Annotated in this window: 110 protein-coding genes and 1 tRNA gene (2 of these 111 running past the window's edge); 37 read left to right on the top strand and 74 right to left on the bottom strand. The window is 31.8% G+C overall.

Annotated elements, in window-relative coordinates:
• On the top strand, positions 1-160 hold the final stretch of the coding sequence (locus NAT47_RS03785) for a 3'-5' exonuclease (protein ID WP_250580425.1). It extends 554 nt beyond the left edge of the window; only the last 160 of its 714 coding nucleotides appear in the window; the start codon falls outside the window, past its left edge; the stop codon is at positions 158-160.
• Positions 161-206: 46 nt separating this feature from the next.
• Here the strand turns inward: NAT47_RS03785 and NAT47_RS03780 are convergent, their stop codons facing one another.
• Positions 207-3,173, bottom strand: coding sequence for a S8 family serine peptidase (locus tag NAT47_RS03780; protein ID WP_250580423.1), 2,967 nt, complete (start codon positions 3,171-3,173; stop codon positions 207-209).
• 143 nt (positions 3,174-3,316) lie between these two features.
• On the opposite strand from NAT47_RS03780, the gene NAT47_RS03775 reads away from it, so the two are divergent.
• The 3 genes from NAT47_RS03775 (at position 3,317) to NAT47_RS03765 (ending at position 6,825) form a co-directional block, all read left to right on the top strand.
• Positions 3,317-4,756: a nucleoside recognition domain-containing protein gene (locus NAT47_RS03775; protein ID WP_250580422.1), complete on the top strand. Its 1,440-nt coding sequence runs from the start codon at positions 3,317-3,319 to the stop codon at positions 4,754-4,756.
• A 12-nt stretch (positions 4,757-4,768) separates the two neighbouring features.
• On the top strand, positions 4,769-5,140 hold the full coding sequence (locus tag NAT47_RS03770) for a hypothetical protein (protein WP_250580418.1): 372 nt from the start codon (positions 4,769-4,771) through the stop codon (positions 5,138-5,140).
• An 83-nt stretch (positions 5,141-5,223) separates the two neighbouring features.
• Positions 5,224-6,825, top strand: coding sequence for a fumarate hydratase (locus tag NAT47_RS03765; protein ID WP_250580415.1), 1,602 nt, complete (start codon positions 5,224-5,226; stop codon positions 6,823-6,825).
• Positions 6,826-6,922: 97 nt separating this feature from the next.
• On the opposite strand, the gene NAT47_RS03760 is transcribed toward NAT47_RS03765, so the two are convergent.
• The 6 genes from NAT47_RS03760 to NAT47_RS03735 all read right to left on the bottom strand — a co-directional run bounded on the left by NAT47_RS03760 (position 6,923) and on the right by NAT47_RS03735 (position 10,699).
• Entirely contained in the window at positions 6,923-8,038 is a 1,116-nt protein-coding gene (locus NAT47_RS03760) for an ATP-binding protein (protein WP_250580414.1), read from the bottom strand.
• Between the two features lie 263 nt (positions 8,039-8,301).
• Positions 8,302-9,129 (bottom strand): hypothetical protein, encoded by an 828-nt coding sequence (locus NAT47_RS03755; RefSeq protein WP_250580413.1) that lies wholly within the window; start codon positions 9,127-9,129, stop codon positions 8,302-8,304.
• Between the two features lie 33 nt (positions 9,130-9,162).
• Positions 9,163-9,627, bottom strand: a complete 465-nt coding sequence (locus tag NAT47_RS03750) for a hypothetical protein (RefSeq protein WP_250580412.1) — start codon at positions 9,625-9,627, stop codon at positions 9,163-9,165.
• A 9-nt stretch (positions 9,628-9,636) separates the two neighbouring features.
• Positions 9,637-9,900, bottom strand: a complete 264-nt coding sequence (locus tag NAT47_RS03745) for a hypothetical protein (RefSeq protein ID WP_250580411.1) — start codon at positions 9,898-9,900, stop codon at positions 9,637-9,639.
• A 10-nt stretch (positions 9,901-9,910) separates the two neighbouring features.
• A complete protein-coding gene (locus NAT47_RS03740) occupies positions 9,911-10,363 on the bottom strand; it encodes a hypothetical protein (RefSeq protein ID WP_250580410.1) in 453 nt (150 codons plus the stop codon).
• Positions 10,364-10,366: 3 nt separating this feature from the next.
• On the bottom strand, positions 10,367-10,699 hold the full coding sequence (locus NAT47_RS03735; protein WP_250580409.1) for a hypothetical protein: 333 nt from the start codon (positions 10,697-10,699) through the stop codon (positions 10,367-10,369).
• Between the two features lie 109 nt (positions 10,700-10,808).
• On the opposite strand from NAT47_RS03735, the gene NAT47_RS03730 reads away from it, so the two are divergent.
• A complete protein-coding gene (locus NAT47_RS03730) occupies positions 10,809-11,159 on the top strand; it encodes a helix-turn-helix domain-containing protein (protein WP_250580407.1) in 351 nt (116 codons plus the stop codon).
• Positions 11,160-11,284: 125 nt separating this feature from the next.
• Here the strand turns inward: NAT47_RS03730 and NAT47_RS03725 are convergent, their stop codons facing one another.
• The 9 genes from NAT47_RS03725 to trhO all read right to left on the bottom strand — a co-directional run bounded on the left by NAT47_RS03725 (position 11,285) and on the right by trhO (position 20,909).
• Positions 11,285-12,451 carry a class I SAM-dependent rRNA methyltransferase gene (locus NAT47_RS03725; protein ID WP_250580405.1) on the bottom strand — a complete coding sequence of 389 codons (1,167 nt, stop codon included), beginning with the start codon at positions 12,449-12,451 and terminating at the stop codon, positions 11,285-11,287.
• Between the two features lie 131 nt (positions 12,452-12,582).
• Complete coding sequence (locus NAT47_RS03720; protein WP_250580403.1) at positions 12,583-13,242, bottom strand: CoA transferase subunit B; 660 nt, start codon at positions 13,240-13,242, stop codon at positions 12,583-12,585.
• Positions 13,243-13,244: 2 nt separating this feature from the next.
• On the bottom strand, positions 13,245-13,946 hold the full coding sequence (locus NAT47_RS03715; RefSeq protein ID WP_250580402.1) for a CoA transferase subunit A: 702 nt from the start codon (positions 13,944-13,946) through the stop codon (positions 13,245-13,247).
• Between the two features lie 18 nt (positions 13,947-13,964).
• A complete protein-coding gene (locus NAT47_RS03710) occupies positions 13,965-16,256 on the bottom strand; it encodes a penicillin-binding protein 1A (protein ID WP_250580401.1) in 2,292 nt (763 codons plus the stop codon).
• 1 nt (position 16,257) lies between these two features.
• On the bottom strand, positions 16,258-16,755 hold the full coding sequence (locus NAT47_RS03705; RefSeq protein WP_250580400.1) for a gliding motility lipoprotein GldH: 498 nt from the start codon (positions 16,753-16,755) through the stop codon (positions 16,258-16,260).
• Complete coding sequence (locus NAT47_RS03700; protein ID WP_250580399.1) at positions 16,736-17,899, bottom strand: PSP1 domain-containing protein; 1,164 nt, start codon at positions 17,897-17,899, stop codon at positions 16,736-16,738. The genes NAT47_RS03705 and NAT47_RS03700 overlap by 20 nt, the downstream gene beginning before the upstream one ends.
• Before the next feature lie 180 nt (positions 17,900-18,079).
• Positions 18,080-18,310 (bottom strand): ferredoxin, encoded by a 231-nt coding sequence (locus NAT47_RS03695; RefSeq protein ID WP_250580398.1) that lies wholly within the window; start codon positions 18,308-18,310, stop codon positions 18,080-18,082.
• The gene (locus NAT47_RS03690) at positions 18,310-19,551 is read right to left on the bottom strand and encodes a peptidase U32 family protein (protein WP_250580396.1); all 1,242 of its coding nucleotides are present in this window, start codon (positions 19,549-19,551) and stop codon (positions 18,310-18,312) included. Before NAT47_RS03690 ends, NAT47_RS03695 begins: the two co-directional genes overlap by 1 nt.
• Positions 19,551-20,909, bottom strand: coding sequence for an oxygen-dependent tRNA uridine(34) hydroxylase TrhO (gene trhO / locus NAT47_RS03685; RefSeq protein ID WP_250580394.1), 1,359 nt, complete (start codon positions 20,907-20,909; stop codon positions 19,551-19,553). The genes NAT47_RS03690 and trhO overlap by 1 nt, the downstream gene beginning before the upstream one ends.
• Before the next feature lie 167 nt (positions 20,910-21,076).
• Between trhO and recA the strand changes: the two genes are divergently transcribed.
• The 4 genes from recA to NAT47_RS03665 all read left to right on the top strand — a co-directional run bounded on the left by recA (position 21,077) and on the right by NAT47_RS03665 (position 24,691).
• Complete coding sequence (gene recA, locus NAT47_RS03680; RefSeq protein ID WP_250580393.1) at positions 21,077-22,081, top strand: recombinase RecA; 1,005 nt, start codon at positions 21,077-21,079, stop codon at positions 22,079-22,081.
• 89 nt (positions 22,082-22,170) lie between these two features.
• Positions 22,171-22,572 (top strand): hypothetical protein, encoded by a 402-nt coding sequence (locus tag NAT47_RS03675; protein WP_250580392.1) that lies wholly within the window; start codon positions 22,171-22,173, stop codon positions 22,570-22,572.
• An 11-nt stretch (positions 22,573-22,583) separates the two neighbouring features.
• The gene (locus NAT47_RS03670) at positions 22,584-23,129 is read left to right on the top strand and encodes an RNA polymerase sigma factor (RefSeq protein ID WP_250580391.1); all 546 of its coding nucleotides are present in this window, start codon (positions 22,584-22,586) and stop codon (positions 23,127-23,129) included.
• A complete protein-coding gene (locus NAT47_RS03665; RefSeq protein WP_250580390.1) occupies positions 23,126-24,691 on the top strand; it encodes a hypothetical protein in 1,566 nt (521 codons plus the stop codon). The genes NAT47_RS03670 and NAT47_RS03665 overlap by 4 nt, the downstream gene beginning before the upstream one ends.
• A gap of 90 nt (positions 24,692-24,781) precedes the next feature.
• On the opposite strand, the gene NAT47_RS03660 is transcribed toward NAT47_RS03665, so the two are convergent.
• Complete coding sequence (locus tag NAT47_RS03660) at positions 24,782-25,522, bottom strand: lysophospholipid acyltransferase family protein (RefSeq protein WP_250580389.1); 741 nt, start codon at positions 25,520-25,522, stop codon at positions 24,782-24,784.
• A gap of 107 nt (positions 25,523-25,629) precedes the next feature.
• Here NAT47_RS03660 and trpS point away from each other — a divergent pair, with 107 nt between their 5' ends.
• On the top strand, positions 25,630-26,598 hold the full coding sequence (gene trpS / locus NAT47_RS03655) for a tryptophan--tRNA ligase (protein WP_250580388.1): 969 nt from the start codon (positions 25,630-25,632) through the stop codon (positions 26,596-26,598).
• 68 nt (positions 26,599-26,666) lie between these two features.
• Here trpS and dprA read toward each other — a convergent pair whose 3' ends face one another.
• Positions 26,667-27,770: a DNA-processing protein DprA gene (gene dprA, locus NAT47_RS03650; RefSeq protein WP_250580386.1), complete on the bottom strand. Its 1,104-nt coding sequence runs from the start codon at positions 27,768-27,770 to the stop codon at positions 26,667-26,669.
• Between the two features lie 294 nt (positions 27,771-28,064).
• On the opposite strand from dprA, the gene NAT47_RS03645 reads away from it, so the two are divergent.
• Complete coding sequence (locus NAT47_RS03645) at positions 28,065-29,006, top strand: HU domain-containing protein (RefSeq protein ID WP_250580384.1); 942 nt, start codon at positions 28,065-28,067, stop codon at positions 29,004-29,006.
• Positions 29,007-29,104: 98 nt separating this feature from the next.
• Complete coding sequence (locus NAT47_RS03640) at positions 29,105-29,617, top strand: acyl-CoA thioesterase (protein ID WP_250580378.1); 513 nt, start codon at positions 29,105-29,107, stop codon at positions 29,615-29,617.
• Between the two features lie 36 nt (positions 29,618-29,653).
• On the opposite strand, the gene NAT47_RS03635 is transcribed toward NAT47_RS03640, so the two are convergent.
• Genes NAT47_RS03635 through NAT47_RS03625 form a run of 3 tightly spaced genes read right to left on the bottom strand, consistent with a single transcriptional unit; the run spans position 29,654 to position 31,321 of the window.
• Positions 29,654-30,358 carry a hypothetical protein gene (locus NAT47_RS03635; protein ID WP_250580377.1) on the bottom strand — a complete coding sequence of 235 codons (705 nt, stop codon included), beginning with the start codon at positions 30,356-30,358 and terminating at the stop codon, positions 29,654-29,656.
• Positions 30,355-30,984, bottom strand: coding sequence for a hypothetical protein (locus NAT47_RS03630; RefSeq protein ID WP_250580375.1), 630 nt, complete (start codon positions 30,982-30,984; stop codon positions 30,355-30,357). The genes NAT47_RS03635 and NAT47_RS03630 overlap by 4 nt, the downstream gene beginning before the upstream one ends.
• Position 30,985: 1 nt before the next feature.
• A complete protein-coding gene (locus NAT47_RS03625; protein WP_250580373.1) occupies positions 30,986-31,321 on the bottom strand; it encodes a PadR family transcriptional regulator in 336 nt (111 codons plus the stop codon).
• 159 nt (positions 31,322-31,480) lie between these two features.
• Between NAT47_RS03625 and NAT47_RS03620 the strand changes: the two genes are divergently transcribed.
• Positions 31,481-31,702: a hypothetical protein gene (locus NAT47_RS03620; protein ID WP_250580371.1), complete on the top strand. Its 222-nt coding sequence runs from the start codon at positions 31,481-31,483 to the stop codon at positions 31,700-31,702.
• A 127-nt stretch (positions 31,703-31,829) separates the two neighbouring features.
• On the opposite strand, the gene NAT47_RS03615 is transcribed toward NAT47_RS03620, so the two are convergent.
• The 3 genes from NAT47_RS03615 to NAT47_RS03605 all read right to left on the bottom strand — a co-directional run bounded on the left by NAT47_RS03615 (position 31,830) and on the right by NAT47_RS03605 (position 33,550).
• Complete coding sequence (locus tag NAT47_RS03615; RefSeq protein ID WP_250580369.1) at positions 31,830-32,303, bottom strand: hypothetical protein; 474 nt, start codon at positions 32,301-32,303, stop codon at positions 31,830-31,832.
• 77 nt (positions 32,304-32,380) lie between these two features.
• Positions 32,381-32,935 (bottom strand): hypothetical protein, encoded by a 555-nt coding sequence (locus NAT47_RS03610; protein WP_250580367.1) that lies wholly within the window; start codon positions 32,933-32,935, stop codon positions 32,381-32,383.
• Positions 32,936-32,986: 51 nt separating this feature from the next.
• Positions 32,987-33,550 carry a helix-turn-helix domain-containing protein gene (locus NAT47_RS03605; protein ID WP_250580366.1) on the bottom strand — a complete coding sequence of 188 codons (564 nt, stop codon included), beginning with the start codon at positions 33,548-33,550 and terminating at the stop codon, positions 32,987-32,989.
• 427 nt (positions 33,551-33,977) lie between these two features.
• Between NAT47_RS03605 and NAT47_RS03600 the strand changes: the two genes are divergently transcribed.
• Positions 33,978-35,030, top strand: coding sequence for a ferredoxin--NADP reductase (locus NAT47_RS03600; RefSeq protein ID WP_250580365.1), 1,053 nt, complete (start codon positions 33,978-33,980; stop codon positions 35,028-35,030).
• A 21-nt stretch (positions 35,031-35,051) separates the two neighbouring features.
• Here the strand turns inward: NAT47_RS03600 and NAT47_RS03595 are convergent, their stop codons facing one another.
• Positions 35,052-36,104, bottom strand: a complete 1,053-nt coding sequence (locus NAT47_RS03595; RefSeq protein WP_250580364.1) for a glycosyltransferase family 9 protein — start codon at positions 36,102-36,104, stop codon at positions 35,052-35,054.
• Between the two features lie 11 nt (positions 36,105-36,115).
• Entirely contained in the window at positions 36,116-36,721 is a 606-nt protein-coding gene (locus NAT47_RS03590; RefSeq protein ID WP_250580363.1) for a DUF4254 domain-containing protein, read from the bottom strand.
• Positions 36,722-36,795: 74 nt separating this feature from the next.
• On the opposite strand from NAT47_RS03590, the gene upp reads away from it, so the two are divergent.
• Positions 36,796-37,449 carry a uracil phosphoribosyltransferase gene (gene upp, locus NAT47_RS03585; protein WP_026725465.1) on the top strand — a complete coding sequence of 218 codons (654 nt, stop codon included), beginning with the start codon at positions 36,796-36,798 and terminating at the stop codon, positions 37,447-37,449.
• Here the strand turns inward: upp and NAT47_RS03580 are convergent.
• Entirely contained in the window at positions 37,444-38,373 is a 930-nt protein-coding gene (locus NAT47_RS03580; protein WP_250580362.1) for a DUF6427 family protein, read from the bottom strand. The two genes, upp and NAT47_RS03580, sit on opposite strands and share 6 nt — an antisense overlap.
• Before the next feature lie 47 nt (positions 38,374-38,420).
• Here NAT47_RS03580 and NAT47_RS03575 point away from each other — a divergent pair, with 47 nt between their 5' ends.
• Positions 38,421-38,651 (top strand): DUF6341 family protein, encoded by a 231-nt coding sequence (locus NAT47_RS03575; RefSeq protein WP_250580361.1) that lies wholly within the window; start codon positions 38,421-38,423, stop codon positions 38,649-38,651.
• 20 nt (positions 38,652-38,671) lie between these two features.
• On the opposite strand, the gene purD is transcribed toward NAT47_RS03575, so the two are convergent.
• The gene (gene purD / locus NAT47_RS03570) at positions 38,672-39,943 is read right to left on the bottom strand and encodes a phosphoribosylamine--glycine ligase (RefSeq protein WP_250580359.1); all 1,272 of its coding nucleotides are present in this window, start codon (positions 39,941-39,943) and stop codon (positions 38,672-38,674) included.
• A 112-nt stretch (positions 39,944-40,055) separates the two neighbouring features.
• Here purD and NAT47_RS03565 point away from each other — a divergent pair, with 112 nt between their 5' ends.
• Complete coding sequence (locus NAT47_RS03565) at positions 40,056-41,366, top strand: phenylacetate--CoA ligase family protein (protein ID WP_250580733.1); 1,311 nt, start codon at positions 40,056-40,058, stop codon at positions 41,364-41,366.
• A gap of 132 nt (positions 41,367-41,498) precedes the next feature.
• Here NAT47_RS03565 and NAT47_RS03560 read toward each other — a convergent pair whose 3' ends face one another.
• Genes NAT47_RS03560 through NAT47_RS03540 form a run of 5 tightly spaced genes read right to left on the bottom strand, consistent with a single transcriptional unit; the run spans position 41,499 to position 46,972 of the window.
• Positions 41,499-42,251, bottom strand: coding sequence for a glycosyltransferase family 2 protein (locus NAT47_RS03560; protein WP_250580357.1), 753 nt, complete (start codon positions 42,249-42,251; stop codon positions 41,499-41,501).
• Complete coding sequence (locus tag NAT47_RS03555) at positions 42,251-43,603, bottom strand: undecaprenyl-phosphate glucose phosphotransferase (RefSeq protein WP_250580354.1); 1,353 nt, start codon at positions 43,601-43,603, stop codon at positions 42,251-42,253. Before NAT47_RS03555 ends, NAT47_RS03560 begins: the two co-directional genes overlap by 1 nt.
• Positions 43,604-44,587 (bottom strand): UDP-glucuronic acid decarboxylase family protein, encoded by a 984-nt coding sequence (locus NAT47_RS03550; protein ID WP_250580353.1) that lies wholly within the window; start codon positions 44,585-44,587, stop codon positions 43,604-43,606.
• A gap of 2 nt (positions 44,588-44,589) precedes the next feature.
• Positions 44,590-45,924 (bottom strand): O-antigen ligase family protein, encoded by a 1,335-nt coding sequence (locus NAT47_RS03545; RefSeq protein WP_250580351.1) that lies wholly within the window; start codon positions 45,922-45,924, stop codon positions 44,590-44,592.
• A complete protein-coding gene (locus NAT47_RS03540) occupies positions 45,866-46,972 on the bottom strand; it encodes a DUF1972 domain-containing protein (protein WP_250580349.1) in 1,107 nt (368 codons plus the stop codon). The genes NAT47_RS03545 and NAT47_RS03540 overlap by 59 nt, the downstream gene beginning before the upstream one ends.
• Positions 46,973-47,117: 145 nt before the next feature.
• On the opposite strand from NAT47_RS03540, the gene NAT47_RS03535 reads away from it, so the two are divergent.
• The gene (locus NAT47_RS03535) at positions 47,118-47,894 is read left to right on the top strand and encodes a 2OG-Fe(II) oxygenase (RefSeq protein WP_250580347.1); all 777 of its coding nucleotides are present in this window, start codon (positions 47,118-47,120) and stop codon (positions 47,892-47,894) included.
• On the opposite strand, the gene NAT47_RS03530 is transcribed toward NAT47_RS03535, so the two are convergent.
• Genes NAT47_RS03530 through NAT47_RS03510 form a run of 5 tightly spaced genes read right to left on the bottom strand, consistent with a single transcriptional unit; the run spans position 47,881 to position 53,127 of the window.
• A complete protein-coding gene (locus tag NAT47_RS03530; protein ID WP_250580344.1) occupies positions 47,881-48,990 on the bottom strand; it encodes a glycosyltransferase family 4 protein in 1,110 nt (369 codons plus the stop codon). The genes NAT47_RS03535 and NAT47_RS03530 overlap by 14 nt on opposite strands.
• Positions 48,980-50,224 (bottom strand): O-antigen ligase family protein, encoded by a 1,245-nt coding sequence (locus NAT47_RS03525; RefSeq protein WP_250580343.1) that lies wholly within the window; start codon positions 50,222-50,224, stop codon positions 48,980-48,982. Before NAT47_RS03525 ends, NAT47_RS03530 begins: the two co-directional genes overlap by 11 nt.
• Positions 50,221-51,024: a glycosyltransferase family 2 protein gene (locus NAT47_RS03520; protein WP_250580341.1), complete on the bottom strand. Its 804-nt coding sequence runs from the start codon at positions 51,022-51,024 to the stop codon at positions 50,221-50,223. Before NAT47_RS03520 ends, NAT47_RS03525 begins: the two co-directional genes overlap by 4 nt.
• A 4-nt stretch (positions 51,025-51,028) precedes the next feature.
• Positions 51,029-52,309, bottom strand: a complete 1,281-nt coding sequence (locus tag NAT47_RS03515) for an MATE family efflux transporter (RefSeq protein ID WP_250580340.1) — start codon at positions 52,307-52,309, stop codon at positions 51,029-51,031.
• Positions 52,310-52,311: 2 nt separating this feature from the next.
• Positions 52,312-53,127: a hypothetical protein gene (locus NAT47_RS03510; RefSeq protein ID WP_250580339.1), complete on the bottom strand. Its 816-nt coding sequence runs from the start codon at positions 53,125-53,127 to the stop codon at positions 52,312-52,314.
• A gap of 94 nt (positions 53,128-53,221) precedes the next feature.
• Here NAT47_RS03510 and NAT47_RS03505 point away from each other — a divergent pair, with 94 nt between their 5' ends.
• Complete coding sequence (locus NAT47_RS03505; RefSeq protein ID WP_250580338.1) at positions 53,222-54,196, top strand: glycosyltransferase; 975 nt, start codon at positions 53,222-53,224, stop codon at positions 54,194-54,196.
• A gap of 69 nt (positions 54,197-54,265) precedes the next feature.
• Here the strand turns inward: NAT47_RS03505 and NAT47_RS03500 are convergent, their stop codons facing one another.
• The 13 genes from NAT47_RS03500 to NAT47_RS03440 form a co-directional block, all read right to left on the bottom strand.
• Positions 54,266-54,799 (bottom strand): hypothetical protein, encoded by a 534-nt coding sequence (locus NAT47_RS03500; protein ID WP_250580337.1) that lies wholly within the window; start codon positions 54,797-54,799, stop codon positions 54,266-54,268.
• Between the two features lie 128 nt (positions 54,800-54,927).
• Positions 54,928-55,701 (bottom strand): GIN domain-containing protein, encoded by a 774-nt coding sequence (locus tag NAT47_RS03495; protein ID WP_250580336.1) that lies wholly within the window; start codon positions 55,699-55,701, stop codon positions 54,928-54,930.
• 1 nt (position 55,702) lies between these two features.
• On the bottom strand, positions 55,703-56,800 hold the full coding sequence (locus NAT47_RS03490) for an acyloxyacyl hydrolase (RefSeq protein WP_250580334.1): 1,098 nt from the start codon (positions 56,798-56,800) through the stop codon (positions 55,703-55,705).
• Between the two features lie 4 nt (positions 56,801-56,804).
• Positions 56,805-57,710, bottom strand: a complete 906-nt coding sequence (rfbD, locus tag NAT47_RS03485) for a dTDP-4-dehydrorhamnose reductase (RefSeq protein WP_250580333.1) — start codon at positions 57,708-57,710, stop codon at positions 56,805-56,807.
• Positions 57,704-58,255, bottom strand: a complete 552-nt coding sequence (rfbC, locus tag NAT47_RS03480) for a dTDP-4-dehydrorhamnose 3,5-epimerase (protein ID WP_250580332.1) — start codon at positions 58,253-58,255, stop codon at positions 57,704-57,706. The genes rfbD and rfbC overlap by 7 nt, the downstream gene beginning before the upstream one ends.
• A gap of 80 nt (positions 58,256-58,335) precedes the next feature.
• Positions 58,336-59,193 (bottom strand): glucose-1-phosphate thymidylyltransferase RfbA, encoded by an 858-nt coding sequence (rfbA, locus tag NAT47_RS03475; RefSeq protein WP_250580331.1) that lies wholly within the window; start codon positions 59,191-59,193, stop codon positions 58,336-58,338.
• A 72-nt stretch (positions 59,194-59,265) separates the two neighbouring features.
• Complete coding sequence (gene rfbB / locus NAT47_RS03470) at positions 59,266-60,282, bottom strand: dTDP-glucose 4,6-dehydratase (protein WP_250580329.1); 1,017 nt, start codon at positions 60,280-60,282, stop codon at positions 59,266-59,268.
• A complete protein-coding gene (locus NAT47_RS03465) occupies positions 60,282-61,280 on the bottom strand; it encodes a hypothetical protein (RefSeq protein ID WP_250580327.1) in 999 nt (332 codons plus the stop codon). The genes rfbB and NAT47_RS03465 overlap by 1 nt, the downstream gene beginning before the upstream one ends.
• Positions 61,281-61,286: 6 nt before the next feature.
• Positions 61,287-62,978 carry a DUF6909 family protein gene (locus tag NAT47_RS03460; RefSeq protein WP_250580324.1) on the bottom strand — a complete coding sequence of 564 codons (1,692 nt, stop codon included), beginning with the start codon at positions 62,976-62,978 and terminating at the stop codon, positions 61,287-61,289.
• A gap of 43 nt (positions 62,979-63,021) precedes the next feature.
• Positions 63,022-63,834: a carboxypeptidase-like regulatory domain-containing protein gene (locus tag NAT47_RS03455; RefSeq protein ID WP_250580323.1), complete on the bottom strand. Its 813-nt coding sequence runs from the start codon at positions 63,832-63,834 to the stop codon at positions 63,022-63,024.
• On the bottom strand, positions 63,834-64,712 hold the full coding sequence (locus NAT47_RS03450; RefSeq protein WP_250580321.1) for a carboxypeptidase-like regulatory domain-containing protein: 879 nt from the start codon (positions 64,710-64,712) through the stop codon (positions 63,834-63,836). Before NAT47_RS03450 ends, NAT47_RS03455 begins: the two co-directional genes overlap by 1 nt.
• Before the next feature lie 2 nt (positions 64,713-64,714).
• On the bottom strand, positions 64,715-66,205 hold the full coding sequence (locus NAT47_RS03445; RefSeq protein WP_250580320.1) for a GH3 auxin-responsive promoter family protein: 1,491 nt from the start codon (positions 66,203-66,205) through the stop codon (positions 64,715-64,717).
• 1 nt (position 66,206) lies between these two features.
• Complete coding sequence (locus NAT47_RS03440) at positions 66,207-67,079, bottom strand: murein hydrolase activator EnvC family protein (RefSeq protein ID WP_250580318.1); 873 nt, start codon at positions 67,077-67,079, stop codon at positions 66,207-66,209.
• A gap of 153 nt (positions 67,080-67,232) precedes the next feature.
• Between NAT47_RS03440 and NAT47_RS03435 the strand changes: the two genes are divergently transcribed.
• Complete coding sequence (locus tag NAT47_RS03435; RefSeq protein WP_250580316.1) at positions 67,233-67,424, top strand: twin-arginine translocase TatA/TatE family subunit; 192 nt, start codon at positions 67,233-67,235, stop codon at positions 67,422-67,424.
• A gap of 74 nt (positions 67,425-67,498) precedes the next feature.
• Here the strand turns inward: NAT47_RS03435 and NAT47_RS03430 are convergent, their stop codons facing one another.
• Positions 67,499-69,625, bottom strand: coding sequence for a Tex family protein (locus tag NAT47_RS03430; RefSeq protein WP_250580314.1), 2,127 nt, complete (start codon positions 69,623-69,625; stop codon positions 67,499-67,501).
• Between the two features lie 53 nt (positions 69,626-69,678).
• Here NAT47_RS03430 and NAT47_RS03425 point away from each other — a divergent pair, with 53 nt between their 5' ends.
• Positions 69,679-69,951, top strand: a complete 273-nt coding sequence (locus NAT47_RS03425; protein WP_250580312.1) for a DUF1294 domain-containing protein — start codon at positions 69,679-69,681, stop codon at positions 69,949-69,951.
• Here NAT47_RS03425 and NAT47_RS03420 read toward each other — a convergent pair.
• The 3 genes from NAT47_RS03420 to NAT47_RS03410 all read right to left on the bottom strand — a co-directional run bounded on the left by NAT47_RS03420 (position 69,916) and on the right by NAT47_RS03410 (position 72,067).
• Complete coding sequence (locus tag NAT47_RS03420) at positions 69,916-70,749, bottom strand: NAD(P)H-hydrate dehydratase (RefSeq protein ID WP_250580310.1); 834 nt, start codon at positions 70,747-70,749, stop codon at positions 69,916-69,918. The two genes, NAT47_RS03425 and NAT47_RS03420, sit on opposite strands and share 36 nt — an antisense overlap.
• A gap of 23 nt (positions 70,750-70,772) precedes the next feature.
• A complete protein-coding gene (gene rpiB / locus NAT47_RS03415; protein ID WP_250580307.1) occupies positions 70,773-71,204 on the bottom strand; it encodes a ribose 5-phosphate isomerase B in 432 nt (143 codons plus the stop codon).
• A gap of 623 nt (positions 71,205-71,827) precedes the next feature.
• Positions 71,828-72,067 (bottom strand): putative signal transducing protein, encoded by a 240-nt coding sequence (locus NAT47_RS03410; RefSeq protein ID WP_250580301.1) that lies wholly within the window; start codon positions 72,065-72,067, stop codon positions 71,828-71,830.
• A gap of 116 nt (positions 72,068-72,183) precedes the next feature.
• Between NAT47_RS03410 and rnr the strand changes: the two genes are divergently transcribed.
• From rnr to NAT47_RS03395, 3 genes are all read left to right on the top strand, one after another.
• Complete coding sequence (gene rnr / locus NAT47_RS03405; protein WP_250580293.1) at positions 72,184-74,358, top strand: ribonuclease R; 2,175 nt, start codon at positions 72,184-72,186, stop codon at positions 74,356-74,358.
• 374 nt (positions 74,359-74,732) lie between these two features.
• A complete protein-coding gene (locus NAT47_RS03400) occupies positions 74,733-75,407 on the top strand; it encodes a head GIN domain-containing protein (protein ID WP_250580285.1) in 675 nt (224 codons plus the stop codon).
• 49 nt (positions 75,408-75,456) lie between these two features.
• Positions 75,457-76,152 (top strand): LysE family translocator, encoded by a 696-nt coding sequence (locus NAT47_RS03395; RefSeq protein ID WP_250580281.1) that lies wholly within the window; start codon positions 75,457-75,459, stop codon positions 76,150-76,152.
• Between the two features lie 272 nt (positions 76,153-76,424).
• On the opposite strand, the gene NAT47_RS03390 is transcribed toward NAT47_RS03395, so the two are convergent.
• Positions 76,425-76,495: transfer RNA gene (locus tag NAT47_RS03390), tRNA-Cys, on the bottom strand.
• A 230-nt stretch (positions 76,496-76,725) separates the two neighbouring features.
• Between NAT47_RS03390 and NAT47_RS03385 the strand changes: the two genes are divergently transcribed.
• Complete coding sequence (locus NAT47_RS03385) at positions 76,726-78,537, top strand: LTA synthase family protein (RefSeq protein ID WP_250580280.1); 1,812 nt, start codon at positions 76,726-76,728, stop codon at positions 78,535-78,537.
• 13 nt (positions 78,538-78,550) lie between these two features.
• On the opposite strand, the gene folB is transcribed toward NAT47_RS03385, so the two are convergent.
• The gene (gene folB / locus NAT47_RS03380; protein WP_250580279.1) at positions 78,551-78,910 is read right to left on the bottom strand and encodes a dihydroneopterin aldolase; all 360 of its coding nucleotides are present in this window, start codon (positions 78,908-78,910) and stop codon (positions 78,551-78,553) included.
• 131 nt (positions 78,911-79,041) lie between these two features.
• Between folB and NAT47_RS03375 the strand changes: the two genes are divergently transcribed.
• Entirely contained in the window at positions 79,042-80,724 is a 1,683-nt protein-coding gene (locus NAT47_RS03375) for a glutamine--tRNA ligase/YqeY domain fusion protein (protein ID WP_250580278.1), read from the top strand.
• 453 nt (positions 80,725-81,177) lie between these two features.
• On the opposite strand, the gene NAT47_RS03370 is transcribed toward NAT47_RS03375, so the two are convergent.
• Both NAT47_RS03370 and gltX read right to left on the bottom strand, forming a co-directional pair.
• A complete protein-coding gene (locus tag NAT47_RS03370) occupies positions 81,178-82,155 on the bottom strand; it encodes an SPFH domain-containing protein (protein ID WP_250580271.1) in 978 nt (325 codons plus the stop codon).
• An 86-nt stretch (positions 82,156-82,241) separates the two neighbouring features.
• A complete protein-coding gene (gltX, locus tag NAT47_RS03365) occupies positions 82,242-83,744 on the bottom strand; it encodes a glutamate--tRNA ligase (protein WP_250580269.1) in 1,503 nt (500 codons plus the stop codon).
• Between the two features lie 210 nt (positions 83,745-83,954).
• Here gltX and NAT47_RS03360 point away from each other — a divergent pair, with 210 nt between their 5' ends.
• From NAT47_RS03360 to NAT47_RS03330, 7 genes are all read left to right on the top strand, one after another.
• Positions 83,955-87,269, top strand: coding sequence for a DUF4175 family protein (locus NAT47_RS03360; protein WP_250580267.1), 3,315 nt, complete (start codon positions 83,955-83,957; stop codon positions 87,267-87,269).
• Positions 87,262-87,681 (top strand): rRNA maturation RNase YbeY, encoded by a 420-nt coding sequence (ybeY, locus tag NAT47_RS03355; RefSeq protein WP_250580265.1) that lies wholly within the window; start codon positions 87,262-87,264, stop codon positions 87,679-87,681. The genes NAT47_RS03360 and ybeY overlap by 8 nt, the downstream gene beginning before the upstream one ends.
• Before the next feature lie 56 nt (positions 87,682-87,737).
• Entirely contained in the window at positions 87,738-89,609 is a 1,872-nt protein-coding gene (gene mnmG / locus NAT47_RS03350; protein ID WP_250580260.1) for a tRNA uridine-5-carboxymethylaminomethyl(34) synthesis enzyme MnmG, read from the top strand.
• A 104-nt stretch (positions 89,610-89,713) separates the two neighbouring features.
• The gene (locus NAT47_RS03345) at positions 89,714-90,562 is read left to right on the top strand and encodes a class I SAM-dependent methyltransferase (RefSeq protein ID WP_250580259.1); all 849 of its coding nucleotides are present in this window, start codon (positions 89,714-89,716) and stop codon (positions 90,560-90,562) included.
• A 241-nt stretch (positions 90,563-90,803) separates the two neighbouring features.
• Positions 90,804-91,379: an OmpH family outer membrane protein gene (locus NAT47_RS03340; RefSeq protein WP_250580257.1), complete on the top strand. Its 576-nt coding sequence runs from the start codon at positions 90,804-90,806 to the stop codon at positions 91,377-91,379.
• Between the two features lie 76 nt (positions 91,380-91,455).
• Complete coding sequence (locus tag NAT47_RS03335) at positions 91,456-93,729, top strand: helix-turn-helix domain-containing protein (RefSeq protein WP_250580256.1); 2,274 nt, start codon at positions 91,456-91,458, stop codon at positions 93,727-93,729.
• Between the two features lie 130 nt (positions 93,730-93,859).
• Positions 93,860-94,171 (top strand): GIY-YIG nuclease family protein, encoded by a 312-nt coding sequence (locus tag NAT47_RS03330; RefSeq protein ID WP_250580254.1) that lies wholly within the window; start codon positions 93,860-93,862, stop codon positions 94,169-94,171.
• 185 nt (positions 94,172-94,356) lie between these two features.
• Here NAT47_RS03330 and NAT47_RS03325 read toward each other — a convergent pair whose 3' ends face one another.
• From NAT47_RS03325 to NAT47_RS03315, 3 genes are all read right to left on the bottom strand, one after another.
• Positions 94,357-94,764 carry a hypothetical protein gene (locus NAT47_RS03325; RefSeq protein ID WP_250580251.1) on the bottom strand — a complete coding sequence of 136 codons (408 nt, stop codon included), beginning with the start codon at positions 94,762-94,764 and terminating at the stop codon, positions 94,357-94,359.
• Positions 94,765-94,834: 70 nt separating this feature from the next.
• The gene (locus tag NAT47_RS03320) at positions 94,835-95,224 is read right to left on the bottom strand and encodes a DoxX family membrane protein (RefSeq protein ID WP_026725407.1); all 390 of its coding nucleotides are present in this window, start codon (positions 95,222-95,224) and stop codon (positions 94,835-94,837) included.
• A 2-nt stretch (positions 95,225-95,226) separates the two neighbouring features.
• Positions 95,227-96,378, bottom strand: coding sequence for a DNA polymerase III subunit (locus NAT47_RS03315; RefSeq protein WP_250580249.1), 1,152 nt, complete (start codon positions 96,376-96,378; stop codon positions 95,227-95,229).
• A 157-nt stretch (positions 96,379-96,535) separates the two neighbouring features.
• On the opposite strand from NAT47_RS03315, the gene NAT47_RS03310 reads away from it, so the two are divergent.
• The 4 genes from NAT47_RS03310 (at position 96,536) to NAT47_RS03295 (ending at position 100,795) form a co-directional block, all read left to right on the top strand.
• A complete protein-coding gene (locus NAT47_RS03310; RefSeq protein ID WP_250580247.1) occupies positions 96,536-97,723 on the top strand; it encodes a phosphoglycerate kinase in 1,188 nt (395 codons plus the stop codon).
• A 64-nt stretch (positions 97,724-97,787) separates the two neighbouring features.
• Positions 97,788-99,326 carry a lytic transglycosylase domain-containing protein gene (locus NAT47_RS03305; RefSeq protein ID WP_250580245.1) on the top strand — a complete coding sequence of 513 codons (1,539 nt, stop codon included), beginning with the start codon at positions 97,788-97,790 and terminating at the stop codon, positions 99,324-99,326.
• A gap of 14 nt (positions 99,327-99,340) precedes the next feature.
• The gene (locus NAT47_RS03300) at positions 99,341-100,318 is read left to right on the top strand and encodes a DUF4837 family protein (RefSeq protein ID WP_250580243.1); all 978 of its coding nucleotides are present in this window, start codon (positions 99,341-99,343) and stop codon (positions 100,316-100,318) included.
• A gap of 30 nt (positions 100,319-100,348) precedes the next feature.
• Positions 100,349-100,795 carry a GNAT family N-acetyltransferase gene (locus tag NAT47_RS03295; protein WP_250580241.1) on the top strand — a complete coding sequence of 149 codons (447 nt, stop codon included), beginning with the start codon at positions 100,349-100,351 and terminating at the stop codon, positions 100,793-100,795.
• A 162-nt stretch (positions 100,796-100,957) separates the two neighbouring features.
• Here the strand turns inward: NAT47_RS03295 and NAT47_RS03290 are convergent, their stop codons facing one another.
• From NAT47_RS03290 to NAT47_RS03235, 12 genes are all read right to left on the bottom strand, one after another.
• Positions 100,958-103,618 (bottom strand): TonB-dependent receptor, encoded by a 2,661-nt coding sequence (locus NAT47_RS03290; protein ID WP_250580239.1) that lies wholly within the window; start codon positions 103,616-103,618, stop codon positions 100,958-100,960.
• On the bottom strand, positions 103,619-104,338 hold the full coding sequence (locus tag NAT47_RS03285) for a GLPGLI family protein (protein ID WP_250580237.1): 720 nt from the start codon (positions 104,336-104,338) through the stop codon (positions 103,619-103,621).
• A gap of 31 nt (positions 104,339-104,369) precedes the next feature.
• Entirely contained in the window at positions 104,370-104,666 is a 297-nt protein-coding gene (locus NAT47_RS03280) for a hypothetical protein (protein ID WP_250580235.1), read from the bottom strand.
• A gap of 127 nt (positions 104,667-104,793) precedes the next feature.
• A complete protein-coding gene (locus tag NAT47_RS03275; protein ID WP_250580233.1) occupies positions 104,794-105,489 on the bottom strand; it encodes a GLPGLI family protein in 696 nt (231 codons plus the stop codon).
• Positions 105,490-105,543: 54 nt separating this feature from the next.
• Complete coding sequence (locus NAT47_RS03270) at positions 105,544-105,783, bottom strand: hypothetical protein (protein ID WP_250580232.1); 240 nt, start codon at positions 105,781-105,783, stop codon at positions 105,544-105,546.
• Positions 105,784-106,160: 377 nt separating this feature from the next.
• Positions 106,161-107,015: an OmpA family protein gene (locus NAT47_RS03265; RefSeq protein ID WP_250580228.1), complete on the bottom strand. Its 855-nt coding sequence runs from the start codon at positions 107,013-107,015 to the stop codon at positions 106,161-106,163.
• Between the two features lies 1 nt (position 107,016).
• Positions 107,017-108,651: a S41 family peptidase gene (locus NAT47_RS03260; RefSeq protein WP_250580227.1), complete on the bottom strand. Its 1,635-nt coding sequence runs from the start codon at positions 108,649-108,651 to the stop codon at positions 107,017-107,019.
• A gap of 72 nt (positions 108,652-108,723) precedes the next feature.
• The gene (gene rnpA / locus NAT47_RS03255; protein ID WP_250580226.1) at positions 108,724-109,095 is read right to left on the bottom strand and encodes a ribonuclease P protein component; all 372 of its coding nucleotides are present in this window, start codon (positions 109,093-109,095) and stop codon (positions 108,724-108,726) included.
• Between the two features lie 63 nt (positions 109,096-109,158).
• On the bottom strand, positions 109,159-111,279 hold the full coding sequence (locus tag NAT47_RS03250) for an elongation factor G (protein WP_250580225.1): 2,121 nt from the start codon (positions 111,277-111,279) through the stop codon (positions 109,159-109,161).
• 148 nt (positions 111,280-111,427) lie between these two features.
• Positions 111,428-113,305 carry a M1 family metallopeptidase gene (locus NAT47_RS03245; RefSeq protein WP_250580224.1) on the bottom strand — a complete coding sequence of 626 codons (1,878 nt, stop codon included), beginning with the start codon at positions 113,303-113,305 and terminating at the stop codon, positions 111,428-111,430.
• A 78-nt stretch (positions 113,306-113,383) separates the two neighbouring features.
• On the bottom strand, positions 113,384-114,979 hold the full coding sequence (locus NAT47_RS03240; RefSeq protein ID WP_250580223.1) for a S8 family serine peptidase: 1,596 nt from the start codon (positions 114,977-114,979) through the stop codon (positions 113,384-113,386).
• 74 nt (positions 114,980-115,053) lie between these two features.
• On the bottom strand, positions 115,054-115,343 hold the 3' end of the coding sequence (locus tag NAT47_RS03235; protein ID WP_250580222.1) for an MBL fold metallo-hydrolase. The gene runs 571 nt beyond the window's last position; only the last 290 of its 861 coding nucleotides appear in the window; its start codon lies off the right edge, out of view; it ends in the stop codon at positions 115,054-115,056.

The following is a 115,343-nucleotide window of genomic DNA, read 5'->3' as shown; positions in this document are numbered from 1 at the left end:
CGACATTGATGGTAGTGAAGTCGCTCATGTGTATTACGTAGAAAATGATATTGATAGAATTATTAAATATTGCGAAAAGGATGTAATAGCCGTAGCACAAATTTTTCTAAGATTAAGACGCGAAGATTTGTTGGTCGAAGATGAAATAATTCATGTATAAAAAAAGGGAGCTCAAAAGCTCCCTTTTTTACATTATATTGTACTGATTATTTGTTAATCACAACCTTTTTAGTTGTTTTTGCATTTCCATTTTGGATACTTAACATATAAATTCCATCTGATAGATTTTCTACATTTAATGTTTCAAAAGTATTAGAAGAAACTTTTGTAACCACTTTTCTACCTTGAACATCAAATAATTCGTATGTAGTATCACCTGTTACATTTCCTGCTAAATCAATATTAACTACTCCTTTTGATGGATTAGGATAAACTTGTAATGAACTTAAAACATTATCGTTAGTGCCTAATGAAGCCGTAAGAGCACATATTTCTATTGAAACGCCAGTGATAACTCCTCCATCTCCATTATATGGATCTTCTACTAATAAAGTCCAAGTACCATCTGCAGGTAATCCAATTAAACTACTTAAAGGGTCTACTGGGGCAATATTACCACTTATTGCTGGTACACTTGAACAAGCAGGAGCGATTCCTGAATCTACAAATTTACAATTAATATCATCTTCACTACCACATGCTGATTCTAATAATCTAATCACAGGACTTCCTATTGAAGCTGGCCCTTGTAATGTAATTGTCATGTCTTGAACATAAGTGTGGGTCATTTGAAGGTTTACTTTTACTTCCCCAATAGTTAAACCTCCTGTTACAACAATAGGAACACTCGCAGATGAATTTGCTACATCTGGTAAAATAGCATTGGAAAAATCAGTAGCAGTAAATATATTACCACATGTAACAATTCCTGTTCTAAATGAGAATACTGGTACATTACTAGCTGTAGCTGCACCACATCGGTTTGAAGGTATTACTCTCCAATAATATACCGTATCCTGATTAAGTCCTGATACAATATTGTTACTTGAAGTTGTTGTTTGATTAACTACAAAACTAGAAAAAGTAGGATTTAATGATACTTGAACTATTTGACTTTCTACATTTGAATTGGATTGCCAATCTAAATTTACAATTGTAGAAGTACCACTGAAACCATTTGATGGATACACAGGAACAGATGCATCAAAAGTTGAACTATAAATTTTTAACACTTTAGTTCTAGCTTCAGACTCAATACCATTATTTGCAATAATACCAACATTATATATCCCTGGTAATACTGAAGATAAATTTGAAATGGTCATTGTTACAGTACCATTTGCATTTAAACTCGTTGGAGTTATGGTTACATTAGCACCAGCAGGAATCCCTGTAGGAGTAAAAGTTGAAGTACCTGATCCCGATTGTTTATAATTAAAAGTATATGTAGCTGTTTGATTACTACACAACTCAACGTTTTCTGAGTTTGAAATAAGAGCTATATCAGATGAAATCCCTGTTACCACTAAAGAAAAATCTTGTTTTCCTGTAACTAGATTACCTTTGTGCGTTACAGTAATTACATAATTTCCTGCTTCAGGATTTTGAATTCGAACTACCTCAATATTATCAACATTATTGTCACCATTATTTAAAGCAGGAGAAGTTGGATCATTTACATCTAATCTCCATGGATAAAAAGGTAATCCATCTTTTGTAACTCTGATATCTAAGTCATTAATTAGAGATCTAAATGGATCATTTGGAGTAAGTCTTTGGCCATTGTTTGCTTCGCCAGGTAAATCTGTCCAAGAAATAGAAGCAACTAACGGATTATTTGGCCCTCCAGCAGAAACAACATTTATAGTAAAAGTTTGTCCTTGAATTAATTGTTCCTCAGAAACCCAAGATGTAAGTCCATTATTTGACAATGTTTCTGCTGCTTTTTTTGCGTTTAACAGACCCCATCCAAAAACAGGATCTGGTCCAACTGGCCCAGCATCATCTGCTGTATGACATACTAAACCTTTTAAAGTTGCAGCTCTCATAAAGCTATTTGTCAAATTTTTTGAATGTTGTTGTAACAACAATAAAGTACCTGTAACATTCGGTGATGCCATCGAAGTTCCTGTCATATTAGCAGTAGAGGTATCTGAACTAATACCTAATGAATTAACTGATGTACCATTACCAGTAATATCCGGCTTTATTCGTCTGTCATCAGTTGGCCCTTGACTACTTGAACCATTTATAGCTACACTTGCTAAAGTTCCATCAGGATTTATTGCAGCGTCTTGTGCATTAGCAACTGTTAATACGTTTTTTGCTACTTTATCACCTACTAACTTATCATAACCTAGAGCAATAGGTGTAGTATTAGCATCACCTCCATTATTACCAGCCGAAAAAACAGGAAGATAATAAGGCGCATTATAAGCAATTTCATCCCATGCTCTTGAAGCATCAACATATGAACCCACATACCATGCTGGCAAAGTATTCCCATTGCTAATTAATGGTACTCCATAGGAATGGTTAGAAACCAACATCCCAAGTGCAACCTCAGAGACAGCCTCAGATTCATCATTAGTCCAGTTAAAAGTTCTAGCACTAGCTTGAAAAGCCATACCTTTAATACTTCTTGAAGCTATTGACCAACTATTAGCTATAACAGTACCTGTAACATGGGTACCATGGTCAGTGTAAGTTGTTCCTGAAGGATCATCAACTGTAGTAACCCTACTAGTAGTTGTTCCAAAACCTTTATGTCCTCGGTAAACAGTACCACCATCCCAAACTCTAGCTACCATATTTTGTCCATCTAAATTTAGTCCTAACTGACCTCCTGTGTTCAAGTAATTTGTTCGAGTTGATATGGCAGCATTTTGATTATCCGTGGAATAATAAATTGGATAACCATCCGGAGTTAGCTTCATTAGTTCTTGGAAACCACCTCCTTCTTTTTTAATAAAAATAGGCCAGCCATTTCTTTCAGCAGCTTCGTATGCTTCTTTTTTTTCAAGAATTTCTTTTTTTTCTAAAGAAATTCTCAATTCATTAATTTTTTTTAAATCATAATTCTTAATAATTTTCTCAACATCTTCTTTGGTTTGTGCAGATGCAAAAACAAATGAAAAAACTGAAAAAATCAAAAGTATTTTTCTAACATTCATATTGTTATAGGTTTGGTTTATATACATTTTACAAATATATAACTATTTATTAATTCTAATAATTTTTTAAATATCCTTTGAAATAATTTAATATTTGTTGAATTAATTTGATTTATATTACATTTACGAAAAAATAGCGCTTTATGGTTTTAAGTAGATTTTGGTTGGTAATTTTTATATCGTCTATCTTTTTTATTGTATTCGGATTGTTTTCATCTCAATATTATTCTATTGATTATGTCTTGAATGGAAAACAAGGCGAACCCCTTTTAATAGGTGAAAAATATTTGAAAGAAGTACCTCAATTTGTACAAGATAGCTTGCAAAAAGCGGAAGACAAAACATTCATTATTAATAAAAATGAAAAGGATGCAGATACTACCTATATTTACAACAATCAAACTGTAAAAATCTACAGCGGAAAACAAAAAGCCGATGGTTTACTCCCTATGACCAAAAGTAGTTTATTCGATTTAATTCTGCCTTTAATTGCTTATTTATCCTTTTTCTGCGGAATAATGGAACTACTTATCATTTCAGGAGCTTCAGAAAGATTAGCTAAGAAATTAAGTCCATTATTTGCGAAAGTTTTTCCTTCGATTCCTAGAAACCACGAGTCGATTTCTTACATGACATTGAATTTTTCCGCTAACTTTTTAGGTTTGGATTCAGCTGCAACTCCGTTTGGATTAAAAGCAATGCAAAGTTTACAAGAATTAAATCCAGACAAAGATAGAGCCAGTGATGCCCAAATCATGTTTATGTGTTTGCATGCAGCGGGTTTAACTTTAATTCCAACCTCCATCATTGGTTACCGTGCGGCGGAAAATGCTGTCAATCCAGCGGATGTAATGTTGCCTTGTATTATTACATCGTTCATTGGAACAATTGCTGCTTTTATTTTAGTTGGAATTAAACAAAAAATCAACTTCAAAAGCGCTTCTTTATTAGCGGCATTAATGGGAGTTATTGGTGCGATTGTGGGATTATTATTTTACGTAAACAGTTTAGATTTAATCGGAAAAAACTACTTTACTTCTAACCTTTCGGGATTGTTATTAATACTAATCATTGGTGGGACTTTGATATTTTCTTTCGTTCAAGAAAAGAAATTCGTTGAACAAAAAACAACCATTTTCGACACTTTTGTAGCGGGAGCTAATAACGGATTAAAAACTGGAGTTACCATTTTCCCTTACGTAATGGGAATGTTAGTTGCGATTTCGTTATTTAGAAACAGTGGCTTGTTTGAAATTATTGCCAACGGAATTTCCTTTTTATTTGCACATCTTGGCGTAGCTAAAGAAATTACCGATTCGCTTCCTGTTGCCATGTTGCGCCCTTTTAGTTCTGGTGGTTCACGAGGATTTATGATTGATGCGATGAAGCAATTTGGACCTGATTCTTTAACCGGAAGATTAAGCTGTATTTTTCAATGTAGTGCCGAAACGACTTTCTATGTAATTGCGGTTTATTTTGGAAGTATCAACGTAAAAAATACGCGTTACACATTAGGAATGATGCTTTTAGTGGATTTAATCTGTGTGATTACAGCTATTTTTGTGGCGAGTTGGTTTTTTTAGGAGATGAATAAAATGCTTAAATATACTTCGATATTACTGATTCTAATCAGTTTTGTTTCATTTTACAAAACATATCAAGAATATAAAATATTAAATTCTGGCAACAAAGTCATTATTAGCGTTTTCTCAGTACCTATTTCGTGTAGCGAATCTTCTAAAATCTCCAAAGCTTATTTTACTTTTTACTTTAACGAAAAGAAACAAAGTAAAAGATTAGAAGGCCGTTGCTCAATAAATGTTGGAGATAAAATCAATCTAATTACTAATGAAACAAAAGATGTTTTCCTCTTTGAAGATGAAGATATTCATTTTGAATTTTTAGCCAGTTTACTGTTTTTTGTTGTTGGTGTTTATTGTTATAATAAGTCAAATAAAAATCTATAAAAATCATATATCTCTATTAACCAAAATTCATTTTTTCATTCCCATCAAAAATCCGTAACTTTACCTTTCAAAACATACACACAATGGACTTTTTATATCAAGACCCGTATCCAATTTTAAAAGACGATACACACTACAAAAAATTAACTTCCGATTACGTAAAAGTTGAGCAACTTGGCGACAGAGAAATCTTAGTGGTTGACCCAAAAGGATTAGAACTATTGGCTCAAGAAGCTATGGACGACGTTTCGTTTATGTTGCGTTCGGCACATTTACAAAAATTAAGAAACATTATTGAAGATCCAGAAGCAACAGACAACGACCGTTTTGTGGCTTATAATTTATTGCAAAATGCTGCTGTAGCTGTGGAAGGTCAATTGCCTTCTTGCCAAGATACCGGAACTGCGATTGTAGTTGCTAAAAAAGGTGAAAACGTGTACACAGGAGTTGATGATGGCGAATGGCTGTCAAAAGGAATTTACAATACATACCAAAATAAAAATCTTCGTTATTCGCAAATTGTTCCGATTTCGATGTTTGAAGAAAAAAACTCAGGTTCTAATTTACCTGCGCAAATTGATATTTATGCGAAAAAAGGAACATCGTATGAGTTCTTATTTTTAACAAAAGGTGGTGGTTCGGCGAACAAAACGTTTTTATATCAAAAAACTAAATCGTTATTAAATGAAAAATCGTTAGACGAATTTGTTCGTGAGCGTATTATGGATTTAGGAACAGCAGCTTGTCCTCCATATCACTTGGCTATCGTTATCGGCGGAACTTCTGCGGAAGCAAACTTAGCAGCTGTGAAAAAAGCATCAGCAGGTTATTATGACCATTTACCAACTTCTGGAAACATGGCAGGTCAAGCGTTTCGAGATTTGGAATGGGAAAAGAGAGTGCAAATCATTTGTCAAGAAAGTCAAATTGGAGCCCAATTTGGTGGAAAATATTTAACACATGATGTTCGTGTCATTCGTTTGCCACGTCACGCGGCTTCTTGTCCGGTAGGAATGGGAGTTTCTTGTTCGGCAGATAGAAATATCAAAGGAAAAATCACGAAAGATGGAATTTTCTTAGAACAATTGGAAACCAATCCAGCACAGTTTTTACCTGAAACAGCACCCCATTTAGAACCAGCGGTAGAAATTGATTTGAATAGACCAATGAAAGAAGTATTGGCAGAATTATCAAAATATCCAATCAAAACGCGTTTGAAATTAAACGGAACTTTAATTGTGGCTCGTGATATTGCGCATGCCAAAATCAAAGAATTATTAGACGCTGGAAAACCAATGCCAGAGTATTTCAAAAATCACCCAGTATATTACGCAGGTCCAGCAAAAACTCCAGACGGAATGCCTTCAGGAAGTTTTGGACCAACCACTGCAGGAAGAATGGACGTTTATGTAGACGAATTCCAAGCAGCTGGCGGAAGCATGATTATGTTAGCCAAAGGAAACCGAAGCAAAGACGTCATGAACGCTTGTAAAAAACACGGCGGATTCTATTTAGGTTCGATTGGTGGTCCTGCTGCGATTTTAGCGAAAGAAAACATCTTATCGGTTGAAGTAGTAGATTTCCCAGAATTAGGAATGGAAGCGGTAAGAAAAATCGAAGTAAAAGATTTCCCAGCGTTTATTATTACGGATGATAAAGGGAATGATTTCTTTATGAATCTTTAGTTGAAGAAAATAGAGATTAGAATTTAGAAAATAGACAAACCTGCAAGGTTTTTAGAACCTTGTAGGTTTTTTATTTTAGAATATATTTCAAAATAAATTATTGCAAATACTCCCAAAAATTATCTTTATTTACCACTAAAGTTTCTTTCGGATGATATTTTTCTGTGAATGATTTTGTGAAATTTACTTTTTTATTAGGATTGTATTTAATTTCATAAGCAGAAATTTCTCCTTCGTTTATTTCAATAAAATCAATTTCTGCTTGTTGCGTATTTCTCCAGTAATGTGTTTTACCATAAAACCCTTTATAGTTAAGTTGTTTTATTTTTTCGCTGATAAAGAAATTTTCAAACAAAGCACCTACATCCTGTCTGCTTTGTAATGGATTAAATTGTCCAATAATAGCATTTCGTATTCCGTTATCATAAAAATAGATTTTTGGTTTTGCTGTAATTTCGTTTCTTTGATTCGTTGAAAATGGATGCAGTCTAAAAATAACATATACTTTTTCAAGCAAATCGATATAATTGATTACTGTCATTCTATCAACGCCTAATATTTTTGCCAATTCATTGTATGAAACTTCACTACCTAGTTGTAATGCCAAGGCGTTTAACAATTTCATTAATAAATCTGGTTTTTTGATATTGACTAATTCTAAAATATCTTGGTACAAATAACTCCCTGAAAGTTGTAAGAGTATCTTCTTTTTATTTGAATTTGTAACTACTTCTGGATACATTCCATAAATTAAAAACTCTTCTAATCTACTAAATGCATTAGAAAACGAATAATGATTTTTAATTTCACTCCACGACAAAGGAAATAATTGATGCTCCCATTTTCTTCCCGTTAATGGTTCATTAATCCGATTACCTAAATCAAGAGAAGAAGAACCCGTTAATATAAATTGTTTATTTAATTTTGCATCTACAAGCATTTTAATCGTTAAACCAATATTTTCTATACGTTGGGCTTCATCAATGACAATGGTTTCATAGTCCATAACCATTTGTATCAAAAATTGAAAATTAGCATTGATTAATTGTAATCTAGTTTGTGGATCATCTCCATTAAGAAACAAGGTTTTTTTGTCTTCTACTATTTTTTGAATTAAGGTTGTTTTACCTACTTGTCTAGGTCCAATAACAACAATAGCTTTCTTATTGTCGCAATCGGTTATTAAATTTTGAGTTATAGTTCTTGTTATCATATTACAAATATAATAAATTATGATTATAACCACAAAATATTATAATTTTTTAGGGTTTAAACCGCAATAAATTCTATTTTACAGAAGTTTATTATTATGGATGATAAAGGGAATGATTTCTTTTCTGCATTGAGTCATTAGGAATTTATTCCATAAAATAAACCCTGATAAAGTTTAAAACTCTAACAGGGTTTTTATTTTCTCCTGCAAGGTTTCCAAAACCTTGTAGGTGTTTTTTAATTTATTTAATATTTGATTTTATCCTATTTTATTAGCTCAATTTTAGTTATTTTGTTAATCGGATAATCATATTCTCCCTCAACAGTAATCCAATGGATTTTAAATTTTTTGTTAACATATAATTTATTTGGTCCATTATCTCCAATTAAGTTGTAGGTTTCAGGTATATCCGTAAAATAATATTCTTTACCATTATCATCAGTAAAAGTATAACTATCATTTTCGATGTATTCATAATTTTTATATTGAGCAAATAACTTCTTCTCATTGCTTTTGGAAGTTATAATTTCTTTTGTTTTATTATTATCAGGATTTAATTTCACATCCTTTGTTGAAACAACAGAATCTTTATCATCAATAGAAAGAATTTTTTTTATTTTAAGAAATTTTTCAGGAGACAAAGTTAAATTAGAAAAATGAACCCAACTAGGTCTACCGTCGTCTGTTAATCCAGCACCTGTAATTTGACATCTTATTGTATTAGGTCTCTCATTATCGATTATTTCAAAAGAAAACATTGCGGCATTTGAAGAGCCATCAGTGTCCCAATCAGCTATTATTTCGTAAGTGTTATTTGAATGATTTTCTTTTAATTCAAAATTTGTTAGCTTACCATCTTCAACAGCATCATATCCTAATGCAGAATAGTCTACTCTACAAAAACTTCCATCTTTTTCTAACTCTATTAATGCTTCTCCGTAATCATATCCAGATCTATGAGTGCCTTTAAATAAAAAACCGCTAACTTTCAAACATTCTTCAAGCTTTGTTTCTGCTGAACTTTGACAACCTACAACTATCAAAAGTAAGTTGAATAAAATAATTTTTGAAATTATTGATTTCTTTTTCATACTATGTGTTTATTGTTAATTTACTATATAATTTTATTCATTTCTAATAAATTTACATTCATTATTTTCCCATTTATAAATTATAGTCTTTCGAAGTGTCTGAGGCGAACTATAGATTGAACCTGGGTCGTAAACATCATATTCACACCTATATTCATCATCTCCTATATATTCAACACTTATGCTTTTAACCTCCATACCCATACTCTCCGCTTTTTGTATTTGCCAAGCCTTTATTTCTTTTTCATGTCCAGAACCATCAAATAAAATGCTCAAACCAAATGAACCAAAAGCTAACAATAAAAAAAATAATAAATAGTATATAGTTTTTTTTGAAAAGTTTTTAATGTAGAGGTTATATATGAAATATCCAATGCCAATCAATATTAATCCATAAGCAATATAAATGCCTAAATATTTAAACAAATAGTATATGGCAGAAACTGCTATTAATATCGAAAGCACAATGCTTCCAATTGATGAATTATTATCTTTCATTATGTTTATTTATTTTAATCCATTTATTCTATCATTATTGTCTTGAATCTCTTCTTCTAATGTTCCATAAATACCATCATTATTAATATCTCTTAACTCAGTGTCATTTATGCCATCTCCATCTGTATCAATCCACATAGATTCTGAGGGTTCTGATTTAGTTAGATTTTCAGTGCTATTATCACTAATTTCATCCAAAAAATCAACCCCTAATAATTTTAAAATTGAGTAAACAAAACCAACTTTTGCAAGAACTGAAATAATTTTTTTCATAATATAATTTTTAATTATTCTTTGGATATATTCCTACTATATTTACAATTCTATATTCATCATCAATCCATACTGCAAAAACTTTAGTTTCATAAACTTTAGTTTCAAATTTATATGCAAGAACACCTCTGATTGTTTCTCCCACTCCTTTGCTTTTAGTTTTATATTTAAAATCTAAATACTCAATTTTATTCCATTCTATTTTTTCTTCATTATTTTTTACTATAATTTCATTTTGATTATCTAATATCTCTTTTAAATATTCTTCGCTATTCCCTAAATTTTTTGCTTCATTAATTGAAAGTAAATAATTTGAATAGGTATCCTTGTCCATTTTAGTAATATCCTTTTTAAGAATTTCAAACGCCTGTTCCCCTATTTGATTAGGTTCAGTTATTTTTTTGGTACAACTAGTAATAAAAACAATTATAGCTGTTAAAAATAAAATTTGCCTTTTTTTCATGATTTAATTTTTATTTTGATTATTATTTTTAGAAATTATTTTATCAAGTGTGTCATTTGGAAAAACATCTAGAACAAGTTTAGCAACATATGGGCAATGTTGTGTTTGAGGGCATTCTTCCCAGTGTGTTAATGAATAATAACCAACTGCTCTTAAATTAACTTTATTATGAGTTTTTAAATAATTAGCTCTATTAATAACAGCAATTATTAATGAATTATCAATGGTGGCTTCTGTTTGTTTTTCAACAGTAAATCCATATTTTATTTTCAATTCGTCATTCAAATAAGAAAATTCAAAATAAGTTTCTTCACCAAGCGTTTTACATTTTTCCATAAAAATTTACATTTCAAACAAAAATACCCCACAACCTCAAAAAAACTTTCAAAAAAATTTCTTAATTTGATTAATTTATTCTAATTTTGAACTATTAATTCCTGCTATTATGATACGACAACCTGAAATCAAGATCAAACAAATTCGTGAATTGAAGAATTTTACGCAAGAATATGTGGCGCAACAACTGGGCTTATCTACCCGTGCGTATAGTAAAATTGAAACCGGAGAAACACAATTAACGATTAATCGATTGAATGAAATTAGTGCTATCTTAGAAGTTCAACCAATGGAAGTTTTAGGGTTTGATGATAAAAAAATTTTCAATATTAGCCATTCAACAGGAAATAACGGTTATAATAATATTATGTATCCTGAAAAACTTATTCAGCAGTATGAAGAAACCATTCAATCGTTAAAAGAACAAATTGCGGTGATGAAATTGTTAATGGGTAAATAATTATGTTTTTTGTCAAGCTGAACTCGTTTCAGCTTCAAGTTTTAGAGATTCTGAAACAAGTTCAGAATGACAAACTATCCGCAAACCACTGAATACTTCAAACTGAACACTGAACACTTTCAAGTCTACTCCACAAACAACACCAATCCTTTTAAATAATGGCCTTCTGGGTGATAAATATTCGTTGGGTGATCGGGTCCTTGCTCTAATTTGTGTAAAACTCGGATATTTCTTCCGGTTTCTATGGCAGCTGCGGCAACGGTGTTGTAAAACAACACATCGTCAATGACTTGAGAACATGAAAACGTGAATAAAATTCCGTTTGGTGCTAAGGCTTTTAATCCGGCAATATTTAAACGTTTATAAGCTTGTGTTGCGGTGTGTTTACTTTTGATGCTTTTCGCGAAAGCGGGTGGATCCAATACAATCACATCATAAATTTGATGGTTTTCTTTCATGAAATTGAACACATCATCTGCAATGGCTTTGTGATTGGCGTTTGGAAAATTCAATTCCATATTACTTGCTGCTAAATCCACCGCTTTTTGAGAAATATCTACTGAAGTTACCAATTCAGCTCCAGCACTCATGGCGTAAAGTGAAAATCCGCCTGTGTAGCAAAAGGTGTTTAATACTTTTTTGCCTTTTGAGAATTCGCCTAATAATTTACGGTTTTCTCGTTGGTCTAGGAAGAAACCTGTTTTTTGTCCTTCAACCCAATTAACGGAAAACAAAATGTTGTTCTCTTTTGCAACTGCTTCTGCTTTGTTTCCGAACAAGAAATAATCAGTTCCTGTATTGGGTAAAGTTCCTGAACTTTTGCAATAAATCGTTTCGCAATACTCTGGAAAATTGGATTTTATGGCTTCAGCGATTTTATCCATTTGAAGGAAAACTCCGGTAGAATGGGCTTGAATCACCCAATTTTTATCATAATAATCAATAATCAATCCTGAAATTCCATCGCCTTCTCCGTGAATTACTCGGAACGCATTGGTAACTTCAAAATCCAATATTTGGGTACGTAAATACCAAGCCGATTGTAGTTTGTCCTTCCAAAAGTTCTCAGAAAAAGTTTCATCGCCGAAAGTCAAAATTCGAACTACAATACTTCCTTTGTCGCTGAAATATCCAGTTCCTAAATGATTGTTTTTCGAATCGACTACATCCACCATTTCGCCATCGTTTATTTCGCGACTCACGCCATAAACCGCACCACTGAAAATCCAAGGATGACGACGTTGAATAGATTTTTCTTTGCCTGATTTTAAAATTACTTTTGGTAAGCTCATTTATTTGAAAATATTACCGCGGATTCGCAGATTATTATTTATTTTTAGGAGGTTTCTTTATTGAAAAAAAGCAGATTCACAGATGTTTAAAATTGTAATCTGTGAATCTGCGGTGAAATTAAAATTTAATATTAATCGATTTTCATTTCAGGAATATCTCCATCAATGATTAAATCAGCTTCAGTTGCTTTGATGATGTCTTCTACTGAAACACCTGGTGCGCGTTCTAACAATTTAAAACCTTTTGGTGTGATTTCTAAAACCGCTAATTCTGTTACGACTTTTTTCACACAACCAACACCGGTTAAAGGAAGCGTACATTTTTTCAATATTTTCGATTCTCCAGCTTTGTTAACATGCATCATGGCTACGATAATATTTTCTGCCGAAGCTACTAAATCCATAGCGCCACCCATACCTTTTACCATTTTTCCTGGAATTTTCCAGTTGGCAATATCTCCGTTTTCAGAAACTTCCATTGCTCCTAAAATCGTTAAATCTACTTTTTGCGCACGAATCATTCCGAAACTAAATGCTGAGTCAAAAAAACTTGCTCCTGGTAAAGTGGTAATTGTTTGTTTTCCTGCGTTGATGATATCCGCATCTTCTTCTCCTTCAAAAGGGAAAGGTCCCATACCTAAAACTCCATTTTCCGATTGAAATTCAACTGAAATATCCGTGCGAACATAATTGGCAACTAAAGTTGGGATTCCGATTCCTAAGTTTACATAGTAACCGTCTTTCACTTCTTGTGCTATTCTTTTTGCGATTTGATTTTTATCTAATGCCATGATTAACTTCTTTGTCTAACAGTTCTTTGCTCAATTCTTTTCTCAAATTTCTCCCCTTGGAAAATACGATTTACCATAATTCCTGGAATGTGAATTTCGTTTGGATCTAATGTTCCTGCCGGTACTAATTCTTCTACCTCTGCGATAGTAATTTTAGCGGCTCCAGCCATCGGCGCATTGAAGTTACGAGCGGTTCCTTTGAAAATTAAGTTACCTGCTTCGTCGCCTTTCCATGCTTTTACGATAGAGAAATCAGCTTTATAGGCATGTTCTAAAACGTGCATTTTTCCGTTGAATTCACGAACTTCTTTTCCTTCTGCAACTTCAGTTCCATAACCTGCTGGTGTGAAGAATGCTGGAATTCCTGCTTGAGCAGCACGGCATTTTTCTGCTAAAGTTCCTTGTGGTGTTAGTTCTACTTCTAATTCACCTGACAACATTTGACGTTCGAACTCTGCATTTTCTCCCACGTAAGAAGAAATCATTTTCTTGATTTGACGTTTTTGTAATAGCAATCCCAATCCGAAATCATCCACTCCTGCATTGTTAGAAATACAAGTTAAATTAGTTACATTTTTGCGAACTAATTCTGCAATGCTATTTTCAGGAATTCCACAAAGACCAAAACCTCCTAACATAATAGTCATTCCGTCTTGGATTCCTTCTAAAGCTTCTTGAACGTTATTTACTTTTCTAGATATCATATTTTGGTTTGTTGTTATTTATAATCCGAATTCATCCATATTAGGTTCGTCTGTTGGAACAGCAGTCGTATCTACCACTTTTTTGGGCGTCCAACAATCCACCTTAATTTGTAAATCTTCTGGGCGTTCAAATGCTTCTTTTGATACATCTAAATCGCTATCCGCATAACATTTTTTCATAAAGATTCCCCATATCGGTAATGCTGTGGTAGCCCCTTGTCCCATATGTGTAGAACGAAAATGCGCTGCTCTATCTTCATTTCCAACCCAAATTCCAGCAGCTAAATTAGGCACCATTCCAATAAACCAACCATCTGAGTTGTTTTGAGATGTTCCTGTTTTTCCAGCAATTGGATTTCCAAAACTATAATCGTATTGGATAAATCCACCACCGCCCCATTTTAATCGAGCTCCAGTTCCTGATTGTGTTACCCCTTCCATTAATTTTACAACGGCATAGGCAACATCTTTGTTAACCACATCTTTTGTAACAGGCATTGGTTGGTCAATTACTACTCCATTCTTATCTTCAATTTTAATAATGAAATTAGGCTTTACATAAACTCCTTGGTTAGCAAAAGTACTCATAGCGCCTACCATTTCTTCAACAGTAATATCCACAGCTCCTAACGCAATGGAGGGCTGAACAGGAATTTTAGAGGTAATTCCTAATTCTTTTGCCATATCAACTACCGCTTGAGGTCCAACTTTATCAATCAATTTTGCTGAAACGGTATTCACCGAATTGGCTAGTGCTTTTTGTAAGGTGATAGTTCCTCTATAATTTCCGTCGGAATTTTTTGGAGACCAATCGGCATCAATTCCCCATTTTCCTTTTGGCATGGTAAAATAACTATCGATAATTGAATCGCATGGCGACATTTGTAATTGTTCCATAACTGTTGCATACACAAACGGTTTAAATGTTGAACCTACTTGTCTAGCTCCTTGCCCAACGTGATCGTATTGGAAATATTTATAGTTAACCCCTCCTACCCATGCTTTAATATGACCTGTTCGAGGTTCCATAGCCATCATTCCCGTTTGCAAGAAATGCTTATAATAAATGATGGAATCTTTAGGTGTCATAATAGTGTCTTTTTCTCCATCATAAGTGAAAATCTTCATTTTTGCGGGTACTGAAAACGATTTGATAATTTCGTCTTCGGTTTTTCCATTCAAATCCATTTTTCTCCAACGCTCTGAATTTTTCATCGCTTGGTTCATGATTTGTTGCGTTTGTTCTGGAGTAATATCAACAAAAGGAGCGTTTTCTTTATCTTTCATTCCTTTGAAAAACTCTTTTTGAACATTTTTAAGATGTTCGTAAACCGCTTCCTCGGCATATTGCTGCATTTTGGAGTCAATGGTAGTGTAGATTTTTAAACCGTCACGATACAAATCATATTCGGTTCCATCGGGTTTTAAATGATCTTTAACCCATTTTTTCATGTAATCTCTTAGGTATTCTCTAAAGTAAGTTGCACTTCCTTCTGAATGACTTTCGGGTCTGAAATCTAATTTGATGGGGAGTTTACTAAGCTCCTCTTTCTGGGCTTCAGAAAGTGCACCGTTTTTCACCATTTGGCCTAAAACAGTATTTCTTCTGTCTAAAACTAATTTGGCTCTTTTTTTACGATTTGGATTGTAAAGCGAAGGGTTTTTTAACATCCCAACAAACAAAGCCGATTCTTCAATAGTTAAATCTTTTGGTTCTTTATTCATGTAGATTTTAGCTGCTGAACGAATTCCAACCGCACCATTTACGAAATCTACTTGATTCAAATACAAAGCAATGATTTCTTGTTTGGTATATTGACGTTCCAATCGAATGGCAATGATCCACTCTTTTACTTTTTGAATTACCCTGAATAAAATGAATTTTGAACCTTCACCATGAAACAAGTTTTTAGCCAACTGCTGGGTTAAAGTACTCGCTCCACCATCTCTACCTAATCGAACAACTGCTCGTAATGTTCCTTTGGCGTCAATTCCTGGATGTTCGTAAAAACGTTCATCTTCGGTAGCCACTAATGCCTTTACTAAGTGCTGTGGTAATTCTTCGTATTTTACAGGCGTTCTGTTTTCTTTAAAGAATTTCCCAATCACTACTCCATCGGAAGATATAATTTCAGTAGCCACATTTGAATCTGGATTTTCTAAATCATCAAACGAAGGCATTTTTCCAAAAAATCCCCATGAAGCAAAAAGGAATAATAAAATTACTCCTAAAAATCCGTACGCGAATAATTGCCAAAATTTTCTTTTATACTCTGAAAAATCGTTTGTATTTGCTTTGTTACTAGCCATACTATTTTATTTTTTCAATTCTTAATCCTAATTCTGTAATTCCTTTAAGCTCAGAAACACCATCTACTTTTCCGGTTTCTCTTACTGCTTGAACCACCTCAACATTATATTTTCCAGCCCTCTTGAACTTGAAATTTTCTAAATACCATAATTTGCTTTCCTTCACATCTGAAAAACCTTCTCCTAACAAAGTTCCATCTGGATTTGCCATCAAATACTCTAACGTATCCACTTTAATCGTTGGTTTTTTTCCAGGCTCTTTCATGGTTACAATTAAATACATGTTGCTAAACGGATAATCATTATTGTTTCTGACATTTAAAAACAAATGATATGGATTTACAGTATCTTTTTGTTCAAATGTAAAACGTAAAGTATCTGATTTTTTCCAAGAACCATCTAACTTTTTATATTCGCTAAAAAATTGCTTTTCATCGCATGAGAAAAAAAGCATCACTAGCATCAGTAACCCAATGAATTTACTCTTTTTTAGGTTCATTTTTAAAATTTGAAGGTTTACGTTTTTTATTTTTATTATTTTTCTTTCTCTTTGGTTGGTCAAAACGTGTTAAACTGTCTTGTCCTACTACATTTTCGAATTTTTTCTCTACTTCCTGAGTGCTTTCTACTACATAATCTTCCAATGCTGCAACGCGTTCTTTTTTCTTGTTGATTGCTACGATTTCTTTTACTTTAGAAACAGGTAATACCAGCCATTGTGCAGGAGCATTCGCATAAGCAAACCACATAATTTCTTTGAAAATATCTACTTTTTGGCAGTATGCATCTCCTTTTTCGGTGTACAATTTGGTATCCATATCTGGAAAATCTTTCAAAGCATCCAAATACGTATCCAATTCATAATTCAAACAACATTTTAATTTACCACATTGTCCCGCTAATTTTTGTGGATTTAATGATAATTGTTGGTAACGAGCTGCTGAAGTATTGACACTTCTAAAATCGGTCAACCAAGTTGAGCAACAAAGTTCTCTTCCGCATGAACCTATTCCTCCCAAACGAGCGGCTTCTTGACGGAAACCTACTTGTTTCATTTCAATTCTAATCTTGAATTCTTGAGCAAATTCTTTGATTAATTGACGGAAATCTACGCGATCGTTTGCTGTGTAATAAAACGTAGCTTTAGAACCATCTCCTTGAAATTCTACATCCGAAATTTTCATTTCTAATTTCAAATCGATTGCAATTTCTCGAGCTCGCATACGAACGATTTCTTCTTTATTTCGAGCTTCAGTCCAAATATCAATATCGCGTTGTGATGCTTTTCTGTAGATTTTAGCTAATTCCTTATCTGGATTTTCGCCTTTCTTTTTCATTTGAATTTTTACCAATTCACCCGTCAAAGTCACAATTCCAATATCATGTCCTGGTGAAGCTTCGGTTGCTACGATATCTCCAATAGCTAACGTTAGCTTTTCTGTATTTCTAAAAAATTCTTTTCTTCCGTTTTTAAAACGAATTTCTGCTGCATCAAATGGCTCTTGACCACCTGGCAACGTCATGTTTGACAACCAATCGAAAACCGAAAGTTTGTTACAGCTATCGGTGCCGCAAGTCCCGTTATTATTACATCCTTTTGGTGTGCCATCTTTTGCACCCGTGGAACAGTTTGTACATGCCATAATTTTGAATATATGTTGATTGTCCGTTTGTTGGACTACGTTTCTAAAATGTTTTTGAGCGTAAAGATATTGATTTTTTGTGGAAACTTTCAAAAATCAATATCGAAGTTCGCCAAAAAGAAAAAACCTATCTCATAGTTAAACGAAATAGGTTTTCATATAGTATTGTAAAACAAAAATTTAGGTTTCTTTTACGGTAATAATATGTACCGGACAAGCTTTTGCAGCTAATTCACAATTTTCAACAATCGTATGGTCAGCCGATTTTAAAGTGTGAAAACCTTTGGCGTCAACTGATTTAATTAATACTGATTTTCCGTCTTTTTTGGACATTTGAAATTGTGCAGGTGCCATTTCAACACAGTAATTGCAACCAATGCATTTGTCTCTTTGTAGCGTAACAATGACCATTAGTTTTCTACAATTTTATACATTTTGTCCGATAAACGAATGCGGAATGGCACTTTTAAAGTACAACTATCGCCTTTGGTAGCTTTTTCAGAAGTCACATCATTAACAAAGAAATCTTCTAAAATTAATTCTTGCGCTCCTGTTGACGGACCTGTGATTAAAATTTTATCGCCTTTTTTAATGTCGTAAGCTTCAATTTTGAATTCGGCTATACTTGATTTTGGAAAATAATGCATTCCTTTCCCAACGTAAACTTTTTTCTGAGTCGCATTAGAACCTGGATTGTCTGACCATTCACCTAATTTTTGTCCCAAATAATAACCACTCCAAAAACCACGATTGTAAACGGTTGCCAAAGCTTCCATCCAAGTATTGATTTTTTCTTTGGTAAATGTTCCTTCGTAATAGGAATCGATAGCTTCACGATAAGTTTTTGTAACCGTTGCTACATAATCTGCTGCTCTTCCGCGCCCTTCAATTTTCAATACTTTGATACCCGAATCGATAACTTGGTCCAGAAAATCTAAGGTACATAAATCTTTTGGGGACATCATGTATTCGTTGTCAAGTTCGATTTCAAAACCACTTTCTTGATCAATAACCGTATATTTTTTACGACAATTTTGTTTGCAAGCACCTCGATTGGCAGAGGAATTGTGCGAATGTAAACTCAAATAACATTTCCCAGAAACTGCCATACACAAAGCACCATGACCAAAGATTTCGATTTCAACCAAATTACCACTTGGCCCTTTGATTTGGTCTTTTTCGATTTGTTCTGTGATTTTTTTCACTTGGCGCAAACTCAACTCGCGAGATAATACAATTGTATCGGCAAACATCGCGTAGAATTTTACGGTTTCGATATTTGTTACATTTAATTGTGTAGAAATATGCACTTCCATTCCCATCGTGCGAGCTGTCATAATCACGGCCTGGTCTGAGGCAATTACCGCTGTAATTCCTGCTTCTTTGGCTTTAGCTAAAAGTGTTTTTACAATCGATAAATCGTGATCATAGATAATCGTATTTAAAGTTAGATAGGTTCTAACATTTTTTTCGTTGCAACGACGCGCAATTTCTGGTAAATCGTCTAAAACGAAATTCACTGTTGCACGAGCTCGCATATTTAATTGTTCGACACCAAAGTAAATCGAATCACATCCATTATCTAATGCTGCTTGAAGCGATTCGAAATTTCCGGCAGGCGCCATTAATTCAATTCTTCCAGAAGTTGTCATTAGCTGATGATTTTAAATAATTTATCTGATAATCGCACTCTAAAAGGTAAAGCAAAAGTTACTTTATCACCTGGTTTTGCTTGATTGGCTTCCGTTCCATTAACAAACATTTTTTCCACAACCAATTCCTCATTTCCAGTAGTAGGTCCTGAAATTAATATCTTGTCTCCTACATTCAATTCGTTATTTTCGATTTGAAAAAGGCCTACTTGAGCTTTAACGTAGTAATGTTGAGCTTTTCCTAAAATCACTTTTTTAACTTTGATTTTTTGGCGAATATCTTTAACCGGTTTCACTGTTGCAATTGGAGCATCAGGCAATTCACCTGATTTTTTAAATTTCAACGCTTCGGATTTTCCTTTACGGAATACTTTATTTCCAACTTGTTTTCCGCTTCTCAATTTTACTTGTTCGGCTAATGGTAAATGTGTCATTTCTAAACATTCGGTAGAACAGCAATTTTCCATGGCTGCTTTACATTCGTCACATTGAATAAACAATAAATGACAACCATCGTTTGCACAGTTGGTGTGATTATCACAAGGTTTTCCACATTGATGACATTGCGAAATAATATCTTCAGTAATTCGTTCTCCTAAACGATTATCAAATACGAAATTCTTACCAATAAATTTACTTTCCAAACCTTCCTCTTTGATTTGTTTGGCGTAATTGATGATTCCACCTTCAAGCTGAAATACATTTTTAAAACCTTGATGTTTGAAATACGCAGATGCTTTTTCGCAACGAATTCCTCCGGTGCAATACATCACTAGGTTTTTATCTTCTTTGAAATCTTTTAACTGCTCGTTGATAATAGGTAACGATTCACGAAAAGTTTCTACGTCTGGAGTAATAGCTCCTTTAAAATGACCTACTTCACTTTCGTAATGATTTCTGAAATCTACCACAATCGTGTTAGGATCTTCTAAAATTTCATTGAAAGCTTTGGCATTTAAGTGAACTCCTTTATTGGTAACATCAAACGTTTCGTCATTTAAACCATCGGCTACAATTTTATGACGCACTTTGATTGTTAATTTCAAAAATGAATGATCGTCTTGTTCTACGGCAACATTCAATCGAATACCACGCATGAAATCATATACTTCTAAAGTTTCGCGAAAAGCTTCAAAATTTTCTGCTGGCACACTCATTTGAGCGTTAATTCCTTCGTGAGCAACGTAAATACGGCCCAGTGCATCGAGTGCATTCCAAGCTAGAAATAAATCATCACGAAATTTTTTAGGGTCTTCAATTTTGGCATACGCATAGAAAGACAACGTTAATCGTTGTTTACCCGCTAAATCAATTAGCTCTTTTCTTTCTTCTGCGCTTAAGGTGTTGTACAGTTGCATGCTATAAACGTTTAAGTGAGAATTATGTTATGAATTCTAAATGGAAGAATTCGGGCACAAAGGTAATAAAATTGATTAAAAATCAAATCTTTAATAGCCCATCAAAACATATTAACATTTTTTGTATCGAATAAAAAAAAATGTATTTTTACGAAAAATATTTTATTATGAGCTCAGATAAAGACGCAAAATTAAAAGCCTTACAACTAACATTAGACAAACTTGACAAAACGTACGGAAAAGGAACCGTAATGAAATTAGGTGATAGCGCTGTTGAAGAAGTAGAAGCTATTCCGTCAGGTTCATTAGGTGTTGATTTGGCTCTTGGAGTAAATGGTTACCCAAGAGGAAGAATCATAGAAATCTACGGACCGGAATCGTCAGGTAAAACCACGTTAACATTACACGCCATTGCAGAAGCTCAAAAAGCGGGTGGAATTGCAGCATTTATTGATGCTGAGCACGCATTTGACCGTTTTTATGCTGAGAAATTAGGGGTTGATATTGACAATTTAATTATTTCGCAACCTGACAATGGTGAACAAGCGTTAGAAATTGCCGAGAGTTTAATTCGCTCAGGAGCAGTTGATATCGTTGTTGTTGACTCGGTTGCTGCTTTAACTCCAAAAAGCGAGATTGAGGGCGACATGGGAGATTCTAAAATGGGATTACATGCTCGTTTAATGTCGCAAGCTTTGAGAAAGTTAACAGGTACCATTCACAAAACCAATTGTACCGTATTTTTCATTAACCAGTTACGTGATAAAATTGGGGTAATGTTTGGAAATCCAGAAACCACAACAGGTGGAAACGCATTAAAATTCTATGCTTCGGTTCGTATAGATATTCGTAAATCGACACAAATTAAAGATGGCGAAAACGTAATTGGAAATCGAACTAAAGTTAAAATCGTTAAGAACAAAGTAGCGCCACCATTTAGAACAGCTGAATTTGATGTTATGTACGGAGAAGGAATTTCTAAAGTAGGTGAAATTTTAGACTTAGCCGTAGAATTTGAAATAATCAAGAAAAGTGGCTCTTGGTTTAGTTATGGAGAAACTAAGTTGGGTCAAGGTAGAGATGCTGTGAAAGTGTTAATTAAAGACAATCCAGAATTGATGGATGAATTAGAACAAAAAATAAAAGAAACCATCAAAGAAAACCATGGTTAACAAATTATCCCGATTTTTTCGGGATTTTTTTTGGTCTAACGCAACCTTTTTATGAATTTAGAATCTAACAAATATAACTTTGAGATTAAATGAAAAGAATAGTTTTACTTTTAAGCCTTTTATTTCTTCTAAATTCTTGTGAATTAGATGAAAACAATTTTTATGTAGATATTTTGCCTGTTCATTCTGTTGAAATGCCTACAGAATTTGTATTAGGAGAAACATATCAAATTACCATGCAATATTATAGGCCTACAAATTGTCATTCTCCTTACGGAATTTATTACGAAAAAGACCTTAATGTTAGAACATGTGCCATTAAAAATTTAGTTGAAGAAAGAGGTAATTGTGCTCCTGTGGAAAACATATTGGTTGAAGAAACATTTAGCTTTCATGTTACCAATACGGGTAATTATGTTTTTAAATTTTGGACTGGAAAAGATAATGAAGGAAACGATACTTTTATGACCTATGATATTCCTGTAAACTAATAATAAAGAAATTGATTATAGAGCAACTTATACATGAATGTTGTAACAATAATACAAAAGCACAAGAACAACTTTATCGCCTTTTAGCGCCAAAATTGTTTTCTGTTTGCTTAAAATATTCGCGTAATTATGAAGAGGCTCAAGATAACTTACAAGAGAGTTTTTTAATTCTTTTTGAGAAAATCAATCAATATAAAAATATAGGATCTTTTGAAGGTTGGGCAAAACGTGTCGTAATCAATTATATTCTTCAACAATATAGAAAACAAAATGTCTTTGAAATTATTTCGGAGAAAATAGCGGTTGATGAAGATGAAATAGAAGTAGATGAGGAAAATATTAGTATTGAATTTCTAACACAAATTATTCAGGAATTACCAGATCGATATCGATTAGTTTTTAACCTATATGTTTTAGATGGTTATTCGCACAAAGAAATTGCAGAAATGCTCAAAATTAATATAGGAACATCAAAATCTAATTTAGCTAGAGCGAAAGCTATTTTGAAAAGCAAAATTGAATCAAATAAAAATTTTGAGATAAAAAAAAGTAAATGAAAGACAACAAAAATATAGAACGTCTCTTTCAAGAGAAATTTAAGGATTTTGAAGCCATTCCGCCTCATAATTCTTGGGAAATCATTGCTGATCGATTGAAAGAGAAAAAAAAGAAAAAAAGAGTGATTCCTTTTTGGTTTCAATTCTCTGGAATTGCTGCTTCATTGTTTATAATTGGTGCTTTGATTTGGAATTTTTCTGATAACACAAAATCAACAGATTTCAAAAATCCTGAAAATTCTACTGTAAACACTAATAATAAATTCGATAATTCCGGTATTCCGTTAAAAAACGAAACTGTTGTTAGTGGTAGAAATACAAAAAAAGAAAATTCGGAAGCACAAAAAGTTAATCAAACAACACAAATTCAAAATGAAAATTTAAATAACCTTAACATAAAGTCTAAGAAACAAAGAGTTGTTGCAAATCAAAAATCAGAAAAAGAAAATAAGACGAATTCAAATTTTAAAATTATTCCATCAACGAAAATCTCAAAAGAGAAAAATTGGGTAGCTAATTCTGAAGAAAAACAAAAGAAATCAAACAACAAAAGAAATAACATCTTAAAAAACCAAAAAGAAAATAAATACGTATTTAAAAATGAAGTTTTAGTTGACAATTCTGGTGAAAAGAAAAAGTCAGAAATCATATTTAAAAACAAATCATTTAATGAAACATTGATTTCAAAAAATGACGAACATACCAAAAAACATAACTCTATTTCGAATAAATTAGAGATTAAAGATAGTACACTAGTGGCTGAAATTTCAAAAGAAACAAATCCATTAGAGGAATTGCTTAAAGAAAAAGAGAGTGGGAAAAATGCAGATGAAAAAGAAAAAAGAAGTAAATGGGCGATTAGCACTAATGCATCGCCTGTTTATTTCAATTCTTTAGTACAAGGATCTTCAATAGATGATCAATTTAATGCGAATAGTAAAAATTACACTACAACTTTGAGTTATGGAATTGCAGGAATTTACGAAATAAATAACAAATTAAGCGTTAAAGCTGGAGTGAATAATATTAATCTTAGTTATAGTACTAATGATGTTATTTTTAATGCAAAAATGACTACCATAACAAATAATATTCCAACAATTTCCAGAAACGCGGCTACTCAAAACATTGAATTCTCATCAAAATTAAATCAAGTTGAAACACTTTCTGGTGATGTAGAAAATGTTATGATTGAAAATAATGTAGGCGCATTAGAACAAAATATTAGTTACATCGAGGTACCTCTAGAACTCAGTTATAAACTTATAGACAAAAAATTTGGCATTGAAGTAATCGGTGGTATGAGTACATTATTTTTAAATCAAAACAACATTTCATTATTAGCCAACGGTATCCAAATGGAAGTAGGAAAAGCAAATAATTTAAACAGCATACATTTTAGTAGTAATGTCGGTTTGGGTTTTAGATATAGTTTCTGGAAAAGCTTTAATGCCAATTTCCAACCTATGTTTAAATACCAAATCAATACGTTTAGTGAAAATTCCAGCAATTTTAAACCTTATTTTATTGGTTTATATACTGGAGTTAGTTTTAGTTTTTAAGCTTTTTTGGTTAAGCTTAAATTTACAGTTAAGTTAAGTGTTTCATTCTAAAAAATGAAACTGAAAAAGTCCAATTGATTTGGACTTTTTTTATTTATTATCATTAAGTAACGGTTGTAAAATAATTTGTCTAACCTGATTTTTTAGCGTGTTTTTGTCTTCCAAAGTTTTGCCTTTAGTTTCAATTATTGGATAAATTTTAGCACGCATTCTTCCTGGACTTCCACTAAAAAAAGTATACGAAAAACGTTTTTTATTATCGAAAAAGACCATTGGAACAATTGGCAAACCATGTTCTAAAGCAATTCTGAAAGCACCGTCTTTAAATTCATCTAACACAATATGTTCTTCTGGAACGCCACCTTCTGGGAAAATACAAATGCTCAATCCTTGGTGAATTCTTTTTTGAGCACGTTCAAAAACTTGATAACGACTTTTGCTATTACTTCTGTCAACTAAAATACAAACGCGTTTATAAATAAATCCAAAAATCGGAATCTTAGCCAATTCTTTCTTTCCTACAAAAACAAACGGATGGTTTTTAACGGCAATCAACATCAACATAATATCGGTCATTGAAGTGTGATTAGCAACTAACATATAACTTTTACCATCTTCAAAAACTTCATCGCCTTCTATTTTGTAATGGAATCCCATTCCAATTAAAATGAATTTGGCCCAAATACGCGCAATTCTAAAAAATAACGGATAGGTCTTTTCACTTAAAATCGTTGCCAAAATAAACGGGAACAACACAATAATTGGAATTAACACTAAAATATAAAACCAAATGCGATATAAAAGGGTGAGCGGATATTTTAAAAATTTCATTTTCTTTAGCAAATAATATTCCCAAAAGTAATGATTTTCATAAAACTTACTCTTTTTAGTTTTGCCTTTTTACATTATCCTTTACCTTTGCAAAAAACAGTTGAAAAATGGCAAAAATCTTAACCGGAGTTCAAAGTACAGGAACCCCACACTTAGGTAATTTATTAGGCGCAATTATTCCTGCTATTCAAATGGCAAACAATCCTGATAACGAGTCTTTTCTTTTCATTGCCGATTTGCATTCGATTACGCAAATCAAAAATGGAGCAGAATTAAGACAAAATACGTATAGTGTTGCGGCGGCTTGGCTGGCGTGTGGTTTAGATACGAATCGTGTGGTTTTTTACCGCCAATCAGATGTGCCTCAGACTACAGAACTTTCTTGGTATTTGAGTTGCTTTTTTCCGTTCCAACGTTTAACATTAGCACATTCTTTCAAGGATAAAGCGGATAGATTAGATGATGTAAATGCAGGTTTGTTTTCATACCCAATGTTAATGGCAGCTGATATTTTATTGTATGATGCTGAATTTGTTCCTGTTGGAAAAGATCAATTGCAACATCTAGAAATTACACGCGATGTAGCTTCGAGATTCAATCACCAAATGGGTGAAACGTTTGTATTACCTGAAGCGAAAATCGATGAGCAAATCATGATTATTCCGGGAACAGACGGGCAAAAAATGAGTAAATCGAGAAACAATTTTATCAATATCTTTTTAGATGATAAAGCGTTACTAAAACAAATCAAAACAATTGAAACTGACAGCACGCCACTTGAAGAACCAAAAAATCCAGATACTTGTAACGTGTTTGCCTTATACAAATTATTAGGTTCTACTGATGAAGTGGCTGATTTACGTGCCAAATACGAAGCTGGAAATTACGGCTACGGTCACGCCAAACAAGCCTTATTTGAATTAATCGTTGAAAAATTCAAAACAGAAAGAGAAAAATACAATTACTACAGCAACAACCTAGAAGAAGTAGATAAATTATTACTTGAAGGTGCCGCAAAAGCAAGTGCTGTAGCAAATGGCGTTTTGAAAAGAGTTAGAGAGAAGTTGGGTTACTAAGAAAACTCAACTTTAAATAAAGAAAACCCTCAAAGTTTAGATGTCTAAATTTTGAGGTTTTTTATTTATCAAACCACCTCAAACATTTTTCCCGGCAAAGGTCGGATTACACCTTTTAATTCCATATTTAACAAAATGGAAGAAATTCTGTAAATCGGAAAATCACATTCTAATGCGATTATGTCCATCATTTCTTTGCCTGTTTTTTGGAGGTAATTGTAGATGATTTGCTCTTCTTCAGTTAAGGTGACGAACAATTGTTTTTGTACTACTTTTTGAGATTCGCGTTGCAATTCCCAATTTAAAATATACACCAAATCAGCTGCCGAAGTGAGCAAATTAGCACGTTGCGTTTTAATCAAATTATTGCAACCTTGACTGTATTTATCCGTCGTTCTTCCTGGAACTGCGAAAACGTCTCGGTTGTAATCGTTGGCTAAATTAGCGGTGACTAACGAACCGCCTCTTTCGGCACTTTCAATTACGATGGTAGCTTCGCTAATGCCGGCCACAATACGATTTCTTTTGATGAAATTTTCTTTATCGGGATTGCTGGTGCTCCAAAATTCGGTTAAAAAGCCGCCGTTTTGTTCCATTTTTGCCATGTACTTTTTGTGGGTTTTCGGATAAATTTGATTCAATCCGTGAGCTAAAACGCCGATAGTTTGTAAACCACTTTCCATAGCCATTTGATGGGCATAAATATCAACACCGTAAGCAAAACCACTAACAATTATGGGATTTAAAGGTGAAATTTCTTCAATCAATTTCTTAGTAAATTCCATGCCATACGTCGTGATTTGACGTGTGCCGACAATACTAATAATTCTTTGGTTTTGTAAGTCTATATTTCCGGCTTGGAATAAAAGTACGGGACTGTCGTAGCAATGTTTTAATCGTTCGGGATAGTTGTCCTCCTGAAAATAAGTAGTGGAAATATTTTCTTGTGCTATGAATTGAAGTTCCGCTTCCGCTTTTGCAAATACCGATTTGTCTTGCAAATTTTTAATTACAACCGAACCAATGCCGTCAATTTTTTGAAGTTGGGATTTTTTTGAAGCGAAGACTTCTTCTGCGTTTCCGCAGTATTGGATAAGTTTTTTGGCGATTACATCTCCTACTCCTTCCACTTGCATGAGCGCAAGTGTGTGGTATAATTCTGACTGTGTCATGGCGTGTATAAAATTTATTTGGCGTATAATTGAACAACAAAAATAGTTCTTTTTAGCAATAATCCAAAAAAGAAAATGGAAACATTTCTAGCCCTGATTGTAGTGGAAATCCTTTTTTTTGTTGACTAAGGTTCTCGAAGGCAACAAAAAAAAGATTGTAACGTAAAGCAGGAACAAGGAAACCAAGAAAGCCCAAGCCATTCGCTTCCAATTATTTACAGTAAAAATCGCAATTGTTAATAATTTTTGTTGATAAAATTTTGATATTGCTATTGATTATCTAACTTTGTTGTTATGCAGATAGAAAAACACATATCCGACTTATTATATCGTTATCAGTGCGTTACTGTTCCTGGTTTTGGTGCGTTTTTAACCGAAACTGTGTCCGCGCACGTTACGGGAAGCGCAAGTTCGTTTTTTCCACCTAAAAAAGTGGTTTCGTTTAATGCGAATGTAAAAAACAATGATGGTTTATTAGCAAATCATGTGGCATTGCAAGAAAAAATGTCCTACGAATTAGCGGTAATCAAAATTGGTGATGTGGTGAACGAGTGGACGTATTTGTTGCAAAACCGCAATCGTGTGGTGTTGAAAAACATTGGCGAAATTTCGGTGAACAATGAAATGAATTGGGTTTTTGAACCAGCGAATACCGTAAATTTCTTAACGGATTCGTTTGGATTAACTCCTTTTGTTTCTCCAGAAATTACAAGAGAAGTTTTAAAGCAAGAAGTAGCAGCTTTAGAAGAAAAAGCGCCAATTATTTTTACACCTGAAAGAAAAAGAGATTACTCTTATTTGAAATATGCTGCAATTTTTGTGGTGATGTTAGGCGCTGGTGGTTTTGGATATAAAACCTACTATGACCAACAAATTGAAACCAAAACTTTAGCGGTTCAGAAAAAAGTTCAAGAAAAAGTACAACAACAAATTCAACAAGCTACTTTTGTAATTAGCACTCCGATTGAAGCCGTTGAATTAAGTGTAGCTGCTCCAACTGAAGAAAAAATGCCTTATCATTTAGTAGCTGGCGCTTACAGAAGTGAAGAAAATGCCAACAAAGCTATTGCCGAATTAAAAGCAGCAGGTTTTGAAAATGCTAAGATGCTTCCAATGAACAAACACAATTTATATCCCGTGGTTTACGGAAGTTTCAAGAACTTAAACGAGGCTCAAACGGAAAGAAAAAACATTCAAAAATCGCATAATGCTGAAGCTTGGTTGTTAATCGAATAAATTTTTAACATTTTGTATAAAAATTATTGAAATCCCAATTTTGGGATTTTTTTTTGCATTTAATTTTAAAATTCCTCTTTATCTTTGCAAAAAAAACAATGCAACCAAAATTTCCTTCAGAATCGGTAACTACTTTAACCGACTTAGTTTTACCAGGTGAAACGAATCCATTAAACAATTTATTTGGTGGTGAATTGCTTGCTCGTATGGACAGAGCGGCGAGTATTACTGCAAGAAGACATTCGCGTAGAATTTGTGTGACGGCATCGGTGAATCACGTGGCGTTTAACAGAGCTATTCCGTTAGGAAGTGTGGTAACTGTAGAATCTAAAGTGTCTAGAACATTCAACACTTCTATGGAGATTTTTATTGATGTTTGGATTGAAGACCGAGAATCGGGAATTAAAAACAAAGCAAACGAAGCGATTTATACTTTTGTTGCTGTTGACGAAACCGGAAGACCAGTTCCTGTTCCACCAATTATACCTGAAACAGAATTAGAAAAACAACGTTACGAAGCCGCATTAAGAAGAAAACAATTAAGTTTAGTCTTAGCTGGGAAAATGAAACCAAATGAAGCAACCGAATTAAAAGCGTTGTTTATAGAATAAAACAAAAGCCTACTTTTAAAAGAGTAGGCTTTATGTTTAATTGGCATTTTCTAATGCATATTCGGGATAGGTTTCATTTAAATACTCTTCTGCTTTGGATGGGATTTCAAACAAAACGATATAGTCAACCAGATACATCGATACAATTAAAATACTGAAAAATAGAGCTTTGATTATTCCAATTTGTGAATCAAAATCAACATGAACTAATATTTGAATTGGGATATAACTCAATCCCGCAAAATTACTATAACCAAAAATCACTTCTTTAAAAAGCCATTTCTTTCCTGATGCTTTTGCTATTTTGTTATATTTTATTCGTTTAACAATTGTAGCCATCCAAAAAAACAATATGGCTACAACTATAAAAGAATTGATAATAATTCCTGCTTGTTTATTTATACTTAGTAACATGTAAAAGAAAACTCCAATTGCTGAAAAAGTAGCTACAATTTTAGGAATCGTAAAAAAAGCTTTAAAATGCTTCCAAACAATTTTATTATACCTTTTATTTAATGCCGCTTGACGTTTTTCTACTACATCCATAAACCCAAAAATTCCAAATTTATTAAACTCAATTTGCAAGGCATCTTCAAACGAAATTTTAGGATTTTCTTGCCATTGATGTTCAATAGCATTAGCTAAATGATCTACTAACTCAGTTTGTAAATCGTACCATTCTACGTAATGTTGACGAGTAAATTGGTAAAGACGGTCTATTTGTTCTGGTATGAGTTTCATAATAATTGATATTTCTTAACAAAGTGCTGATGCTTATAAAAAGAGTACATCAAAAATGGAGAGATTGCAATTAATACTAAAAAAGTTAAGACACTCATAAAGCTTGTATCCCAGAGAAAAACAAAGACAAAATAAAGCGTGAAAAGCCAAAAATTTTGATTAAACATATATGAATAACTAGTTTTAATTTTCTTAAAATAGATTATAAGTTTAAATGCAGAGAAAATTAAAAAACAAGAAATAAAAATCCAATTGAAAAAATTTACATATAGTGAATCATTTACAAAATCTTTTAAAAAATTGATATAAATTAATACTCCAAATAAAATTGAAACCGCCAAAGTAATATTGTAAATCAAAAATCTTTTAAAAAGTTGGTCAATAACAATTTTAGGAAAACTCCTTTTGTTACTAATTAATAAACTTTCTGTAAGAACTAATTTACTTTCCCATCGTTCTAAAACTAAAATAAATGCCGAATTGAAATCGGATTGATTCATTTCAATTTCCTCTTCAACTTCACAAGCAATATGATCCTTTATTTCTAATTTAAAATCAAGAAAATCTAAACCTAGTTTATCTAAAACAACATCTATTTTATCTATTTGTTCCACTGTCAATTTCATCTCAATAACTCAATTTAGGGTTAACAATAGTTTGCATGTTTTTGATAAATTCTTCTAATTCCGCTAAACGGTTTACGGTTTCTGTGGTGCCTTTTTCGGTGAGTTTGTAGTACTTTCTTAAGCGATTATCCACTCTTTCCACCTCAACATCTAACAAACCTTCGGCTTCTAATTTGTGTAAAGCAGGATACAAAGCGCCTTCCGTGATGTTCAATTCGCCTTTGGTAATTTCTTTTACTTTCTGCGTAATTTCATAACCATACATTCTGCCTTGCTCTTCTAAAAGCTTCATTATAATAGTGTTTAAACTGCCTTTGTATAATTGTGAATTTTTCATAAGCCTCAATAAATCCCTCCAAAGAGGGACTTCTTTAAATTGATAATTAAAATTTCAAAAAACAAATATATACATAATTTTCTTATGCATAAAATTATTATGCATATTTATTAAAAATTTATATATTTGTGAATAACATAAAATTTCAAGTATTTTACAATGAAAAGATTTTTTTACTTTAAAATTACATTTTTAGCAATTTCAACGGGGCTTTTTGTTGGCATGTTAGTTTACGGATTATTTGACATTGATTTTTCAAATAATAAGGAATTAACAAAACTTTTATTCAAATCTTTTTTTACTTCAATACTAACTGGATTGATGTTAGGAATTTTAAATATGTTTTTGAAAATTGGTAATTTTCCACAAAAAGAAAATTAAATCGTAGTCTCATTGGGTATCAGACCGCCATTTTTAAGAGAATGATTTTAAAAACTTAAAAAGGTAATTAGGTTTTGATTTAAATTATTTTAAAACCATTAATTAACTTGCTTAATTTTTCGAATATTTACTCCGTACCATCTAAGTCAACAATATTTAATATAACCAATATTGCGATTTTTAAAGCTTCATTTTTGTTCCATTCAATGTCAATTGCAGGATGAAAATTCAATACTATATTAAAAGCTTTTTTTTCAAAAAGAATTTCTCCAACTAGTTTATTATTAAACCAAACTTCAGCATATTTATTTTTAAAAGGATAAAATTTTTCAACTTTTAATTCTAATTTGTCATTATCAATGAAAAGCCTTTCATCATTTTCAACTCCAATTTCAAATCCAGTTTGATTATGAGGTATGGAATATTTAATTTTTAGAAAATCGATTGTCGTAGCAATAGTCAATAAATGATTATCTTCATCAAAGATTTTTAAATCAAAAGTTCTAAACCATTTAAAATTTCTTTTAACTTTTAGGTTAATTAAACCTTCAATAACTATTTCATCGAAAATCTTTGAACTGAACTTTAAAATCTGATTCATTTTTTGTAAAAATTTAGGTTAATTAAAAATACTGTAAAATAAACTAACTTCAAATAAGTGAAAATGAAAAACAAATTCTATTTTTTGTCTTTCCATTCGCTTATATAATCTAAATTAACTATATAAACTTCATATTGATCTTTAAATTGCTTGTAAATTTCAAATGCTTCTTCATTTGCTTTATAATTATCTGCATAAGTAGCAGTATTAACAAAAACTCTAATTTTTTTTGAACTTAAAATTTTTTCTGAATCTAAAGAATTAATAGATTTAAAGTGTTTTAAATAATCCGAAATATTAAAATTTGTTTTTTGAGTTATAGTTTTTGAGTTATAGTTTTTTAAAAATTCAAGCGTGTGATTTACACATAACTTATTATTGAAATGTTTGATTTCAAGACCATCACAATCAAAAATTATATTTTGAGGAATAGATACTCTATCTTGTTTATATAATTCAACTAAAGATGTATAACTATTTACTATAAAAAAACTTTCAATATTATTTTGCTTATAAAATAACGAAAGCTCGTCTGATGATTTATAACTAATTGGTAAACTTTTTGTAATTGTACAAGAAGTAAACACTATAGCAAGAATTAAAATGATTTTTTTTATAAAGTTACAAGTCATAAGAAGGTTATTCAATTTAAAATTGTATTTCAGTAAACAAGTTGAATAAAATTATTTCAAAAAAATAATTAATTGAGGATAATATAATTTTATTCTTCCCCTTAATACTGAATAAGAACTATATAAAGAATAGCAAAAATTTAAAAATAGTAAAAAATAGTATATAAGAAAATAATTTTTAGGGTCTAAATAATGTGAAAAAGCACCATATAAAGCAATACCTAAAATAAAAACATTTACAAAAGAAAACAAAATTTGAAAGTTTAAAATATTTTTCCCTTGATTGTTTACATCATAAATATTTTCTCTTTTATTTATCCATAAAAGAAGGGGGAAAATAATATTACCTAAAGGGATAACTATTACTGATATAACAGATAGATGTAAAAAAAATAAGTATTTTTTATCTTCAAATTTTCCAAATTCCATTAATTCTTCAATCGGAGTATTTAAAGCTTCACAAATTAATTTTAAAGTAACCCCTCTTGGTTCGTTTTCATCTTTCTCTATTCTTTGTATTGTTCTTAAATTAATTTTTGCTAATTCAGAAAGTTTTTCTTGAGTCATTCCTTTTTGCTTTCTAATTCTAGCAATTTTTGATCCTATTGTTTCCATATTTTATGTTTTAAAATTTCGCCAAAATTAGATTATATAGCTATTTTGTGTTACGGTTTATTTGTGACAATTATAAGACATTTGTGTCTTTATTCTTTCGAGTTAATATTTACAGTAACCAATTAATGTTTTACTTAAAAATAAACTTCAAAAAACAAATATATACATGATTTTCTTATGCATAACATTCTTAAGTATATTTTTCAAGTTCAAGAACAAATTAAAAAATTAAAACATAAAAGTCATAGTAGAATATAAAAAGCGTAACTAACATTAACTTATTAAGTCCATAAAAGATTACAACTATTTCAATAATTTTATAAATCTGTGTTCCAAAAATCAGAATATCCGAAAATCTGAAAATCTATTTTCTAAATTCTATCTTCTTTTTTCTTGATAAATAGTATTTTTGTAAAAAATAAACACCATGTCATCATTTTATAAATTAAGCATTAAAGAAATCATCAAGGAAACGGCCGATGCGGTTTCGATTCTTTTTAATGTTCCCGACGAATTAAAATCGTATTACCAATTCGTGGCTGGACAATACGTAAACTTAAAAATCACGCTTGACGGTCAAGAAATTAGAAGAGCGTATTCCATTTGTTCTTCTCCAAAAAGTGGCGAATTACGAATTGCGGTGAAAGCCATAAAAAACGGTTTCTTCTCAAAATTTGCGAATGAAAAATTAGCGGTTGGAAATGTAATCGAAGTAGGAACTCCAGAAGGGAAATTCACATTCGAACCTAAAGCAGAACGTCAGAAAAACTATGCGGCTTTTGTGGCTGGAAGTGGAATTACGCCTGTTTACTCGATTTTAAAATCGGTTTTAGAAGAAGAACCAAATAGTACTTTTGTGTTGGTTTACGGAAATAAATCAGAAAAAGACACCATTTTCCACAACCAATTACACGATTTGCAATTGCAATATGTGGGGCGTTTGTTTGTGCAATATGTGTACAGTCAATCCACTGCTGATAATGCTTTGTTTGGCAGGATTGATAAATCAACCGTAAATTTCATCTTAAAAAACAAACATGCCGAAATGGAATTCTCAAAATTCTATTTGTGCGGACCAGAAGAGATGATCAATTTGGTTTCGGATACGTTGAAAGAAAACAATATTGCAAGTTCAGATATTAAATTCGAATTGTTCTCTACCTCGTCAAACGAAGGAGAAACCGTTGCAAGTGCCGATGGTCACACTAAAATTTCTATTTTGGTAGACGATGAAGAAACAACTTTCGAAATGAGTCAAAAGCAAACTTTACTAGAAGCGGCGCTTAAACAAGGCTTAGATGTTCCCTATTCTTGTCAAGGTGGAATTTGCAGCAGTTGTATTTGTAGAATTACGGAAGGAGAAGCTGTTTTGAAAAAGAACCAAATTTTATCCGATGCTGAAATTGCAGAAGGATTAACATTAGCATGTCAAGCACATCCAACAACAGCTACAATTAAGATTGATTTTGATGATGTGTAATCAGTAAAAAGTGTTCAGTATTTAGTGTTCAGTTGTATCTGCTAACTGCGACTGAATATTGAACACTATTTTTTCTGGTAAAATCGTTCGCATCACTTCTTCATAACCTTCTACCATTTTATTTCCATAGATAGAAGTTGGTAGTAATGGGTATTTTTCTCTGTCTGAAGTCAAACAAAAATCATCAGGTTGATTGAACGGTTTGAAACCTGCGTAAGGATGCGTGACGCCCCAAAGCGTAATGACTTTTACACCTAACATCGCAGCAATATGAGCATTTCCAGAATCCATGGAAAGCATAATCTCTAAATTGGAAATCACTTCTAATTCTTGTTTGAATTTTAATTTTCCAGCTAAAACGATTACATTTTCATGTTGGTTTTGTAGTTGATTTAGCAATTGAATTTCTTTCTCACCTCCACCAAATAAGAAAATTTTTTGATTTTTATTTTCCGCTAAACCGTCAATCACTTCTTGCATCAAATCTATTGGATACACTTTACTTTCATATTGAGCAAAAGGCGCAATTCCAATCCAATTTTGATTTTTTGTTCCCGTAATTGAGATGATTTCTTCCGATAAAATAGCTTTTTCAGGAAATTGAGGATTCGACAAATCAATTGAAAATCCAAGTTGTTTAAAAGTATCAACATGTCTTTCGACCATTAGTTTAACTGGGGCAAAAACTTTGTTAGTCAAACTAGTTAAGGCTTTCTTTTCGGCTCTTCCTTTATCGGTTGCGGCGACTTTTTTTCCGCTTAAAGCGAATAATGTTCGCACTATTTTAGAACGAAGTACATTGTGTAAATCGGCAACCACATCAATATTCAATTTTCGTAAATCGGAATATAAGCGAAATAAACCTAAGAAACCTTTGTGTCGTTCTTTCAAATCCACACCAAAGAAATTCACATTTGGAATTCCATCAAAAAAAGGTTGAAAAAAAGGTCGGGAAACTACCGTAATTTTTACATCAGGATATTGTAAAACTAAGGCTCTCAACACAGGAACCGTCATTGCGACATCGCCCATGGCAGAGAGCCTTATTACCAATATGTGTTTGGTTTTAGACATCAATTTGATGACTATTTTTTATTTTGATACAACACTGGATTTAACTCCTCATCGTTGTACATTTTCATCTGTTTATACACTTTCATGTATTTGTCGCCATTAGCAATATCAGTCAATAATTCGCTAATTGAAGTAAACATATCGTTCTTTTGGTCTAACAATACATTCAATTTTTCTTGACATTTTGCTCTGTGTTCAGCCGTAGCTTCAGCACGATTTGCTTCTTCGCTCATGTGATAAATTTTCAAAGCTAAAATCGACAAACGGTCAATCGCCCACGCTGGACTTTCCGTGTTAATTTTTGCATTTGGTTTTACTTGAACGTCTTTATATTTATCTAAGAAATAACTATCGATATATTCCACCATATCCGTACGAACTTGGTTGGAAGCATCAATTTTACGTTTTAAATCTAAAGCTGCAACCGGATCGATATTTGGGTCACGAACGATGTCTTCGTAATGCCATTGCACCGTATCTACCCAGTTTTTTGCAAACAATAAATATTCAATAGTCCCTTTTTCATAAGGATTTACAACAGGTTGATACACATCGTCAATAATGTGATATGTTTTGATACTTTGTTCAAAAATGGGAAATGCAAATTCAGCAAACATAATTATCTCTTTTAAATTGATACAAAAATAACGTTTTTTTGTACTTTTATCCTGAATTACAAAAAATAAAATCGATGCACATTCATTACATCTCTGAACAAAACAGTATTCTTAATCATTTTTTAGCACAAATTCGCGATGTAAACATCCAAAATGATAGTATGCGTTTTAGAAAAAATATTGAGCGCATCGGAGAAATAATGGCATACGAATTAAGTAAAACGCTTGATTACAAAAATATCGATGTGCAAACTCCGTTAGGAATTAAACACACTACAACTATTGCCGAACCTGTAGTTTTATGTTCGATTTTACGTGCTGGTTTGGCCTTACATCAAGGCTTCATGAGCTTTTTTGATAATGCAGAAAACGGATTTGTTTCGGCTTATCGTCATCATTATGATAATGATGATAAATTTGAAATTTTGGTGGAATATCAAGCTGCACCATCATTCGAAGGAAAAAATTTGATTTTAATTGATCCAATGTTAGCAACTGGACAATCATTGGTGGCTGTTTTACATAAATTACATTTGGAACAAAAACCAAAAGAGATTCATATTGCAGTTGTAATCGCAACTCCAGAAGGAATTGAATACTTAGAGAAAAACGTACCAGAAAATTGTCACTTGTGGGTGGCTGCTTTAGATGAAAAACTAAACGAACACAACTATATTGTTCCAGGTTTAGGCGATGCTGGAGATTTAGCTTACGGAATTAAGTTATAACTCCATTACAAAGAAGAATATCCCTAATCCCAATAACGCATAAACAACACCTTCTCTTACCCAATTGTTTTCGATTTTTTCGATAAAATTGGCACCTATTATGGCCAAAGGTCCAAAACAAAAAGCCAAACAACCGTTATTTTTATTAGTAGAAAGAATATAGATTCCAACACCTAAAATAAAAGAAAACAAAATCGTTTTGTGTGACGATTGCATGTTCAATGCTTTATTTGGTATATCAAATAAATGAGTAGCAAATAAGAATAAACTTATCGATGAAAATGCAGCTAATGCAATTCGTTGGTAGATGTTTTCAAAATAATAAAAATCAAGACTAATATACGTTTTACTAAGTAGTGTAGCCATCAAATTATTATCAGAAATACTATTGGCAAGGAAAAACAATACCGTTACTGCAAATAGCGCAATGAATGGGATAATCCAATTTCGATAATCTTTAGATACATGAAGTATAACGGCAACAAACACTAAAACAATGTAAAAAATACTCCAAAAGTGAAACAATGCGGAAAGAAAAATCCAAAAAGAAGCATCAAAAATTTTTTCTTTCGTTTGAAGTAACGATTTCAAAGATATCAATCTTCTGAGAGCTAAAAGCAATAAAAAATTTGAAATAATGATATTTTTATTCTGAAAAATGGTCGAAAAAAATAAAAGAAAAATAAAAAAAAGGAACAATGCATAGTTATTACCTTTAGTTAATCCGTTTTTTAATGATATAAAATTAACCAAAAACAAAGAAGCAAAAATCAATAGATACAAACCAAACTCTTCAGCATAATAAATCCAATTTGCATTTGGTTGCGACAATGCAATTATCTTCACTGAAAAGAAAATAAGCGATAAAACACCTACAACTAAATAATTAAATGGTCTTGTTTTACTAAAAATGCTTGCTAACATTAGAATATTATTATATTTTTGTGGTGTAAATATAATACTTTATCAAAATGAAATCATTTTTTGAAGGAATACAATCACTTTTTGTAGATTTTTTATTATTACCAATGGATTGGTTAAGAGAACTAGAATTAACTAATTGGTGGACTGCAAATATCTTAAATTGGATTTTTATTTTAATTTGTTGTGGTGCTATGGTATATTGGATCAAGCAATTGAACATCTTCAATTCCAATAATGAAGATGAGCAAGATACAACTGCACATTCGTTTTTAAAATAATTAAAAGATATTAGCAAGGATTATAAATCCTTACCAATATCTCTTCTAAAATACATCTTATCAAATTGTAGTTTTGCTATACTTTGATAAGATTTTTTTATGGCTTCTTGAAAGTCATTTCCATAGGAAGTTACCGCAATTACACGACCTCCATTAGTCACTACTTTTCCGTTTTCTAATTTTGTTCCGGCATGAAATGGAATAGATTCGGTGATATTTTCCAATCCAAAAATCTCTTTTCCTTTTTCATAATCTTCAGGATAACCTCCTGATACTACCATAATAGTTGTAGCGGCTCTTTCATCGATTTCTAATGTAATGTTCTCTAATTCTTGATTTCCAATCGCTTCAAAAATTTCAACTAAATCACTTTTTAATCTTGGCATTACCACTTCTGTTTCGGGGTCACCCATACGAACGTTATATTCAATTACCATTGGTTCGCCTTTCACGTTGATTAATCCGATGAAAACAAATCCTTTATATTCGATTCCGTCTTTTTGTAAACCCGCGATGGTTGGTTTTACAATTCGGGTTTCAATTTTTTCTAATAAAACCGCATCTGCAAATGGAACTGGAGATACCGCTCCCATTCCGCCTGTATTTAATCCTGTATCGCCTTCTCCGATTCTTTTGTAATCTTTTGCTGTTGGCAATATTTTATAGGATTTTCCGTCAGTCAGAACGAAACAACTTAATTCGATTCCATCTAAAAATTCTTCGATGACTACTTTTGAACTGGCTTGCCCAAATTTAGCTCCCACCAACATATTTCGTAATTCGGTTTTCGCTTCATTTAAATCCGATAAAATTAAAACCCCTTTTCCTGCAGCTAATCCGTCGGCTTTTAAAACGTAAGGTGCTTGCAAAGTTGCTAAAAATTGGCAACCTTTTTCAACAGTTTCTTTGGTGAAACTTTCGTAACGTGCTGTTGGAATATTATGTTTTACTAAAAATTCTTTTGCAAATTCTTTACTTCCTTCTAATTGTGCTCCCACTTTTGATGGTCCGATTACTGGAATGTGATTGATTTCTACATCATTTTTAAAGAAATCATAAATTCCTAAAACCAATGGATCTTCAGGTCCAACCACTACCATTTCCACTTTTTCTTGAAGAACAAATGTTTTCACCGCTTCAAAATCATTCGGATTTAAAGCTACATTTTTTGCGATGGATGCTGTTCCTGCATTTCCAGGAGCAACAAAAAGAGAAGTACATTTTGAAGATTGAAGCATTTTCCAAGCTAGTGCGTGTTCGCGACCGCCAGAACCAAGTAGTAAAATAGTCATTTTGTGTGTTGTTATGTTGTTGGACAAAAGTACTATTTCTTAAGAAGAAAGAAAAAAGAAAAAAGAAGAAAGATTATTTTCAGATTTAGTACTTTTGGATAAATTCCAACGAATGTTCAACTTGTTTCTTCTTTCTTTAAAATTAAGCGGTTTTCCCATTGCGAAAGCTCAGTCTGATTTTGAGAAAATTCTACAAATTTCGGAAACAGATTATCCCGATTATCTCGAAACTAAAAAGCGAGAAATTATAGAATTTCATTTGAAAAACAATACTTTTTATCAGAATTTAGTTGGGAAAGACACTTTTGAAAATTGGAACGAATTACCTGTTTTAACTAAAAAAGATTTACAAAAACCTTTAAAAGACCGACTCTCCAAAGGATATTCAGAAAAAACTGTTTTTGTAAATAAAACTTCGGGTTCGAGTGGCGATCCTTTTGTTTTTGCTAAAGATAAAGAAGCACATGCGATTACATGGGCTTCGATTATTTATCGTTTTGGTAGGTATGGTGTTGATTTTAATTCGTCGTATCAAGCGCGTTTTTATGGAATTCCATTGGATTTTATTGGGTACAGAAAGGAACGTTTGAAAGACTTTTTGAGCAAAAGATACCGTTTCCCAATTTTTGATTTATCTGACAAAGTTTTAGATGGTGTTTTCGAACATTTTAAAACCAAAAAGTTTGATTATATCAATGGTTATACGAGTTCGATTGTGCTTTTTGGAAAATATTTACAAGCACGAAATATCATTTTAACCGATGTTTGTCCAACATTGAAAGTTTGCATGGTGACATCGGAAATGTTGTTTGAAGAAGATAAAATCTTGCTTGAAAAACATTTAGGAATTCCAGTTGTGAATGAATATGGCGCTTCGGAATTAGACTTGATTGCTTTTCAAAATCCAAAAGACGAATGGCAAGTAAATTCGGAAACTTTATTCGTGGAAATTTTAGATGAAAACAACCAACCTGTTCCGTATGGAACAGAAGGAAAAGTAGTCATTACTTCGTTATACAACAAAGCACATCCATTTATTCGTTATGAAATTGGCGATGTGGGAATTTTAGATGAAAAAAGCACGTTAAAAAAACCCATTCTAAAAAAATTAATTGGAAGAACCAGCGATATAGCACATTTACCCAGTGGGAAAAAATCACCAGGATTAACATTTTACTACGTAACCAAAAGCATTATTGAAGACGACGGAAATGTAAAAGAATTTATCGTACGCCAAACAAAATTGGATAGTTTTGAGATTGATTATGTGAGTTCAGCAGAATTGACTTCGGAACAAATTCAGGAAATTGAAAAAGCGATTTCTAAATATTTAGAGCCAGGATTACATTTTACTTATAATCGCAAAGAAGTTTTGGAACGCACAAAAAGAGGAAAATTGAAGCAATTTCAGTCGATGATATAATTTTTAAACACGAATTTCACGAATTAGCACAAATTACTCGTAACGTTAAACCCTTTCAAAGCGAAGCTTCTTATATTATCTACACTAAATTTAGCAAACTTTGCGAAAAACTTGAAAACTTTGCGTTAAAACCTAATTTCTGTACTTCATAAAACCGCGATACATCCAGTGCAACATGTAATAAGCTGATTGGAAAACATTGAGCTTTTCAACTTCTCTATAAAATTGCCATTGGTATTGAATTAAATCCGATTTTTTTCTGGAAAGTGAATTTTCTCTGATTCTGTAAATCGCCTGGGTTTCTTGGATTCCATGTGCAAATGGAATTACTTTTAAATAATTCAACCACAACCCCATGTCTTGGCGTTTTCGGATTAATGGCATGTACTTTTTTCCTAATTTTTTAATATTCAAAAAAGCTGTCAAACAACTTATAGAATTGGATTTTAAAATATCGGTATAAGTAACTTTGTGTGGCACAATAAAATCAGAATAGACAAATTCTAATTGTTCATTAGCTCTTTTATAAGACGAAAACACAAACGGAATTTCGGTTTCTTGAATAGTTTTGATATTGTTTTCGATGAAGGTTGGAAACCAAATATCATCGGCATCAATAAACGTCATATAATCTCCCGATGCTTTCTCAATTCCAATATTTCGAGCTACAGCTGGACCTGAATTTTGACTTAATTTATGAAATTGGATGCGATTGTCGTTTTGAAGTATCGATAAAACTACACTTTCCGTTTCATCAGAAGAACCATCATCAACAATAATCATTTCCCAATTTGAAAAGGTTTGATTTTGTACCGATTGTATCGTTTCAGCAATAAATTTTGCAGAATTATAAGATGGGGTAATAATGGAAACTAAAGGATTCATTAGTAAGCTTTTTCTTCTCCTTTTAAAGCATTAAAAACTGTTGTTAAAATAATTTTTATATCCAATAATAGCGTCCAGTTTTCTAGATAAAATATATCGTATTTAACTCTATTGATAATGTCTTTTTCATTTTCAACCTCGCCTCTAAATCCATTGGTTTGAGCCAATCCAGTAATCCCAGGTTTAATAAAATGTCGCACCATAAACTTGTCAACACTTTTAGCATACATCTCCGTATGACTAACCATGTGTGGCCTAGGACCAACAACTGACATATCCCCCAAGAGAACATTAAAAAACTGCGGCAATTCATCAATGCTTGTTTTTCGAATAAATTTTCCTACTCTAGTAATTCTTGGGTCATTTTTTTGAACTTGTTCTAAATCAGCTATTGGATTTAAATGCATAGAGCGAAATTTATAACAATAGAATTCCTCATAATTTAATCCATTTCTCTTTTGTTTAAAAAAGGTTGGCCCTTTGGATTCTAAACGAATAATTAAAGCCAAAATAGGGGTTAACCATGATAAAATAAAAAGTATAATAGTCAAAGAAAAAACTACATCAAAAACTCTCTTTAATCTTTTATTTACCTCTTTATCTAGTGGTATTGTTCTAAGAGAAATTATCGGAATATAATCATAATATTCAACAGCTAAATTTCTAAAAAAAGTATTTTTACTGTCGGGTAAAAATTTTATTGTTTTTAAATTATTATCTGCAAATTGAATTAAGTTATCTATTTCATTACTTGTTAAAGAGTTTATAGAAGCATATATTTCGTCTATTTTGTTATCGTTTACATATTCTTTACAATTTGCTAATTCGGTTCTTTTGTTGGTTTTTAAATCAAAAATGCTATTTAAATTGTAACCGTAATCAGGGTTTTGAGTAAAAAAATCAACCAATTCATCAACACTTTTCCCATTTCCTAAAATAATAACATTTCTAAAATTCCCTCCATAAAGTAATCTATACTTCCTTAAAAAAACAAAAATAAAGAGCTTTAAAAAGCCTACCAAAAGGAACGAAGACAAGATATAGAAACCTACCTCATCAGTAGTTACATATTTATACTTATAACCTACATAAGCGAAAGTTATTAAACTTATAAAAAAGAATTGTTTGAGAAGTTTACCTATTATTTCAATCCCTTTACTATATCGATAAACCTCATAAAAACCAGAATAATAAGAAATTACCAACCAAAAAACAGAAACAATAATATGATATCCGAAATTACTCATAGCAGGTCGCATACAAACTATTACTAATAAATTTATTATTAATAAATCTAGAATAGTTTGTATGGGCCTAATATAAACTGAATATCTTCCTGTTTTACCTTTCAATTAGTGTATATATTTTGTAAAATCTTTGTGTTCTTCTTTTGCTAGTTCTTCTGGAGATAGCGATTTAAAATATTCATACGTTAATTTCATTCCTTCTGCTCTTGATACTTTTGCTTCCCAACCTAAAATTTCTCTTGCTTTTGTAATATCGGGCTGACGTTGCATAGGGTCGTTAATTGGAAGCGGATGATATACCACTTTCTGATCAGTGCCTGTTAACTTGATGATTTCTTCTGCAAAATCTCTGATTGTAATTTCATCAGGATTACCAATATTTACTGGCAAATGATAATCAGAATGCAACAATCTAAAAATACCTTCTACTTGGTCATCCACATAACAAAACGAACGCGTTTGACTTCCGTCGCCAAAAATAGTTAAATCTTCACCGCGCAATGCTTGTCCGATAAATGCTGGAATTACACGTCCATCGTTTAATCGCATTCTTGGTCCATACGTATTAAAAATACGCACGATTCTAGTTTCTACACCATGAAAAGTATGATATGCCATAGTAATAGATTCCTGAAAGCGTTTGGCTTCATCATAAACCCCTCTAGGACCTATGGTATTTACATTGCCGTAGTATTCTTCTGTTTGTGGATGAACCAATGGATCACCGTAAACTTCAGAAGTTGATGCGATAAGAATTCTTGCTTTTTTAACTCTAGCCAAACCTAATAAATTATGAGTACCTAACGATCCAACTTTCAAGGTTTGAATCGGAATTTTCAAATAATCTATTGGACTTGCTGGCGAAGCAAAATGCAAAATATAATCTAATTTCCCTGGAACATGGACAAATTTTGTTATATCGTGGTGATAAAACTCAAAATTCTTTTCTTTAAAAAGATGTTCGATATTTTTTAAATCTCCAGTAATCAAGTTATCCATTCCAATTACAAAATAACCTTCTTTAATAAATCGATCACAAAGATGAGATCCAAGAAAACCTGCCGCGCCTGTAATTAATATTCTTTTCATTTTTACATTTTTTCTAATCGAGAATCCATTTTTACATTAAAGAGACAATAAAAAAGCATAAAAAACAAAACTCCTCTTTGTCTCCATAAGAAAGATTCTGTCAAAAATAAGCTTATCATTAAAACTGCAAAAGCAATATGTATAAAATCTTTAGTACTAAAGGCTTTTTTTGTATTTATATACAAAATAATCAATAATAGTAAGAATCCAACTACTCCTAGTTCAGCAAAATTTTGTACGTATTGATTGTGAAAATTAAAAGTCCCGTAACCTGGATACAAATTATATTGTTTTTCCTTTTCTAAAAGTTTATTTAAAGAAGCATTGAGACCAAATCCTTTCCAAAAGATAGGTTCTTCTTTTAAAAACTCTAAAAACATTCTAAATTGATAAACACGAAATGATGTTCCTGGAAAAAAATCGTTATGAGAAAATTGGTCTTGAGTCCAAGCTTCATAAATACTGATGTTATTTACTCCATTCTGACCATCAGCTTTTACATTGTGAGAAATACTTTTAGTAGAATTACTTGTAAATTCTATCAAAAACCGTTCTTTTATTTTACTAAATGATATTACAAAACCTAATAGTAATAAGAGAATCGTTAAATTTCTTAATCGTAAACGATTAGCTATCTTAGAATAGAAAAAAACCTGTATCAAAATTAATAATACAAAGACAATGATGATGTTTTTTGAAGACAATAGTATTACAAATATGAACAATAACAAACTAGCTAAATAATCAATTTTTGATTTTATCTCTTTAATGAAAAAATAAAAAAATGCCATTGCAACATAAACAGAAACATGAATAGCATTTAATAATCTTGGAACCAATCCCGTATCAGTATCATTATCTGGTCCGTGATAAAAGAAAACGCTCGTATCCCTAGTTATTAAAAACCTAATAAACGCTCGAACTAAAAAAAACACAACGTAAACCAACATTGCGTAACTATAATATTTTAAAATCTTATCTTTTTGCTCTTTAGTAAAAGTAGGAATTAACATAAAGGCAATAGGAAGTAATAATAAAGCAATTTCTTTTGGTATTGCACTAAGAGTACGTTTTAGATCGATAGACCAAAAATAGGAAACACACATCCAAACAAACAAGAGAATTGGAATCAAAAAAGTAACCGAAAAAACGAACTTATTTTTTCTTATGTATAGAAGCGACGATAAAAAAAAGACCCCTAATAAAATATTATTAACTGCCATTGAAATTGGCAGAGTAATTAACAATAATAAAAAAGGAATAAACGCTTTGTTTTGTTTATTTTCTTCTAAAAGTTCCTTCCAAACATTGCTTAAAAAGCTGTAAATATTGTTCATTTATTTTCTCCCAATTAAAAGCTGAAGCTATAGCATCATAGTTTTTTTCTACGAATTGCAAGTTATCACTTTTTTTGATTGCATTTAAGATTTTTTTAACCTCTTCGGCAGATGTAAAATAAAAGGCATTTTCTTTTAATACGCCTTTGTTGAAATCGTTATTGTGAGCGGCAATTAAAGCCTTTGATGCCATGGCTTCTAACAAAGAAGGATTGGTTCCTCCAACGGTGTGCCCATGAAAGTAAAGATTGGAGTAATATCGTAAATTATTTAAATGATCTAAATTATAAACCGCTCCTAAAAATCGAATATGAGAAAAGGCTTCGAATTTATTTTTTAAATAAGATCCATATTTGGTATTGTGGTTTCCAATTACTAAAATTGGTGTTTTATCTTCCGCCATAGCAACTCCTTCAAGCACCATATCCAAATTATTTTCAGGCTCAAAACGAGCCATAATCATATTGAAATTTTCTTTTTCAACTTGATATTCTTTTAAAATTTCTGGATTAGGATTATCAAAATTATAAGCACCATAAGCTATGTAAGTGCTTTCTTTTTGATACTTTTCCTTTATATATTTTTGTATTCCAATAGAGTCTGCAATTAAATAATCGCTCTTTTTTACCGCTAAACGTTCTGCTATTTGAAGTGCTTTTTGTACTTTTTTTGAATATTTAGTGCGTTTCCATTCTAAGCCATCCATATTGGTAATCACAATGGCGTTTTTGGGATGTAAAGAAAACCAAACAGAGCTACTGGTATAACCCAATTGAAGAATAATATCAAAATCTCTTTTTCTGGCGTCTCTAATGCAATTTAAGTCATAAATAAACTGACCAACAGTTCCTATTTTATTTTCAGGATCATAGCAATGCACAATATGTACACCTCTGAATTCCTTTTCTTTATAAGGATGACTACGGGAATTATAAACAAAAACTTCGTGTCCTTGAGTGGCTGCATAAACTGCGAAAAACTCCGCAAACTGTTCAAAACCTCCATAATGGTTAGGTATACCACGCGTTCCTAAAATTCCTATTTTCATTAAAATTCTATATAAAAAAAACAAAAATAAGGGTTCTGTTTTGTTTAACATCGTTTTTAAACCAAATTTTTAAGATTTATGATAAAAGTCATTCCTTAAGTACAGATTAATTTTCTATTTTTGCTAAAATAGAAGATGGTCAACTATGATAAATTTCGAATTCTTAGAAAATAACAAGGAATCGCTTAGGATACAATATTTAACAGCTCAACCTTTCCCTTATCTTATAATTGATAATTTTTGTGATGAGGAAAAATTAATCAAAGCTTATGATTCTATTCCAGAATTGGAAAATAAAAGTAGAGATTATGCTTTTGCCAATAATAAATTCGAAAAATCAAATTATAAAGTTCTTTCTTCAGAATTAAAAGAACTTTACAATGATTTATCTTCTGAAAGATTTAATTCAATTTTATCCTTTATAACAGCAAAGAAAGTATTTGTTGATCCAAAAAATCATGGCGGAGGTCTACATCAAGGTAAAAAGAATAGTTTTTTAGACATGCATCTTGATTTTAATTACCATCCTATTAATAAAAATTGGTATCGAGAATTAAATTTATTGCTTTATCTAAATAAAGATTGGAAACCTGAATATAAAGGGGGACTTAAAATCAGAGATTTGAGAACAGATGAAGAAGCAGAAATTGAAGTTCCATTTAACCGATTGATTATCCAACAATGTGCACCATACACACTTCATGGATATGATATGACTAATTTCCCTGAAGGCAAATACAGAACATCTATTGCTACTTATGCTTATCAAATTCATAATAGACATTTAGAGACGCCTAGAACTACCGATTGGTTTCCAAAAGAGGATGCTTCATTCTTTAAAAAACAATTGGCTAAAAATTATAATTTCTTGGTTCAAACTAAAAACAAATTGTTTGGTAGCGGAACGGCTAAAAATCAGTAATCTTATTTGATAAAATTTTTGCAGCAAATTTCCAGGAATATCTTTTTCTACAAGTTTCCATTAATGCAGTTAAATCAATTTTTTCATAAGAATTTATAGTTTTGATAAGCAATTCATCAAATTCTTTTTGATTATATGGATCAAAACTATATTCCGATAAAAAATCAAAATCAGACATTGCAGTTTTGTTGGATATCAAGGTAGGAACTTTAGCGGCAACTGATTCTAGTACTGGTATTCCAAATCCTTCGGCTTTAGAAGGATATACTGAAACTTTAGCTCCTTGTACAAGTTTAACTAAATCACTATGACTTGTTTTCTTAAGAAAACATATTTTCTCTTTAATTTGATTAGGTAGTTTGTTATAAATTGTATCAAAATTCTCATTTCTGGTTGAAACATCTCCTATGAAAACTAATTTATAATCTTGATATAATTTTAAATGTATGAATGAATTTAATAATAATTCTTGATTTTTTCTAAGTTCCCATCTACTCACATAAATTATGTACTTATCTAGCTTATATTTTTTTAATAATTCTTTTTTGATTTCTTCTTTATCGAGATCTAAAAAAAACTCTTCTGAAACCGCATTTGGGGTAACAGCTATTTTATGTATATTAAAATGAGTCTGTATTCTCTCTTTGGAATAATTTGAAACCGTTAAGACTATATCTGAAACTTTACTACTGATATAATATAAAATTGTATTAATAAGTCTGTTTTTAAAGCTGAAATATTCTTTAAAATCTATAAAAAGGACATCGTGAATTGTAACTATATATTTACACCTTTTAAATGGAGGGACTATATATTGGAAATGAGCATAATCAATTTTTGATTGGGAAATTAATCTAGGGGCATCAAATAGCAGTCTAAGAAATTTACTTTTCGTTCTATATTTTAAATAAACTACATTTTCTGGTGTACCAAAACACTGTTTTAAATTTTTAACATCACAGGCTGCAAAATAAAACTCCATATTCGGATTTAATTTAATCATCTCTCTGTATAAACCTTCGATGTACGTTCGTGTTCCTTGATAACCATGGTCAAATACATGACAATCAACAAAAATTTTAATTTTATCGTTCATTACTAATCACTCTCCTTTGTTGAAAATAAATTAAACCGCCCAATATAAAAATAATAATATCTCTTTTATTAAAGATGCCTGTAATGGTTAACGTGGTAAAGATAAAGGTTAATGCAATTCCAGAAATAAATATGTTCAACGTATTTTTATCTAAATAAATCAATCTATACAAGCTAAATAAGAAGAACATCATTAGAAATAGTCCTATTATTCCCGATTTGTAAATAGCAAAAACATAACCATTATGTGTTTCTGAAATAAATCTTATTCCTTTAGCTGAATCAACTAATGGTGCATTAAATTTTAAATTCACTAATGAGCCAAAACCTGTTCCATGAATATAACTTGTTGGTGTTTCATTCATTAAATCAATAGCTCTTAATGCTTCATAAGCTCTCCAATAATCCCATAATTTACTATGGTCGTTTCGGTCAACTTTTGTTTTAAACAATTCTGCAGGTGCAATCTTAAGTTTATAAAGAAACCCTTCTATACCATCAGCACCTCTTTTAATATTAGTGGAATACAAATAAGTATAAAAAAGGAGTATTGTTATTGCAAAAATACCCAATACAGAAATTGTTTTTTTTGTAATTTTAGTATATCCTGCCATTGTAGCATACATTATAAACGCAACAATTAACATTGTTCTTGATAGGTACATAATACATGAAACTAAAAGAAAAAAGAAAATTAGCTTTTGATGTTTTTTGGAAAATATTTCTTTTTCAACAAATCTATTTCTGTAAACAAAAAGAAACAAAGCAAAAAGCTCTAAAAAATTATCTTTACCATATTCTCTGATTTGAGCAACATTTCCAGACAAAAAATTTGTAAAAAATAACAAAACGATAAAATGTATTAATGTAGATATAAAGCCGGTAAAAATAATAACTTTAAGAAAAGACTCTAAATTGTTGATTTTCTTAAAAAATAAATATCCTAAAGAGACTCCTATTACTGGCTTTAAAAAATAAAAGACATCTTTTATGTAATTCTCCAAGTTATTAAAATAGAATAAACCAACTACCAATGGAAGAACAAAAAGAAAACATAAAGGTGCAATTGTATTTAAGAATTTTACAGATATTTTAGCGTGATTTGAATAGAATATAAATCCTAAAGCAAATAATTGAAGTAGTATGTTCACTCTAAATGAAGGAACATACAACTGTGCTAATAAAAGAATAGAAAATAGCACCGAGTGTATAACTGTAATTTTAATCTTTGTCAAAATAATTCCTTTATTTTTTTTACTGATTCATTTACTTTTAAAGCTATCAAACAAAGATATTTATAAAATCCTTTAAAGTGTTTATTAATATATAGTCTATATCCTTTTATTAACATTGGATTTTTCTTCTTGTTAAATCCAACATAATGAATGTATTGTAAGCCTGGAAAAAAAACTATTTTATAACCTAAATTTACTATTCTTTTACAGAAATCAACATCTTCTACGTATAAAAAGTAATCTTCATCAAATCCTCTAATTTGATTGAAAACAGACTTCGGCATTAAAATAAAAGAACCTGTAATCCAATCCACTTCATATAGTTTTTTTGAAAATGTCCCCAATACAAAGTCCTTATTAAATTCAAAACTTTTTTTCATCCAGAAAAGATTTGAAATTTTTGGAAAACTTCCTGCTGCGTGCAAATATTGCTTTTCTTGATTAAGCATGTTTATTCCTAAAGCTCCAATATTTAGGTCGTTTTTAAGGCAATCTAAAGCTTCTTTAATGTTGTCTAATAAAACGGTATCTAAATTTAAAAGTAGAAGATATTTACCTTTTGCTTGGGCTACAGCTAAATTATTTCCCTTCCCAAATCCATTATTTAGTTTTGACTCTATTAGATTTACATTGGGATAATTATTTTTTAAAAATGTACAACTATCATCAGATGAGTTATTATCAATTAAAATAACTTCACAATCGATGCCATCAACATTTTTTTCTATACTTTTTAAACAACTATCTAAATAGTGCTTTCCGTTGTAATTAACTAATATAATAGACAATTCTAACTCCATATCACTACATAAACGTGTAAAAACCTAGTTTCTTTTTAATAACGAAAACAAATATAGTGTTTACTATCACATTTACTAGTAAACTAGAAAAGGCCGCACCCAAATATCCAAAAGATGGTATTAATAATAGATTCAATACCACATTTATTACAAAGCCTATAAACATAACGTTTCTAACTAATTTTTCATTACCGGTCATGTTTAAAATTTGGTCTACATTTCCTGTAATAGCATTCAAGAAAGCACCAAGTGTAATAAAAATCAATGCCAATCTACCTTCTTTAAATTCCTCACCAAAAAATCCTAAAAAAAACGAGCTGCCAAAAATTAATAATAATGCAACAGGTAACGTTAATATTATTGTTAGTTGTGTTGCTCTATTGATGGTTTTTTTTAAACCTGAAAAATCTTTCTTGTTATACTTTTCTGAAACATCTCCAATTATTACAGAACCCATTGCTGTAACGAAAAACAATGTTAAATAACCAAGTTTAAAGGCAATATTATATATTCCAATATTTTCCTCAGTCTCTAATCTTCCTAGCATCAAAACATCTGTCCAATTTAATAAAAGAAGAAAAATTGAACCAATCATCATGGGTAATGATTTTTTTAATATGTCACGAGTTGAAACTTTTGGAATAACAAATTTCAATTCTTTAGAAAATGCTAATAAATATCCTATAATAACCGTTATAAAAAAACCTAAAACATAACTTATAAAAACACTGTAATTAGGTAAATCAAATTCGTTAGAAATAATTAAAAAGAGAGTAAATAATACATTAGGGATTATAAAAATTAATAAACTATAAATTAAATGTTTACCTATTGAAATAAAAAAATAACACAAGATTTCATGAAGTATCATAAAGGGAATACTGATCGCTGTAATTATTAAAAAAATACTAAATCCTTCCTTTTGAAAAATATAAGATGAAATAAAATCCGCACCAAAAAATAAAATACAAAACGGAAATAAAGACGCTGAAAAAGCAATTATAGAGGACTTCAATAGCAATCCTTTCTTCAAATAATCATTATCAAACCCGCTTGTAAAAACCAAAAATGAATGTGGTAATCCTAATGCAAAAATTAAATAAAAGATTTGTAAAATAGTTAATGCCAAAGTAAAATACCCTAAATCCGCTTCTCCAAACTTATTTGGAATAAACCAATAAGCAAAAAAAGTTATAGGCATTGCTAGTAACTTTAAAAGAAAAACTATACCACCTTTCTTGATTATTGATGATAATAAATTTAAATCTTTTATTTTATTGAGCATGATTATATTTCTTTTAACAACTTATCTTTTAACTTCTCCCAATCAAACAATGGAGACATCGTTTCAATATGCATATGTGTAGATAAACTTGGAATTGGAGAAACACATAATAATTTTTTAAAAAAGAAAGTGGTTCCGTACAAGTTTTTACTAAGATAACGATCATTAGCACTATTTGAAGATTTCAATAATATATTTTTCTTTCTTTTGACATCTTTAACCTGCATTAAAAAAGTAAATGTAGTGTCTGAAACTTGACGCCAATGACAAAATCTAGATAAAAAGATAAAATTCTTCGTTAAGTATTGAAACTTATACCTGTCTGGATAATCGCATGGATGAATTACAATAGCTGGTTTTTTAAAGAATCGTTTTAAAGATAAAAGAGTTATTTCTCTTTTTCTAAGAAGTTTTTTTATTTTAATGCTTGCAGGGAAAACAGAATCTCGATTCTCTATTAAATCTATAATATACTGAAACGTTTCTGGTCTATGTAAGTAATCATCCTCACAAAAATAAACCCATTCTTCGTCATTAAACTGTTCAGCTATTTTTATTGTTTGGCGTATTGATTCATCATTTCCAAAAATCCCTTCGATTAGGTTTACATCAAACTCTTTAAAGAAAGATTTCATTTCTTCAGATAAATTGTCGCCTAAAATCGTTATGGAATAATTATAATTTTTAATTGCATTATGTAGGCTTTTGAAACAAATTTTTATTAAAGTTTTTTTGTCTAAATCAAATGGTCTAGGAGCATTATGCACCGCATTAACCACATCACAACTTCTAAAAATTATATTTATTTTTGTTTCCATAATAGTAAAAAACAAATGTAATTATTTTAATCGGAAATTAGTTTTTTTTATTCTTTATCTTTATGTTTACGGTAGAAATAAACGCCCTATTTAAATGAATATTTTAATTACTGTCCAAAATAAAATACCATCTCTCTTATATGGTGGAACTGAAAGAGTCGTATGGTATTTAGGACAAGAACTTAACAAGTTAGGTCATAAAATAACTTTTTTAGCACCTTTGGGATCAAATTGTGATTTTGCTGATATAATTACTTACAATCCTAATTTACCAATTAATTCTCAAATTCCTCCTTATATTGATTTAGTTCATTTTTTTGATGATAACTTAACCGAAGAAATAGAAAAACCCCATATTGTAACAATTGAAGGAAACCCATTTCTTATTGATATTTTAAATATCAATTCCGTTTTTGTTTCAAAAAATCATGCTTCTAGATATAACTCTTCAAGTTTTGTATATAATGGTTTAAATTGGGATGCTTACGAAAAACCTGATTTTAATTCAAAAAGAAGTTATTTTCACTTTTTAGGTAAAGCAGCTTGGAATGTAAAAAATGTTAAGGGTGCTATTAATGTTATTTTGGCTACCGATAATGAAAAACTTAGAATATTAGGGGGTCATCGATTTCACCCTAATACTTTTACTTTAAGTGCCAGAATCAAATTTGAGGGAATGGTAAATGATTTTGAGAAAAGTAAATTAATGAATAAATCGAAAGGGTTATTGTTTCCTGTATTATGGGACGAGCCTTTTGGATTAGCAATTACAGAAAGTATGTTTTTTGGTTGTCCCGTTTTTGGAACTACTTATGGATCTTTAAAAGAGTTAATCAATGAAGAGGTGGGATATACAAGTAATTCATTATATGAACTCAAAGATGCTATCTTAAACAGTGAATCCTACAATAAAAAAAGATGTAACGAATATGTTGTTGAGTTTTTTAATTCTAAAAAAATGACTCTAGAATATTTAAAACTTTATGAAAAAGTATTAAAAGGTGAAACTCTTAACAAAGATAAACCTCATAGTATTGATAAAAACAAAACTTTTGAATGGAGGGAATAATAAAACACCCCAAAAGATAATTTTGGGGTGTTTTATTTTTGATTGAAAAATTTTTATTTAGTACTTGAACTATTTTAAAAGTTTTTTAAGTTCTTCTTTGAAAGTATCTCTTGGATAGAAGCTCGGATCATGTTTTTCTCCAGCTGGAGTAACAATTTTTGCAACAGCATTTTTTCTATCCCAATCAATTTGATTAACAGGCTCGAAAAATTGGAAAAATAAAGTATCCTTAGTCTCAAAAGACTTATCTCCGTATGTCATTTTGAAAGCGTTTACCTTAATTTCTTTTTGGTTTTTATTAACTCCAAAATCCAATCTTAAATGTGTTGGATAAACATCACTTGGTAAATCAAAACTTACTGTTTGATTTACATCACTCCCTTTTACTACAGACCAAACCGATTGTAAATCATTATAGTTAGGAGTTAAATCTTCTGAATAAAATATTTGTAAACTATCATCTTCTTTTATTAACAAATCAAGTGCTATACTTAGATGATTTGATTTAACCTCTTGATCGGTTAAAACTTCTGGATTGTCAACTTTATCTTTACAAGACATTATTGACAATAAGAACAATACAGATAAGAATTTTAATTTCATAAATAATCTATTTTTTTGGCAAATGTATTTCATTTAAGTTAATTTTCATTATTTTTTTAAAAAAATTTATCCTCTTTATTTCATGAATTTTAACAATAAAAAAACCTTTAAAAATGAATAACTAATCATTAATAAATTATGATTCTACCTCTAAATAGTTCTGCTACAGATATTATTGTAGGTATATTTTCTAAAACAACATTTCCTGTTGCACAGATTTTCCCTTCTATTTTTTGAATTGGATATACAAACATATCATTAGAACCTCTATGAAATACCTTTATATTTTGTCCGATCAGATTTTCCCCATAAAATCTTCCGTTACCAAAATAAAAATTCAAAAGCATTTCTTCACATTGTCCAGTTACATAAAAATTGGAAACGCCATTACTTTCAATAACCAATTGATCATTAATAACTTGTATATAAAAATCACCGGTCCCAGCACCATCTCCATCATCTCCAATAGAAAATAAGCGAATAATTGGTGAGTGTAATACCCCTTCTGTTTCTATCTTTTGTTCGGTTTTACAATGCAATTCTAATTCTTGTATCAAAGGCAAAATAGTTCCATCAGGAACTGTCACATAAACCTTTGTTGGCCCATAATCTCTTGCAATATTACAAGTCGAATTGTCTTTAACAACAAGCATATCACCACTTAAACTAACTTCTAAATCATCGATAATGTTTTCCGATGTTACTATTTTTACATCGTAATTTGGTCCCTCTTTAATCACCAAACCCACGCCTTCGTAAACTTTTATTTTTGTAAAGTTTTCTAGTGGAAACATTTGCGTAATTTGATTGCCATTTCCTTTAAAACAATCTTCTGAAATACCACAGCCTGTTACCATTATTAACAAACACAAAGTAACTATATGTAAAGTAATTTTTCTCATCTTATAATCGCACTCCTAATGTAGCTTCAATAGCTTCTGCTCTTCCGCCATGCGTTTTTAATCCAACTCCTGCAAAGAAGTTTTTGTAAAGATAATATTTTGCTCCTATTCTTTGATAAATATCAATCTCATAATCAAATGGTTTGTATACGTAATATCCTAACTGGGTTTCAATTGATAATTTATTTATAAATAATTCGTGACCCACAAATAACCCAATCCTTTTATAATCGGTTTCAGGATCAGTGTAAGATTTATGACCTTGTGGAAATGCTACAGAAACAAACTTAATATAATCTTGTAAATATCGAGATAAGAAAACATCGGTTCCAATTTGTAAAGCACTTTTTCTTCCCACTCTTTTGTCGGCATACAATCCAAAGTGATAAAATTGACGCTGTCCTAGTTGGGGAACCGGTCCTTCTGAAATGCCCGTTCTAAAAGCAATGTTGTATTTTATTCGCTCTTTATAAAACTCTTTTGAAGGCAATGAATCAACCATAAACTCTTGTTTGTCATTGAAATTATAATTCAATCCTACGTTAAAAGCTATCGTATTAATTCCACTGTTTGGTGCTTTAAATCTTCCGTTAGAAAAATGGGTTAACATAAAACCTGCCTGTAAACCAATTTTATCTATGATATTCTCTTTTTTATATTGCAATAAAAAATAGGTATTGTCCATTATTTTAGTTCCAAAAGCATTGTTTTTATTGTTGGTTTCTTTATCGTACGGATTTGAAGTCATTCCAATACCTTGCGAAATTCGGAACATCAATTCACGCTTAAAAAAATAGAAATTATAATGTACTCCAATGGCATGATTGACTCCTAAATACTGGTTTTTGAAATCTAAATAATGATAGGAAATCCCATAATCTGGATAATTATACACCTGTTGCCATTCTTTTTTTCCAAAGGTTTTCCAATTGTAACTTAACAGAAATCCATCAGGATGACCAGAAATTAAATGACTTACATCTTCTGTATGTTTTACAATATTTCCTCTAAAAAGTTGCGCATCAAAATATCCCGGAGAAGATTCTTGTGAAAAAGTGTATAAAAAAGAAAAGAAAAAAAGTATTGGGAATTTATTCATGCTTTTACAATTGGTTTAAACAGGATTTTAAACTTGTTTTCCAATCGTTTATAGTTAGATTGAAAGTGTTTTTAATTTTTGTTTTATCTAAAACACTGTAAAAAGGGCGTTTTGCAGGAGTGGGATAGGCTGAAGTTGGAATCGGTTTTAAATCAATTGAGATTCCTTTTTGATGAAATATTTCAGCCGCAAAATCATACCATGAACATTGCCCTTCATTTGAGAAATTGTAAATTCCAAAAGTTGAAGAATGTTTTGGAAATTGGATAATTTTTATTAAAACTGCTGCTAAGTCAACAGCATAGGTTGGAGTTCCTATTTGATCATTTACAACAGACAAACTATCTCGTTCCGAAGCTAACCGCAACATGGTTTTCATGAAATTAGTTCCAAATTGTGAATATACCCAAGAAGTTCTGATAATAAAATGTTTTTCCCAATTGGCTTCAACCGCTTGTTCTCCTTGTAATTTTGTTAAACCATAAACACCACTTGGAAAAGGCACATCGGTTTCTGTAAGTCCCAAATTATTTTTTAAAGGCAATCTCAGTTCTCTATCATAATAGGCGATTCCTTCTGAAAAATAGGCATCAAAAACAAAATCAGTCGAAATATGAATTAGAATGGTATCATACTTTTGGCAAATAATGGCTAAGTTTTCTGGTCCGTTTGCATTGATATCAAAAGCTTTAGATGGTTCACTTTCGGCTTTATCAACAGCTGTGTATGCGGCTGTATTGATACAAAAATGAGGTTTATAGGTTGAAAAAACTGCTTGACAATTTTCAAAATTTGTAATATCTAATTCAGAAGAAGAACAAAACACAAAATCTATTTCAGGATAATTTCCAGAAATAGATTGAATGGCTTGCCCTAACTGACCATTAGCTCCTGTGACTAAAACTACCATACTTTTTTAGCATTTTCAAGATTAGGTAAAACTTGGTCTTTTTCAGAAATTATCAAATCTTGTAAAGGAAAATTCCAAGTAATATTAACAGTTTCATCGTTATAGATTAATCCACCTTCACTTTCTTTATTATAGAAATTATCGCATTTATAAAAGAAAGTTGCTGTTTCCGATAACACTAAAAATCCATGAGCAAAACCTCTTGGAATAAAAAATTGTTTCTGATTTTCTGACGAAAGTAATACAGCTTCATATTGACCATATGTTTCCGAATTTGGACGTAAATCTACCGCAACATCTAAAACTTCACCTTGTAATACACGAACTAACTTAGCTTGCGCATGTTCGCCACATTGATAGTGCAAACCTCTCAAAACACCTTTTGTAGAAAACGATTGGTTATCTTGAACGAAGGTTATTTTTTGCCCTATGCCTTTCTGAAAAGTCTTTTCATTAAAACCCTCCATGAAGTAACCACGTTCGTCTTTGATTATTTTAGGTTCCAGGATGAAACATCCTTTTAGTTTAGTTTCTGTAAATGTCATAAAAATAATGTGTCAATGAGACGATATATCAATGAGCCAATTACCATCATCAGCTTATTGAATATTGGTATATTGGCTAATTAAATTAGGCTGATTAAGTGTTTTCCGTATCCACTTTTTAACAAAGGTTCGGCTAATGCTCTTAACTGATTCGCGTCGATAAAGCCCATTTTGTATGCTGCTTCTTCAATGGCGCCAATTTTCAATCCTTGACGTTCTTCAATAACTTCAACAAATTGTCCTGCTTGCATTAAAGATTGAAAAGTTCCGGTATCTAACCAAGCGGTTCCTCTATCTAAAATACTAACTTGTAACTTACCGCGATTCAAATATTCTTTATTAACATCCGTGATTTCTAATTCGCCTCGGTGACTTGGTTTAATATTAGCTGCAATATCTAAAACATCGTTATCATAAAAATAAATACCCGGAACGGCATAGTTAGATTTGGGTTGAGCTGGTTTTTCTTCAATTGACAGCACTTTACCATCTTTATCAAAATCCACCACGCCATAACGTTCAGGATCATGCACATGATACGCATAAATAATACCGCCGTCTGGATTATTATTAGCTTGAAGTAATTCCGCTAAACCAGTTCCGTAAAAGATATTATCACCTAAAATTAGGGCTACTTTATTTTTTCCAACAAATTCTTTGCCTATAATAAATGCTTCAGCTAATCCGTTTGGATGTTCTTGAACTGCGTACTCAAATCGACAACCTAATTTACTTCCATCGCCTAATAATTGACGAAATAAAGGTAAATCATGTGGTGTTGAAATGATTAAAATCTCACGAATTCCAGCCCACATCAAAGTTGACAACGGATAGTAAATCATAGGTTTATCATAAATAGGCATCAATTGCTTACTCACCGCCAATGTTAAGGGGTGTAAACGCGTACCTGAACCTCCTGCTAATATAATTCCTTTCATTTCGATTCCAAATTTATAGGTAAATACTTAATAGATATCCCGTACATATCTCATATAAACCCAATGTTTTGTTTATTGATTTTGATACTTCTCTAAATACCAGCCAACCGTTTTTACAATTCCAGATTCAAAGTTTTCGTCTGCTTTCCAACCTAATTCAGTTTCGATTTTTGTTGCATCGATGGCATATCGTAAATCGTGTCCTGGTCTGTCTTTTACGAAAGTAATTTGTTCTTTATAACTTCCGGATGCTTTTGGTTGCATTTCGTCTAAAATAGCACAAACTTTATCTACAATGTATAAATTATTGCGTTCGTTTCTACCTCCAATATTATAGGTTTCTCCGGGTTTTCCTTTTTTGAAAGCCAATTCAATTCCTTTACAGTGGTCTAACACATACAACCAATCACGAACGTTTTTTCCATCACCATAAATCGGAATATTCTCTCCTGAGATGGCTTTACGTATGATGGTTGGAATTAGTTTTTCGTCATGTTGTTTTGGTCCGTAGTTATTTGAACAGTTGGTAGTCACCACATTCATTCCGTACGTATGAAAATAACTTCTTACAATCATATCAGAACCTGCTTTTGAGGCAGAATAAGGACTATTTGGAGCATACGGAGTCGTTTCTTCAAATAATCCCGTTTCTCCTAAAGTTCCATAAACCTCATCGGTAGAAACATGATGAAAACGAGAATTTTCAAATGCTACATTATATTGATTTGGTGCCGACATCCAAAGTTTTCGTGCAGTGTCTAAAAGATTAAACGTTCCTAAAACATTAGTTTTAATAAATGCTTCCGGACCCGAAATTGAGTTATCTACATGACTTTCTGCAGCAAAGTGAATGACATCGTGAAATTGATATTTTTGGAACAATTCCTCAACAAAATTTCTATCGCAAATATCGCCTTGAACAAATGTATATCTCGAATGATTAGCTACTTCTTTAACATTATCCAGATTTCCCGCATAAGTAAGTAAATCTAAATTTACCAGATGATAATCAGAATTATTTTCTAAAAAATAAGGAACAAAATTAGCGCCTATAAAACCAGCACCGCCTGTTACTAAAATATGTTTCATTATTGTTGTTCTCTTTTAAGTAATTGTTTTTTATAAAGTGATATAAATCCGAAAAATAATAAATAAACAAAAATTAAAAAAAGAGGAAGAACAAATTTCATTTTATTATTTAAGCCTTCAGATTTAATTAAATTAGTAATTATGCTTATATCCTTTATACAAAATTTAATATTTTCTAAATTTATTTTTTGTGCCGCAATTTCATTTATCAATGAATTTTTCAAAGAAAACAAGTCATTAATTTCGCTATTTTCATTATTATAAACCAAATTTGAAGTGTTTTTTTCTTTTGAAAGATTAACAGATATTTGATTTATCAATTTATCTATCTGGAAAATTTGTTCTTCATTTTTCTTAATTTTAATAAGAGTATTTTCTTTAGTAATAGTCAATAACTTGTTTAAGTATTCATCTGTATTTAAATATTTTAAAATTTGCTTGACCACCTCATCATTTTCTATTTTATTATTAGTTGTAATTAATATTTTATGATGTGGATAATTCTTACTTGTTTTTTCGTCTTTAATAATTTTATTAATATCTTCATTTTCAGACATTAATTTAATTAATTCAAAATTCTGAGAGTTTTTTGTACTTCCATCAATTATCGTATTAGAATTTACCAATGTATAAATATCGATAATGGGCTCAACTTCTATGTTGATAATTTTGTTTGAATTATTAATTCCAATTGTTTTGATAAATTTTTTATCGTCTTCTTTTATTTTGGATTTTATTAATTCAATTTTTGAATACAAATAATCTACACTTCCAAAATTAGGAGACACAATAATTTCGTGATTATATGTTTTAGATTTTTTATCTAGATAATAACCGAATATAAAACCAAAAATTAATAAAATTCCAATAAACAAACTCTTCTTTTTTAGGAAGAAAATGAAATCAAAAAAAGTATCAAATATTGTTGAAAAAAAACCTCCAATTTTTGAAAAAACCTGACCTAAATCAATCTCTTGATCTTGAGAATTTGTACTCATTTAAACTTATTTTACGTTAAAGATTTGTTCTAATATTTTAATTGTAATTAAATACGTTGGTTTTACTCCAGTGGTTCCTAAACCTCCTGATGCTAATGTGCTTCCTGTTTCTAAAGGGTTATCAGAAGCATAATAGGCATATCTAACTTTTACATTAGGATTAATACTTTTTCTAATCTTAGAAGCCGATTGAATTGCTTTTTGATAGTAAGCACCTTCCATTTCTAAACCAATTGCTTGCCAAGTGGACTCATGGAAAAACTTCAATAAATCTCTGTTTTGTAACGATGTCCCTAAGACCGTAATCATTGGCCCAGCAAAAACCGGAATTCCATTTCCTTCAAACATTTCCTTAGTTAACTCGTTTTCAAATGGATAATTATCAGCGGTACCTTCATTTACGTGAGCGCACGGAATCATAATATCGCCTTTTCCTCCTTCTAAAATACCCGCTTTACCCATAATTGAAACCGATTCTACATTCAAGAAAATCTTGTTTTTCTTTTCAACTTTGTAAGGCTTCAATAGCTCATCAATCGTTTCAAAAGCTTGCTCACCAAAAGCATAATCCATCACAATAATAACCGGTTTTTCCTTAGCTAATTTAGCATCAGCAAAAATGGTTTTCTTGAAATCAATTTTAGCGGTATCAAAAATTTGAACGTCGATATTCGTTCCTGATGTATCGGGTAATGAAATCATTCCTTGAGTTAACGCAAATTCTTCTACTTTCTTGCGTAACTCTTTGTTTGCCGAACTACTTAAATCCTCAAATATTTGAAATTCAGGTGTGTTTTTGTATTTTTTTCCCAATACAGGTTCTGCAAAAAGTGAATTCATCACACTGTGCATATTCGCACTAATAATGTGAATTGGTCTTTCAATTAAATCGTTTTCTAGTAAAACTTCTTTAATAGTTGTAGCCCAAATATCGCCATAAATATGGTGTCCAAGTCGTTCTCTCAAAATTGGACTGAATGTAATCGTTCTCTTATTATTGTCCACCACTTCTTCTATGGCTAATTTTCCTAACCAATAAATCACATGTAAGAAACGATCTGGGGCATCAGCTGTAGCGAAGTCATCATAAATATCTTGAACTTCCGCAAAAGTTCTTCCTAAAACATTAGCTGCATGAGAAATTGCTTTTTCGCGATCAATTAAACTCAACTTTTTAGTTTGTTTTACAGCTAATTCTAATTTTTGCCAATCGCGAGAAACTGCACCTTCATCATCAATTAAAACTCTGTCTTTAATCTTATGCGATTCGATAAAGATAAACGTTAAATGCGTCAAAATATCATAAATATCGGAACGTCCACGTGTGATTTCCACATTCATTTGTTCGTCGTCGATACGGTAACAGTTTCTTCTTCTTTTTGGTGGTACAATCGCTTTAAAATGCGAATTCGAATAGCCTTCATCTGAAGTTAAATTGATGTAACGGCATTCTTCGATTCCAATAGGTAAACGTTCAATTACGTATAAAAGTCCGTTTAATTCTACTTTTTCTTCGGCAATAGAACCGTAAATTTCTGGTCGAAGCGATAATAAAGCTTCTCTCAATGTTTCTCCTGAAACACCCATTGGCTTATAAAAACCTCTGTTAAATAAATGTCTCATGGTAATGTACAGTCGTTCAATAGCTGCTGACGACTCTTGCGCTCTTGAGCGCGAAATGTTTTTAATGTCTTTCATTAATTTTTATATTTTCTAACCTACAAATGTAGTGTTTTTTATTTTAGTTCGATAAAATCAGGTTTATTGAAGGCTCATTTACACTTATTTTCTCTGAATTATTTCCTGCTTGCTTACTCCATTTTCCATACGCATACGTGTAAAAAAAGTCTCTATCTACATAATTATACAATACATAAGGTTGGTATTTGGTACCGGTTTTATTACTTTCAATTAACAGCTTTTCATACGCCACAAACATTCCTTTTTCTGGGAAAACCAAATCAAATTGCGAAATATTAAAACGATGTTTGATAACCCCTTTTTTCAAGGTAACAATGTAATCTTTAGTTAACAATTCTTCGCCCGGAAATCCGTTTTCATCTACACTATAAAAGTGAAGTTTTATTGTCGCATCATCTATTCGACTATCAGTAAAAATAGTAACTTCTTTTATAAACTTTGTTTTACTGTACGAAGCTTGATAAGGAAAAAACTTCGCTTCGATTTTTGGTCCGTTATCAAACGATTGAAAAATAGCGTTCTTGATGTCGCCAATTTCAATTTGCTTGGATTGCTTTTTATTTAAAATCACCACTTCTCTTAAATTGTAAGTGGTAGGTTTTAAAAACACTTCCGAAATTTCACTTCCTTTCAAGGTTTTTCTTTCGTACCCTAAAACCGAAATCACAATGCTTTTTTGTTTTGAAGCTTCTAAAAAAAACGTGCCATCCGCTTCCGAAGTAGTTCCAACAGTTTCATTCTCCACCCAAATATTCACAAAAGGAATCGGTTCGCCTGAAATACTGTCTTTGACGACGCCACGGATTTGTGCGGAAAGGGAAAATGAGATAAAAAAGAAAAATAAGGTTTTCATTAATTTGTTAGTATAAGGTTTATTGCAGGTGTGTTAACTTTATTATTCCATTCTTTTTTGAAATTAGAAGAATGTCTTTTATGCTTATACCATTTCCCTTTTGAATAAGTAAATGAAATTTCATCAGGTGAATGATTGATTACTAATGATGGTGCGTAGTTTTCTAAACTTACTTTTTGTTTTGTTTTTGTGTCTTTATAAGTAAAGAAATATTTATTCTCTTCAATAATTAACCATTCCAAGCCAATTACCAAGCCACTTTTTGGAAATTCAATGTTATAGTGAGAAACATCTATGGTGTTTTTTTTCATTCCTCCTTTTACCGTAACAATTATGTCTTCATTTATTAAATCTTCGGATGGAATTGAATCATTAAAACCAAAAATTCTTATTTTAATCTTTGCGCCTTTAATATCGCTATTTGAGTAAAAAACAATTTTCTTAACAAATGGAGTTTCCTTATACTTATCGTCATAATTGAATAACTTAGCATAAATCCATGGTTTATTTCCCGATAATTGACTTATATGAACTTTATCAGCATCACCAATTTCTAATTCTTTAGTTTTTTTTTGATTTAAAACCATCACTTCTTTCAACTCAAAAACTTTTGGTTTTAATAAAATGATCTCGCTTTTTGATGATATTTTTTTTGTTTCATAACCCAATGCCGAAAAAACTAACAACTTTTCGTCTTTTATATCCAATGAAAAACTGCCGTTTGTTTCCGAAGTAGTTCCAACAGTTTCATTCTCTACCCAAATATTTACATACGGAATCGGTTCGCCAGAAATACTGTCTTTGACCACGCCACGGATTTGTGAAAACACAAATTGGGAAACGATAAGAAAAAACCAAATCAGTCTTTTATCTTTCATCTTTATTCTTTTGTCTCAAAAAACTGAGCAATCTTTCTATCGTTACTTAATCTTGGTAATTTATTTTGTCCTCCTAATTTGCCTATCGATTTCATATACTCTTGGAAACCGTTTTTTGGAACTTTTGTGATAACTAATGTTCGCAACACATTCCCAACAATCAAATCGTCATAATATACGTTTTGTTTGCGCATAGCAGCGTCTATTTTTAAAGCAAAATCTTCTAAATTGGTTGGTTCATTTTCAAATTCGATAAACCATTCATGATACGGTAAACCTTCGGTTGGTGTAATTTGTGGCGCAACTGTGAATTCGTTTACACAAATATCTGTACCTTCCATCGCCTCTTTTAGTGCAGATTCCACTTCTTTTCCGATAACGTGTTCCCCAAAAGCAGAGATATAATGCTTGATTCTTCCTGAAACGATAACTCGATACGGTTTTAAACTCGTAAACTGAATCGTATCGCCAATATTATAAGCCCAAAGTCCGGCATTAGTGGAAATGATTAAAACGTAATTGACACCTAATTCCACTTCACCTATTGTATAACGCTTTGGGTTCTCGGTGAAAAATTCATCGGCTTTAATGAATTCGTAGAAAATTCCGGAATTCAATAGTAGTAACATGCCTTTTTCCTTCTGCGAATCTTGATAAGCAAAAAAACCTTCAGAAGCTGGAAACAATTCTATCGAATCAACTTTTCTTCCAATTAAATTTTCGAATTTCGCTCTATAAGGTTCGTAATTTACTCCTCCGTAAATAAACAAATTGAAGTTTTTAAAGATTTCGCCCACAGGTTTATTTGCTTTTTCCTTCAACTTTTCAAAATACATTTGCACCCAAGACGGAATTCCAGAAATCACCGTCATATTTTCCTTGAAAGTTTCATCTACTATGGCATTGACTTTGGTTTCCCAATCTTCAATACAATTGGTTTCCCAACTTGGCATGCGGTTTTTTTGTAAATATTTCGGAACAAAATGCGCTACAATTCCAGATAATCTTCCGAGTTTGATTCCGTTTTTCTCTTCTAAAATAGGACTTCCTTGCAAGAAAATCATTTTTCCGGATACAAAATCGGCTTTTCCAGTTTCATGAATATAACTCAAAATCGCATTTCGAGCAGCTTGAATATGAAACGGCATTGATTCTTTAGTGAGTGGAATATATTTGGCACCCGAAGTAGTTCCTGAAGTTTTAGCGAAATAAAGCGGTTTTCCTTTCCAAAGCACATTTTCTTCGCCTTTTACGACTTTATCAACATACTGCTTCAAAGCTTCGTAATCGCGAACGGGTACTTTTTGAACAAAATCGGAATGGCTCTTTATCGAACCAAAATCGTGGTCTTTTCCAAATTGCGTCTGAGTTGCTTCTTTGATTAATTCTTGAAACACTTTTTGTTGGGTTTCAATAGGATTACTGGCCCATTTTTGAGTTTTGGTATGAATTCTTTTAGCAAATAATTGGGCTGCAAAAGCTTTTAGTGACATGTTAATTGAAATTGATAAATTGAGTTGGATCAATTGGGAATCCGTCTTTCCATAATTCGAAATGTAGTGTCGCACCCGAATTTTGAATCGTATTTGCATTTCCAGCGAGGGCAATAACTTCACCTGATTTCACTGTATTTCCTTGTCTTTTAGTTACCGAAGCCGCATTTTTATAAACCGATAAAATGTCGTCTTTATGACGTACAATCACCACATATCCTGAACTTGGTGTCCAATCTGAAAAAATAATGGTTCCAGCTGCTACGGCTTTTATCGGTGTGTTATTCGTAAGTGCAATGGTAACGGCCAAATGTTTATTTCCAGCATTATATTTTTGTAACATACTTCCTTGTGCTGGAGGAAACAAGACAAAACTTACTTTAGGTTTTGAAGATTCAAACACGTTGTATTTATCTTCTTTTATAACTTGATCGCGAAGTTCTTTCTCCTTTTCAGTTGGAGCTAGTTCTGATAAATCCAATTCAGCAGCATCTAAAGCTTTTATTGAATCTTTATTCAACTTAGCATATTCTAAATCGCCAGTAAGTACTTTTTTTATGGAAGCAATATAGGCATTATTAATCTTCACTGATTTTTCCAAAGAGTCAGATTTTATTGCCATTTCCAAGGCTTCTTGCTTCAATTTTGAAGAAGCGTAACCCGGAATATATTCGCGTAAAGGAGTAAATGCAATGATATAAGTAGTAACAAAAATAATTAAAATGGCACCTACACTTGCTACAACAAAGACATTCATCAAATTTAATTTTAATGAAAAAGTTTCTTCAAATGTATCTTCATTTAGAATAACTAAACGTCTCTTATTGAATAATTTTCTTAATAAAAGTTGTCTTTTTAGCCTTTTATTAGCCATTTTCTAAACATATTAATTACACAAATATACTAAATACAACGGGTTTCTTATTTCGATTTGCATAATTAATCGTTAAAAAATAATCATTTATCATTTTCTTTATATCTTTGCGGTGTACTAGAATAGAACAAAAGTTATAAAATCACAGATATCATGGGAAAATTAGGTTTAACAGAAATATTAGTCATTTTAGCAATAGTTTTACTGTTGTTTGGTGGTAAAAAAATTCCAGAACTAATGAAAGGTTTAGGATCGGGAATTAAAGAATTTAAAAATGCAGCTAAAGATGACCAAACTGCAAATACAAATTCTAAAAAAGAGTTAGAAACTAAAGAAAAAGAATAGTTTTCTTTACAATATTTAAAATCCCAAATTCCTTCTAGTATAGTTGGTATTTGGGATTTTATCTTTTTAGACCATTATAAAATCATTGTTAACTGAATTCTCTTTCTAGCTTCATCCACCTCAACGACTTTTACTTGCACATGTTGGTGCATTTTTACCACTTCGTTTACATCCGAAACATAGCCTTCTTTTAGTTGGGAAATATGTACCAAACCACTTTCTTTGATTCCTAAATCTACAAAACATCCAAAAGCGGTAATATTATTTACGATTCCAGGTAAAATCATATCGTTTTTTAAATCAGAAATCGAACGAACATTAGGATCAAATTCGAAAATTTTAGCAGCTTTTCTTGGGTCTAAACCTGGTTTTTCGAGCTCTTTTAAAATGTCTTTTAAAGTTAAAATTCCGATTTCAGCTGTAATGTAATTCTCAGGTTTTATTTGAGCGATTTTTTCTTTGTTGGCGATTAATTCATTGGTTTTGATTCCTAAATCTTTAGCCATTTTTTCCACAATAGGATATGCTTCTGGGTGAACAGCGGAGTTGTCCAACGGATTTTTACCATCGCGAATTCTAATAAAAGCTGCGGCTTGTTGGTAGGCTTTTTCGCCTAAACGCGGTACTTTTTTCAATTGCTTTCTGTCTTCAAAAGGTCCGTTTTCCGAACGATAAGCCACGATATTTTCCGCCATTTTTTCACCAATACCTGATACATAACTCAACAACGATTTACTTGCTGTATTGATGTTAATTCCAACAGAATTCACGCAACTCATCACGGTGCTATCTAAAGCCGATTGTAATTTGGTTTGGTCCACATCGTGTTGATATTGTCCAACACCAATGGATTTTGGATCGATTTTTACCAATTCTGCCAAAGGATCCGAAAGTCGTCTTCCAATAGAAACCGAACCACGAACGGTTACATCGTAATTTGGAAATTCTTCTCTCGCAATTTTACTCGCAGAATACACTGATGCTCCAGCTTCCGATACTACAAAAACTTGAACGGGTTTGTCAAAAGCGATTTTTTTAATAAAAAATTCCGTTTCACGAGATGCTGTTCCGTTTCCAATAGAAATGGCTTCAATATTATACGCATTCACCATCGAACGGATTTTTTTCATCGCCATGGCCGTGTCGTTTTGTGGCGCATGTGGATAAATGGTTTCGTTATTTAATAAATCACCTTTTTCATCCAAACACACAACTTTACAACCGGTTCTGTAACCTGGGTCGATGGCTAAAATTCGTTTTTCACCTAATGGTGGCGCTAACAACAACTGACGTAAATTTTCGGAAAACACATCGATGGCTTTGATATCGGCTTTGGCTTTGGCTTCTTGCAAGGTTTCGTTTGAAATAGCAGGTTCTAACAAGCGTTTGTAGCTATCTTTAATAGCTAATTCCAAATGTTCGGTAGCATCCGAATTTTTATTTTTGATAATATTTTCTTCAATAAAATCTAAAGCTTCTTCTTTTTCGATGGCAACATTTAGTTTTACAAAACCTTCCGCTTCAGCACGCAACATGGCTAACAAACGATGCGATGGCGCTTTGGAAATCGGTTCTGCCCAATCAAAATATTGGGAGAATTTTTGAGCTGCTTCGTCGTCTTTTTTGGTTTTAACGACTTTAGTTGTGATTTCAGCTTTTCGTTGGAACATTCTACGAAGATTTTTACGAATAAAGATATTTTCGTTAATCCATTCTGCAATAATATCACGAGCGCCTTGTAAAGCTTCGTCTTCGTTTTTAACGTTTGCATTCAAATATTTGGAAGCTAAAAACTCAATATCCTCATTTTTTTGACTCATAATGATTTTTGCCAAAGGCTCTAATCCGTTTTCACGAGCGACATCGGCTTTGGTTTTTTTCTTCTTTTTGTAAGGCAAATAAAAATCTTCCAATTCTTGTAAATCGAAACTGTTTTCAATTTTAGATTTCAATTCTGGTGAAAGTGCATTTTGCTCTTCAATCGATTTTAAAATGCTTTCTTTTCGCTTGATGATTTCGTCAAATTGCTTGTTTAATTTCGAAATGGCTTCGATTTGTACTTCATCTAAATTTCCCGTTTGATCTTTTCGATAACGCGAAATAAACGGAATCGTACAATCTTCAGAAAGTAATTTTATAGTAGCTTCAATGCTTTTCGGAGCAATGTTGGTTTGGTTTTGAATGAATTGGATATTGGTCATTGTGAATAAAATTGAACTGCTAAAATACTATCTTTAGACAAAATTCTTAGCTTTTGGAAGTAATATTAATTTATTTGATTGTGATTAACAGCCTTAGTTTTTTAACTTTTGGCTACGATAAATGGCAAGCTAAAAACAATAAAAGACGCATTTCGGAATTCAATTTGCTTTTATTTGCAGGTGTTGGTGGAACTATTGGAGGATTAATAGGAATGAAATTTTTCAAACACAAAACCAATAAGTTTTCTTTTAAATTAGCTTTTAATGCGATTGCGATACTTCAGGTTGTTCTATTGTATTTCGGAATGCAAATGTTTAAAAGCTAAACCAATATTCTCAATAACATCGGTTATTAACATGCTCTCTTCGCTTTGTCTTTGAAGTGTAATATCAGCCGCCAATCCGTGAAGATAAACGCCTAATTTGGCAGCTTCTAATGTTGTATAACCTTGGGCTAAAAAAGAAGTAATCATTCCGGTTAACGCATCACCAGAACCGCCTTTTGCTAAACCTGAATTTCCAGTAGTGTTTTCAAAATTCTGAATTCCATTAGTTATAAAAGTTTTATGTCCTTTTAAAACAATAACACAATTTAATTCCTTGGATTTTTGAATTGCTGTAATTCTTCTATCTGATTCTGAATCATGTTCGCCAAATAAACGGTCAAACTCTTTTGGATGTGGTGTTAAAACAAATGGAAAATTAAAGTTTTTCCAATCGACTTTATATTTCGCAATTAAATTCAAAGCATCGGCATCAAAAATAACAGGAAGTTTGTTTTCGTATAATTCGTAAATATATTGAAGGCTGATTTCATCTACTCCAATTCCGGGACCAATTCCAATAGCATTAAAAGATGATAAATCGTTCATCACACAAGAATTGGCATACATCGCTTCAGGAATCGAATGGAAAAGTACACTTTTATTTTCAGGAGAAAAAGCTACTGTTAATAACCCAACACCAGAACGTAAACAAGCTTTAGCGGCTATTATAGCAGCACCCATTTTATCTGAACTTCCTGCAATTAACAAAGCATGACCATGTGTTCCTTTATGAGAATCACATGGACGTTTTTTATAAGTGTTTTTTATGCAATTCAAATCTAATTTTATGACTTCCATTTGAATTGATTTTAAGTTTTGGATTATTTACAAGCGATTTTTTTCACGCGATTTGCATGTCTTCCGCCTTCAAATGGTGTATTTAAAAACGTATCTACCATTTCTATAGCTTGCTGAATAGAAGTATAACGCGCTGGAATACTAATAATATTAGCATCATTATGTTGACGTGCTAAAGCAGCGATTTCTTTTGTCCAACATAAAGCAGCACGAATATCTTGATGTTTGTTAGCAGTCATAGCAATTCCGTTTCCTGAACCGCAAATTACGATTCCTAAATCAGCTTTTTTACTTTCTACATCGTAGGCTACTGGGTGACCAAAATCAGGATAATCAACACTATCAAAAGTATCAGTTCCATGGTTATAAACCGTATATCCTTTTTCTTCTAAGAATTCAACAATAGCTTTTTTATAATCTGGACCAGCGTGGTCGTTTCCAATTGAAATTTTCATAAGTTGTTGTGTGTTTTGTATATGCAAAAATACTAAAGATTAAGGAGTATTAATAATATGATTCGGATTTTGATATTTTTTTAACCAAATCATTTAAAACCAATGAATTATGTAATAAAGTGAACTAAAAATTACACATTGTTAATTTCTTTACGTAAATCACTGATAATCAATTAACCTTAATTTAACACTAATTGTTAACAACTTTGAATAGAAAATAAGAAGTTTTTTTTGGTTGTTAATTAAAAAATTGTAATCCAAAACCGGAATTAAAAATCCTAATTTAGTTTTATGAATTTTTAGAAAAGTTATCAATAGAAAAAAATGAGTTTTCAACAGAAATCAACAATTGAAGTTATTTACAAAACAAATATAAAATCAAATTTTAACAACTGTTAATAACTATAAATTAAACAATTTAGAAAGTCTTATTTTCAGTTCTTTACTAATTTTTTAAATTGTTAATTACGTTGTATAAGTAGCGATAACTTTTAAAAACGACTTCTGTAAAAAAACTTATTCCACATATTAACACGCTATAATAACCATCATAAATTTAAATTTAATTAAAAATATTTTTTGTTGTTTTTAATATATGTTGAAAACTTTCAGCTTTTAAAAAATTAAACAATTTTTAAATGATCGTCTTCGTTTAGTTTTTTTAGAATTTCTTTTACGGCTTCTTCATCATTTTGATGTACCTTCAATTTAATACCACCGTAAGCTATGGTTGCAAAGGGATCAATTCCAACGATAGTTTCGTTTTCAAAAAAGTAAGCAATACCTTCTTGTTCTAATAAATTTTTAATAATTAAAGTTTCGTGTTGGTAGTTAAAAACAGCAACGGTTACAAAATTTTCCATTTAAATTAATTTACTCTATAAAGTTACGATAAGTTATTTTTATATTAAAACTGAAATACATTTTCGTTTTACATTGTTGTATTTTGTAACTTTAACAAATAATTGAAAATGATACAATGAGTAAGAAACCAAAAAAATTAGGAAAGAAACCAAAAGATTTTACTGCACAAATATTTAAAATACTTTCAAGAGAACCTTCTAAATCTTTTAATTACAAGCAAATAGCTGCTGTTTTAGAGTTAAGCGATACCAAAAGCCGAAACGAAATAATTAGAGATTTAAAAATACTTAAAGCACAAGATAAAATTCACGAAACGGAAATTGGAAAATATCAAATTATTTCTAAATCCGAATATTACGAAGGAATTGTTGATATGACTTCTCGTAAAACAGGTTACTTTGTTTGTGACGAATTAGAAGACGACGTTTTTATTCCGTTTATTAATTTAAATCATGCTTTAGATGGTGATAAAGTAAAAGCGTATATCTACAACAGAAGAAGTTCCCGTAAACCAGAAGCTGAAGTTTTAGAAATTTTAGAACGTAAAAAAACAGAGTTTGTTGGCGTTATTGATATTCAAAAAAACTTTGCTTTTGTAACGACTGCTAATGCTAAAATGTATACTGATATTTTCATTCCAAAAAATAAAATTGGTGATGCTGAACATGGTGATGTTGTTTTAGTAACTTTAGAAGATTGGCCTAAAAAAGCCGATTCTCCTTTTGGTTCCGTCATTAAAGTGTTAGGAAAGCCAGGAGAACACAATACAGAAATTCACGCCATTTTAGCTGAATATGGTTTACCATATGATTTTCCAATTGAAGTAGAAGCGTATGCAAATAAAATTGATACTTCAATCACAGAAGAAGAAATAAAAAAACGTCGCGATATGCGTGATGTTTTAACCTTTACGATTGATCCAAAAGATGCTAAAGATTTTGATGATGCGTTATCGTTTCAAGTCTTAGAAAATGGAAATTACGAAATTGGAGTTCATATTGCCGATGTTTCGCATTATTTACAAGAAGGAACCATTTTAGATGATGAAGCTTATAAAAGAGCAACTTCGGTTTATTTAGTTGATAGAGTAGTTCCAATGTTACCAGAAGTGTTATCTAACTTTGCTTGTTCACTTCGTCCTCATGAAGAAAAATATACATTTTCAGCTGTTTTTCAATTAAACAATAAAGCAGAAGTTTTAGATGCATGGTTTGGAAGAACGGTAACGTATTCTGATCAACGTTTTGCGTATGAAGAAGCACAAAGTATCATCGAAACAAAATCAGACGTAATTCCAGCCGAAATTTCATTAACTGGAAGCGAATATATCGTTCCAAAACCAATTGTTGATGCTACACTTAAAATGGATGAATTAGCTAAAATTCTTCGTAGAAAAAGAATGGCAGCTGGAGCAATTTCGTTTGATAAAGTAGAAGTAAAATTCAATTTAAATGAAGCAGCAGAACCAATTGGAGTTTACTTTAAACAAAGTAAAGATGCGAATCATTTGATTGAAGAATTCATGTTATTAGCGAATAGAAAAGTAGCGGAATTCATTGGAAAACAAAAGAAAACTTTCATTTACAGAATTCACGATGAACCAAATGAAGATAAATTAATCAATCTTCAAACTGTGATTGCTAAGTTTGGTTATTCGATTAATTTCAAATCTAAAAAAGATATTTCGAATTCGTTGAATAATTTACTTTCAGAAGTTGTTGGTAAAAAAGAACAAAATTTAGTAGATACGTTAGCCATTCGAAGTATGAGTAAAGCGGCGTATTCCACAGAAAATATTGGTCACTACGGATTAGCTTTTGATTATTACAGTCATTTTACTTCACCCATCCGTCGTTATCCAGATGTTATGGCACACCGTTTGTTGCAACATTATTTAGATGGTGGAAAAAGTGTAAGCGAAGAAGAATATGAAGAAAAATGTCAACATTCTTCACAAATGGAAGCTTTAGCCGCTCAAGCCGAACGCGATTCTGTGAAATACATGCAAGTAAAATACATGCAAGATCATAAAGATCAAGAGTTTTTAGGTGTAGTTTCTGGTGTTACGGAATGGGGAATTTATGTAGAAATCATCGAAAACAAATGCGAAGGAATGGTAAGAATTCGTGAAATAAAAGACGATTATTACACCTTTGATGACAAACAATATGCTTTAGTTGGTGAAGTTTCTAAAAACATTATACAATTAGGCGATGAAGTTTACGTTAAAGTAAAAAATGCCGATTTAGTGAAAAAACAATTGGATTTTCATTATTTGAGAAAGAGATAGTAATTAAGTGATTAGTGAATAGTAATTAGTGAATAGTTAAACTTAAAGTTGTTATTTCGACGTGAGGAGAAATCTTATCATAAGATGAAGTTAGTTGAATTTATAAAAAGAAATATTTCAGTTTTTAGTGTTATTTCTTTCTTACTTTTTGTAATCACGATACATTTAATTTGGCAAGAGTTTAATTTTAATACAATTTCTTTTTATGAAGTTTTTAAATTAAAACTCCAATTTTTAATTGTTATAGTTATTTTACTTTTCCTTGATTATTTTTTTAAAATTTTAATCAAAAATAGATTGATTTTAAACCTTTTAGAATCAATAATTATAGCATCAGTATATATTTTTTATTACTTTAAATAAATTAAAAACATATGAAAAACTCATTTTTAACCTTTATAACTTGTTCCATTTTTTCATTTGGAATAGCACAAACCGAAAAAAATGTTGGTGATTTTACCAAAGTAACCGCTTTTGATAAAATTGATGTCAACTTAGTAGCTTCATCTGAAAACAAAATAGTTTTAACTGGAGCAAATTCACAAGAAGTAGAATTAGTAAATAAAAATGGCGAATTAAAAATCAGAATGCCTTTAACTAAAATGTTAAGTGGTGACGATGTTTCTGCTACGGTTTACTTCAAAAAAATAGATGCTTTAGAAGCCAATGAAGGAAGTAGAGTTTCGTCTAAAGATGAAATCTCAGCTATTAATTTTAATATAATTTGTAAAGAAGGTTCTGAAATTAAATTAACTAATTTACAAGCCGATAGATTACAAGTTCGAGTTTCGCAAGGAAGTATTGTAACTACAAAAGGAGTAGTAAAAAACCAAGATATTGTATCGAATTCAGGTGGAAAATACGATGGTCAAGATTGTAAAACACAACAAACTGTAGTAACTGTAAATGCCGGTGGAATAGCTCAAGTATATGTAACAGATTTAGTAGATGCGAAAACAAGAGCTGGCGGTGAAATCAAGATTTACGGTAAACCAAAACAAATCAACGAAAAGAAAATCGCTGGAGGAACAATTGAACAAGCAAAGTAATTTGATAATAATTTCTTAACTTCGTACTTCCAACATTTAACTTCGTACTTTGTACTTACAAGATATACTTACCGCAATTCCTTGGGGACTTTTGTTAGCTTTTTCAATTGGTCCTGGTTTTTTTGTATTACTTGAAACTAGTATTACTAAAGGGTTTAGAGCTGCTTTTGTTTTTGACTTAGGAATTGTTTTTGGTGATATTATCTTTATTTTAATAGCTTATTTAAGTACCAATCAACTACTAGAACAATTAAAAGATAATCCAACTTTGTTTATTATTGGTGGAATTATCATGTTGGTTTACGGTTTAGTTTCTTTTATCATGCTAAAACGTAATTTTAAAAAACAGCAAGATGAAGAACAAGACTATGATAACATTCCAAAAAAGAATTATTTTGCCTTGTTTTTTAAAGGTTTTTTATTGAATTTCATTAACATTGGAGTACTAGGTTTTTGGATGATGATTATCATTACCTACGGACCACAAATGGAAATGAATACCCAACGTATTTCGATCTTTTTTGCTGCAATTTTAGCTTTTTACTTAGCTTTTGATGTCGCTAAAATTCTATTAGCAAAACAGTTAAAACACAAATTAATTCCAGCAAACATCTATAAAATTAAACGAGTAATCAGTTTAGTTATCTCTATTTTTGGATTGTTTTTTATTCTACAAGGTTTCTTTCCAAAAGAAAAAGAAATGATAACGAATAAGTTATTACCTGATACTACCGTTACTGAATAATATATTCCATTGTTTGTCATCCTGAACTCGTTTCAGGATCTAATTAACTCTTAAAATTCTCCCAAAAAAAAACCTCCAAGTTTCCTTAAAGGTTTTTGAGGCATCGCCCGAAATATCTTTAATTAATTTTTCCTAAAAATTATTACATAAAAAAAGAGCTATTATTTCTAGTAACTCTTTAGAGGCATCACCCAGATTCAATATATCTTTTAATTAATTTTTTCTAAAAATTATCCCATAAAAAAACCTCCTAATTTCTTAGAAGGTTTTAGAGGCATCGCCCGGATTCGAACCGGGGTAGACGGTTTTGCAGACCGCTGCCTAGCCGCTCGGCCACGACGCCATTGTTGAACGGACTGCAAATTTACATTTTATTTCTTCTTTTCCAAAAATATTAAGCATTTATTAAGTACAAATATTTAGTTTTAAAGTTTAATTTTGTTCAAAACAAATAGTTGATTAATTATGAAGAATTTACGTTACTTAAAACCTATATTTAGTTTTTTTTTAATTGGTTTGTGTATAACCACTATTAGTAGAATTCTTTTATTTTTTGTGTTTAAAGATCGCGTTGTGGAGAATCCAAACTACGGACAATTGTTTTTAATTGGTCTTCGTTTCGATTTAATTTTAATGAGTTACATCGCATTTTTACCTACTGTTTTAATTTCATTACTTCCCGATTCGGTTTTAAAATTATTTAAAAAGTTCTTCAACTTTTACTTTATCTTCTTCTTGTTTTTGTTTCTGTTAATGGAATTATCAACATTAGATTTTATCAATCAATACGATACACGTCCAAATCGCTTATTTTTAGATTATTTAATTTATCCTAAAGAAGTAGTAGGAACGCTTTTAAAAAGTTATTTACCTTCTTTAATCATCACCATTATTTTACTTGGAATTGCCTTGTTTTTTGCTTTTAAACATGGTAAAAAAATATTTTATCCTCAAGAAAGTAACTATAAAACTAAATTACCTTTGTTTTTAGTTGTTGTTTTTTTCTTGTTTTGGGGTGCTCGTGGAAGTTTAACTTCAAAACGTCCTATAAATGCTAGTAATGCCATTTTTTGTTCCGATCAAATGACAAACTCATTAGGATTAAATTCGCTTTACACGGTTGCATTTGCAGCTTATTCGATGAAGAATGAAGGTGATGTTAAGAAATACGGTAAAATGGATGAATTAGAAGCCTACACTCGCGTAAAAAAATACATGGATGTTACCGAATTTGTTCCAGGTGAAGTTCCTTTTTTACATCTTCAAAAACCGCATGCTCCACAACCAAAATATAACGTGGTCATCTTTTTACAAGAAAGTTTAGGAGCCGAATATGTTGGATGTTTAAACGGTTTACCCTTAACACCTGAATTAGATAAATTATCAAAAGAAGGGTTATTATTTACCAATTTATATTGTACTGGAACTCGAAGTGTAAGAGGAATTGAGCAAGTTACGGCTGGATTTTTACCTAATCCATCAGAAAGTATTGTAAAATTAGGCGGTTCACAACAAGGATTTTTTACGCTAGCAGATGCTTTTGGTCGTCAAAATTACGATACGAGTTTCATTTATGGCGGAATGGCAAATTTTGATAATATGGCTTCTTTTTTCAATGGAAATGGTTTCAAAAATATCATCGATGAAACCGATTTTGATAGTGATGGAAAAAAATATGCCATGAAAGGAACTTGGGGTTACTCAGATGAAGATTTAGCCGTAAAAGCCAATGAATACTATAAAAATCTTGGAAATAAACCGTTTTTTTCGTTGATGTTTTCTACTTCAAATCACGAGCCATTTGAATTTCCTGATGGTAGAATTCAACTTTACGAACAACCTAAAAATACTGTTCATAATGCGATGAAATATGCCGATTTTTCAATTGGAAAATTTTTCGAATTGGCTAAAAAAGAAGCATATTATAAGAACACTATTTTTGTTGTCATTGCCGATCATAATACTAGAACGTATGGTAAAAATTTAGTTCCGGTAAATAAATTTCACATTCCAGCTTTAATCATTGCACCAAATGTGGAGAAAGGAATTACTTACGATAATTTAGCAAGTCAAATGGATATTCCATCAACCGTTTTAGCTTTATCAGGTATCACCACTAAAACGCCAATGCCAGGAAGAAACTTATTAAAACTACCAAAAGAAACTAAAGGAAGAACCATTATGTTATTCCATGAAACCTATGCTTTTAGAGTGGAAGATGATATTGTTATCTTAAATCCAAACGCAAAACCATTGCAGTTTAAAGTAAAAAGTGACACTGAATTAGTTCCAGTTGCTTTGAATGAAGAATTAGCTAAAGACGCTCTTGCTCATATTGTGGCATCGAGTAATTTATACAAAAAAAGAGTGTATAAAATAGATTAAAAAAATGGAAGAGTTAATTTCTAAACTCTTCCATTTCAATTGTAACTGCTTCTACATCACCACCAATAGGCGGATTTAATTTAGAAACAGCTAATTTTATTCGAGAAATTGACGGAATTTCAGTAAAGATGCGTACGATAATGCGTTGGGCTACATGTTCTAATAATTTTGAACGAATAGCCATTTCTTCCACCACAATTTTGTTTAAATGTACATAATCAACAGTATCTGCTAATTCATCTGTTTGAGCTGATTTGCGTAAATCGGTTTTAATCTCTAAATCTACTCGGTAATCTGAACCAATTTTAGCTTCTTCTATTAAGCATCCGTGGTAAGAAAAAGTTCTTATATTATTTAATTTTATAGTTCCCATATCATTTTAATTTCTAGTTTGAAGTTTTTTAGGTTTCAAGTTGTTTTTCTTTCTTCAAAGTTACATAAAACTTGAAACTTTTAAACTTGAAACCTGAAACATTTTCTATCTTTGCATAAATTTTTGATACTATGTCAACAGAAGAAAAATCATTGAATTTTATAGAACAAATCATTGAAGAAGATTTAAAAAATGGTTTGTCAGCAGATAAATTACGTTTTCGTTTTCCACCAGAACCAAATGGATATTTGCATGTAGGTCACGCAAGTGCTATATGTTTAAATTTTGGTTTAGGAATTGATTATAATGCTCCAGTTAACCTTCGTTTTGACGATACCAACCCATCTAAAGAAGAGCAGGAATATGTTGATGCTATCAAGCGCGATGTGGAATGGTTAGGATTTAAATGGGATAAAGAATGTTATGCTTCTGATTATTTCCAACAATTGTATGATTGGGCAGTAGTTTTAATCCAAAAAGGAAAAGCTTATGTGGATAATCAGTCATCGGAAGAGATGGCAAAACAAAAGGGAACTCCAACTCAACCTGGCACAAATAGTCCTAATAGAGATCGTTCTGTCGACGAAAATCTAGATTTATTCGAAAGAATGAAAAATGGAGAATTTCCAAATGGAAGTTATGTTTTACGTGCTAAAATCGATATGGCGTCTCCTAATATGTTAATGCGTGATCCAATCATGTACCGTATTATGCATGCGCATCACCACAGAACTGGAAATGATTGGTGTATTTATCCAATGTACGATTGGGCACATGGCGAAAGTGATTATTTAGAGCAAATTTCTCATTCGTTGTGTACGTTAGAATTCTTGCCCCATCGTGAACTGTATGATTGGTTTTTAGATAATATTTACGACAATTCAAAAGTACGTCCAAAGCAAAGAGAATTTGCGCGCAGAAATTTATCGCATACCGTAGTTTCAAAACGTAAATTATTACAATTAGTTGAAGAAAAGCATGTTACAGGTTGGGATGACCCAAGGATGTCAACTATTTCGGGTATGAGAAGACGCGGTTACACACCTGCTTCTATCCGTAATTTTGCTAAAACTATTGGAATTGCAAAACGTGATAATTTGATTGATGTTTCACTTTTAGAATTTTGTGTTCGTGAAGATTTGAACAAAATTGCACCTCGTGTAATGGCGGTTTTAGATCCTGTGAAATTAGTAATTACGAATTATCCAGAAGGACAAGAAGAATGGTTAGACGCTGAAAATAATCCAGAAGAAGAAGTAATGACTTACAGAAAAGTTCCGTTTTCTAAAGAATTATATATCGAAAGAGAAGATTTTCAAGAAGAAGCACACAAGAAATTTTTCCGTTTGACTTTAGGAACAGAAGTTCGTTTGAAAAACGCGTATATTATTAAAGGAGAATCAGTTATAAAAGACGAAAACGGAAATATTACCGAAATTCACGCTACTTACGACGTAGATTCTAAATCAGGAAGTGGAACAGAAGCGAGTCAAAGAAAAGTAAAAGGAACGATTCATTGGGTTTCAATTCCTCATGCAAAAGAAGCGGAAGTTCGAATTTATGACAGATTATTCACAAACGAAAGTCCAGATAAAGATAAAGAAGTTAATTTTAAAGAATATATCAATCCAAATTCATTAAAAGTAATTACAGGTTATGTGGAACCAAGTTTAGTTACCTCAAAAGAATTAGATCATTTTCAATTTCAACGTTTAGGATATTTCTGTGTGGATAGAGATTCAAATGCTGAAAAATTAGTTTTCAACAAAACAGTTGGTTTGAGAGATACTTGGGCAAAAATTTCAGAACAATAAAAATTTCTCGATTTTTGTCAAATCGAGCGAAGTCGAGATTTTTTAAATAAGGTAAACCTGCAAAATTTTCATTGCAGGTTTTTTTATGCTTAATTATTAAAAAATTATTTTTTATGATGATTTTTTATTTTTCAATCTATATTTACTATTATTATTAAAAACTATTAAAACAAAATATTTAATAACTAAAAACTTAAAAAAGTGACTTTCATAAATTAATTTTAAGAAAAAAACTTTTTTAGCTAAAGTGTTTTTACATCTTTAGTGTTAAAAGTATCAGAAATCGCTTTATTTTAATTTTTGATCTAAAAAGTTCTCGATTTTTCTTTTTTTGGATAAGTACTTCAAAAAATATCACTAAAATTATAAATTACTAACATTTGGTTATAAAAAAACCACCAATTAAAAATTGATGGTTTTTGTTTTCTATGCTAAAAAATTTAGGTTTCGAAATTATGCCTCTTCTGAATTTTCAGTTCCAAAATTTTCATCAGAAGTATCTTTCTTATTTACTTTTTTAGTTTTGTGTGCATTTTTCATAGCTTCCCCTACTTGGTTACTTGCTGTAAAACTTGCTACCATGTTGTTCAACATATCACTTCCCGCTTGAGGTGAATTTGGTAATAAAATTAAATTACTATTTGCATCAGCACCAATTGCTTGTAATGTATCATAATGTTGCGTTACTACGATTAAAGCCGAAGCTTCTTGCGAATTAATTCCCACTTTGTTTAATACATCAACTGATTCCACTAAACCACGAGCAATTTCTCTTCTTTGGTCAGCAATACCTTGACCTTGAAGTCTTTTACTTTCTGCTTCAGCTTTAGCTTTTGCTACAATTCTGATTCTTCCAGCTTCTGCTTCATACTCTGCAGCTGTTTTTTCACGATCCGCCGCGTTAATACGGTTCATAGCATTTTTAACTTGAATATCTGGATCAATATCAGTAATTAACGTGTTGATGATGTCATAACCATAAGTTGTCATCGCTTCGTTTAACTCACGTTTTACTGCAATTGCAATGTCATCTTTTCTTTCGAAAACATCATCTAATTTTAATTTTGGAACTTCGGCACGCACTACGTCAAATACATACGATGTAATTTGGTCATGAGGATATTCTAATTTATAAAACGCTTCGTATGCTTTTTCTTGTAATACTTTAAACTGTACCGAAACTTTCATTTTAACGAATACGTTATCTTTCGTTTTAGTTTCGATGATAACATCTAATTGTTGAATTCTTAAATTAACGCGACCTGCAATTCTATCAACCACAGGAATTTTAATTTGTAAACCTGAATTTCTAAGGCTTTGAAATTTTCCAAATCGTTCTACAACTACTACAGTTTGCTGTTTTACGGTAAAGAATGACGAAAAAAGGACAACTAGTCCAATGAATAGAAAAGGAAATGTAATAAAATCCATAATTTATAGTTTAAGTTAAATTATTAGTTATACGCTATTTATTTCGAAAAGTTACAAAAAAACCCTGAATTTTCAGGGCTTTTCTTTTATAAACTAGCAATCGCTTTTTCAATTCTTTTTACCGTTTCGGCTTTTCCTATCATTTCGATGATGTCAAATAAATGAGGCCCTTTTAAAGCTCCTACTAAACTCAATCGAAGCGGTTGCATTACTTTTCCCATTCCAATTTCGTTGGCTGTCATCCACTCTTTTAATAAGGTTTCGATGTTAGCAGAAGTAAAATCTTCTATTTTATTTAATTCAGAAATCACTTGTTGCATTAAACCTGGTGTTTCTTCTTTCCAGTTTTTAACCGCTTTTTCGTCGTAAGTTGTTGGTGCTTCAAAGAAATAATCGGCTAAATCCCAAAATTCGGTTACGAAATTAGCTCTTTCTTTAATCATTCCTACAATCTTTGTCAAATCGAGCGTTGTAGAGATTCCTTTTTTATCTAAAATTGATTTAAAGCTTTCCGCTAAACTTGCATCACTTTGCTTTTGTAAATACTGATGATTGAACCATTTGTTTTTCTCAGGGTCAAACTTCGCTCCTGCTTTGTGAATGCGGTTTAAGTCAAATTTTTCTATTAATTCTTCCAATGAGAAAATCTCTTGTTCGGTTCCGTCATTCCAACCTAATAAGGCTAAAAAGTTGATTACCGCTTCTGGGAAAAATCCGTTTTCTCTGTAACCAGATGAAATTCCTTCTTCTGTTTTCCACTCTAATGGAAATACTGGGAATCCCATTTTATCACCATCACGTTTTGATAATTTTCCGTTTCCAATTGGTTTTAAAATCAATGGTAAATGCGCAAATTCAGGTGCATTCCAACCAAAAGCTTTATATAATAAATGATGTAAAGGCAAACTTGGTAACCATTCTTCACCACGAATTACATGTGAAGTTTCCATCAAATGGTCATCTACAATATTCGCTAAGTGATAGGTTGGCATTCCATCCGATTTGAATAAAACTTTATCATCTAATAAATTCGTATCAAATTTAATATCGCCACGAATGATGTCTTTTAATTCTAAAATTTCATTCACAGGTGTTTTAAAACGGATAACATAATGCTCACCATTTGCAATTCTTTCTTCCACTTTTTCACGTGAAACAGTCAACGAGTTATCCAATTGCTCTCTTACCGAATGATTATAAATAAACGTTTTTCCATTGGCTTCAGCTTCTTTTCGCATCGCATCTAAACTTTCAGCCGTATCAAAAGCATAATATGCCCAACCCGAATTAATTAATTGGTCCGCATATTGTTGGTACATTGCTTTACGTTCACTTTGACGATAAGGTCCAAATTTTTCATTCTTTCCTACAGTTTCATCTGGCGCAATTCCTAACCATTCTAAAGCTTCAAAAATATAAGCTTCTGCTCCTGGTACAAAACGCGTTTGATCGGTATCTTCAATTCGTAAATAGAAAGTACCACCATGTTTTTTGGCAAATAAATAATTGAATAAAGCGGTACGAACACCACCAATATGCAAGGGTCCAGTCGGACTTGGTGCAAATCTTACTCTAACTTGTTTTGACATTTTATTTTTATTTTTCTTTATTGTCACACTGAGCTTGTCGAAGTGTTGTGCAAAGATACGATTCCAATTTAGAAGTTAGAATTTAGATTTTAGAAAATAATTAGGTTATTAACAATCCAAAGCTACAAATGTTAAGTTTCACTAAAAACCTATTGACAAATCTAGAAACATGTTGTATTTTTATCGGTTATAAACAGTATATCAACAATTTTGGAAGCAAAAAGCATTATTTTCGATAAGCTCGAAGTGTTTATCAAAAAATTTTACACCAACGAACTGATAAAAGGAGTCATTCTTTTCATCGGGTTGGGCTTGTTGTATTTCATTTTTACCTTATTGATTGAATACTTTTTATGGTTATCCACTTCAGGAAGAACCATTTTGTTCTGGTTGTTCGTAGGTGTAGAATCGTTTTTATTGATTCGATTCATCGCTTTTCCACTGTTTAAATTATTCAAATTACAACAAGGAATCAATTACGAACAAGCATCAGAAATCATAGGAAATCATTTTTCGGAAGTGCAAGACAAGTTGTTGAACTTTTTACAATTGGCCAATCAAAGTCAAACTTCGGAATTATTAGCGGCTTCTATCGAACAAAAAGCAGCTTCGTTACAACCGATTCCGTTTTCAAATGCGGTTAATTTTGCTAAGAACAAGAAGTTTTTACCTTATGCGATTATTCCAATTCTATTATTGATCTTGTTTTTCGTTACCGGAAATTCTGAAATCATATCGAAAAGTTTTACTCGTGTGTTAAATTATGAAACGAAATTCGCTCCACCAGCTCCGTTTGAATTTGTGGTGTTGAATAAATCATTAACCGCACAACAGAATTCCGATTTTGTACTTCAAGTGAAAACGCAAGGAAAAGTAATGCCTGAAAATATCTCCATTCAAATCGGTGATGAAGAATATTTTTTACAAAGCACAAAACCAGGAGTTTTCGAATATACATTTTCAAAATTATCTAAAGATGTTACTTTTTCGCTTTTAGCGAATGGATTAAATTCGAAAGAGTATCAAATTAATGTGGTGGATGTTCCCACGATTGCCAACTTTGAAATGGTGTTGCAATATCCTTCTTATTTAGGTAAGAAATCGGAAATCATTCAAGGAACTGGAAACGCTGTGGTTCCTGAAGGAACGGTTGTGAATTGGAGAATTAATGCGTTAGCGACTGATAAAGTTAGTTTCAAATCGAATAATCAAGTGAGTGTTTTCGCTAATAAAGAAAACAACTTTTCGCTTTCAAGAAGAATATCGGATAATTTGAGTTACGAAGTAATTACATCGAACAAAAACATCAATGAGTTCGAAAAATTGTCGTATCAAATCGCAACGATTAAAGATCAATATCCAACAATTTCAGTTCAAATTGCGCCTGATTCATTAAAGTTAAAATCCAAAATGATGATTGGGCAAGTTGCCGATGATCATGGTTTATCGAAGTTACAAGTTGTTTTTTATCCGAAAGGAAACCCAAACGCTGTTCGAAAAGCGAATTTAGCTATCAATAAACAAGCCGTTGACCAATTTATTTATTCATTTCCTAATGGTTTATCAATTGAGCAAGGTGTAAATTACGAATATTACTTTGAAGTATTTGATAATGATGTAGTTAACAACTACAAAAGCACAAAATCGTCTGTTTTTCTTCATTATGAATTGACTGAAGAGCAAAAAGAAGACAAACAGTTGCAAGAGCAGAATGAAAACATCAATAGTTTAGAAAAATCGCTTCAAAGTCAAGAGAAGCAACTTTCTGAATTGGACAAACTGCAAAAGATGAATAAAGAGAAATCTACTTTAGATTTTAAAGATCAAAAGAAAGTGGAAGACTTTATCAATCGTCAAAAACAACAAGACGAAATGATGAATGAATTCACTAAAAAGTTAACCGAGAATTTAGAAGAATTTAATCCAAAATCACAAGATAAGGACAAAGAAGAATTATTACGTCGTTTAGAAGAAGCTGAAAAGCAAGCAGAGAAAAATGAGAAGTTACTAAAAGAACTAGAAGAACTTTCTAAGAAATTAGAAAACGATAGATTATTCGATAAAGCCGATAAGTTAAAACAGAATGCCAAAAATCAACAACAGAATCTTGAACAGTTAGTCGAGTTGACCAAACGTTTTTACGTTGAAAAGAAAGCGGAACAAATCGCAGATAAATTAGACAAGTTAGCAGAGAAGGAAGATAAATTAGCGGATGATGCTAAAGAAAATTCTAAGGAAAATCAAGATGCTATCAATAAAGAGTTCGAAGATATTCAAAAAGAACTTCAAGATTTAGACAAAGAAAACAAAGAATTAAAAGCTCCAATGGACATTCCCAACGATAAGAATGAACAAGAAGATGTGAAGAAAGACATGGAGAAAGCTTCTGAAGAATTGCAAAAACAAAATCAACAGAAAGCAAAACCAAAGCAAAAATCAGCAGCCGCTAAAATGAAACTGATGAGTCAAAAAATGTCTCAATCTATGCAATCAGGTAACATGGAGCAAATGCAAGAAGATGCTAAATTGTTACGACAAATTCTAGATAATTTATTAGCATTTTCTTTTGACGAAGAAGGTTTGATTAAGACTACTAATGCAACTCAAACTCGTTCATTGCAATTGAATAAAGTATTAAAAAAACAACAAGATTTAAAATTACAATTTAAACATGTGGATGATAGTTTGTTTGCTGTAGCCTTACGTAATCCAAAAATTACTGAAACCATTCTGAATGAAGTCGGAGAAATCCATTATAATTTGGACAAGACTTTAGAAACTTTAGCGGATAACAACATTCAAAAAGGAGCTTCACATCAACAATATGTTCTAACTTCGGCTAACCGTTTGGCTGATTATCTTAGCAATGTTCAAAGCGAAATGAATATGGAAATGCAAGGTCAAGGTTCTGGAAAAGGTAAACCAAAACCTGGCGGCGGTAAAGGAATGCAGTTACCTGATATAATCAAGCAACAAGATGGTTTAGGTGAAAAAATGAAAGAAGGAATGAAACCGGGTGAGAAACCTGGAGATAAACCGGGTGAAAAATCTGGGCAAGGAAAACAAAAAGCACAATCAGGCGAGAATGGTGAAGATGGTGAGAATGGTTCTGAAGGTAATGCTGGTAAAGTTTTGGAAATTCTAAAAGAACAACAACAACTTCGTGATGCACTTCAAAAAGCATTAGAAAAAGAAGGAATGACGGGTCAAGGTCAGAGCGCTTTGAATCAAATGAAAGAAATAGAAAAGCTATTGATCAATAAAGGTTTTAAAAATGAAACGTTGCAAAAGATGTTGAATCTAAAACACGAACTTCTAAAGTTAGAAAAAGCAATTCAGCAACAAGGAGAAGATACCAAACGCCAGTCTAAATCGAATGATAAAAACTTTAATGGCACCACTACTCCACTTTCTAAGGAATTAAAAGATTATCTGAATAGTGTTGAAATATTAAACAGACAAAGCTTACCTTTGCAACCCAATTTTAACCAGAAGGTTCAAAACTATTTTAAAGACAATGATTAGTTTTAATTACGAAACAGATTTCGAACTAGAAAACGAAGCACAATATGAAGACTGGATTTCTCGGATCATTGAATCAGAAGGATTTGATGAAGGCGAAATCAATTATATCTTTTGTGATGACGAATATCTGCATAAAATCAATGTAGAATACTTAGATCATGACACTTTAACTGACATTATTAGCTTTGATTACACAGTAGGAAATGTATTACAGGGCGATATTTTCGTTTCTGTAGAACGCGTTCTAGATAATGCGAATGATTTTAATGTTTCTTTTGAGGAAGAATTAAAACGTGTTCTATCACATGGAGTTTTGCACTATTGTGGTTACAAAGATAAATCTCCAGAAGATGAAGCCTTGATGCGCTCTAAAGAAGAAGAAAAAATGCAAATGTTTCACGTGGAACATTAAGCTTATAAACTAGAATTTTTTTAAATGTTTCACGTGGAACATAATATTTATAGAAGATGTTTTTAAATCAATATGATGTAATTGTTGTTGGTGCTGGTCACGCCGGTTGTGAAGCTGCTGCTGCTGCTGCCAACATGGGGTGTTCTACTCTTTTGGTGACAATGAATCTTCAAAACATTGCACAGATGTCATGTAATCCTGCTATGGGAGGAATTGCAAAAGGACAAATTGTGCGTGAGATTGATGCCTTGGGTGGATACTCTGGAATTGTTTCAGACAAGACCGCAATCCAATTCAAGATGTTGAATAAATCAAAAGGGCCTGCTATGTGGTCGCCAAGAGTGCAATCGGACAGAATGCGTTTTTCGGATGAGTGGAGATCGATGTTGGAGAATACTCCGAACTTGGATTTCTACCAAGAAATGGTGGCTGGAATTTTATCAGAGAATGGAAAGATTGTTGGAGTGAAAACTTCGCTTGGAGTGGAAATTAAAGCTAAGTCAGTTGTTTTGACAAACGGAACCTTTTTGAACGGTTTGATTCATATCGGTGACAAACAATTTGGTGGTGGTCGTGCAGGAGAAAGTGCTTCTTTTGGAATCACCGAAGATTTAGTGAAATTAGGTTTTGAATCAGGAAGAATGAAAACCGGAACGCCTCCACGTGTGGATGGTCGTTCTTTAGATTTTTCTAAAATGGTAGAACAACCTGGTGACGAGCACCCAGAAAAGTTTTCATATTCTAATTTAACGGCTCCATTAAAAACACAACGTTCTTGTTGGATGTCATATACTTCATTAGAAGTGCACGATATTTTACGTGAAGGTTTTGATAGAAGTCCAATGTTCAACGGAAGAATCAAAAGTTTAGGTCCGAGATATTGCCCTTCTATCGAAGATAAGATTAATCGTTTTGCAGATAAAGAGAGACATCAATTATTTGTTGAGCCTGAAGGTTGGACAACTTGTGAATATTACATCAACGGATTTTCAACTTCGTTACCAGAAGATATTCAATTCAAAGCATTGCGTTCTGTTGCCGGATTTGAAAACGTGAAATTTTTCCGTCCTGGTTATGCTATCGAATATGATTACTTCCCTCCTACGCAATTACAACACACTTTAGAAACTAAATTAGTAGAAGGTTTGTATTTCGCTGGACAAATTAACGGAACAACAGGTTACGAAGAAGCGGCTTCTCAAGGTTTGATGGCTGGAATAAATGCAGCATTAAAAGTACAGAATAGAGAACCATTCATCTTAAAAAGAGACGAAGCGTATATTGGAGTTTTAATTGACGACTTAATTACAAAAGGAACTGAGGAACCATATCGTATGTTTACTTCTCGTGCTGAGTACAGAACTTTATTGCGTCAAGATAATGCGGATTTTAGATTAACACCAAAAGCATTTGAAATTGGTTTAGCTAAAGAAGAGCGTTTGATTCGTATGGAGCAAAAATTCTCTCAATCTGAAGCGATGGTAAATTTCTTCAGAGAAACAAGTTTAAAACCTGAGGAAGCAAATCCAATCTTAGAAGCTAAAGGTTCGGCTCCGATGAGTCAGCCTGATAAAATGTTTAAAGTGTTCTCTCGTCCGCAATTGGATTTGGAAGATTTTAGAAAATTTAAAAAAGTTGCGGCTTATATTGAAGAACACAATTTAGATCAAGAAGTTGTCGAGCAAGCCGAAATTCAAGTGAAATATTCTGGTTATATCGAAAAGGAAAAAAACAACGCGGATAAATTGACTCGTTTAGAAGACATGATTATTCCGGATAATTTCAATTTCGATAAAATCCAATCCATTTCAATTGAGGCTAAACAAAAATTAAATAAAATTCGACCAAGAACTATCGCACAAGCTTCTCGTATTAGTGGAGTTTCGCCAAGTGATATTTCGGTGTTGTTGATATATATGGGAAGATAAAAAAGTGTTCAGTGTTCAGTTTTTAGTATTCAGTAAAAAATGTTTCACGTGAAACAACCTTGTAAACCCCATTAAAATAAGCCTTTCGCATAAAAATTAAATAAATGAATTTTTTAAAAGATAAAAGTTTTATTACCGTTAAAGATTTTTCAGTTTCTGGAGAATCTTTTTCCTTGTTGTTAAATGAGGAATATCAAATTTTAAAAACACATCCCCAACCTACGTTAGATAAATTAGGTTCATATTACGAATTCGAAGATTACATTTCCCACACCGATGGAAAACGTACCTTGTTTGAAAAAATGTATCATTTCATCAAAAGAAAAGCAATTCGTGATAAAGTGAAATTAATTAATTCGTACCAACCACTAAAAGGTAAAATTTTAGACATCGGAGCTGGAACAGGAGATTTTCTTTTGGAATGTAAAAATCAGAATTGGGACATACTTGGAATTGAGCCAAACGATAAAGCTAAAGGAATCGCTTTAGGTAAAGGAGTAAAATTTGGGGATACGATTGAAAAGTTAGAAAGTAATTCTTTTGATGTGATTACCATGTGGCATGTTTTAGAACACGTTCCAGATGTCGAACATCAAGTTGCCGAATTGAAGCGTTTATTGAAACCTTCAGGAACAATTATTATCGCAGTTCCAAATTTCAAATCGTATGATGCGAAATATTACAAAGAATTTTGGGCCGCTTATGATGTGCCGAGACATTTGTGGCATTTTTCAAAAACAGCAATTGAAAAATTATTCGATAAACAAAATATGAATTTGGAAGATATTAAACCCATGTGGTTTGATAGTTTTTATGTATCACTTTTATCTGAAAAATATAAATCAGGAAAAATGAATTTCATTTCTGGTTTTTTTATCGGTTTGATTTCAAATGTATCAGGATTCTTTAAAAACGAGTTTTCATCGCACATTTACGTGCTAAAAAACAAGTAAAAATCATTTTAAAGCGATTTTAGACACTTTTTTATTCGATTTGATATAATTTATTGTCTTTTTTTAAATGATTTATCTCATTTAAATTATAAAAGCCGTTTTTAATAGCTTGAATCTATCAAATTATATAATATAAATAAGAAATTCTTATAACAAAAAAATAAATAAAAAAGTAACAAGTTTGCTACTTACCAACTAATTATTACTTTTACCAAAAATTATTAATTACCAATATTGAACAATGAAAAAAATAGTATTGATTTTAGGAGTTGCATTAGGCGTTTTAGCATGTAACAAAACAGAAACAAATTCAAAAGAATTCAAAACCGCATATATCGACACAGCAGAGATTATTGAAAAATATGAAAAATTCAAAGATGAAGATGCAAAATTCAACGTTAAATCAGAAGAATTAGGTCGTCCATTAGAAGCTAAAGTTCGTGCTTTCCAAGCTGAAGCGCAAAGTTTCCGTCAAAATGCACAAGCTAAAGGGCCACAGTGGGCACAGCAAAAAGGGGCTGAATTGCAACAAAGAGAGCAACAATTAGGAATTGAGCAAAATGCTTTAATCCAACAATTGCAACAAGAAGGAGCTGTGTTGAAAGATTCTTTAATTAGTGAAGTGAAAAAATTTATTAAAGATTACGGTAAGAAAAAAGGGTATGATTATATCTACGGAACTGGTGATGCTGCAACAATCTTGTACGCTAAAGATGGTTATGACATCACAAAAGACGTTCTAAAAGAACTTAACGACAAATATAATGCTTCAAAAGGCGACGAAAAAGCTGCTACCAAAGAAGAAGCAAAAAAATAATTGAAAGTCCTGAGAAATCAGGACTTTTTTATTTATAATTGTTTCTATATATTTGTTTTTTAATTTTTTACGCCAAATGGAACAAGTATCAGCCGCAGCCACTTACACCCTTCGATTTATTAATCAAACGAATAAATCCATCTTCCTTACCGGAAAAGCAGGAACCGGAAAAACTACACTTTTAAAAGAAATTATTGCCACAACACATAAAAACACTGTCGTTGTAGCTCCTACAGGAATTGCCGCTTTAAACGCGAATGGAGTAACTATTCATTCCATGTTTCAATTGCCTTTTGCGGCTTTTATTCCTGATAATAAGCAACTTCCACATTTTTCCGACACTGTAAAATTCGAAAATCGCGATTCGTTAGGACGCCATTTCAAAATGAATAACGTGAAACGTTCTGTTATTAGAAATATGGAATTGTTGGTTATTGATGAAGTATCTATGTTGCGTGCCGATGTACTGGATGCCATGGATTTTATGATGCGAAAAGTGAGAAGAAATGAAAGACCTTTCGGTGGAGTACAAGTTTTATTTATAGGAGATTTATTACAATTACCACCAGTAGTGAAAAATGAAGAATGGGAAATGCTCAAGAATTACTATCGAGGTATGTTCTTTTTTCATTCGCATGTGATTCAGCAATTTCCACCTTTATACATTGAATTAGATAAAATTTTCCGTCAAACGGATGCCGAATTTATTGATGTTTTGAACCATTTACGTCATAATAAAATCACTTCGGAAGATGTGCAATTGCTAAATCAATTTGTGCATCCTGATTTTGATCTGAAGAAAAACAAAGGTTTCATTATTTTAACCACACATAATTTCAAAGCAGATACCATAAACGCACAATCTTTAAAAGATTTAGAAGGAAAACAATTCACATATTTACCCGAAATTACGGGAGATTTTCCTGAAAAAATTTATCCGATAGAAGAACAATTGCAGCTAAAAGTCGGAGCGCAAGTCATGTTTATTAAAAACGATTTGAATATAGAGAAGCAATTCTTCAACGGAAAAATGGGCGTTATCAGTTCTTTAACCGAAAAGGAAATTTTTGTTCATTTTCCCGAAGAAAACAAAACCATTGAAGTAGAACGCTACGAATGGCAAAATATTCGCTATAAAGTCAACGAAAACACCAAAGAAATAGAAGAGGAAGTAATCGGAACTTTTGTCCACTACCCTATCAAATTGGCTTGGGCAATTACGGTGCATAAAAGTCAAGGTTTAACTTTTGACAAAGCAGCGCTCGATGTATCGCAAGTTTTTGCGCCCGGACAAGCATATGTGGCTTTATCGCGTTTGCGTTCGTTAAAAGGACTTATTTTGCTTTCTCCGTTGAGAATGAATGGCATTTCGAGCGATGAACAAGTACTTAATTATGCTGAAAACAAAGCTTCTGAAGAAATTTTGCAACACTCGTTGGCTAAAGAGACCTTGTTTTTTTGGTTGAATACTTTGCTTAATTCATTTGATTTCAAAGAATTAGGACAAGAATGGCGCAATCATTTATTCAGTTATAATTCCGAAGCACCGAAATCACCAAAAACAAAGCATAACGACTGGGCAAAAAACCAACACGATAAAATCGCTGAAATTCTCGAACCATCAGGGAAATTTATGTCGCAATTGCATAAAATTTTTTCCGATGAAAATTTGGATGTGAATTTCGTAAAAGAACGTTGTGATGCGGCTTATCAGTACTTTTTTAAAACGTTAGATGCTGTTGTAGAAGAATTGTTATTGAAAATCGAAGAAGTCAAACGCATCAAAAAAGTAAAAGCGTTTTATGATGAATTATTGGTTTTAGAAGAACTTCAAATCAAAGCGATTTTACAACTTAAAAAGGCTAAATTATTAACCAATATCATTGTCGAAGGAAAAGAAATTTCAAAGAAAAATTTAATTTCGGAAGACATGAGTACTTACAAAATCAATAAGTTAGTCATTGTTGCTGAACGATTTAGAACTTCTCACGCTGCTTTAGTGGAAGATGACGAAGAGGTTTCGTATTACACCGATTCCAAAAAGAAAAAAACAAAAGAACCAAAGAAATCTACTTACGAAGATACCTTAGAATTGTGGAAACAAAACTTATCGATATACGAAATTGCAAAACATCGAAAGCTAACACCACAAACGATTTACAACCATTTTGCTAAGTTAATCCAAATGGAAATCGTGCAACTTTCCGACATTTTATCAGAAGATAAAATATCCGATTTAAGAGCTGCTTTCAAAGATTTTAAAGGTGAAAGTTTAGGCGAATTAAAAGAAATCCACGGCGATACATTCACTTGGGACGAGTTGAAATTGTTTAAAGCGAGTTTGGGTTAGTTTTTAGCACAAGTTTTATACACAAAGTTGTCCTACTGTAAAGCATCCCACACAAAGTTTAAACCCAATCATTTGTTCAGTTTGTCATGCTGTTAAGCATATCACAGATAACACTTTAAAAGCCAAAATCATGATCGAATTTTCAGAAGGAATCTACACTTTTTACGTTTACATTCTAACAAACAAAGCCAAAACCGTTCTTTACACCGGTGTCACAAATAATCTAAAAAGAAGATTACAAGAGCACAACGAAAAACTAAATACAAACAGTTTTACAGCAAAATACAACCTTAATTATTTGATTTATTACGAAAAATTCGGTTGGATTCAACAAGCAATTGCAAGAGAAAAAGAAATTAAACTTTTAAGAAGAGATTTGAAATTGGAATTGATAAAAGAATTCAACCCCAACATGAAATTCTTGAATAATCATTTTTCATAAGAACCACAAAGAGATGCTTGACAGCATGACAAACGTTGTGTGAATATTTTCCGTTTAGTTTACCCTCAAAGTTGTCATGCTGCTAAGCATCCAACATAAAGTTTAAACCCAATTATTTCACGACCAGTTTGTCACGCTGTAAAGCGTCTCTTGAACAAGTGAAACATCTAACATCTGCAATTTTATCATTTTTCTTTGATAAACATGATTATTTTATTTGCATCAATTTTTGATATGAGTGTATCGCCTAGAATTTTATCAATTTTATAATTTTGATTATCAAATTCCAAAAATTCATTATCTATGTTTAGATTTAGGAATTTAGAAGGTTTTTGTCCATTGCTATATTTGATATCCCAAAAACCTAATTTTTCGACTGCAAATCCTTCACTACCAAGAAAACAACGTTCATCAAGAATTCCGTTTTTATATTTATAAATGTTTTGAATTAAGTATTCCGTATTTTCAAACTTTAGGAAACAGCTTTTTGGATACATTTTTTTGTACATTTCATTATTTTCAGCAGTAATTATTTTTACATTTGGTTTTGTATAAAAGTAAAAACCAATTGCTAATGATAATAGAATTACCAAAATGAAATATTTTTTTGTGTTCTTTAGTGCGCTCAATTCGCTCAAATATAGTTGCAATTAAAAGCTAAAACTAATTCAACCAAAAAACCACTAAAACTGCTGGAATAAAGTAAATTACAATCGTTCTAGCGCCATCGTAATCTTTCGCTAAACGTTGTCCGAATAAAAGGAAAAGTAACGTAATACAAGATAAAATGGCACCATAAAATCCTAAACCTCTAATCACCACATCTTGCACCAAGTGTTGGATAATTCCAGAAACACATAAAATTCCCGAAACTACTTCTAAAACAAGAACAATTCCTAAAGCAAATGGAACTTGTTTGGCTAAAATCGTATTGGCAAAATGACCTGTTAACCATTCAACATTGCCTTTCCAATCTTTAATTTTATCATATCCAGATTGTAAAAAAGTGATGGCTAAAAAAGCTAAGACTAAAAGTGGAGCAACTTGTATCATAATTATGCGTTTTTATGGATTAATCGTGTTAGTTTAATAGATAAATCGGTTAAGATGATTTTGCTATTTCCGTTTCTTTCAATGTGGTAAATAGCATCTTCTAATTCTTTGTAAATATCTGAAATATTAGCACCATTTACAAACGGAGCAAATTTCTCCAATTCAAATTTCGGCACTTTTGTTTCTAAGAAAACCAAGTCATTCGCTTTATAATTGAGCAATAACGCTTGTCTGAAAAAGTGAATGCAATAGTGTAAAAATTGTTTTTGCGTTTCTCTTCCAGTAGAAGCAATGTTTTCACTCCAAGCAATTAAATCGTTAATGGCGGCTGCATTTCCTTTGGCACGAAACGCACTTCTCACCCATTCTATAAACCATTCGTCAAACGGAAATTCATCATCTTCTTTTCGTAAAATATGCAACGCTTTGTTATAATTTCCTTCACTTTGATGTGCGATTTTTTTAGCAACTGTTGGTTCACAATTTTCACGTGAAACCAAAGCTTTCGCAATCACATTTTCGCTTAAACCAATGAAATCAATCACTTGACAACGCGAAAGAATAGTTTGCAACATATCGCTAGTGCTTTCGGTAATTAAAATGAAAACGGTTTTAGCTGGCGGTTCTTCTAATAATTTCAATAATTTATTGGCAGCCGAACCATTCATTTTATCTGCCATCCAAATGATCATGATTTTGTAACCGCCTTCGTAAGCTTTTAACGCTAATTTTTTGTTGATTTCAGTTGCTTCATCTACTCCAATTAAACCTTGTTTATTCTGAATTCCAAGGTTTTTCAACCAATCAAATAAACTACCGTATGGATTTTCAGTTAAAAATTGACGCCATTCGACCATAAAATTATCACTAACCGCATGACTTTTAACGCTATCGGTTGTAGCCACCGGAAAAACAAAATGCAAATCGGGATGTGAAAAATGTTCAAATTTTAGGTTACAAGCCGAGTTTTCACCTACATTTTCTCCGCCAACATTGCCACACAAAATGTATTGTGCATACGCAATCGCCATCGGAAGTGTTCCACAACCTTCAGGCCCTACAAACAACTGAGCGTGCGGAATTCTTCCGGCTTCGGCACTCTTAGTTAAGTGATTTTTAATATGTTCCTGTCCTAAAATATCTTTGAAAAGCATGGAACAAACCTAATCAAAAATTACCAAAATTGGTAGAAAAGAAATCAAAAAGTTGGTTTTAGAAGAATTTAAAAAAATGCAAAATATGATATTTGTTATAAAGATTTAAAATACAATAATTTATATTTGCATTCGCTCAAATTAAAATTCGATACAAATGAAAACACTTAACGACTTCAATTTCAATAACAAAAAAGCAATTATTCGAGTAGATTTTAATGTGCCTTTAGATGAAAATTTCAAAGTAACTGATGCTACAAGAATCGAGGCAGCAAAGCCAACAATTGACAAAATATTGAAAGATGGCGGAAGTGTAATTTTAATGAGTCACTTAGGAAGACCAAAAGGAGTTGAAGCAAAATATTCGTTGCAACACATCGTTTCAAAAACGGAAGAAATTTTGGGTCAAAAAGTGCATTTTGCATCGGATTGTATTGGAGAAATTGCTGAAAATGCAGCAAAAAATCTACAACCAGGCGAAATTTTATTATTAGAAAACTTACGTTTTTACGCCGAAGAAGAAAAAGGAGATGTAGAATTTTCTAGAAAATTAGCTTCGTTAGGTGATATTTATGTAAATGATGCTTTTGGAACGGCGCACAGAGCTCACGCTTCAACTACGATTATTGCACAATTTTTCCAAGATGCGAAATGCTTTGGTTATTTGTTAGCTAAAGAAATTGAAAGTATCGAAAAAGTATTGAAAAATTCTGAAAAACCTGTAGTAGCGATTTTGGGAGGAAGTAAAGTTTCTTCAAAAATTACGGTGATTGAAAATATTTTAGACAAAGTAAACCACATGATTATTGGTGGTGGAATGACGTTTACGTTCATCAAAGCTTTGGGCGGAAAAATCGGAAATTCAATTTGTGAAGACGACAAATTAGAATTAGCTATTGAAATTTTAAAACAAGCTAAAGAAAAAGGCGTTCAAATTCACTTACCTGTGGATGTTGTGGCTGCTGATGCTTTTTCAAACGATGCCAATACGCAAGTAGTAGATGTGAAAAACATTTCAGACGGTTGGCAAGGATTGGACGCTGGACCAAAATCATTAGAAATTATCAAACGAATTATATTAGACTCAAAAACAATTCTTTGGAATGGTCCATTAGGTGTTTTTGAAATGGAAAGTTTTGCAAAAGGAACGATTTCGTTAGGAGAATATATTGCAGAATCAACTGCAAATGGTGCTTTTTCACTTGTAGGTGGTGGCGATAGTGTTGCAGCTGTAAAACAATTCGGATTAGAGCCAAAGATGAGTTACGTTTCTACCGGTGGTGGAGCGATGTTAGAAATGCTGGAAGGCAGAACCTTACCTGGAATAGCAGCAATATTAGAATAAGAATACAATAAATGTTTGATTATTAAGTTATTACTAATTAAACTTCTCAAAAATAAAAAATAGAATGAAAAAAATTCTAATTATAACATCGCTTTTCTTGTCGCATCTTGGTTTTGCGCAGGAATCTGTTGAAAAAGAAAGTTTTCTTTCGTTGCCTAAAATGTCCTATTTAGATTCATTGAAAACAACGTTTGTTAATCATAGTACCAGTAATTGTATCGATGAACGTTGGTTGTCGGAATTAGCTAATTTTGAATTATCTAATGATATGTACAACGATATCACAACATTCAATATTGATACAGAAGTTAGTTACAATCTTTCAACCGATTTGTTAAAGAAACGTTTAGCAAAATTGGATGCTAAATCTCCTTTTAATATTGAATATCACCCAGCACTAGAAAATACGATAAAAGCATTTTTAAAAAATCGTCCAAAAGCTTTCGAACGTTTAATGGCGATTTCAGAATATTATTTTCCAATGTTTGAAGAGCATTTAGCGAAATATAATATTCCATTAGAATTAAAGTATTTAGCAATTGTAGAATCAGCTTTAAATCCAAGAGCGAAATCTCGTGTGGGCGCTTCTGGCTTGTGGCAATTTATGTATCCAACAGGTAAACAATACAATCTAGAAGTAACTTCTTACGTAGATGAAAGATATGACCCTCTAAAAGCAACAGAAGCGGCTTGCCAATATTTATCAAGTTTGTATGGAATTTTTGGTGATTGGAGTATGGTTTTAGCGGCTTATAATTGTGGACCGGGTAACGTTTCAAAAGCAATTCGCCGTTCGGGAGGCAGCCAAAATTATTGGAATATTCGTAAAAATTTACCTCAAGAAACAGCTAACTATGTTCCTGCTTTTTTAGCTACGTATTACATTTATGAGTACAAGAAAGAGCATGGTATTCAGCCTAAAAAGGCACCACTAACCTATTTTGAAACGGATACTATTATGGTTAAGAGAGAAATGTCATTCAAGCACATTTCAGATTTATTAGATATTTCAGAAGAGCAATTAGAATTTCTAAATCCGATCTATAAATTAAAAGTGATTCCTTTTGAAGCCGATAAACCTCATTTTTTGCGTTTACCAAAGAATAAAATGGGATTATTTGTTTCAAATGAAGAAAAAATTTACGCTTATTTAACGTATTTAGAAACCTACAAAGAAAAAACCAAAACAGAATTTATTGCCTCAGTATCAAAAGATTCTCTGAATTCAAGAACTGATTCTTCCTTTGTAAGTAAACCTAAATTCGAACGTAAAACCCAATTTCACACAATAAAAAAAGGAGAAAGCTTAGGTAAAATAGCAGATAAGTATAATGTTTCCATTTCAGAACTAAAAAAATGGAACAACATTGATGGAAACACGATTCATGCTGGAGATAGGATAAAGATTTATTCGGATCAAAAAGTTGCTGTAAAAACAGAGCACAAATCAAAGAATGAGGCAACTTATACTGTTAAAACTGGAGATTCTCTTTTTTCGATTTCTAAACAATTTCCTGGGGTTACGGTTGAAGATATAAAGAAATGGAACGATATTAGCGGAGATAGTATACAACCCGGAATGATATTAAAAATTAACGGGTAATTAATTTTTCACTAATGAAAAGAATTACCATACTAATTGCCTTATCCCTATCCTTTTGGAATTGTAAAAATCTTGATGAAGACCAATCAAATCTATCAGAATCAAAAGGATTAATCAATAGTGTTTCGATAATTATTGATGATAATCTTTGGAATGGTGAAATAGGAGATAGTATTCGAAAAAAGTTTGCTGCTCCTGTAGATGGTTTGACACATGAAGAACCATTATTCACATTGAATCAATACCCAACAAAAGTATTTGAAGGCTTTGTACGCAAAAGTCGAAATATTATTTTGGTAAAAAAATCGGATAACATAGAGTTTGTTTCAACTCCAAATCGTTATGCAAAACCACAAAATGTATTTTTCATTTCTGGAAAAGATACAGATGATATCCTAACCATTTTAGAAGAACAATCTGGGGATATTATCAAGACAATAAAATCAACTGAAATCGTTGAAAATCAGAATCGAATAAAAAAAGCATTAGCTTCTGATACACCCTTGCAAAAAATGTTTGGAATAAACCTTCAAATAGGTTCTGGTTACAAATATGATATGGTGAAAGACAATTTTGTATGGTTACGAAAAGAGTTTGCTTCAGGTTATAATAGTATATTAATATATCAAGTTCCCATAGAAATTGTTGAAAAAGACGGGGATATAATTGCAAACATTATTGCTTTGCGTGATGAAATTGGTAAAGAAAATATTCATGGTACTTTAGCTAATACTTGGATGGTTACGGAATCAGCTTATGCACCTTATTTTTTTGAAATAAAAGTAGCCAATAAAAAAACATATTTAACAAAAGGAACTTGGGAATTAAAAAACGATTTTATGGCCGGTCCGTTTGTAAATTATGCTATTAAAGATACTAAAAATAAGCGTTATTTGATTTTAGAAGGATTTACTTATAACCCTTCAAAATCTAATCGTGATTTAGTTTTCGAATTAGAAGCTATTATACAGTCAGTAACATTTTTAAAATAACATATCCTTCAGCGGGAATTCTTTTCTATCATGGAAATAAAATTCAAAATAAAGCGATTTAACGAACTTTCTACAACCGAACTTTACTCCTTATTGCAACTTCGCTCAGAAGTGTTTGTGGTGGAGCAAAATTGCGTCTATCAAGACATTGATGGCAAAGACAAGAAAGCACTTCACGTTTTAGGTTATTGCAATGGGGATTTAGCTGCCTATTCACGCTTGTTTGATAAAGGATATTATTTTGATGAAGCCTCAATTGGACGTGTAATTGTAAGCCCAAAATATCGAAATAAGAAATTTGGTCATGATTTAATTCAGGTTTCAATAAAAGCAATAAAAGATTGTTTCAAAGTAACTGCTATTACTATTTCGGCACAACAATATTTAAAAAAATTCTACGAATCGCACGGATTCATCCAAACCAGTGAAATGTATTTAGAAGATGATATTCCGCATATTCAGATGAAGAGGAGTTAGGAGTGTTGAAATTCTTTTTTACGTTAAGTTTGTCACGCTGTTAAGCGTCTCTTTTAAACAAAAGGAACACAATGAAGGCACACAGTTCACTAAGATTTTGTTTCAAGTTTTGAAATTTTGTTTGAACTTGCCCTTGATTTTTGAATTTGATTTTTGCTCTTGCTACAGCTTATAACTAATGGTCAACATTACAATTCTTGGCAATGTGTAAGTAGTGGAACTCGAAATCATAAAATCTGAAAATGAGTTGTTTATTTTAGTTCCGTTATTCAAGTAATTCTGCGCCGAAAGTTCAAAACGGAATGGATTGTTTTTCTTTTGATAACTTAAATATGCATTGGCAATTCTAAAATCGGTGTTGATGTTATTACTGTTTTCGTTGAAGGTTACTTCGTAATCGGTTTTAAAATTAAAATGTTTCCAAAAATCGATATCAAAATTAAAACCCAATCGATCAGAAGTTAATTTCGAATTCGTTAATCCCGAAAATTGGCTAAACATTTTGTTGTAACTCACACTTACACTTGGCCATTTTTTGTTGGCAGTTCGCAGCAGAATTCCAACACTTTGATTGTTTCTGTCGTTGGTTATCGTTTGATTATTTACCGTTTGAACATAATTGAACCAAGACAAATTGGCATTTAAGCCCAATCTAAATTTGTATATTTTTTTATCTATATTACCATTAATACGATAAGTTGTTTCTGGATTATCGGTAATGGTTGGCGTTGTAAATTGATTAATACCCTCTAAACCAATTTCATTACGAATGGTTCTTACTTTTTTCGTAAAACTAGCATTAGCAAACAACATTAAACCACGATACATACTGGTTTTTGTGTAATTTAAGGTTGCGTTGTGAAACCGTTCGTTTCGCAATAGTGCATTTCCTTTAAAAACCGAATTATAACTTTGTAAGGTATAGCGTTCTAATAAACGATTGGCTTCGGGAAATTCATTTACCAAACGATAATTGAATTTCAAGTTTTCCGATTGATTGAATTCATATTCGCTTAACCAACTAGGTTGTAAAAATGTATTGTTTAACGTGTAATCAGCTGTAATTTGTTGGGTTTTCAAATGAAAATAATGCGCATAAATGGCAGGTTTATTTATCCATTTTCCAATTTTAAACTTATATTCGAGACCTATGTATAAATCGTTTAGTAAATAATTCATGTCGTTCCCAAAACCATCGTTCGCAAAATCATTGTTAGTGCCATCGGTAAGGTATTGTTTTTCGGTGATTTGCAGTTGGGTAGTTCCTAAATTATTTCCAACATTGGTGTATAAATGATTGTAGTTATTAATAATCCAATAATGTTTAAACAACGCATCAACACTGCTATTTTTTACTTTTTTTACTTGTTGAATGTTGTAAAACGAATCATTTTCTAACGGAATTAATCCAGTTAAGAATTCGGTATCGGTTAACCAAGTATTGATGGGTTTTTGATTATCGTAACTTTGGTTAATTACTAAAGTTGTTGTATGTTTTAAATTTATTTGTTTGTGCCATTCTAAAAACTGCTTAATTTGAACATTATCCGCTGAGTTTAAAGTTTCAAATGAAGTTTGTTGCCCGTTGAGTCTTGAATTAAGAACCGAAGTCATATCATTGGCGCTCGATTGAAATTGACCGTTGTAAAACCATTTTTCTTTAGTGTTGGGCGTGAAGTTTAGTTTTACGTTTCCGATGCCTAAAATCGATTTATTTTCACCTTTATTAATGCGTTCTTCTAATGTTGCTGTTGTATTTTGAAGATATTCAATAGTACTTTCGGTTAAAGTGCGGGTAAATAACTTAGAAAAAATAGCAAAACCTTCCACGTCTAATTTAGAATTTATTTCTTGGCGAAAGTTTAAAGCACTAAATTGCGATTTATTTTCAATAACATCAGTATTATCGCTGGCAAAGGAATACAAATCGGTTAATTGTTTTCTTCCCGAAATAAAACTGCTAGCACCACCTTGAAAACGCATCATGTCTTGAAAAGAAAAAGTGCGTTTCCCAATGTTATTGATATCGCCAATGAAACTTACATTCGTTTTTGGAGCATAATAAAACAAAGCAGCGTGACCTAGATAAAATCCGTTATCATCTGCAACTTCAACACCTGCATCGACATCGCCAAAAATGAATTTCTTTTTATCTTCTTTCAGTTTGATGTTCATGGCCAAGTCTTCAGAATCGGAAACTTGTTTTAGAAAGCCTACTTCGTTGAAGTTGTCAATGACTTCTACTTTATCTACGGCATCGGCAGGAATATTTTCTACACCTAATTTAGTGCCACCACCAAAAAATGATTTGTTTTCGACTAAAAACTTGGTTACTTTTTTGCCTTGAACCGTAACACCTCCGTTTTTATCTACTTCAACACCCGGCAGTTTTTCTAGTTGTTCTTTTAGTTTGCGCTCATTACCGTTGGCAAAAGCTTTTACATCATAAATTAAGGTATCTTTTTTTACTATTATGGGTTTGTAATCATAGTTTATGATAATTTCTTTGAGTTGCCCTTTTTTAGCTTTAAGTTTGAAATTATGTTCTCTTTGTGTAAAATTTGCCGGAAGATTTAAAATTTCTTCGGTAAAACCCAAATAGGAAACCCTAACTTCATAAGGTACTTCTTTTTCTAATTCTAATTTATATCTACCTAAATGATCGGCAATAGCAAATTTTAAGCCTTGTTTTTCCACTAAAGGTTTAGCAATTATATTGGCATTTTGTAATGGGTTTCCAAGCGAATCTTTCACTGTGCCGGTTAGGGTTTGGGAAAGAGAAAATAAAGGAAAAAGTAGGAGAAGAATTAGATATTTTGGCATTTAGTTATTTCTTATCTCGAGAATTTTTTTATCATACTGTTCTTGAGTAATTATTTCTGAATTAAAATTAATTATTACAGGGTCATTTGTTTTTTCTATTAAGGTTGCACCAAAAACAATTTCTCGATATTGCAATTCTAAGATTAAACCAGGCAAACCACCAAATCCTCTTGGACCCATTTGTGAAGGTATTTCAGGACAATACCATGCAATAACAGAATGATAAAAAACATCTGGATTTACAATTTTATACTTTGCTGCAGCTTTATAGCATGTATAACCATTTATTTTTTTTGTTTCATTAGTTAGTTCCCAATTTGTTAAAAGCGTATCTTTCACAATAATAGGTTTATTAAAAAAACTTGACGTTTCTTCAATTTTTTTAAAGATATTGTTATTAAAACTATAAATTGGATTATCTGCTTCAGAAATTAACAATGCCATTTTAGTCTCAATTGTATTTTGATTTAAAATATCTTTTTTGTAAAAAAATGATTTGTCTTTATCAATTAACAGCTCAAATTTTACATTTTTTGCTCCATCCATTGCGTTTTTGTAAAATGTTGAAATTCCATCTTTTTTTAAAACAGATTCATCTTTCAAAATATTTAAAGAATATTCTACTTTAATGTTTTGAGAAGACATACTAATGCTAAAAAATATAAATAAAATTTTTTTGAACATAAAAAGGTGTATTAATTTGGGTTTATTTAATTTCAAGGGCACTATTTTAAAAATGTGCCCTTGTTTTTTAGTCAACAGATCTTAAGGAAATATTCATCTTAGTATGCCAGTCTATACATTGGTTATAAGCAATTACAGAAACATTATGAGCATTGGTAACTGTATATCCAGATGATCTAAACATATTATAAATTTCGTCTGCGTAAGCATCACAATTATTTCTTAGAACAACTTTTTCTTCTAAAACTTCAACTTTTTTTGTTTCAGTTGTTTTTGTTTCAACTTTTTTCTCTTCAATTTCATTTGCCATACCAGCAAAAGAAAACGCTACAAGTGCTACGGCACTAAAAATCATTTTTTGCATTTTGTTTAAATTTTTAAAATTAGTATTTTTTTGTGGTTAACCGGGTGCAAATTAATATAATTAAAAACAATGATTTTACGGTTTTTTTAGGCTATTTGTTACGGTTTAAAATTTTCTTCTTTAAATACTAGTTTCCAAACATTGGAGGCGAAGCTACTATTTTTTTAAATTCTTCTTCTGTGATTAATTTACCTTTTGAAGGTTTATCTATAATTATGCTTTCGTTACTGAGTTCTATTTTTGTGGCACCCCATGTAATATTTCTAACTTGTAACTCTAATACTAGACCAGGTAAACCATCATATCCTTTAGGTCCAAAATTAAATGGAATGCTTGGACAATACCAAGCCACAATTGGATGTTTAAAAGTGCCTTTTGGATTAACAACAACTTGCTCTGATGTAGCTTTGTAACATAAATAGTCACCTATTTGTTTGGTTTCATTTTCTAATTTCCAATTTGTTGTTTCTTGATATTCAATCATATATTCTCCAAAAAAACCACTTTCATATTTTATTTTTTTACCTTTTTCAATATCAATAAAATAAGAGGTTGATGCCTCAGAGAAAGATATAGCAAAATCGATTTCTTCATTTTTAATTAGGTCTACCATAGTAAAATAGGAAACAATTTTATTTGCTTCCAATTTGAATTTAATCGCTTGAGCTCCTTTTTGCGCTAAAGCATAATAGTCTTTTAAAATATCATTTTTTGAAAAGCCTTCATCAAAACCTATCTGTAAAGAATAGTTTACACTTAATGAATTTGTTTGCGCGGAAAGGTTTCCAATAAAAATAAATATTACAATAATTTTTCCTAACATATTATATACTTTATTAAAACGCTCTAATATTACATTAAAGCGTTTTGTAATTGATTAAGTTTGTGTTAACACTTTTTCTGTACACGATTTATACGCATCCCAAGCAACTTTTCCTGCTTGTGTTTCATTAGCTCCATTATCAATAGCTGATTGATAAGTGTCAAGATATACATTATGACATCCTGTCTGTGTTGATTCAACTTTTGATTCAACTTTTTTTTCCACTACTTCATTTGCCATTCCAGCAAACGAAAATGCTACAAGTGCAACTGCACTAAAAATCATTTTTTTCATTCATTAAATTTTTAAAATTAGTATTTGTTTTTGGATATCCAAGCTCAAATTAATACTATTCAAAAAAATGATTTTACGGTGTTTTGTGCTGTTTTGTTACGGTATTTAAACGTTAATTAATTTAATTTATTATCGGTTTGATGTTATTATCTTAAGGTTTAGCAATTACATTGGCATTTTGTAATGGGTTTCCAAGAGAATCTTTTACCGAGCCGGTTAGGGTTTGGGAAAGAGAAATAACTCGAAAATTAGTAATAGAATTAGGTGTTTTGGCCCTACAAATACAATGTAAGGCAATTAAAAAAGCAATATTCTGTTTTGACTTTTAACATTTTAACAGAATGTACTCAATAACCATACTAATTGTTAAAACTAAACTATTTCTTCGGCTGTTCCACAGGAATTACATCATTTTTAGTAATCAAAAGCTCTACCCTTCTATCTAAAGAACTTCCTTTTTTCAAGGATTGCGTGTTGCCGTAGCCTTTGTATGTCATACGGGTTTTACTAATGCGTTTCATCAGAAAATAATTGTAAACTCTTTTTGCACGATTGGCAGACAATTCTCTTTTTTTGGTATCGCGATCAATAGCTTCTTTGTGAAACGTTGGGGTACAACAAACGTGACCCTGGATTTCGAAGTGAATGTTTTTGTACTTGTGAAGTTCTAAAGCTATTCGGTCCAATTCTTTTTTGGCTTTGTAAGTTAATTGACTGCTACCTCTTTCAAATAAAACGTGGTCGAGATAAATCCTGTCACCTACAATTCGATCCTTTTTTATCGTGCTGTAAACTCCTGGAATTTTTAAATCCTCAATTACTACCGGTTTAAAATTTACTACTACATCTACTCGTCTATTCTTAGAGCGTGCTTCAGGAATATTAGTTTGCATGTCTTCATCGAGCATAATTCTGCCTTTTCCTTCCAGCGTAATGATGATTTTACTTTTAATACCTCTTTCAATTAGTTTGTTTTTTACCGTATTCGCTCGATTCGTCGATAAAATAAAATTATATTCGTCTTTTCCTCTATCGTCGCAATAGCCAAAAATTTGTACGGATTCAATTCTAGTTGTATCAATTTTGCTAACAAATGCAACTACTGCATTCGCTTGTTCATCTTTAAGATTGTATTTGTCAAATTCAAAAAAAATAGAGTGTACCTCCTCTTCTTCCTGTGCAAAAGAAAAAGTGAAAATGATAAGAAATGCAATGGAAAAGAATGATTTCATCCTATTTTTTTAAGATGGATTTGTATTGTGTTGGATTGTTTAATAGCGCGATGGCTTTTTCAATTTCCAAATTTTCTTTGGTGTAAAATTGATATAAACCTTCACGATACTGATAACGAGTTATAAGCTCTTCTTGAATTAGCTTTTTGATTTGATTTTTATTCTTATCCAGTTCTAATTCTTGATTTTTTTCTATGGCCAATTCCAATTGTTTGTATTCCGTAGCAATTTGAGCATCTATTTTCTCTTTTTTAGCTGTTTCTAAAACGTTTTTCAGCGCTTTGTTGGTTTCGGTGTCTAAAGTGATTTTTTCTTGTTTTAAAAACGTTTTAAATGCAGCATAATCGGCATCTGAAATTGTTGGAATTCCTGAAATAGAGGAATTTTTATAATACCACTGCGTGGCAAAGTTGAAAATAGCATCGTTTTTTATAACAGCCTCTGTTACGGTTGCCATTTTGGTTTCTTCGATTTCAATATCCGGTAAAACACCACCGCCATCATAAACGGTTCTTCCGGCTTTGGTTTTAAAAGCGTTGAATTCGTTTTGCGATTTTTTAATGGCTTTTCCTGATTCATCTTTTTTAGAATAATCCAACGCTTGAATACATCTTCCCGAAGGCGTATAATATCTCGAAATCGTAACTTTAACTTGTGTTCCATAAGACAAATCTAACGGACGTTGCACCAATCCTTTCCCAAAACTTCTCGTTCCTAAAATCACGCCTCTATCCAAATCTTGAATAGCACCCGCTACAATTTCAGAAGCCGAAGCACTTTTACCATCCACAATTATGGCAATCGGAATTTCTAAATCTATAGGTTCGTTTTTTGTTCGATATTCAAAATTATGTTTTGGATTTTTAGATTTTGTAGTAACAATTAATTCGTTTTTCGGCACAAAAAGATTGCAAATATTCACCGCTTCATGCAATAATCCACCCGGGTTTCCTCTTAAATCTAAGATGATTTTTGTTGCGCCTTGTTTTTTCAATTCTAACAAAGCCGCTTTGGTTTCCGAACTCGCTTTCTCAGTGAATTTTGTTAAAACGATGTAGCCTGTATTATCTTTTAAAAGGGAGAAAAACGGAACGGCTTTTATTTCTACATCATCCAAAATTATCGTTGCATTTTGGGTTTTTCCTTGGCGGATATACTGAATTTCAACTTTAGTATTTTTAGCACCACGAAACAATTGTGAAGCATCTTCTTTGTATTCTTTTAGGTTGATATCTCCTATTTGAATTACCTCATCACCTGCTTTCAATCCGGCTTTATCGGCTGGAAATCCTTTGTAAATTTCTTTTAGAAAAACTTTTCCGTCTTTGCGTTGCACCATAGCGCCAATACCTGTGTACTCGCCCGTGTTGTTGATTTTGAATTTTAAAACGTCTTGTTCGTTAAAGAAAACGGTGTATGGATCCAATTCTTTCAACATGCTTTTTATGGCGTTATCCATCATTTCACCGGGATTCGTTTCATCCACGTAATTTTGGTTAACGGTTTTGAAAAGTCCGGTGAAGATTTCGATTTGTTTGGCAATTTCAAAAAAATCGTTTTTAAAACTAACGCCTACAAATAAGAAACCTGCTGCCAATACAGGCAAAATTATTTTTCTATTGAAATATTTTTTCATTGTCGAAAGTCTTGAATGATATTGTCCTACGAAAGTAAAGAATCTTACGCAAAAATTAAACCAAATGTTTATTTACTTCTGCCTTTCATTGAATTTTTGAAAAAGTTGGATGGTTTTCTCTTCGATTTCTTGATAAGAGAGACGTTCCTTCGATTGATAAAAAAACATAAACGCGTGGGGTTTTTCTAAAGGATCAATCAAAAGATGTTTATTTAAACGATAGGTTTCACGTAAAACACGTTTAAAATAATTGCGGTCTACCGCTTTCTTGAAGTATTTTTTAGATACTGAAACACCTATTTTAATAAGTTCCGCATTAGGTTCAGAATTTTCTACATAAACCAAACGCAACGGATATTTCGAAACCGATTTTCCTTCCGTAAACAGAAGGTCAATTGTAGTTTTGCTTTTTAATTTTTCGTCTTTGGAATAGGTAAATTTCATAGCGCAAAGGTATAAAAAAAGCTTCTTCGAATGGAAGAAGCTTTTCTAAAAACAAAATTCGTTTTATTCAGAAAGAACGGCATTGCTTATAACTAAACCTTCCTGAACATGAGAAGGAACGAGTTGATAAGAACTAAATTCCAATTTAAATTTTGCTTTTCCTTGTGTTAAAGAACGAAGTGTTGAGCCGTAATCTTTGAGTTCGGCTAGTGGCACTTCAGAAATAATTTTTTGATAATGACCATCCGTATCCATTCCTTGAATGATGGCTCTTCTAGTCTGTAAATCACCCATGACGTCACCAGTGTAAGCATCTTCACAAAGCACTTCAAGTTGATAATAAGGTTCTAAAAGTTGAGGTTTAGCTTCGTTAAAACCTGCTCTAAAAGCATGTGAAGCTGCTAATTGGAAAGAAATATCATTACTGTCTACCGCATGCATTTTACCATCATAAATGCAAACACGAATGTTTTGACAATTAGAACCCGTTAACGGACCTTCTGTCATTTCTTGCATGATTCCTTTTTTGATTGCAGTTTGGTAACGATTATCAATAGCACCGCCAACTATGCACCAATAAAATGCTAATTTTCCACCCCAAGGCAATTCTTCAATTTCTTTGTTGCGAACGTTTACGCCTTGTGGTTCTGGCATATCATCATAATATGGCTCAATCGTTAAATGTACTTCTCCAAATTGTCCGGCACCACCACTTTGTTTTTTGTGTCGATATTCAGCTTTTGCTGCTTTGGTTATGGTTTCGCGATAGGGTACTTTTGGTTCTTCAAAAATGATTTCGATGTTATTTTCACTTTCGATACGATGTTTGATTAAATCCAAATGCAATTGCCCTTGACCATACACAATGGTTTGTTTTAATTCCGAAGATTGCTCTACTTTGAAAGTCAAATCTTCTTCTTCGATTTGATGTAGCGCTTTAATCATTTTTTCCATATCGGCAGGATTAGAAGTGGTAACCGCTTTTTTAATGCGACTTTCTGGAAATCGCATTTTTCTGACTTTTCTTTCTACACCTTTTGCATTCAACGTATTGTTGGAATGTCCGTATTTCAATCGAATGGTAACTCCTAAATCACCTGCGGTTAATTTATCTACGGCAGTTCTTTGTTTTCCTTCTGCAACGAATAATTGCGTTAAGCGTTCGGTTTCTCCGTTATCGGCATTTACTAGTTCATCACCAGCATTCAATTCGCCCGAAAGTACTTTGAAATAGGAAACCATTCCCACTTGCGGTTCTGAAAGCGTTTTGTAAATGAAAATAGTAGTTTTGTCAGTAGCATCGCATTTTAATTCACCACCATTTTCTAATTTTTTTGCTGGTCTGTCGGCTGGAGATGGCGCAATATCATCGATGAATCCCATAATTCTTCCGCTTCCCATATCTTTTAATCCAGAAGCACAGAAAACAGGAAATATTTGTTGGTTAGCAAGCGCAATAGTTAATCCTTTTGCTAATTCGGTTTCGTCTAAATTGCCTTTTTCGAAGTATTTTTCCATTAAACCTTCTTCGTTTTCCGCTGCTGCTTCTACTAAGGCGTTATGAAGCGCGTTGGCTTTCTCTAATTCAGATTCTGGAATTGGCATTTTTTCTGGTTTTCCACCATTTTCTGGAAAAACATACATCGTCATGCGAAGGACATCAATAATACTATTGAATTTTTCACCCGAATTGTATGGATATTGAATTGGAATCACTTTATTTCCGAAACGATTTATAGCTTGTTCCAATGTAGTTTCGAAATCTGCTTTTGGATGATCCATCTGGTTAATAACAAAAAAAGCAGGTGTTTGATAATTTTGAACGTATTCCCAAACGATTTCCGTTCCCACTTCTACTCCAGAAGCTGCGTTTAATAAAATTACGGCAGTATCGGCTACTTTAAGGGAAGAAACCACTTCTCCAATAAAATCGTCGAAACCTGGAGTATCTATGATGTTGATTTTGTTGTTGTGCCATTTAACGTGCATTAAGTGGCTGTATAAGGTGTTTTCTCTTTCGTGTTCCAAATCAGTAAAATCGGAAATCGTATTATGATTTTCTACCGAACCACGGCGTGGAATTACGCCACTTTCAAATAACATGGTTTCGATAAAGGTGGTCTTTCCTGATCCTGAATGCCCAAGAAATACCACGTTTCTAATGTCTTTTGTTGCAATGCTCATGACTTTATTTTTTTAAATGAATAGCTGATTATAATTGCATTTTTAGCACATTAAAATTACGAAAGCTAAAACACCTAAATTATGATAATTATCATCTTACTTATTGAAAATGAGCACAAAAAAAGCAACTTTTAAGTCGCTTTAAATTTTATTTTTTGGGAAAGATATTATCTTCTTTATTGATATCCGCCATCCTATTTTCTGGGTCAATGGTGATGGATTTGATTTTATCTTTTGGTTTTGCAATTTCAAAAGTGAATGTTGGATACGCCCAATCCCAACCTTTTAAAACATTTCCTTTAATTCCTGGATAAGGATTTGGTTTTTCCCAACGCATATACGTGTTAGGAATGTAGAAAAATTCTTTAGTTCCATCGGTATATTCTACCATTACATCTAAAGGCATTGGCATTCTCCCTTTTCTTTCAAAAACTACTTTTGTATTGGCTGCATTAGATTCAGAAACTTCTTTTATGCTGTAATCAATTGTATTTGTTGTTAATGTCCAATCTAATAAATACCAATCTAAATTAGCACCAGAAACCTTCTCAGCCACACGCTTGATGTCGTTTGGAGTTGGGTGCGTGAATTTATAATCGTTGTAATAACGTTTGATGGTTTTTTTGAGGTTTTCTTGTCCAATTAAATAACCTAATTGTACTAAAAAAACTTCTCCTTTACTATAAGCTGAAATTCCATACGCCATATTGATATCGTAACGGTCAGCGTGTGTAGAAAGCGGTTGTTCTTTACCCGATTTTGCTAAATAAATGTAATTGTTATACGCTTCTTCATAGGGAACTTCCGGTTTTTTTGGAGGCAATATCTTATTCATCGCTAAGTTAGATATGTATGAGGTAAATCCTTCATCCATCCATTCGTGTTTGGTTTCGTTGGTTGCTAATACAAATTGGAACCAAGAATGTGCCATTTCGTGAGCGGTTACACCAACTAAACTTCCAAATGCTCTATTTCCTGTAATTAAAGTACACATACCATATTCCATTCCGCCATCTCCACCTTGAATTACAGAATATTGCTTGTATGGATATGGACCAACATTTTCATTAAAGAATGCTAATAATTCGGCTGTTTTTGGTTGTAATTTTTTCCAATTTTCTATAATGTCTTTGTTGTTTTTGTATAAGAAATGCAACTCTACATTATTAGGACCTAAAATCATGTCATGGATGAATTCGTTATCTGCACCCCAAGCAAAATCATGTACATTTGGTGCATAAAAATGCCAAGTCAAGGTTTTGGTTTTCTTAGGATGAACTACAGTCACACCAGCATCTTGGTAGCCATGACCGATTTCATTTTTGTTTTGTAAATATCCTGTTCCACCGATAGTGTAATCTTTGTCAATAGTGATTTTCACATCAAAATTACCCCAAACACCATGAAATTCTCTTGCGATGTATGGATTCGCATGCCATCCTTCAAAATCATATTCACATAATTTTGGATACCATTGGGTCATCGATAAAGCAACACCCTCTTCTGATAATCTTCCAGAACGACGAATTTGTAACGGCACTTGTCCATCAAAATCTAGAGAAAGAGTTGTTTTTTGTTTTGGTAATATAGGTTTTACTAAAGTAACTTCTAAAATGGTTCCTACTACTTTTGTGGTTGCAGAAACTCCATCTTGTTTTAAATTAGCGATATTTAAATACCCAATTTCGTTTGGTTTTAAAGTGCTAATTCTACTCTCTTTAACGTCTTTCCCTTCTTTTTTGAAGGTTTTAACCATTCGTTTGTCAGGATCTGAAATAGATTGAAGTCGGGCATCCATTTCGCTTCCAGGTTGAAAGGCGTTGTTGTACAAATGATAGAAAACTTTGTGTAAGGTGTCAGGTGAATTGTTTGTGTACACAATTTCCTGTTTTCCTTTGTATTGGAATTTTTTCACATCCATATTCACTTCCATTTTATAGTCAACATGTTGTTGCCAATACCCAGGATTTGGATTGTTTTGTGCCGTACTGATAATAGGAATCAGTAAAAAAAGTAATTTTTTCATAATCAATGTTTTTAAAAGAAAAACCTACAAGAATTTAACAACCTGTAGGTTTTTGGTTTTACTAAAGTAATGATTCTTTTATTTTTTCGCCATTTTAGCTGCTAAAACTAAAGCATTGTAAGCGTTTACAATTCTTCCTGATTTAGAAGCGTCTGCAAAGTTTGCTTTATGCTTATCTTCACCAATTGTAACTGTGTTTTTCAATGGCGTACCACTTTCCATGATAATTTGTTTTACTTGTACTGCAGTTAAACTTGGATAGTAAGAACGAATTAAGGTTGCAACACCCGCCACGTTTGGCGATGCCATTGAAGTTCCTTGTAAATATTCATACGTATTCAATGGAGTTGTTGCATAAATTTTATCTCCGGGCGCAAAAATATCTACGTTGTTTTTTCCATAATTAGAAAAACCGGCTACCATCTTAGTTCCGTAAGTTGGTGAAAGCGCTCCAATGATTAATACGTTTTTAGCATATTCCGGACTTCCATCATAAGTGTCGTTTGGATATTTGTTAGTTACATCCAAATCGTATGAATCATTACCTGCAGCAATAACCACTAAAACGTCTTTCGATTCAGCGTATTTGATGGCATCCATAACCCATTCTTTGTGTTGAGAGAAATATTTTCCGAAAGAACCATTGATTACTTTTGCACCATTATCTACCGCATAACGAATCGCTAAAGCAATATCTTTATCGTATTCATCTCCGTTTGGAACGGCTCTTAAAGTCATGATTTGGGCGTTATTAGTAACACCATCACCACCTATGTTATTTCCTCTTATCTGAGCCACAATTCCAGCAACATGAGTTCCGTGTTTTGCTTCTTTTGGCTCTGGACCTACTACGTTATTATTTCCGTATTTCGTATCTTTTAAATCGTTTGGATTGTCTCCAACTATTTTTCTTCCATCAAAATCAACATTTAAATTGTAATTCAATTGTCCATAAACGTAATCTTTAAAGTCTTCTATTTCTTTGTCAAATTCAGCTTTTGTTGTACTGCTTAAAATTTGAGTAAATAGTCCTTTAGCTTGAGACAATGAAGTTTCTGAAGCAGGAATTGCTTTAACTTCATCCAACGTAAAATTACTCTTTTTAAAATAGTTTGTCAGCGATTTTTCAGCATTCAAGATGAAGTCTAATTGTTGTTTTTGAGGTTGAATTCCTTTTATTTCTTCTTCTAATTTAGCTTTAGCTTTTTCATAATCAGGAGTTCCAGGCCCTTTTTTAACGATTCTAGTCATTTCTAACTGTTCATGAACGGCATCACCTAAAAAGTTCCAACCATGAATGTCATCAATATAACCGTTTTTATCATCGTCAATTCCGTTTCCTGCAATTTCTTTTGGATTGGTCCAAATTACCGCTTTTAAATCTTCGTGATTAATATCAACACCCGAATCTACTATTCCAACGATAACTTTTTGTCCTTTTTTACCTTTTAACAATTCCTTGTAAGCTTTATCAACACTCATACCTGGAAGCGTGTCTTTGACTAAGTCTAAATGACTCCAACGTTGTAAATCTTTTTCAGCAACAGGAGTTGTTTTTAAAGGTAAATTATCAATATTTTCAACCGGAGTTGAAATCATTTTTTGAGGTCCACAACTAGCCAAAGCAAATGCCAAAGCTAAACTTAGATAAAGGGGTCTAAAAATTCTCTTCATTTTTTCAATTAATTAATTTCAGTGATTGGACTGAAGTGATTCGTATTTGTTACAATTATAGTTTTTATTTAACATTATTTCAGTATGTCTTCGCACTTGAAAACTTCTTTTAAACGAACTCCTTTTTCGGTACGTTCAACCGTGATAATTTCATTGTGAGCATCGTGTTCCAAGAATAAGTAGTAATTATTGTCTGCTGCAGCATTCATAAATTTTGTTTTTTCATCCAATGTTAACAAAGGTCTTGTATCATAACCCATTACATATGGAATAGGAATATGCCCAGCGGTTGCTAATAAGTCGGCACAAAAAACGATTGTTTTTCCATTGTAATTAATATGTGGCAACATTTGTTTTTCGGTAT

Source organism: Flavobacterium fragile, assembly GCF_023634865.1.
Taxonomy (GTDB): Bacteria; Bacteroidota; Bacteroidia; order Flavobacteriales; family Flavobacteriaceae; genus Flavobacterium; species Flavobacterium fragile.
The sequence above is the reverse complement of the archived record's forward strand: the minus strand, read 5'-3'. Positions and strand labels throughout refer to the sequence as shown.

Bases quoted from the DNA above. Each gene is read 5' to 3' on its own strand.
- NAT47_RS03635 (WP_250580377.1), bottom strand. From the start codon at position 30,358: ATGAAACTCATACCAGAACAAATAGACCGTCTTTACCAATTTACTCGT.
- NAT47_RS03730 (WP_250580407.1), top strand. From the start codon at position 10,809: ATGATACGACAACCTGAAATCAAGATCAAACAAATTCGTGAATTGAAG.
- NAT47_RS03430 (WP_250580314.1), bottom strand. From the start codon at position 69,625: ATGACCAATATCCAATTCATTCAAAACCAAACCAACATTGCTCCGAAA.
- NAT47_RS03270 (WP_250580232.1), bottom strand. From the start codon at position 105,783: ATGAAAAAAATGATTTTTAGTGCAGTTGCACTTGTAGCATTTTCGTTT.
- NAT47_RS03705 (WP_250580400.1), bottom strand. From the start codon at position 16,755: ATGAACCTAAAAAAGAGTAAATTCATTGGGTTACTGATGCTAGTGATG.
- NAT47_RS03590 (WP_250580363.1), bottom strand. From the start codon at position 36,721: ATGTTTGCTGAATTTGCATTTCCCATTTTTGAACAAAGTATCAAAACA.
- NAT47_RS03735 (WP_250580409.1), bottom strand. From the start codon at position 10,699: ATGGAAAAATGTAAAACGCTTGGTGAAGAAACTTATTTTGAATTTTCT.
- NAT47_RS03455 (WP_250580323.1), bottom strand. From the start codon at position 63,834: ATGAAAACCTTATTTTTCTTTTTTATCTCATTTTCCCTTTCCGCACAA.
- NAT47_RS03510 (WP_250580339.1), bottom strand. From the start codon at position 53,127: ATGGAAACAAAAATAAATATAATTTTTAGAAGTTGTGATGTGGTTAAT.
- NAT47_RS03640 (WP_250580378.1), top strand. From the start codon at position 29,105: ATGCAACCAAAATTTCCTTCAGAATCGGTAACTACTTTAACCGACTTA.
- NAT47_RS03715 (WP_250580402.1), bottom strand. From the start codon at position 13,946: ATGATATCTAGAAAAGTAAATAACGTTCAAGAAGCTTTAGAAGGAATC.
- NAT47_RS03240 (WP_250580223.1), bottom strand. From the start codon at position 114,979: ATGAAGAGAATTTTTAGACCCCTTTATCTAAGTTTAGCTTTGGCATTT.
- NAT47_RS03465 (WP_250580327.1), bottom strand. From the start codon at position 61,280: ATGAGTACAAATTCTCAAGATCAAGAGATTGATTTAGGTCAGGTTTTT.
- NAT47_RS03250 (WP_250580225.1), bottom strand. From the start codon at position 111,279: ATGAGCATTGCAACAAAAGACATTAGAAACGTGGTATTTCTTGGGCAT.
- NAT47_RS03740 (WP_250580410.1), bottom strand. From the start codon at position 10,363: ATGAAAAAAAGGCAAATTTTATTTTTAACAGCTATAATTGTTTTTATT.
- NAT47_RS03335 (WP_250580256.1), top strand. From the start codon at position 91,456: ATGGAACAAGTATCAGCCGCAGCCACTTACACCCTTCGATTTATTAAT.
- NAT47_RS03490 (WP_250580334.1), bottom strand. From the start codon at position 56,800: ATGAATAAATTCCCAATACTTTTTTTCTTTTCTTTTTTATACACTTTT.
- NAT47_RS03410 (WP_250580301.1), bottom strand. From the start codon at position 72,067: ATGGAAAATTTTGTAACCGTTGCTGTTTTTAACTACCAACACGAAACT.
- NAT47_RS03575 (WP_250580361.1), top strand. From the start codon at position 38,421: ATGAAATCATTTTTTGAAGGAATACAATCACTTTTTGTAGATTTTTTA.
- NAT47_RS03300 (WP_250580243.1), top strand. From the start codon at position 99,341: ATGAAAAGAATTACCATACTAATTGCCTTATCCCTATCCTTTTGGAAT.
- trpS (WP_250580388.1), top strand. From the start codon at position 25,630: ATGGCAAAAATCTTAACCGGAGTTCAAAGTACAGGAACCCCACACTTA.
- NAT47_RS03460 (WP_250580324.1), bottom strand. From the start codon at position 62,978: ATGAAAGACATTAAAAACATTTCGCGCTCAAGAGCGCAAGAGTCGTCA.
- NAT47_RS03545 (WP_250580351.1), bottom strand. From the start codon at position 45,924: ATGAACAATATTTACAGCTTTTTAAGCAATGTTTGGAAGGAACTTTTA.
- rfbD (WP_250580333.1), bottom strand. From the start codon at position 57,710: ATGGTAGTTTTAGTCACAGGAGCTAATGGTCAGTTAGGGCAAGCCATT.
- NAT47_RS03760 (WP_250580414.1), bottom strand. From the start codon at position 8,038: ATGATAACAAGAACTATAACTCAAAATTTAATAACCGATTGCGACAAT.
- NAT47_RS03295 (WP_250580241.1), top strand. From the start codon at position 100,349: ATGGAAATAAAATTCAAAATAAAGCGATTTAACGAACTTTCTACAACC.
- NAT47_RS03645 (WP_250580384.1), top strand. From the start codon at position 28,065: ATGCAGATAGAAAAACACATATCCGACTTATTATATCGTTATCAGTGC.
- NAT47_RS03550 (WP_250580353.1), bottom strand. From the start codon at position 44,587: ATGAAAAGAATATTAATTACAGGCGCGGCAGGTTTTCTTGGATCTCAT.
- NAT47_RS03520 (WP_250580341.1), bottom strand. From the start codon at position 51,024: ATGGAGTTAGAATTGTCTATTATATTAGTTAATTACAACGGAAAGCAC.
- NAT47_RS03535 (WP_250580347.1), top strand. From the start codon at position 47,118: ATGATAAATTTCGAATTCTTAGAAAATAACAAGGAATCGCTTAGGATA.
- NAT47_RS03370 (WP_250580271.1), bottom strand. From the start codon at position 82,155: ATGGATTTTATTACATTTCCTTTTCTATTCATTGGACTAGTTGTCCTT.
- purD (WP_250580359.1), bottom strand. From the start codon at position 39,943: ATGACTATTTTACTACTTGGTTCTGGCGGTCGCGAACACGCACTAGCT.
- NAT47_RS03720 (WP_250580403.1), bottom strand. From the start codon at position 13,242: ATGGCATTAGATAAAAATCAAATCGCAAAAAGAATAGCACAAGAAGTG.
- NAT47_RS03245 (WP_250580224.1), bottom strand. From the start codon at position 113,305: ATGAAAAAATTACTTTTTTTACTGATTCCTATTATCAGTACGGCACAA.
- NAT47_RS03340 (WP_250580257.1), top strand. From the start codon at position 90,804: ATGAAAAAAATAGTATTGATTTTAGGAGTTGCATTAGGCGTTTTAGCA.
- NAT47_RS03305 (WP_250580245.1), top strand. From the start codon at position 97,788: ATGAAAAAAATTCTAATTATAACATCGCTTTTCTTGTCGCATCTTGGT.
- NAT47_RS03280 (WP_250580235.1), bottom strand. From the start codon at position 104,666: ATGCAAAAAATGATTTTTAGTGCCGTAGCACTTGTAGCGTTTTCTTTT.
- NAT47_RS03505 (WP_250580338.1), top strand. From the start codon at position 53,222: ATGAATATTTTAATTACTGTCCAAAATAAAATACCATCTCTCTTATAT.
- NAT47_RS03500 (WP_250580337.1), bottom strand. From the start codon at position 54,799: ATGAAATTAAAATTCTTATCTGTATTGTTCTTATTGTCAATAATGTCT.
- NAT47_RS03780 (WP_250580423.1), bottom strand. From the start codon at position 3,173: ATGAATGTTAGAAAAATACTTTTGATTTTTTCAGTTTTTTCATTTGTT.
- NAT47_RS03755 (WP_250580413.1), bottom strand. From the start codon at position 9,129: ATGAAAAAGAAATCAATAATTTCAAAAATTATTTTATTCAACTTACTT.
- NAT47_RS03690 (WP_250580396.1), bottom strand. From the start codon at position 19,551: ATGACAACTTCTGGAAGAATTGAATTAATGGCGCCTGCCGGAAATTTC.
- dprA (WP_250580386.1), bottom strand. From the start codon at position 27,770: ATGACACAGTCAGAATTATACCACACACTTGCGCTCATGCAAGTGGAA.
- NAT47_RS03750 (WP_250580412.1), bottom strand. From the start codon at position 9,627: ATGAAAGATAATAATTCATCAATTGGAAGCATTGTGCTTTCGATATTA.
- NAT47_RS03775 (WP_250580422.1), top strand. From the start codon at position 3,317: ATGGTTTTAAGTAGATTTTGGTTGGTAATTTTTATATCGTCTATCTTT.
- NAT47_RS03620 (WP_250580371.1), top strand. From the start codon at position 31,481: ATGAAAAGATTTTTTTACTTTAAAATTACATTTTTAGCAATTTCAACG.
- NAT47_RS03630 (WP_250580375.1), bottom strand. From the start codon at position 30,984: ATGAAATTGACAGTGGAACAAATAGATAAAATAGATGTTGTTTTAGAT.
- NAT47_RS03330 (WP_250580254.1), top strand. From the start codon at position 93,860: ATGATCGAATTTTCAGAAGGAATCTACACTTTTTACGTTTACATTCTA.
- NAT47_RS03770 (WP_250580418.1), top strand. From the start codon at position 4,769: ATGCTTAAATATACTTCGATATTACTGATTCTAATCAGTTTTGTTTCA.
- NAT47_RS03605 (WP_250580366.1), bottom strand. From the start codon at position 33,550: ATGGAAACAATAGGATCAAAAATTGCTAGAATTAGAAAGCAAAAAGGA.
- rfbC (WP_250580332.1), bottom strand. From the start codon at position 58,255: ATGACATTTACAGAAACTAAACTAAAAGGATGTTTCATCCTGGAACCT.
- NAT47_RS03345 (WP_250580259.1), top strand. From the start codon at position 89,714: ATGAATTTTTTAAAAGATAAAAGTTTTATTACCGTTAAAGATTTTTCA.
- NAT47_RS03700 (WP_250580399.1), bottom strand. From the start codon at position 17,899: ATGGCATGTACAAACTGTTCCACGGGTGCAAAAGATGGCACACCAAAA.
- rfbA (WP_250580331.1), bottom strand. From the start codon at position 59,193: ATGAAAGGAATTATATTAGCAGGAGGTTCAGGTACGCGTTTACACCCC.
- NAT47_RS03275 (WP_250580233.1), bottom strand. From the start codon at position 105,489: ATGTTAGGAAAAATTATTGTAATATTTATTTTTATTGGAAACCTTTCC.
- rnpA (WP_250580226.1), bottom strand. From the start codon at position 109,095: ATGAAATTTACCTATTCCAAAGACGAAAAATTAAAAAGCAAAACTACA.
- NAT47_RS03580 (WP_250580362.1), bottom strand. From the start codon at position 38,373: ATGTTAGCAAGCATTTTTAGTAAAACAAGACCATTTAATTATTTAGTT.
- NAT47_RS03540 (WP_250580349.1), bottom strand. From the start codon at position 46,972: ATGAAAATAGGAATTTTAGGAACGCGTGGTATACCTAACCATTATGGA.
- NAT47_RS03260 (WP_250580227.1), bottom strand. From the start codon at position 108,651: ATGAAAAAATATTTCAATAGAAAAATAATTTTGCCTGTATTGGCAGCA.
- rpiB (WP_250580307.1), bottom strand. From the start codon at position 71,204: ATGAAAATTTCAATTGGAAACGACCACGCTGGTCCAGATTATAAAAAA.
- NAT47_RS03625 (WP_250580373.1), bottom strand. From the start codon at position 31,321: ATGAAAAATTCACAATTATACAAAGGCAGTTTAAACACTATTATAATG.
- NAT47_RS03435 (WP_250580316.1), top strand. From the start codon at position 67,233: ATGGGAAAATTAGGTTTAACAGAAATATTAGTCATTTTAGCAATAGTT.
- NAT47_RS03515 (WP_250580340.1), bottom strand. From the start codon at position 52,309: ATGCTCAATAAAATAAAAGATTTAAATTTATTATCATCAATAATCAAG.
- NAT47_RS03420 (WP_250580310.1), bottom strand. From the start codon at position 70,749: ATGGAAGTCATAAAATTAGATTTGAATTGCATAAAAAACACTTATAAA.
- NAT47_RS03675 (WP_250580392.1), top strand. From the start codon at position 22,171: ATGAAAAGAATAGTTTTACTTTTAAGCCTTTTATTTCTTCTAAATTCT.
- mnmG (WP_250580260.1), top strand. From the start codon at position 87,738: ATGTTTTTAAATCAATATGATGTAATTGTTGTTGGTGCTGGTCACGCC.
- NAT47_RS03440 (WP_250580318.1), bottom strand. From the start codon at position 67,079: ATGGCTAATAAAAGGCTAAAAAGACAACTTTTATTAAGAAAATTATTC.
- ybeY (WP_250580265.1), top strand. From the start codon at position 87,262: ATGATTAGTTTTAATTACGAAACAGATTTCGAACTAGAAAACGAAGCA.
- NAT47_RS03265 (WP_250580228.1), bottom strand. From the start codon at position 107,015: ATGAAATCATTCTTTTCCATTGCATTTCTTATCATTTTCACTTTTTCT.
- NAT47_RS03375 (WP_250580278.1), top strand. From the start codon at position 79,042: ATGTCAACAGAAGAAAAATCATTGAATTTTATAGAACAAATCATTGAA.
- NAT47_RS03615 (WP_250580369.1), bottom strand. From the start codon at position 32,303: ATGAATCAGATTTTAAAGTTCAGTTCAAAGATTTTCGATGAAATAGTT.
- NAT47_RS03495 (WP_250580336.1), bottom strand. From the start codon at position 55,701: ATGAGAAAAATTACTTTACATATAGTTACTTTGTGTTTGTTAATAATG.
- NAT47_RS03320 (WP_026725407.1), bottom strand. From the start codon at position 95,224: ATGATACAAGTTGCTCCACTTTTAGTCTTAGCTTTTTTAGCCATCACT.
- NAT47_RS03765 (WP_250580415.1), top strand. From the start codon at position 5,224: ATGGACTTTTTATATCAAGACCCGTATCCAATTTTAAAAGACGATACA.
- NAT47_RS03445 (WP_250580320.1), bottom strand. From the start codon at position 66,205: ATGTCACTAAAAGCTTTTGCAGCCCAATTATTTGCTAAAAGAATTCAT.
- NAT47_RS03725 (WP_250580405.1), bottom strand. From the start codon at position 12,451: ATGAGCTTACCAAAAGTAATTTTAAAATCAGGCAAAGAAAAATCTATT.
- NAT47_RS03315 (WP_250580249.1), bottom strand. From the start codon at position 96,378: ATGCTTTTCAAAGATATTTTAGGACAGGAACATATTAAAAATCACTTA.
- trhO (WP_250580394.1), bottom strand. From the start codon at position 20,909: ATGCAACTGTACAACACCTTAAGCGCAGAAGAAAGAAAAGAGCTAATT.
- NAT47_RS03530 (WP_250580344.1), bottom strand. From the start codon at position 48,990: ATGAACGATAAAATTAAAATTTTTGTTGATTGTCATGTATTTGACCAT.
- NAT47_RS03560 (WP_250580357.1), bottom strand. From the start codon at position 42,251: ATGAATCCTTTAGTTTCCATTATTACCCCATCTTATAATTCTGCAAAA.
- NAT47_RS03595 (WP_250580364.1), bottom strand. From the start codon at position 36,104: ATGTCTAAAACCAAACACATATTGGTAATAAGGCTCTCTGCCATGGGC.
- NAT47_RS03745 (WP_250580411.1), bottom strand. From the start codon at position 9,900: ATGAAAAAAATTATTTCAGTTCTTGCAAAAGTTGGTTTTGTTTACTCA.
- NAT47_RS03290 (WP_250580239.1), bottom strand. From the start codon at position 103,618: ATGCCAAAATATCTAATTCTTCTCCTACTTTTTCCTTTATTTTCTCTT.
- gltX (WP_250580269.1), bottom strand. From the start codon at position 83,744: ATGTCAAAACAAGTTAGAGTAAGATTTGCACCAAGTCCGACTGGACCC.
- NAT47_RS03660 (WP_250580389.1), bottom strand. From the start codon at position 25,522: ATGAAATTTTTAAAATATCCGCTCACCCTTTTATATCGCATTTGGTTT.
- upp (WP_026725465.1), top strand. From the start codon at position 36,796: ATGCACATTCATTACATCTCTGAACAAAACAGTATTCTTAATCATTTT.
- NAT47_RS03600 (WP_250580365.1), top strand. From the start codon at position 33,978: ATGTCATCATTTTATAAATTAAGCATTAAAGAAATCATCAAGGAAACG.
- folB (WP_250580279.1), bottom strand. From the start codon at position 78,910: ATGGGAACTATAAAATTAAATAATATAAGAACTTTTTCTTACCACGGA.
- rnr (WP_250580293.1), top strand. From the start codon at position 72,184: ATGAGTAAGAAACCAAAAAAATTAGGAAAGAAACCAAAAGATTTTACT.
- rfbB (WP_250580329.1), bottom strand. From the start codon at position 60,282: ATGAAACATATTTTAGTAACAGGCGGTGCTGGTTTTATAGGCGCTAAT.
- NAT47_RS03610 (WP_250580367.1), bottom strand. From the start codon at position 32,935: ATGACTTGTAACTTTATAAAAAAAATCATTTTAATTCTTGCTATAGTG.
- NAT47_RS03310 (WP_250580247.1), top strand. From the start codon at position 96,536: ATGAAAACACTTAACGACTTCAATTTCAATAACAAAAAAGCAATTATT.
- NAT47_RS03400 (WP_250580285.1), top strand. From the start codon at position 74,733: ATGAAAAACTCATTTTTAACCTTTATAACTTGTTCCATTTTTTCATTT.
- NAT47_RS03450 (WP_250580321.1), bottom strand. From the start codon at position 64,712: ATGAAAGATAAAAGACTGATTTGGTTTTTTCTTATCGTTTCCCAATTT.
- NAT47_RS03695 (WP_250580398.1), bottom strand. From the start codon at position 18,310: ATGGTCATTGTTACGCTACAAAGAGACAAATGCATTGGTTGCAATTAC.
- NAT47_RS03665 (WP_250580390.1), top strand. From the start codon at position 23,126: ATGAAAGACAACAAAAATATAGAACGTCTCTTTCAAGAGAAATTTAAG.
- recA (WP_250580393.1), top strand. From the start codon at position 21,077: ATGAGCTCAGATAAAGACGCAAAATTAAAAGCCTTACAACTAACATTA.
- NAT47_RS03710 (WP_250580401.1), bottom strand. From the start codon at position 16,256: ATGGCTAGTAACAAAGCAAATACAAACGATTTTTCAGAGTATAAAAGA.
- NAT47_RS03565 (WP_250580733.1), top strand. From the start codon at position 40,056: ATGTTCAACTTGTTTCTTCTTTCTTTAAAATTAAGCGGTTTTCCCATT.